Source organism: Arthrobacter sp. TJ-217, from assembly GCF_058269255.1.
On sequence record NZ_JBZCNJ010000004.1, the window covers coordinates 55,152 to 167,117 of the forward strand.

At 65.0% G+C, this 111,966-nt stretch carries 110 protein-coding genes and 1 pseudogene (2 of these 111 running past the window's edge); 57 read left to right on the forward strand and 54 right to left on the reverse strand.

The annotated features are described in order from the left end of the window. The 5 genes from glpK to AC4D2R_RS08285 form a co-directional block, all read left to right on the forward strand. Nucleotides 1-507 carry the end of a glycerol kinase GlpK gene (gene glpK, locus AC4D2R_RS08265; protein WP_490939203.1) on the forward strand. Its footprint begins 1,008 nt before the window's first position, so only the last 507 of its 1,515 coding nucleotides appear in the window; its start codon lies beyond the left edge, outside the window; the stop codon is at nucleotides 505-507. Between the two features lie 289 nt (nucleotides 508-796). After that, complete coding sequence (leuS, locus tag AC4D2R_RS08270; RefSeq protein WP_490939205.1) at nucleotides 797-3,295, forward strand: leucine--tRNA ligase; 2,499 nt, start codon at nucleotides 797-799, stop codon at nucleotides 3,293-3,295. 29 nt (nucleotides 3,296-3,324) lie between these two features. After that, nucleotides 3,325-4,179, forward strand: a complete 855-nt coding sequence (locus AC4D2R_RS08275; protein ID WP_490939207.1) for a DegV family protein — start codon at nucleotides 3,325-3,327, stop codon at nucleotides 4,177-4,179. A gap of 47 nt (nucleotides 4,180-4,226) precedes the next feature. Further along, nucleotides 4,227-5,123, forward strand: coding sequence for a ComEA family DNA-binding protein (locus tag AC4D2R_RS08280; RefSeq protein WP_490939209.1), 897 nt, complete (start codon nucleotides 4,227-4,229; stop codon nucleotides 5,121-5,123). Then, nucleotides 5,120-7,501, forward strand: coding sequence for a ComEC/Rec2 family competence protein (locus AC4D2R_RS08285; protein WP_490939211.1), 2,382 nt, complete (start codon nucleotides 5,120-5,122; stop codon nucleotides 7,499-7,501). The genes AC4D2R_RS08280 and AC4D2R_RS08285 overlap by 4 nt, the downstream gene beginning before the upstream one ends. A 41-nt stretch (nucleotides 7,502-7,542) precedes the next feature. Here the strand turns inward: AC4D2R_RS08285 and AC4D2R_RS08290 are convergent, their stop codons facing one another. The 3 genes from AC4D2R_RS08290 to AC4D2R_RS08300 all read right to left on the reverse strand — a co-directional run bounded on the left by AC4D2R_RS08290 (nucleotide 7,543) and on the right by AC4D2R_RS08300 (nucleotide 10,399). Continuing rightward, on the reverse strand, nucleotides 7,543-7,953 hold the full coding sequence (locus AC4D2R_RS08290; protein WP_490939213.1) for a YunG family protein: 411 nt from the start codon (nucleotides 7,951-7,953) through the stop codon (nucleotides 7,543-7,545). 15 nt (nucleotides 7,954-7,968) lie between these two features. Beyond that, entirely contained in the window at nucleotides 7,969-8,706 is a 738-nt protein-coding gene (locus tag AC4D2R_RS08295; protein WP_490939215.1) for a class I SAM-dependent methyltransferase, read from the reverse strand. A 463-nt stretch (nucleotides 8,707-9,169) separates the two neighbouring features. Further along, nucleotides 9,170-10,399, reverse strand: coding sequence for an MFS transporter (locus AC4D2R_RS08300; protein ID WP_490939217.1), 1,230 nt, complete (start codon nucleotides 10,397-10,399; stop codon nucleotides 9,170-9,172). A gap of 26 nt (nucleotides 10,400-10,425) precedes the next feature. Here AC4D2R_RS08300 and AC4D2R_RS08305 point away from each other — a divergent pair, with 26 nt between their 5' ends. Then, nucleotides 10,426-11,004 carry a TetR/AcrR family transcriptional regulator gene (locus tag AC4D2R_RS08305; RefSeq protein WP_490939219.1) on the forward strand — a complete coding sequence of 193 codons (579 nt, stop codon included), beginning with the start codon at nucleotides 10,426-10,428 and terminating at the stop codon, nucleotides 11,002-11,004. Between the two features lie 467 nt (nucleotides 11,005-11,471). Then, complete coding sequence (locus tag AC4D2R_RS08310; RefSeq protein WP_490939221.1) at nucleotides 11,472-12,062, forward strand: dihydrofolate reductase family protein; 591 nt, start codon at nucleotides 11,472-11,474, stop codon at nucleotides 12,060-12,062. 516 nt (nucleotides 12,063-12,578) lie between these two features. On the opposite strand, the gene AC4D2R_RS08315 is transcribed toward AC4D2R_RS08310, so the two are convergent. Further along, nucleotides 12,579-12,986, reverse strand: coding sequence for a Rossmann-fold NAD(P)-binding domain-containing protein (locus AC4D2R_RS08315; protein WP_490939223.1), 408 nt, complete (start codon nucleotides 12,984-12,986; stop codon nucleotides 12,579-12,581). A 136-nt stretch (nucleotides 12,987-13,122) separates the two neighbouring features. Between AC4D2R_RS08315 and AC4D2R_RS08320 the strand changes: the two genes are divergently transcribed. Next, the gene (locus tag AC4D2R_RS08320) at nucleotides 13,123-13,890 is read left to right on the forward strand and encodes a helix-turn-helix domain-containing protein (protein ID WP_490939813.1); all 768 of its coding nucleotides are present in this window, start codon (nucleotides 13,123-13,125) and stop codon (nucleotides 13,888-13,890) included. 118 nt (nucleotides 13,891-14,008) lie between these two features. Then, the gene (locus AC4D2R_RS08325) at nucleotides 14,009-15,223 is read left to right on the forward strand and encodes an MFS transporter (protein ID WP_490939225.1); all 1,215 of its coding nucleotides are present in this window, start codon (nucleotides 14,009-14,011) and stop codon (nucleotides 15,221-15,223) included. A 1,492-nt stretch (nucleotides 15,224-16,715) separates the two neighbouring features. Here AC4D2R_RS08325 and AC4D2R_RS08330 read toward each other — a convergent pair. The 7 genes from AC4D2R_RS08330 to AC4D2R_RS08360 all read right to left on the reverse strand — a co-directional run bounded on the left by AC4D2R_RS08330 (nucleotide 16,716) and on the right by AC4D2R_RS08360 (nucleotide 21,724). Continuing rightward, entirely contained in the window at nucleotides 16,716-17,465 is a 750-nt protein-coding gene (locus AC4D2R_RS08330) for an SDR family NAD(P)-dependent oxidoreductase (RefSeq protein WP_490939227.1), read from the reverse strand. 285 nt (nucleotides 17,466-17,750) lie between these two features. Next, a complete protein-coding gene (locus tag AC4D2R_RS08335; RefSeq protein ID WP_490939229.1) occupies nucleotides 17,751-18,584 on the reverse strand; it encodes a sulfite exporter TauE/SafE family protein in 834 nt (277 codons plus the stop codon). 230 nt (nucleotides 18,585-18,814) lie between these two features. Next, nucleotides 18,815-19,243, reverse strand: coding sequence for a nuclear transport factor 2 family protein (locus AC4D2R_RS08340; protein ID WP_490939231.1), 429 nt, complete (start codon nucleotides 19,241-19,243; stop codon nucleotides 18,815-18,817). A gap of 327 nt (nucleotides 19,244-19,570) precedes the next feature. Beyond that, nucleotides 19,571-20,530: an alpha/beta hydrolase gene (locus AC4D2R_RS08345; RefSeq protein ID WP_490939233.1), complete on the reverse strand. Its 960-nt coding sequence runs from the start codon at nucleotides 20,528-20,530 to the stop codon at nucleotides 19,571-19,573. 49 nt (nucleotides 20,531-20,579) lie between these two features. Beyond that, complete coding sequence (locus tag AC4D2R_RS08350; protein WP_490939235.1) at nucleotides 20,580-20,942, reverse strand: cupin domain-containing protein; 363 nt, start codon at nucleotides 20,940-20,942, stop codon at nucleotides 20,580-20,582. A 48-nt stretch (nucleotides 20,943-20,990) separates the two neighbouring features. Continuing rightward, the gene (locus AC4D2R_RS08355; protein WP_490939237.1) at nucleotides 20,991-21,317 is read right to left on the reverse strand and encodes an alpha/beta fold hydrolase; all 327 of its coding nucleotides are present in this window, start codon (nucleotides 21,315-21,317) and stop codon (nucleotides 20,991-20,993) included. Then, nucleotides 21,257-21,724, reverse strand: coding sequence for an esterase/lipase family protein (locus tag AC4D2R_RS08360; RefSeq protein ID WP_490939239.1), 468 nt, complete (start codon nucleotides 21,722-21,724; stop codon nucleotides 21,257-21,259). The genes AC4D2R_RS08355 and AC4D2R_RS08360 overlap by 61 nt, the downstream gene beginning before the upstream one ends. A 159-nt stretch (nucleotides 21,725-21,883) precedes the next feature. Between AC4D2R_RS08360 and AC4D2R_RS08365 the strand changes: the two genes are divergently transcribed. The 4 genes from AC4D2R_RS08365 to AC4D2R_RS08380 all read left to right on the forward strand — a co-directional run bounded on the left by AC4D2R_RS08365 (nucleotide 21,884) and on the right by AC4D2R_RS08380 (nucleotide 26,364). Further along, on the forward strand, nucleotides 21,884-22,243 hold the full coding sequence (locus AC4D2R_RS08365; RefSeq protein ID WP_490939241.1) for a response regulator: 360 nt from the start codon (nucleotides 21,884-21,886) through the stop codon (nucleotides 22,241-22,243). Between the two features lie 9 nt (nucleotides 22,244-22,252). Next, nucleotides 22,253-22,930: a LuxR C-terminal-related transcriptional regulator gene (locus AC4D2R_RS08370; protein WP_490939243.1), complete on the forward strand. Its 678-nt coding sequence runs from the start codon at nucleotides 22,253-22,255 to the stop codon at nucleotides 22,928-22,930. Between the two features lie 125 nt (nucleotides 22,931-23,055). Beyond that, nucleotides 23,056-24,936 carry a GAF domain-containing sensor histidine kinase gene (locus tag AC4D2R_RS08375; protein ID WP_490939245.1) on the forward strand — a complete coding sequence of 627 codons (1,881 nt, stop codon included), beginning with the start codon at nucleotides 23,056-23,058 and terminating at the stop codon, nucleotides 24,934-24,936. 615 nt (nucleotides 24,937-25,551) lie between these two features. Further along, entirely contained in the window at nucleotides 25,552-26,364 is an 813-nt protein-coding gene (locus tag AC4D2R_RS08380) for an alpha/beta fold hydrolase (protein ID WP_490939247.1), read from the forward strand. A gap of 191 nt (nucleotides 26,365-26,555) precedes the next feature. On the opposite strand, the gene AC4D2R_RS08385 is transcribed toward AC4D2R_RS08380, so the two are convergent. Both AC4D2R_RS08385 and hisD read right to left on the reverse strand, forming a co-directional pair. Further along, nucleotides 26,556-27,401 (reverse strand): nitrilase-related carbon-nitrogen hydrolase, encoded by an 846-nt coding sequence (locus AC4D2R_RS08385; protein ID WP_490939249.1) that lies wholly within the window; start codon nucleotides 27,399-27,401, stop codon nucleotides 26,556-26,558. Then, entirely contained in the window at nucleotides 27,401-28,750 is a 1,350-nt protein-coding gene (hisD, locus tag AC4D2R_RS08390) for a histidinol dehydrogenase (protein ID WP_490939251.1), read from the reverse strand. The genes AC4D2R_RS08385 and hisD overlap by 1 nt, the downstream gene beginning before the upstream one ends. Before the next feature lie 72 nt (nucleotides 28,751-28,822). On the opposite strand from hisD, the gene AC4D2R_RS08395 reads away from it, so the two are divergent. Together AC4D2R_RS08395 and AC4D2R_RS08400 are read left to right on the forward strand one after the other, a co-directional pair. Next, nucleotides 28,823-29,731, forward strand: a complete 909-nt coding sequence (locus tag AC4D2R_RS08395; RefSeq protein ID WP_490939253.1) for a LysR family transcriptional regulator — start codon at nucleotides 28,823-28,825, stop codon at nucleotides 29,729-29,731. Between the two features lie 110 nt (nucleotides 29,732-29,841). Next, nucleotides 29,842-31,311, forward strand: coding sequence for a purine-cytosine permease family protein (locus tag AC4D2R_RS08400; RefSeq protein ID WP_490939254.1), 1,470 nt, complete (start codon nucleotides 29,842-29,844; stop codon nucleotides 31,309-31,311). Between the two features lie 290 nt (nucleotides 31,312-31,601). Here the strand turns inward: AC4D2R_RS08400 and ppk2 are convergent, their stop codons facing one another. From ppk2 to AC4D2R_RS08415, 3 genes are all read right to left on the reverse strand, one after another. Further along, entirely contained in the window at nucleotides 31,602-32,537 is a 936-nt protein-coding gene (gene ppk2, locus AC4D2R_RS08405; protein WP_490939815.1) for a polyphosphate kinase 2, read from the reverse strand. A 272-nt stretch (nucleotides 32,538-32,809) separates the two neighbouring features. Next, nucleotides 32,810-33,823: a CNNM domain-containing protein gene (locus tag AC4D2R_RS08410; RefSeq protein WP_490939256.1), complete on the reverse strand. Its 1,014-nt coding sequence runs from the start codon at nucleotides 33,821-33,823 to the stop codon at nucleotides 32,810-32,812. After that, the gene (locus AC4D2R_RS08415) at nucleotides 33,820-35,256 is read right to left on the reverse strand and encodes a hemolysin family protein (RefSeq protein ID WP_490939258.1); all 1,437 of its coding nucleotides are present in this window, start codon (nucleotides 35,254-35,256) and stop codon (nucleotides 33,820-33,822) included. The genes AC4D2R_RS08410 and AC4D2R_RS08415 overlap by 4 nt, the downstream gene beginning before the upstream one ends. Before the next feature lie 514 nt (nucleotides 35,257-35,770). Here AC4D2R_RS08415 and holA point away from each other — a divergent pair. Next, the gene (holA, locus tag AC4D2R_RS08420) at nucleotides 35,771-36,781 is read left to right on the forward strand and encodes a DNA polymerase III subunit delta (RefSeq protein ID WP_490939260.1); all 1,011 of its coding nucleotides are present in this window, start codon (nucleotides 35,771-35,773) and stop codon (nucleotides 36,779-36,781) included. Nucleotides 36,782-36,930: 149 nt separating this feature from the next. Here the strand turns inward: holA and rpsT are convergent, their stop codons facing one another. Then, a complete protein-coding gene (gene rpsT, locus AC4D2R_RS08425; RefSeq protein ID WP_490900184.1) occupies nucleotides 36,931-37,191 on the reverse strand; it encodes a 30S ribosomal protein S20 in 261 nt (86 codons plus the stop codon). Between the two features lie 224 nt (nucleotides 37,192-37,415). After that, entirely contained in the window at nucleotides 37,416-37,901 is a 486-nt protein-coding gene (locus AC4D2R_RS08430) for a type II toxin-antitoxin system PemK/MazF family toxin (RefSeq protein WP_490939262.1), read from the reverse strand. Nucleotides 37,902-38,045: 144 nt separating this feature from the next. Here AC4D2R_RS08430 and lepA point away from each other — a divergent pair, with 144 nt between their 5' ends. Together lepA and hemW are read left to right on the forward strand one after the other, a co-directional pair. Further along, entirely contained in the window at nucleotides 38,046-39,899 is a 1,854-nt protein-coding gene (gene lepA / locus AC4D2R_RS08435) for a translation elongation factor 4 (protein ID WP_490939264.1), read from the forward strand. Between the two features lie 36 nt (nucleotides 39,900-39,935). Further along, nucleotides 39,936-41,165, forward strand: coding sequence for a radical SAM family heme chaperone HemW (gene hemW / locus AC4D2R_RS08440; protein ID WP_490939266.1), 1,230 nt, complete (start codon nucleotides 39,936-39,938; stop codon nucleotides 41,163-41,165). A gap of 99 nt (nucleotides 41,166-41,264) precedes the next feature. On the opposite strand, the gene AC4D2R_RS08445 is transcribed toward hemW, so the two are convergent. Both AC4D2R_RS08445 and AC4D2R_RS08450 read right to left on the reverse strand, forming a co-directional pair. After that, a complete protein-coding gene (locus AC4D2R_RS08445) occupies nucleotides 41,265-41,444 on the reverse strand; it encodes a hypothetical protein (protein WP_490900188.1) in 180 nt (59 codons plus the stop codon). Next, nucleotides 41,422-41,859, reverse strand: a complete 438-nt coding sequence (locus AC4D2R_RS08450; protein WP_490939268.1) for a hypothetical protein — start codon at nucleotides 41,857-41,859, stop codon at nucleotides 41,422-41,424. The genes AC4D2R_RS08445 and AC4D2R_RS08450 overlap by 23 nt, the downstream gene beginning before the upstream one ends. A 274-nt stretch (nucleotides 41,860-42,133) precedes the next feature. Here AC4D2R_RS08450 and AC4D2R_RS08455 point away from each other — a divergent pair, with 274 nt between their 5' ends. Further along, the gene (locus AC4D2R_RS08455; protein WP_490939270.1) at nucleotides 42,134-42,712 is read left to right on the forward strand and encodes a hypothetical protein; all 579 of its coding nucleotides are present in this window, start codon (nucleotides 42,134-42,136) and stop codon (nucleotides 42,710-42,712) included. 45 nt (nucleotides 42,713-42,757) lie between these two features. Here AC4D2R_RS08455 and AC4D2R_RS08460 read toward each other — a convergent pair whose 3' ends face one another. Beyond that, the gene (locus AC4D2R_RS08460; protein WP_490900191.1) at nucleotides 42,758-43,177 is read right to left on the reverse strand and encodes a DUF4870 domain-containing protein; all 420 of its coding nucleotides are present in this window, start codon (nucleotides 43,175-43,177) and stop codon (nucleotides 42,758-42,760) included. A 75-nt stretch (nucleotides 43,178-43,252) separates the two neighbouring features. After that, the gene (locus AC4D2R_RS08465; RefSeq protein ID WP_490939272.1) at nucleotides 43,253-44,104 is read right to left on the reverse strand and encodes a DUF3097 family protein; all 852 of its coding nucleotides are present in this window, start codon (nucleotides 44,102-44,104) and stop codon (nucleotides 43,253-43,255) included. Nucleotides 44,105-44,263: 159 nt separating this feature from the next. Between AC4D2R_RS08465 and hrcA the strand changes: the two genes are divergently transcribed. The 3 genes from hrcA (at nucleotide 44,264) to AC4D2R_RS08480 (ending at nucleotide 47,248) form a co-directional block, all read left to right on the forward strand. Beyond that, nucleotides 44,264-45,277: a heat-inducible transcriptional repressor HrcA gene (hrcA, locus tag AC4D2R_RS08470; protein WP_490939274.1), complete on the forward strand. Its 1,014-nt coding sequence runs from the start codon at nucleotides 44,264-44,266 to the stop codon at nucleotides 45,275-45,277. 85 nt (nucleotides 45,278-45,362) lie between these two features. After that, nucleotides 45,363-46,490, forward strand: a complete 1,128-nt coding sequence (gene dnaJ / locus AC4D2R_RS08475) for a molecular chaperone DnaJ (RefSeq protein WP_490939276.1) — start codon at nucleotides 45,363-45,365, stop codon at nucleotides 46,488-46,490. A gap of 2 nt (nucleotides 46,491-46,492) precedes the next feature. Next, nucleotides 46,493-47,248 (forward strand): 16S rRNA (uracil(1498)-N(3))-methyltransferase, encoded by a 756-nt coding sequence (locus AC4D2R_RS08480; protein ID WP_490939278.1) that lies wholly within the window; start codon nucleotides 46,493-46,495, stop codon nucleotides 47,246-47,248. Between the two features lie 51 nt (nucleotides 47,249-47,299). Here the strand turns inward: AC4D2R_RS08480 and AC4D2R_RS08485 are convergent, their stop codons facing one another. Beyond that, nucleotides 47,300-48,322, reverse strand: coding sequence for a GerMN domain-containing protein (locus AC4D2R_RS08485; RefSeq protein ID WP_490939280.1), 1,023 nt, complete (start codon nucleotides 48,320-48,322; stop codon nucleotides 47,300-47,302). 337 nt (nucleotides 48,323-48,659) lie between these two features. Here AC4D2R_RS08485 and AC4D2R_RS08490 point away from each other — a divergent pair, with 337 nt between their 5' ends. The 5 genes from AC4D2R_RS08490 (at nucleotide 48,660) to AC4D2R_RS08510 (ending at nucleotide 54,117) form a co-directional block, all read left to right on the forward strand. Beyond that, on the forward strand, nucleotides 48,660-49,724 hold the full coding sequence (locus AC4D2R_RS08490; protein ID WP_490939282.1) for a PhoH family protein: 1,065 nt from the start codon (nucleotides 48,660-48,662) through the stop codon (nucleotides 49,722-49,724). Beyond that, complete coding sequence (gene ybeY, locus AC4D2R_RS08495) at nucleotides 49,721-50,194, forward strand: rRNA maturation RNase YbeY (protein ID WP_490900198.1); 474 nt, start codon at nucleotides 49,721-49,723, stop codon at nucleotides 50,192-50,194. Before AC4D2R_RS08490 ends, ybeY begins: the two co-directional genes overlap by 4 nt. Nucleotides 50,195-50,214: 20 nt before the next feature. Beyond that, on the forward strand, nucleotides 50,215-51,507 hold the full coding sequence (locus AC4D2R_RS08500) for a hemolysin family protein (protein WP_490939817.1): 1,293 nt from the start codon (nucleotides 50,215-50,217) through the stop codon (nucleotides 51,505-51,507). Next, nucleotides 51,494-52,423: a GTPase Era gene (gene era, locus AC4D2R_RS08505; protein WP_490900199.1), complete on the forward strand. Its 930-nt coding sequence runs from the start codon at nucleotides 51,494-51,496 to the stop codon at nucleotides 52,421-52,423. Before AC4D2R_RS08500 ends, era begins: the two co-directional genes overlap by 14 nt. Before the next feature lie 98 nt (nucleotides 52,424-52,521). Beyond that, complete coding sequence (locus AC4D2R_RS08510) at nucleotides 52,522-54,117, forward strand: LCP family protein (RefSeq protein WP_490939284.1); 1,596 nt, start codon at nucleotides 52,522-52,524, stop codon at nucleotides 54,115-54,117. A 36-nt stretch (nucleotides 54,118-54,153) separates the two neighbouring features. Here AC4D2R_RS08510 and AC4D2R_RS08515 read toward each other — a convergent pair whose 3' ends face one another. Then, entirely contained in the window at nucleotides 54,154-56,103 is a 1,950-nt protein-coding gene (locus AC4D2R_RS08515; RefSeq protein WP_490939286.1) for a M13 family metallopeptidase, read from the reverse strand. A 257-nt stretch (nucleotides 56,104-56,360) separates the two neighbouring features. Between AC4D2R_RS08515 and leuA the strand changes: the two genes are divergently transcribed. The 3 genes from leuA to AC4D2R_RS08530 are packed head-to-tail and all read left to right on the forward strand — an operon-like array spanning nucleotide 56,361 to nucleotide 59,691. Continuing rightward, entirely contained in the window at nucleotides 56,361-58,103 is a 1,743-nt protein-coding gene (leuA, locus tag AC4D2R_RS08520) for a 2-isopropylmalate synthase (protein WP_490939288.1), read from the forward strand. A gap of 44 nt (nucleotides 58,104-58,147) precedes the next feature. Beyond that, a complete protein-coding gene (recO, locus tag AC4D2R_RS08525; RefSeq protein ID WP_490939290.1) occupies nucleotides 58,148-58,888 on the forward strand; it encodes a DNA repair protein RecO in 741 nt (246 codons plus the stop codon). Next, entirely contained in the window at nucleotides 58,885-59,691 is an 807-nt protein-coding gene (locus tag AC4D2R_RS08530) for an isoprenyl transferase (protein WP_490939292.1), read from the forward strand. Before recO ends, AC4D2R_RS08530 begins: the two co-directional genes overlap by 4 nt. Nucleotides 59,692-59,709: 18 nt before the next feature. Here AC4D2R_RS08530 and AC4D2R_RS08535 read toward each other — a convergent pair whose 3' ends face one another. Further along, complete coding sequence (locus AC4D2R_RS08535) at nucleotides 59,710-60,774, reverse strand: alpha/beta hydrolase (RefSeq protein ID WP_490939294.1); 1,065 nt, start codon at nucleotides 60,772-60,774, stop codon at nucleotides 59,710-59,712. Between the two features lie 70 nt (nucleotides 60,775-60,844). On the opposite strand from AC4D2R_RS08535, the gene AC4D2R_RS08540 reads away from it, so the two are divergent. Continuing rightward, nucleotides 60,845-61,927, forward strand: coding sequence for a quinone-dependent dihydroorotate dehydrogenase (locus AC4D2R_RS08540; protein ID WP_490939296.1), 1,083 nt, complete (start codon nucleotides 60,845-60,847; stop codon nucleotides 61,925-61,927). Between the two features lie 165 nt (nucleotides 61,928-62,092). On the opposite strand, the gene AC4D2R_RS08545 is transcribed toward AC4D2R_RS08540, so the two are convergent. Further along, nucleotides 62,093-62,686, reverse strand: coding sequence for a DUF3043 domain-containing protein (locus AC4D2R_RS08545; protein WP_490939298.1), 594 nt, complete (start codon nucleotides 62,684-62,686; stop codon nucleotides 62,093-62,095). A 135-nt stretch (nucleotides 62,687-62,821) separates the two neighbouring features. On the opposite strand from AC4D2R_RS08545, the gene AC4D2R_RS08550 reads away from it, so the two are divergent. The 6 genes from AC4D2R_RS08550 to AC4D2R_RS08575 all read left to right on the forward strand — a co-directional run bounded on the left by AC4D2R_RS08550 (nucleotide 62,822) and on the right by AC4D2R_RS08575 (nucleotide 68,900). Further along, nucleotides 62,822-64,276 carry a dipeptidase gene (locus AC4D2R_RS08550; RefSeq protein ID WP_490939300.1) on the forward strand — a complete coding sequence of 485 codons (1,455 nt, stop codon included), beginning with the start codon at nucleotides 62,822-62,824 and terminating at the stop codon, nucleotides 64,274-64,276. Between the two features lie 108 nt (nucleotides 64,277-64,384). Continuing rightward, nucleotides 64,385-64,771, forward strand: a complete 387-nt coding sequence (locus AC4D2R_RS08555) for a HesB/IscA family protein (protein ID WP_490939302.1) — start codon at nucleotides 64,385-64,387, stop codon at nucleotides 64,769-64,771. Between the two features lie 172 nt (nucleotides 64,772-64,943). After that, on the forward strand, nucleotides 64,944-65,813 hold the full coding sequence (ctaC, locus tag AC4D2R_RS08560; RefSeq protein ID WP_490939304.1) for an aa3-type cytochrome oxidase subunit II: 870 nt from the start codon (nucleotides 64,944-64,946) through the stop codon (nucleotides 65,811-65,813). Next, on the forward strand, nucleotides 65,813-67,540 hold the full coding sequence (gene ctaD / locus AC4D2R_RS08565) for an aa3-type cytochrome oxidase subunit I (protein ID WP_490939306.1): 1,728 nt from the start codon (nucleotides 65,813-65,815) through the stop codon (nucleotides 67,538-67,540). The genes ctaC and ctaD overlap by 1 nt, the downstream gene beginning before the upstream one ends. Beyond that, nucleotides 67,537-67,938: a cytochrome c oxidase subunit 4 gene (locus AC4D2R_RS08570; protein WP_490939308.1), complete on the forward strand. Its 402-nt coding sequence runs from the start codon at nucleotides 67,537-67,539 to the stop codon at nucleotides 67,936-67,938. The genes ctaD and AC4D2R_RS08570 overlap by 4 nt, the downstream gene beginning before the upstream one ends. A gap of 164 nt (nucleotides 67,939-68,102) precedes the next feature. After that, nucleotides 68,103-68,900, forward strand: coding sequence for a GntR family transcriptional regulator (locus tag AC4D2R_RS08575; RefSeq protein WP_490900213.1), 798 nt, complete (start codon nucleotides 68,103-68,105; stop codon nucleotides 68,898-68,900). 59 nt (nucleotides 68,901-68,959) lie between these two features. Here the strand turns inward: AC4D2R_RS08575 and AC4D2R_RS08580 are convergent, their stop codons facing one another. The 5 genes from AC4D2R_RS08580 to ctaE all read right to left on the reverse strand — a co-directional run bounded on the left by AC4D2R_RS08580 (nucleotide 68,960) and on the right by ctaE (nucleotide 74,071). Then, the gene (locus AC4D2R_RS08580; RefSeq protein ID WP_490939310.1) at nucleotides 68,960-69,574 is read right to left on the reverse strand and encodes a hypothetical protein; all 615 of its coding nucleotides are present in this window, start codon (nucleotides 69,572-69,574) and stop codon (nucleotides 68,960-68,962) included. A 196-nt stretch (nucleotides 69,575-69,770) separates the two neighbouring features. Continuing rightward, nucleotides 69,771-71,456, reverse strand: a complete 1,686-nt coding sequence (qcrB, locus tag AC4D2R_RS08585; protein WP_490939312.1) for a cytochrome bc1 complex cytochrome b subunit — start codon at nucleotides 71,454-71,456, stop codon at nucleotides 69,771-69,773. A 2-nt stretch (nucleotides 71,457-71,458) separates the two neighbouring features. Next, the gene (qcrA, locus tag AC4D2R_RS08590) at nucleotides 71,459-72,484 is read right to left on the reverse strand and encodes a cytochrome bc1 complex Rieske iron-sulfur subunit (protein ID WP_490939314.1); all 1,026 of its coding nucleotides are present in this window, start codon (nucleotides 72,482-72,484) and stop codon (nucleotides 71,459-71,461) included. 74 nt (nucleotides 72,485-72,558) lie between these two features. Beyond that, nucleotides 72,559-73,350: a cytochrome bc1 complex diheme cytochrome c subunit gene (gene qcrC / locus AC4D2R_RS08595; protein ID WP_490900217.1), complete on the reverse strand. Its 792-nt coding sequence runs from the start codon at nucleotides 73,348-73,350 to the stop codon at nucleotides 72,559-72,561. Nucleotides 73,351-73,432: 82 nt separating this feature from the next. Beyond that, nucleotides 73,433-74,071 carry an aa3-type cytochrome oxidase subunit III gene (gene ctaE / locus AC4D2R_RS08600; protein ID WP_490900218.1) on the reverse strand — a complete coding sequence of 213 codons (639 nt, stop codon included), beginning with the start codon at nucleotides 74,069-74,071 and terminating at the stop codon, nucleotides 73,433-73,435. A 149-nt stretch (nucleotides 74,072-74,220) separates the two neighbouring features. Between ctaE and trpD the strand changes: the two genes are divergently transcribed. Beyond that, on the forward strand, nucleotides 74,221-75,282 hold the full coding sequence (gene trpD / locus AC4D2R_RS08605; RefSeq protein WP_490939316.1) for an anthranilate phosphoribosyltransferase: 1,062 nt from the start codon (nucleotides 74,221-74,223) through the stop codon (nucleotides 75,280-75,282). A 12-nt stretch (nucleotides 75,283-75,294) separates the two neighbouring features. On the opposite strand, the gene AC4D2R_RS08610 is transcribed toward trpD, so the two are convergent. Next, nucleotides 75,295-75,576, reverse strand: a complete 282-nt coding sequence (locus tag AC4D2R_RS08610; protein WP_490900220.1) for an Lrp/AsnC family transcriptional regulator — start codon at nucleotides 75,574-75,576, stop codon at nucleotides 75,295-75,297. Beyond that, a complete protein-coding gene (locus tag AC4D2R_RS08615) occupies nucleotides 75,573-76,022 on the reverse strand; it encodes a DUF3054 domain-containing protein (RefSeq protein ID WP_490939318.1) in 450 nt (149 codons plus the stop codon). The genes AC4D2R_RS08610 and AC4D2R_RS08615 overlap by 4 nt, the downstream gene beginning before the upstream one ends. Nucleotides 76,023-76,123: 101 nt before the next feature. Between AC4D2R_RS08615 and AC4D2R_RS08620 the strand changes: the two genes are divergently transcribed. Continuing rightward, complete coding sequence (locus AC4D2R_RS08620; RefSeq protein WP_490939320.1) at nucleotides 76,124-76,597, forward strand: VOC family protein; 474 nt, start codon at nucleotides 76,124-76,126, stop codon at nucleotides 76,595-76,597. 93 nt (nucleotides 76,598-76,690) lie between these two features. Here the strand turns inward: AC4D2R_RS08620 and AC4D2R_RS08625 are convergent, their stop codons facing one another. From AC4D2R_RS08625 to AC4D2R_RS08635, 3 genes are all read right to left on the reverse strand, one after another. Then, nucleotides 76,691-76,996, reverse strand: a complete 306-nt coding sequence (locus tag AC4D2R_RS08625; protein ID WP_490900223.1) for a DUF4193 domain-containing protein — start codon at nucleotides 76,994-76,996, stop codon at nucleotides 76,691-76,693. Nucleotides 76,997-77,100: 104 nt separating this feature from the next. After that, nucleotides 77,101-77,715, reverse strand: a complete 615-nt coding sequence (locus AC4D2R_RS08630; protein WP_490939322.1) for a nucleoside/nucleotide kinase family protein — start codon at nucleotides 77,713-77,715, stop codon at nucleotides 77,101-77,103. A 336-nt stretch (nucleotides 77,716-78,051) separates the two neighbouring features. Continuing rightward, complete coding sequence (locus AC4D2R_RS08635; protein WP_490939324.1) at nucleotides 78,052-78,576, reverse strand: tetratricopeptide repeat protein; 525 nt, start codon at nucleotides 78,574-78,576, stop codon at nucleotides 78,052-78,054. A gap of 56 nt (nucleotides 78,577-78,632) precedes the next feature. Between AC4D2R_RS08635 and AC4D2R_RS08640 the strand changes: the two genes are divergently transcribed. After that, entirely contained in the window at nucleotides 78,633-79,427 is a 795-nt protein-coding gene (locus tag AC4D2R_RS08640) for a GNAT family N-acetyltransferase (protein ID WP_490939326.1), read from the forward strand. 4 nt (nucleotides 79,428-79,431) lie between these two features. Here the strand turns inward: AC4D2R_RS08640 and AC4D2R_RS08645 are convergent, their stop codons facing one another. The 3 genes from AC4D2R_RS08645 to AC4D2R_RS08655 all read right to left on the reverse strand — a co-directional run bounded on the left by AC4D2R_RS08645 (nucleotide 79,432) and on the right by AC4D2R_RS08655 (nucleotide 82,837). Then, nucleotides 79,432-80,922: a glyceraldehyde-3-phosphate dehydrogenase gene (locus AC4D2R_RS08645; RefSeq protein WP_490939328.1), complete on the reverse strand. Its 1,491-nt coding sequence runs from the start codon at nucleotides 80,920-80,922 to the stop codon at nucleotides 79,432-79,434. A gap of 209 nt (nucleotides 80,923-81,131) precedes the next feature. After that, a complete protein-coding gene (locus tag AC4D2R_RS08650; RefSeq protein WP_490939330.1) occupies nucleotides 81,132-81,896 on the reverse strand; it encodes a formylglycine-generating enzyme family protein in 765 nt (254 codons plus the stop codon). Between the two features lie 8 nt (nucleotides 81,897-81,904). After that, a complete protein-coding gene (locus AC4D2R_RS08655; protein WP_490939332.1) occupies nucleotides 81,905-82,837 on the reverse strand; it encodes a ketopantoate reductase family protein in 933 nt (310 codons plus the stop codon). Nucleotides 82,838-82,973: 136 nt separating this feature from the next. Here AC4D2R_RS08655 and AC4D2R_RS08660 point away from each other — a divergent pair, with 136 nt between their 5' ends. From AC4D2R_RS08660 to AC4D2R_RS08670, 3 genes are all read left to right on the forward strand, one after another. Beyond that, nucleotides 82,974-83,471 carry a DUF2975 domain-containing protein gene (locus AC4D2R_RS08660; protein ID WP_490939334.1) on the forward strand — a complete coding sequence of 166 codons (498 nt, stop codon included), beginning with the start codon at nucleotides 82,974-82,976 and terminating at the stop codon, nucleotides 83,469-83,471. Then, nucleotides 83,471-83,752, forward strand: coding sequence for a helix-turn-helix domain-containing protein (locus AC4D2R_RS08665; protein WP_490939336.1), 282 nt, complete (start codon nucleotides 83,471-83,473; stop codon nucleotides 83,750-83,752). Before AC4D2R_RS08660 ends, AC4D2R_RS08665 begins: the two co-directional genes overlap by 1 nt. 121 nt (nucleotides 83,753-83,873) lie before the next feature. Continuing rightward, on the forward strand, nucleotides 83,874-84,716 hold the full coding sequence (locus AC4D2R_RS08670) for an oxygenase MpaB family protein (protein WP_490939338.1): 843 nt from the start codon (nucleotides 83,874-83,876) through the stop codon (nucleotides 84,714-84,716). 19 nt (nucleotides 84,717-84,735) lie between these two features. Here AC4D2R_RS08670 and AC4D2R_RS08675 read toward each other — a convergent pair whose 3' ends face one another. From AC4D2R_RS08675 to AC4D2R_RS08695, 5 genes are all read right to left on the reverse strand, one after another. Continuing rightward, the gene (locus tag AC4D2R_RS08675; protein ID WP_490939340.1) at nucleotides 84,736-85,566 is read right to left on the reverse strand and encodes a hypothetical protein; all 831 of its coding nucleotides are present in this window, start codon (nucleotides 85,564-85,566) and stop codon (nucleotides 84,736-84,738) included. Next, entirely contained in the window at nucleotides 85,563-86,129 is a 567-nt protein-coding gene (locus AC4D2R_RS08680; protein ID WP_490939342.1) for an RNA polymerase sigma factor, read from the reverse strand. The genes AC4D2R_RS08675 and AC4D2R_RS08680 overlap by 4 nt, the downstream gene beginning before the upstream one ends. A 45-nt stretch (nucleotides 86,130-86,174) precedes the next feature. Next, nucleotides 86,175-86,840, reverse strand: coding sequence for an SDR family oxidoreductase (locus AC4D2R_RS08685; RefSeq protein ID WP_490939344.1), 666 nt, complete (start codon nucleotides 86,838-86,840; stop codon nucleotides 86,175-86,177). A gap of 71 nt (nucleotides 86,841-86,911) precedes the next feature. Beyond that, the gene (locus AC4D2R_RS08690; RefSeq protein ID WP_490939346.1) at nucleotides 86,912-87,343 is read right to left on the reverse strand and encodes a hypothetical protein; all 432 of its coding nucleotides are present in this window, start codon (nucleotides 87,341-87,343) and stop codon (nucleotides 86,912-86,914) included. Nucleotides 87,344-87,352: 9 nt separating this feature from the next. Then, nucleotides 87,353-88,303, reverse strand: a complete 951-nt coding sequence (locus AC4D2R_RS08695) for a hypothetical protein (protein WP_490939348.1) — start codon at nucleotides 88,301-88,303, stop codon at nucleotides 87,353-87,355. 111 nt (nucleotides 88,304-88,414) lie between these two features. Between AC4D2R_RS08695 and AC4D2R_RS08700 the strand changes: the two genes are divergently transcribed. From AC4D2R_RS08700 to AC4D2R_RS08725, 6 genes and pseudogenes are all read left to right on the forward strand, one after another. Then, nucleotides 88,415-89,065 carry a DUF6226 family protein gene (locus tag AC4D2R_RS08700; RefSeq protein ID WP_490939350.1) on the forward strand — a complete coding sequence of 217 codons (651 nt, stop codon included), beginning with the start codon at nucleotides 88,415-88,417 and terminating at the stop codon, nucleotides 89,063-89,065. A 169-nt stretch (nucleotides 89,066-89,234) separates the two neighbouring features. Then, complete coding sequence (locus tag AC4D2R_RS08705; RefSeq protein WP_490939352.1) at nucleotides 89,235-89,609, forward strand: nuclear transport factor 2-like protein; 375 nt, start codon at nucleotides 89,235-89,237, stop codon at nucleotides 89,607-89,609. A gap of 80 nt (nucleotides 89,610-89,689) precedes the next feature. After that, nucleotides 89,690-90,571, forward strand: a complete 882-nt coding sequence (locus AC4D2R_RS08710; RefSeq protein ID WP_490939354.1) for an HNH endonuclease family protein — start codon at nucleotides 89,690-89,692, stop codon at nucleotides 90,569-90,571. 66 nt (nucleotides 90,572-90,637) lie between these two features. Continuing rightward, nucleotides 90,638-90,739 (forward strand): annotated as a pseudogene (locus AC4D2R_RS08715) (excalibur calcium-binding domain-containing protein); the annotation flags it as partial. A gap of 162 nt (nucleotides 90,740-90,901) precedes the next feature. Beyond that, a complete protein-coding gene (locus AC4D2R_RS08720) occupies nucleotides 90,902-91,657 on the forward strand; it encodes a CPBP family intramembrane glutamic endopeptidase (protein ID WP_490939356.1) in 756 nt (251 codons plus the stop codon). 82 nt (nucleotides 91,658-91,739) lie between these two features. Continuing rightward, complete coding sequence (locus AC4D2R_RS08725; protein WP_490939358.1) at nucleotides 91,740-92,261, forward strand: GrpB family protein; 522 nt, start codon at nucleotides 91,740-91,742, stop codon at nucleotides 92,259-92,261. A gap of 27 nt (nucleotides 92,262-92,288) precedes the next feature. Here AC4D2R_RS08725 and AC4D2R_RS08730 read toward each other — a convergent pair whose 3' ends face one another. Next, a complete protein-coding gene (locus tag AC4D2R_RS08730) occupies nucleotides 92,289-92,801 on the reverse strand; it encodes a GNAT family N-acetyltransferase (RefSeq protein WP_490939360.1) in 513 nt (170 codons plus the stop codon). Nucleotides 92,802-92,871: 70 nt separating this feature from the next. Beyond that, on the reverse strand, nucleotides 92,872-93,600 hold the full coding sequence (locus AC4D2R_RS08735) for a hypothetical protein (protein ID WP_490939362.1): 729 nt from the start codon (nucleotides 93,598-93,600) through the stop codon (nucleotides 92,872-92,874). A gap of 583 nt (nucleotides 93,601-94,183) precedes the next feature. On the opposite strand from AC4D2R_RS08735, the gene AC4D2R_RS08740 reads away from it, so the two are divergent. Then, nucleotides 94,184-94,414 (forward strand): hypothetical protein, encoded by a 231-nt coding sequence (locus AC4D2R_RS08740; protein WP_490939364.1) that lies wholly within the window; start codon nucleotides 94,184-94,186, stop codon nucleotides 94,412-94,414. 286 nt (nucleotides 94,415-94,700) lie between these two features. On the opposite strand, the gene AC4D2R_RS08745 is transcribed toward AC4D2R_RS08740, so the two are convergent. Beyond that, nucleotides 94,701-94,946, reverse strand: coding sequence for a hypothetical protein (locus AC4D2R_RS08745; protein WP_490939366.1), 246 nt, complete (start codon nucleotides 94,944-94,946; stop codon nucleotides 94,701-94,703). Between the two features lie 334 nt (nucleotides 94,947-95,280). Here AC4D2R_RS08745 and AC4D2R_RS08750 point away from each other — a divergent pair, with 334 nt between their 5' ends. Continuing rightward, the gene (locus tag AC4D2R_RS08750; RefSeq protein ID WP_490939368.1) at nucleotides 95,281-95,592 is read left to right on the forward strand and encodes a hypothetical protein; all 312 of its coding nucleotides are present in this window, start codon (nucleotides 95,281-95,283) and stop codon (nucleotides 95,590-95,592) included. Between the two features lie 132 nt (nucleotides 95,593-95,724). Beyond that, complete coding sequence (locus AC4D2R_RS08755; protein WP_490939370.1) at nucleotides 95,725-96,336, forward strand: hypothetical protein; 612 nt, start codon at nucleotides 95,725-95,727, stop codon at nucleotides 96,334-96,336. 170 nt (nucleotides 96,337-96,506) lie between these two features. Here the strand turns inward: AC4D2R_RS08755 and AC4D2R_RS08760 are convergent, their stop codons facing one another. The 5 genes from AC4D2R_RS08760 to AC4D2R_RS08780 all read right to left on the reverse strand — a co-directional run bounded on the left by AC4D2R_RS08760 (nucleotide 96,507) and on the right by AC4D2R_RS08780 (nucleotide 103,943). Then, entirely contained in the window at nucleotides 96,507-98,135 is a 1,629-nt protein-coding gene (locus AC4D2R_RS08760; RefSeq protein WP_490939372.1) for an SLC13 family permease, read from the reverse strand. 282 nt (nucleotides 98,136-98,417) lie between these two features. Continuing rightward, on the reverse strand, nucleotides 98,418-100,805 hold the full coding sequence (locus AC4D2R_RS08765; protein WP_490939374.1) for a bifunctional salicylyl-CoA 5-hydroxylase/oxidoreductase: 2,388 nt from the start codon (nucleotides 100,803-100,805) through the stop codon (nucleotides 98,418-98,420). Nucleotides 100,806-100,827: 22 nt separating this feature from the next. After that, nucleotides 100,828-102,477 carry an AMP-binding protein gene (locus AC4D2R_RS08770; protein WP_490939376.1) on the reverse strand — a complete coding sequence of 550 codons (1,650 nt, stop codon included), beginning with the start codon at nucleotides 102,475-102,477 and terminating at the stop codon, nucleotides 100,828-100,830. 57 nt (nucleotides 102,478-102,534) lie between these two features. Continuing rightward, the gene (locus AC4D2R_RS08775) at nucleotides 102,535-103,467 is read right to left on the reverse strand and encodes an acyl-CoA thioesterase (RefSeq protein WP_490939378.1); all 933 of its coding nucleotides are present in this window, start codon (nucleotides 103,465-103,467) and stop codon (nucleotides 102,535-102,537) included. Continuing rightward, on the reverse strand, nucleotides 103,464-103,943 hold the full coding sequence (locus AC4D2R_RS08780; RefSeq protein WP_490900252.1) for a cupin domain-containing protein: 480 nt from the start codon (nucleotides 103,941-103,943) through the stop codon (nucleotides 103,464-103,466). Before AC4D2R_RS08780 ends, AC4D2R_RS08775 begins: the two co-directional genes overlap by 4 nt. 141 nt (nucleotides 103,944-104,084) lie before the next feature. On the opposite strand from AC4D2R_RS08780, the gene AC4D2R_RS08785 reads away from it, so the two are divergent. From AC4D2R_RS08785 to AC4D2R_RS08800, 4 genes are all read left to right on the forward strand, one after another. Further along, nucleotides 104,085-104,486 (forward strand): RidA family protein, encoded by a 402-nt coding sequence (locus tag AC4D2R_RS08785; RefSeq protein WP_490939380.1) that lies wholly within the window; start codon nucleotides 104,085-104,087, stop codon nucleotides 104,484-104,486. A gap of 95 nt (nucleotides 104,487-104,581) precedes the next feature. Beyond that, the gene (locus tag AC4D2R_RS08790) at nucleotides 104,582-105,433 is read left to right on the forward strand and encodes a fumarylacetoacetate hydrolase family protein (RefSeq protein ID WP_490939382.1); all 852 of its coding nucleotides are present in this window, start codon (nucleotides 104,582-104,584) and stop codon (nucleotides 105,431-105,433) included. A 244-nt stretch (nucleotides 105,434-105,677) separates the two neighbouring features. Then, nucleotides 105,678-107,048: an MFS transporter gene (locus AC4D2R_RS08795; RefSeq protein WP_490939384.1), complete on the forward strand. Its 1,371-nt coding sequence runs from the start codon at nucleotides 105,678-105,680 to the stop codon at nucleotides 107,046-107,048. A gap of 66 nt (nucleotides 107,049-107,114) precedes the next feature. Further along, the gene (locus AC4D2R_RS08800) at nucleotides 107,115-108,824 is read left to right on the forward strand and encodes a thiamine pyrophosphate-binding protein (RefSeq protein WP_490939386.1); all 1,710 of its coding nucleotides are present in this window, start codon (nucleotides 107,115-107,117) and stop codon (nucleotides 108,822-108,824) included. A gap of 207 nt (nucleotides 108,825-109,031) precedes the next feature. On the opposite strand, the gene AC4D2R_RS08805 is transcribed toward AC4D2R_RS08800, so the two are convergent. Then, nucleotides 109,032-109,469, reverse strand: a complete 438-nt coding sequence (locus AC4D2R_RS08805; RefSeq protein ID WP_490939388.1) for an acyl-CoA thioesterase — start codon at nucleotides 109,467-109,469, stop codon at nucleotides 109,032-109,034. Nucleotides 109,470-109,670: 201 nt separating this feature from the next. Here AC4D2R_RS08805 and AC4D2R_RS08810 point away from each other — a divergent pair, with 201 nt between their 5' ends. Beyond that, nucleotides 109,671-110,549, forward strand: a complete 879-nt coding sequence (locus AC4D2R_RS08810) for a PaaX family transcriptional regulator (protein ID WP_490939390.1) — start codon at nucleotides 109,671-109,673, stop codon at nucleotides 110,547-110,549. Between the two features lie 1,315 nt (nucleotides 110,550-111,864). Here AC4D2R_RS08810 and AC4D2R_RS08815 read toward each other — a convergent pair. Continuing rightward, nucleotides 111,865-111,966 carry the 3' portion of an NADPH-dependent F420 reductase gene (locus tag AC4D2R_RS08815; protein ID WP_490939392.1) on the reverse strand. It continues 591 nt past the right edge of the window, so 102 of the gene's 693 nt are visible here — the last part of the coding sequence; the start codon falls outside the window, past its right edge; it ends in the stop codon at nucleotides 111,865-111,867.

The following is a 111,966-nucleotide window of genomic DNA, read 5'->3' on the forward strand; positions in this document are numbered from 1 at the left end:
ACGGTGGATGACAACGGCGGCGTGTACATCGTCCCGGCGTTCTCCGGCCTCTTCGCCCCGTACTGGCGTGCGGACGCCCGCGGCGCGATCGTCGGGCTGACCCGGTTCGTGAACAAGGGACACATCGCCCGTGCGGCGCTTGAGGCCACGGCCTTCCAGACCCGCGAGGTGCTGGACGCGGCCAACGCCGACTCCGGGGTGAACATGGAGGACCTTCGGGTCGACGGCGGCATGGTAGCCAACGACGCGCTGATGCAGTTCCAGGCGGATATCCTTGGCATCCCGGTGATCCGGCCGAAGGTCACGGAGACCACCGCGCTCGGTGCCGCCTACGCCGCGGGCCTTGCCGTCGGGTTCTGGAAGGACACCGACGAGCTCGCCACCAACTGGTCCGAGGACAAGCGCTGGAACCCCTCAATGGACGACGCCGAGCGCGAGCGCCAGCTGCGCCTTTGGAAGAAGGCCGTCACGAAGACCTTCGACTGGGTCGACGAGGACGTCAAGTAGGCACAGCGCCTCAACGCTGTAACTCGTTGGAGCCCGGGACGGCCGCCTGGCCGGCCCGGGCTCCTCCGCGTGCGCCGCCGCCGGGCTTCCGGCGGGCCTTGATCGGGTGCGCTAAGGTTGTTCCATGTCAACTCGGATTCTTCTTCCCTAGCCGCGCGCGACAAGCGTGCGGCGGCCCCTCCCTGGACGAGGGGCTTTTGTGTGTCCGGGCCGGTTACCCGGACACCGCTGGCGGGGAACGGGAAACGACGAGGCAATCGCGCAGAATGACAGAACAGGGTCAAAGACAGTGAGCACACCTTCCGAGGCTGGACAGCCCGACGAGAACATCTACGACTTCGCCGCGATGGAGGCCCGTTGGCCCGCCGTCTGGGACGGGCTCGATTCGTTCAAGCCGCTCGACGACGGTTCGCGCGAGCGCCGCTACGTGCTCGACATGTTCCCCTACCCCTCGGGCGACCTTCACATGGGCCATGCCGAGGCGTTCGCCATGGGCGACGTCGCCGCGCGCTGGGCCCGGTTGCAGGGCTTCGACGTGCTGCATCCGATCGGCTGGGACTCCTTCGGGCTGCCCGCCGAGAATGCGGCGATCAAGCGCAATGCGCACCCGGCCGAGTGGACCTACGCGAACATCGAGACGCAGGCCCACTCCTTCAAGCGCTACGCCATCAGCGCCGACTGGTCGCGGCGGATCCACACCTCCGATCCTGAGTACTACCGCTGGACCCAGTGGCTCTTCGTCCGGTTCTTCAACAAGGGCCTTGCCTACCGCAAGAACTCGCCGGTGAACTGGTGCCCCAAGGACCAGACGGTGCTCTCGAACGAGCAGGTCATCAACGGTGCCTGCGACCGCTGCGGAACGATGGTCACCAAGAAGGACCTGAACCAGTGGTACTTCAAAATCACCGACTACGCCGACCGCCTGCTCGAGGACATGGACCAGCTGAAGGGCCACTGGCCCGAGCGCGTCCTGGCGATGCAGCGGAACTGGATCGGCCGCTCCGAGGGCGCGCACGTGCGCTTCATCATCGAGGCCACCGAGGACCGCCCGGTGCACGAGGTTCCGGTCTTCACCACCCGCCCCGACACCCTCTACGGCGCGACGTTCTTCGTCGTGGCCGCCGATGCGCCCCTGGCCCACGACCTGGTGACAGCCGAGCACCACGCGGCTCTTGAGGAGTACCAGGAACAGGTCAAGAAGCTCTCCGAGATCGAACGGCAGTCCACCGAGCGGGAGAAGACCGGCGTGTTCACCGGCCGCTACGCGGTCAACCCCCTCAACGGCGAGAAGCTGCCCGTCTGGGCCGCCGACTACGTGCTGGCCGACTATGGCACCGGAGCCATCATGGCGGTTCCCGCGCACGACCAGCGCGACCTCGATTTCGCGCGGGCCTTCAACCTTCCCGTGCGCACCGTCGTCGACACCGGCGCCGAGGATCCGGCGGTCTCCGGAACGGCCACGACAGGCGAAGGCGTGCTGGTCAACTCCGGTGAGCTGGACGGCCTCGACAAGACCGCTGCGGTGGCCCGCGCCATCGAGCTGCTCGACGCACAGGGCACCGGCGAGGGAACCGTCAACTTCCGCCTGCGCGACTGGCTGCTCTCCCGTCAGCGGTACTGGGGAACACCCATCCCGATCATCCACTGCCCGGCCTGCGGCGAGGTGCCGGTGCCCGATGACCAGCTGCCGGTCACCCTGCCGGAGGGTCTGCACGGCTCGCAGCTCAAGCCGCGGGGCGTCTCGCCGCTGGCCTCTGTCGAGGAATGGGTCAACGTCGAATGCCCGTCCTGCGGCGGAGCGGCCAAGCGCGACACCGACACGATGGACACCTTCGTCGACTCCTCCTGGTACTTCCTGCGGTTCATCACACCGGACCTCGAGACAGCGCCGTTCGACACCGAGGCCGTCAACCGCTGGCTGCCCGTGGGCCAGTACGTGGGCGGCGTCGAGCACGCCATCCTCCACCTGCTGTACAGCAGGTTCTTCACCAAGGTGCTCTTCGACCTGGGGCTGGTGAACTTCACCGAGCCGTTCGCCTCGCTGATGAACCAGGGGCAGGTGCTCAACGGCGGCAAGGCGATGAGCAAGTCGCTGGGCAATGGAGTGGACCTCGGTGAGCAGCTGGACAGGTTCGGGGTCGACGCCGTCCGCCTCACCATGATCTTCGCCTCACCGCCCGAAGACGACGTCGACTGGGCGGACGTGTCGCCGTCGGGCTCTGCCAAATTCCTTGCCCGGGCCTGGCGGCTGGGCGCGGACGTCTCGAGTGAGCCCGGCATCGACTTCTCGGCAGGGGACCGGGCGCTGCGCTCCGCGACCCACAGGACGCTGGCGGACATCCCGGAGCTGATGGGTGCCCACAAGTTCAATGTGGTGATTGCCCGCCTCATGGAACTCGTCAATGCCACCCGCAAGGCAATCGACTCGGGCCCGGGAGGCGCGGACCCCGCCGTCCGCGAGGCCACGGAGACCGTGGCCGTGCTGTTGAGCATGTTCGCCCCCTACACCGCCGAGGACCTGTGGGAGCGGCTCGGCCACAACCCCGGGGTCGCCATGGCGGCCCTGCCTGTGGTCGAGGAGTCACTGCTCACCCAGGAAACCGTCGTCGCCGTTGTCCAGGTTCAGGGCAAGGTGCGCGACCGGCTCCAGGTCCCGCCGGACATCACTGAGGACCAGCTGCGCGCCCTGGCCCTTGAGAGCGAGCAGGTGGTGCGGATCCTTGACGGCCGCGACATCCGCACGGTGATCGTGCGGGCTCCCAAGCTGGTCAACATCGTGCCCAGCTGACGATGGGTCCCCAAGGACTCCCGGCCGCGGTGGTCACCGACTCCGCGGCCGGGTTCCCGCCCGGTTGGCTTGACGGGCAGGGCCGCGCCGCCGGAGTGACCGTGGTCCCGCTGCCGGTCATGATTGCCGGCCAAATCTACAGCGAGGGTGAAGATTCCCTCGTGGAGCCACTGAGCATCGCCCTGGCCCAGGGCTCGGAGGTGCGCACCTCGCGTCCGTCGCCGGGCCAGTTCGAGCGCGCCTACAAGGAGCTGGAGGCGGAGGGGCACCAGGGGATCATCTCCATCCACCTCTCTGGTGCGTTGTCGGGGACCGTGGACGCCGCCCGGCTCGCGGCTGGGTCGGTCAGCATCCCCGTCGAGATCATCGACAGCCGCACCGCTGGCATGCCCCAGGGTTATGCGGCCGTCACCGCCCTGAAGTCCCTGCGCGAGGGGCTCAGCCTCGAGCGCAGCGCTGCGGCCGCCGCGATGGTCTGCCGCACCTCGCAGCTCTACTTCTACGTCCCCAGCCTTGACCAGCTGCGCCGCGGCGGCAGGATCAGCGCGGCGGCGGGGTGGCTGGGGAGCGTGCTCTCGGTCAAGGCCCTGCTGAAGATTCAGGAGGGCAGGGTGGTTCCGGTCGAGAAGGTCCGGTCCTCCGAGAAGGCCCTGGAGCGGCTCCTCGATCTCGTGAAAACCAATGCGTCCGCCCGTACCGACGGCGCCGAGATCACCGTCCACCACTTCGGGAACGACGAAGAGGCCGCCGGGTTCGCGGCGCGGCTGGAAGCCGGTCTTCCCGGGACGCCGGTCTCGCTCGCACGGTGCCCGGCGGTCCTCGCGGCCCACGCAGGACTCGGAGTGATGGCTGTCGCCGTAACCGGGGCTCCTTTGTCAACATAGCCGGTTCCCACCCGGATCGACGCTGGATCCGGGCCTAGCGTTTCCCCATGGCGAAGCACCGGTGGGCCACCACCGACCCACCCTCCCCGCTCGTGCGGACGCGGCCCTTCGCGGCCGGGCCGGGGGAGCCCACCTCCTCCGAGATCCGGTCCCCGCCGGTCCGCCGGCGCCGCTGGGTCGCCGCGCGCGGTGCGGCCCTGGTGTTCCTCGGACTTGCCCTCACCGTTGGCGTTGCCCTCTTCCTCGGCCGCGGCGGAGGGCCGCCTCCGGCCGCCATATCCGTTCCGCTCGAACAGCCACTGCCCGGCACGATCACCACCACCGCCGCCGCCGGCACGGGCCCCGGTGACGGTGACGCGCTGGCCGGTCCCGCCCCGTCGGAAGCGGGGCCGTCCGGCGGTCACCCGTCGGCAGGCGAGGCAGGCCCGCGCGCCAGTGGCGCCCCGGCGGGTCCGACAGTTCAGGGCGCCGGGCGCCCTGCAGAGGTCGTGTTCGTCCACCTCACCGGCGCGGTCGCGGCTCCGGGGGTCATCGAGGCCCCGGCGGGCTCCCGGCTCTTCCACGTGCTCAAGCTCGCCGGGGGAGCGACAAAGGATGCCGACCTGGCGGCAGTGAACCTCGCGGCCCCCGCCGCGGACGGCGCCCACGTGCACGTGCCCCGTGCCGGAGAGCCTGCAGCTACGCCCACCGTCCCCGAACCGGCACCCGCCCCGGTGGCAGGGGAACAGGCGCCGAAGGGGCAGGGAGATTCGATGGTGAACCTCAACAGCGCCGACGCCGCCGAGCTCGAGGCTCTGCCACGGGTGGGGCCGGTGCTCGCCGAGCGGATTGTCGCCTGGCGCGAACAGCACGGGCCCTTCCAGCATCCTGAGGACCTCGACGCAGTGCCGGGCATCGGGCCCGGGATGCTTGAGGCAATCATGCCGCTGGTCGTGACGGGGTGAGGCGTGAGCGAAACCGGCCCGCCCCGCCCCGGGGTGACCCTGCCGCAGACCTGCGCCTCGCCGGTGCTGCCGCCGCGGCCTGGGCGGCAGCCGCAGCCGCACCGCACCTGCCTGCCGGGGCCGTGCCTGTCGCGGCACTGCTGGGCGCGGGCGCGGCGGTCCTGGCCGGAGTGCTTGCACTGCTCCGATGCCGCGGGGCCGGTGGGATGCTCCTTCCCGCGGGCGCGGCGGCCCTGGTACTCCTCTCTGCCGCCGGCAGCATCGAACGTGCCACCTCGGGACCGGTTGACGAAGCGGCGGCCAGCGGTGCCCCGGTTTCGGCGGTGCTGCGGGCCACGAGCGACGCCACACCGGTAGGCCGGAACACGTTCACCGCGGGGGAGCGGTTCCTCGTCGAGGCGGAGGCCAGGGAAGGCTCCCTGGCCGGTGAACCGTTCCGATCGGCCGCGCCCATTGTGGTTATCGGAGGCGAGGAATGGAAAGGCGTGGGCCGCGGCGACACCGTGCGGGTCCTCGGAACGCTAAGGCGGCCCCGCGGTCAGGGGAGGGAGGTGGCGGTGCTGTTCCCCACAACCGCCCCGGTTGTGGACAAGGCCGAAGGAGGGCAGCGGTTCACCCAGCAACTCCGCGAGGACTTCCGAAAGGCAGCAGCCCGTGGCGGGCCGGATGACGGCGGGCTGCTGCCGGGCATGGTGCTGGGTGACCGGTCCGTCCTGGTGCGCGATCTCGAAAAGGCGATGAAGGATACGGGCCTGACGCACCTGACTGCCGTGTCCGGCGCCAACTGCTCCTATGTTCTCGCTTTCCTTCTCGGCGCCTGCCGCTTCCTTCGGCTGCCGCGGTCCGTGGGCGCCTGCACCGCGGTCACGGCGCTGGTTGGTTTCGTGCTGCTGGTACGCCCGGAGCCCAGCGTGCTGCGGGCAGCGGTGATGGGGGCGGTGGGCGTGTTTGCCCTGGTCACGGGCAGGGGCCGGCAGTCACTGGCCCTGCTGTTCCTCGCAGTCATCGTCCTGCTCGCGGCGGATCCCTGGCTTGGCTCCTCCTACGCCTTCATCCTCTCGGTGGCAGCCACCTCGGGCCTCGTGCTCGCAGGCCCGCTCGTCGCCGCACGGCTCTCCTCGGTCCTTCCCGAAACCACCGCCCAGCTTGTTTCGATTCCGATCACGGCCCAGCTCTTCTGCACGCCCATCCTTGTGTTGCTGGAGCCATCACTGCCCGTTTACGCGGTTCCGGCGAACATCGCTGTGGCACCGGTCATCCCGTTCGTGACGATCATCGGGATGCTCGCCGCCGTGGCACTGGTCCTCTGGCCGCCCGCCGCGCCCGCTCTCGTCTCCGCAGCCCGCGCCGGAACCTGGTGGGTGGCATCAGTTGCCCGCGCCGGCAGCGAGGCGCCGTTCGGTCAGCTGCCCTGGACCCCGGGACTGCCTGGGGTCCTTCTCGCGGCGTCGGCCTCCGCGGGGATCCTTCTCCTCCTGATCCGCGGTCCCCGGCTGCCGCCCCTGCCGCGGCGCGTCCGGAACGCCGCCGTGCCCCTGTACATCGCGGCTGGCTGCCTCATCGGCCTTGTCCTGATCACTGTGGTCCCCCTGCGCGGACCGGCCGTGCCGTCCGCCTGGCTGCTCGCCGCCTGCGACGTGGGCCAGGGTGATGCGTTCGTGGTGCGCAGCGGCGACGGCCGCGCCGTCGTCATTGACGCGGGCCCCGATCCCGGGGCCGTCGACGACTGCCTGCGCGGCCTCTCGGTCGAGACCGTCGACCTGCTCGTCCTGACCCACCTGCACGAGGATCACTACTCCGGTGTTTCCGGAGTCTTCCGCGGCCGGTCCGTCGCCGCCGTCGCATACTCCTCCGCAGAACCCCGCCTGCCACCGGAGATCACCGAACTCACACGCGGGGCGGGCCTCACGCCGTCGCGGCTCACCGCGGGGAACAGCTTCACCACCGGTAAAGCGCGCTGGAGCGTCCTCTGGCCCTCCTCCGTTCACCGCGCCACACCAGAAAACGATGCAAGCGCGGTGCTCCTCGCCGAAATCCCGGCCCCCGACGGCGTCATCCGCGCCCTGTTCACCGGCGACATCGAACAGGACGCCTCCGAACGGATGCTCACCGCCAACCCCGACCTGCAACGGAACGGCGTGCACATCCTCAAAGTCGCCCACCACGGTGCCCGCAACGGTGGCAACGCGATGGCCCGGGCCCTGGCCCCGGCGCTGGCCCTGATCTCCTCGGGCGAGGGCAACGACTATGGTCACCCCCACCCCCAGGTGATCGCGGCGCTCCACAAGGCGCGGATTCATGCGGCGCGCACCGACCGGCTCGGATCCTTCACCGTCCTCCTTGACGGCGCCGCGCTGCAGGTCCATCCACTACCTTGACCGCGGCTCCCTTCCGACCGCCGCCGACCCCGGGTTTCGTACTAGGCCCCAGGGAAGCTTGACGCTTCGAGCTTCAGCGCTGCCAAAACTCTTGCACGAAGCAGGCGGTACTCCTGGACGTATGCGCGGGGCCCTCCTGTCGGTCTGACCACGACACGGGGTTCCCCGATGACGCGGACCGCGGTGAACTGTTCACGAGTGAGATCGATTTCCAGCCCACCGGAGAGCCTGTTCCAGTAGTGCACCTCATTGTTCTCATGCCCGCCAGTGACATCAGCGATCAGGAGCTCTCCGCCTAGAAGGTCCTGCAAGACAAGTGCGGTGGGTCCGCATTGTCCGTACTCCGGCTTCCTGGGGTCCCAGCCGGCAAGGCTTCCTGGCTTGAGACACGTAGTGTCCGGGCCCCAGGCGTGACGAAAAGCCCGCTCGAGCTCAAACAAAGTAAAAGTCATGGGTTCCAAGCCGGATCAGGCGCGCGCAACGATCAGCCACCCGCGGCCGGGTGCGTAGGGAAGATCCCGAACCTCGGTCCCGGAGAATCCGGCTTCTGACAATGAGCGGGACAACGCCTCCTCCGTGCGGAAACGCAGGACGGACGTGGAGTCAATGCGCTGACCATCAGCCAGGAAAATCGTCGGGGAATCAAACGTCACAAGCTCTCCATCCACATCGGTTACCTGAACCCAGTCCTCCACCGGCCCCTCTCCTTCAACGTCCACGACCCGCCGGGTGAGTTCCTTTGTCCAGCTCACCCAGGCGCGATCAGAGGGTACACGGCTTTCGAACGCGATCCGCCCACCAGGGCGAAGGCACTTGCGTACTGCCCGCAGGGTAGAGAGCCACTCTTCGTCGCCAAGGAAGACCTGGGCAACATTGGCGGTCATCGTGGCGAGGTCATACTGATGATGATGGGAAGTGTCCGCGGCCACATCCAGCACGGTTCCCACAACCCACGTCGCCCGATCGGCGCCGGATTTGGCACGGGCGACAGCAACGGACGCTCCCGCAGGGTCAACACCAACGACTCTTATATTGCGGTCCGCCAGGCGGCAGCAAAAGGTCCCCGTCCCGCAGCCGACATCCAGGACCGCAGTCGAGTGAAACTCATCGAGAAGGTTCACATAGGTATCTAGATCGCTGCGGTCAGGGTCAAGAGGATCATAAATGCGGGCGACCCGCGGATGATCGAAAATAGGATCAGGCATCAAGCACACGCTACTCCACGCCGCGCGAGCAATCCCCAGCAAACGCGAACCCGCACAGCAAAAGATCCGTCACCGGGCCGCGCCTTCCGCGATCATGGTGCGGCAGAAAGTCGGGGCCGGCAAGAAACGGGCCCCACTCCAACACCGGCGGAAGGGCCATTGCCAAAGCAAATCCGGTAACGGTGCGCACCCGGCCAAGTTCCGGTGCCGCTATTGGTGCCATCTCGGAATTCTCGCAGGTCAAGGTGGATATCCGCCCAGCAGGACCTGGAAGCAGGACATTGCATGCGCGTCGCCCGCCCGCAGACCCCAACCCGATCCCAGGATGCCCCACAGGACGATCCCACACTGGGCGTTTCATCGGGCGGGTGCAGCGCGACGTTGAAGGGTTTTTTTATGGGAGGGGGCCAGCTCAGAGGCTAAGAAACCTGCCCGACCGATCCCGCAGGGTGAATGGCGAAGGTCATTCGGATCTGCGGAGTATCAGCTCCGGGTCGTGGGGTCTGCCCGTGTCGTGGCCGCTGCGATGTGGCAGATGAAGGGGTGCCAAGGCGCTGATGCCGCAGATGATAGCGGCGATGATAAATGCGGGACCGGGTTTCAGTGTTTCGATCAGGGCGCCGACCAGTGTTGCTCCCAGGGCCTGTCCGAGGACAAGGCTGATGAAGAGCACTGAGGTCCCTGTGGCACTGCTCCCTGCCGTCTGTGCCGCCCAGATGATGAGCACCGATGTCGCGGCGGTGTAGGCCAGGCCGAACAATGCCGCCGCTCCGAAGCTCGCGGCGGTGCTGTGGGGTGCGATGGCGAAGACCCCGGTCGTGACTGTGACGCCCAGCACGGTGACCGGCCACGTTGTCTGGATAGTGTGCCGCGCCAGCCAGGATGATGTGAGGGCCGCTGCGGCTCCTCCGACGCCGAGCGCTATCCATGCGATTGCAGAGGTTTCAACTGCCATCCCACCGTGCCTTTCCAAAAGGGTCCGGCCGTGGACCCAAATTGCGGCACACCCGATGCCGAAGACGAAGGCGGCCGTGACCGGACGCCGCAGCGGACGGAACCCGGCCCTTCGATGATGCGTCCCCGGTACGCTGGGCCGGCGGGAGCCTCTGCCGGACCCCAAGCGGGAGATGTCTGAACCGAGTACGCCAATCATTGCGGTGAAGGTGATGACAGCAATCAGTGCCCAGGCAAGACGCCACGAGGATCCAAAGACGACGGCGAAGGTCCCGGCAGCAATAACGCCGAAACCCGTGCCTGAGTTCACGACTGACTGAAGCTTGTCCTGCAGTGCGGCCCTGACATTGCGCTGCACGAGTTCCACCAGGGCAGGGGAGGCAAAACCAGCGCCCATTCCTGCGAGCAGTACGGCTCCGACGAAGGCCGCCGTGCCGGGGGCAGCAGCAATCACCGCGCTTCCCGTGGTGGCCGTCAGCCCAGCCAGGACAACGACCATGCGGGGGCGGGCCGGCGCATAGCGGAATCCCACGAACGCCGAGATGCAATAGGTGACGGAGGCGCCGGAAGCCAACAGGCCTCCGACCGTGGGGGTCAGAGCGAAGGCTGTCGAAAAGGCGGGAAGAAAGAGTCCGTACCCAAGCCTCGCCAGGCCGTAGGTGGCCGCGATGAGTGCCGCGGATGATGCGATGAATACCGGGCCCGCGGCGTCGCGCTTCCTCTGTAACGACCGTTTCATTGAAACGAACGTTATAGGATGGGGTCATGGATGTACAGCCCAGCGCGCGGGAACGGTTGCTTGACGCCACGGAGGATCTTGCCTTCACGCAAGGGGTGGCGACAACGCCTGTGGACGAGATCCTCCGGCGTGCGAGCGTGGCCCCGGCCACGCTGTATGCGCACTTCGGGAACAAGGAAGGCCTTATCGTTCAGGCGCTTGAACGTCGCTTGGTGCGGTGGGATGAGACGTGGCAGCTGGCCATTGATAATTCCTCCACCCCCAGGGAAAAGCTGCTGGCAGTTTTCCCTGCGCTCAAGGAATACCGGACGAGTGTGACGGCTGCCCGATGGTGTGCATTCCTCGGAGTAGCAGCTGAATCGCCTCGCGCAGGATCGGAACTCCAGAAGGCACTCTCCAGTGACACGCAGCTGCTGACAGTGCGCCTGAAGGAGCTGGCAATCCCAGTCGTCACCGCGGACCACGTAGACGCCCTGGTCGCGCAACTTGTCCTGATCCACACCGGGGTACTCGGAATGTTGCTCCGGGGAATGGATACCGAGACAGCCGTTGGCCTCGGACTTCAAACCGCTGGCGCCGCTGTGGATGCCGCTGCCCGTGGCTAAGCAGAGGTGGCGATCTCGTGGACGTCCGCGCTGTGGGCACATGCAGGCTGAAAGCTCCGGCGTCTTGATGCGCAGGGTCTCCGGAGACCGGCAGGAATGGGACCTTCCCAAGTTGCGAAGCAAATTCGCTCTGAGATAACCCGCAGCGGGCGAAGAAGTCGAAGTGGTCGATTTCGGGCGCTCAAATACGGGGGTCTTGCGTACAAGTGTGGATCAGCGGGCGTAACGATTCGACCGCTTGCGCAGGCAGCGCGGGTGTCGCAAAGCCCGTATACCCCGCACTACTTATTGCGCGGTAAAAGTCCCAACTGTGGCCATGCCAGACGAGTGGCAGTGTCCCGTTTCCCGTGTATTGGAACCCTCGATGCTCGCCACCGTCGATGTGAGACAGCGGCATTTTCGGAGGGGTTGTTGGGGAAGACGCCGCGGCGTAGAGTCCTCGACGACGCGGGAGCGAGGAGCAGGTCATGGGGCAACTGATCATTCAGGACTTTGTCAGCGCCGACGGTTTCGCGGCCGACGCCAACAACGAGTTCAGCTTTTATGAATTCCTTGACGGGGGCACCGCGGAATTTGACCGCAACCAGCTGGAGTGGTTGGAGACGGTTGACACGATGGTCCTCGGGGCAAACACCTACCGCATGTTTGTCGAGTACTGGCCAACACCGGCATCCAAACATGAAATCATCGCGCCATCACTGAACTCGCTCCGCCGCGTTGTTTTCTCCCGCCACCTGACAAGGGCCCCATGGGGAGACATGGCGGAGGCGGCCATCGAATCAGGTGACCCTATTGAAGCGATCAGGCGGATCAAGGCCGAGACCGGCGGGGCCATTGTTGTCTGGGGAAGCCTTACCCTGGCGGAGACGTTTCTGGCCGCGGGCGTCGTGGACTCGGTGAGGCTCGTGGTGATGCCGATTGCCATAGGCATGGGCCGGGGCGTCTTTCCTCCTGGGCAGGACCCGAACCTGCTGACTCTTCGGAGCGCAACATCGTACGACCAGGGACTGGTCGAGCTGGTGTATGGGATCCGGGCAAGGAACGAAGAGCGCCCGTGATGGTAGTGGTGTCTCACTTCTGCGTTGCCGCGGGCATCCCACTGTCCTGAACGCGGAACATCCTTAGTCAACCCGCGCATCTCATCCGCTGCACCACGCGCAGCTTACTGCGTCGCGCCACCTTGCATCGAGCTCACTACGAAGACGCCTGCCCGTAGCAGGTCCGCCGCGTTCGTCGATATACAGGGGAGTCGCTTTCACCGCTCATTCCCTGGGCAAGACGGATCGTGAAACAGTCCGGCTACTTAGTCACCGGTGCGACCTCGCGGTGAACGACTTCCGGGAAAGCAGTCGCTGGCCGGCCGAGTATGCGCTCTACTTCACCAGTCGGTCGAGCGCCGTTTCCTTCGGCGATGCCGGACAGCAAGGCAAGGAAACCGGCATAGTCAGCGGGTAAACCGTTGGACGTTGCTTGTTCCGTCCAGTCAGCGACCGGCACAGACTGGTACTCGACGGGGCGTCCGGACGCGCTGAAATGTTTGGCGACCTCCGTATGCGTGAGGGCGTCCGGGCCGGTCAGCTCGTACTGGCCGCCCGCATGACTGAGGGGTCAAGCAGAGTGGCTGCGGCCACGGAGGCAATGTCATGGGCGTCGATAAAAGCCTCTTCGCCGTCGCCCGCCGGCAGGGCGAAACTTCCTGTAGCGAGCGCGTAAGCGAAAGAGCCTTCTGTGAAATTCTGCATGAAGAAAGACGGCCGCAGGATGGTGAAGCTCGGTGATTTGGCTGCTAACAGATGTATCTCTACGGCGCGCAGCGAGACGTCGTCAGGCGCATACTCGATACCTCGAGCGCTGAGAAAGGTGATGTGCTGCACCCCGGCGCGCTTCGCCTCCTCGATCAAGCCGATTACAGTCTCGGCGAAGTCGGTTCGAAATGCGGGCGGCACGAGATACAAGCGGTGAACGCCGGCGAGGGCGTCCATGTACGTCGATGAATCATCCCAATCGAAGAAGACATCAGTGCCTGAGCGGGCCGCTGTCCGCACAGGCACGTCTGCCTCGCGCAGGATGCGAGCTATTCGACGGCCAGTCTTGCGAGGACGAGGGTGAGGCGATCAGATTCATGTCCTCCGAACTGGTGACATAGCCGCCGTCCGCAGCACCGAGGTGCATAGTCTCTCCGGCCGGTCGTCCGCGGACCTGGTCGATCTATCGACTTTCCTCGCAGATCCGGACATCGAGCGAACAAGCGACGGCTTCATAGTCCGCGGCGACGGTCCCGTCACCACCTTTCTCTGCGGCGCCTACCGCTTCGAGGGTGATCTTTGCAGCACGCTACTGGACGGCCTGCCAGAGGTGGTCATCGTGCGAGCCGAAGAAGGCGCGGCGATCAGCAGCGTCGTCCATCTGATCAAGCTTGAACTCTCCTACGCCCCACCGGGTAAGCAGACAGTGCTGGATCGATTGTTGGATGTGCTGTTGATCAAGGTGCTGCGTCACCATTTCGCCTCACGTCCGCTCAACGCTCCAACCTGGTACACGGCCCTGAGCGATCCTGCCGTGAAGACAGCGCTGCAGGCGATGCACGGGTCGCCGGCAGAGCCGATGACCGTCGCCTCGCTGGCAAAACTCGCCCACGTCTCCCGCGCGACCCTTGCTCAGCGATTCACGGATCTCGTCGGCGTACCGCCACTGACGTACCTCACCTCATGGCGCGTACTTCTCGCGAAGGAACGACTCCGCGAATCAGATGAACCCCTCCACTTGATCGCGCATGATGTGGGCTACGGGTCCGCTTACGCCTTCAGTGCCGCGTTCAAGCGAGAGACGGGCACAGCACCGGGTGCATGGCGCAAAACCGAACGACAACTGACGAGTGCCCCTTAATGACATACAGCCGACAGTTAGTGGATCGTTTGTGAGACCTCTCTTGGGTGCCCCTGCCCAGTCCTATTGGGTACGACATCTTTCCTTGAATGCCGGGTGTCTCCCGTAGGCTTCGTTGGTGCCCTCCCGCGCTCTTCGCAGCACCCGCCTGGCTGTCATGGGCCTGTTCTTCCTTGCAGGGCTGGCTCTGGCCATGTGGGTCGTGAACATCCCGGCAATACAGGCATCCACTGGGTTGTCACACGGTCTCCTGGGCGGGCTGCTTCTCCTGCTCGGCCTGGGATCAGTAGCAGGCATGCAGGTCATGGGCGTTCTCATCGATCGGTGGGGGAGCCGGTTGACCGCGATCCTCGGGTGCCTGGTCCTTGCTATGGGCGTGCTGCTCCCGGGGTTTGCCCAGGATGCGTGGGGTCTTGGTATCGCCCTGTTTGTCCTTGGCTTCGGCGAGGGAGCGGTTGATGTATCCATGAATGATCAGGCGGTGCGTGTGGAGCGCGGCTGGAAAAAGCCCATCATGTCCAGCCTGCACGCCTTCTTCTCCGTTGGCGCGGTGGTCGGAGCCGGTGTCGGTGCGCTGATGCAAAGCTTCCACCTCCACCTCTTCTGGTCCCTGGGATTCGGTGCCGTCGTCGTCCTCGGTGTCATGGGCACCTCGATCCGGTACTTGCTGCCGCCTGGCGCACCGAGCGGGGTCGGGGCGGTGGAACCGGCCGCCGCGGAGGTGCCGGCGCGGGATGTACGTCGGAGAATCATGGCACTGGCAGCCCTGGCGTTCTTCCTCATGTTGGCCGAAGGTGTCGCCCATGACTGGTCGGCGCTGCACGCGGTGCAGGACATCGGTGCCTCCGAAGCCGTCGGCTCGCTGGCCTTCGCGGCTTTCGCCCTAGCAATGACAATTGGTCGGTTCTTTGCGGACAGGATCTCCTATCGGTTCGGCCCTGTGAGGGTCGTTCGATACGGGAGCGCAATCGCAGCCGGTGGCATCCTCATCGTGATCACCTCCACGGTTCACCCGGTCACGCTGACCGGCTGGCTTGTCTTCGGGTTCGGGCTCTCCGGCACGGTGCCCCAGCTCTTCACCGCTGCCGGGAACCTCGGAGCGAAGAATCAGGGACAGATGATGGCCAGGGTTGTGAGCGCCGGGTACGTCGGCCTTCTGGCGGGTCCCGCCGTCATCGGATGGATCTCCCACCTCACCGGCCTATCTGCCGCCTTGTCCCTACCCTTCATCCTGTGTGTCGCCGGCGCCCTCCTCGCCCGCAGCGCCGCACCCTTAATACCGCAGCCACACTTGCGGGCTGACCGGGCACCAAAGGTGGGCATTCAGGCGTGAGAGCCCCAGCTCGCTGATCTTCGCCTCATACACCGGCCGCCGGCCAGGATGCTCGTCCCGAAGGAGCAATTTCCGTCTCGTAGTACGTCTTACCGGTCACTTGGTTCTCGTGCTCCGTGTACGGGGAGGTGTGAAGCGGGATGATTCTGTCCCCGTGGTGGAGCACGAACGCCTTTCCCCGTCCCGGGCCGGTCCCGGCCTTAAACTACAGCGTTGTGCCGGTTTCCGGGTCGAGCACGCGGCGCTCGTCCGAGTAGGGCGGGTCACCCCCCTGTACAGTGGCGGGCGGGGCGCTGGAGCCGCGGCGGCGCGGCGGTGGCGTATGAGGGGGGACAATGAGGTTCTTTAAGATGCCGACGTCGACTGAGGACCGGTTCAGCAGGGGTTTGCGCGATGCGGTGTTTGTGCTGGGGGGCGTGGTTCTCAGCGGGGCGTGCTTCGGCTGGGCCGTGGAATCTTTCGCATGGCTCGCCGGAATAGTGGAGCCACCACCTGAGGTGCGTGTGCCGGCGGCCCGTAGGGGCGGTCGCCTGGTGGAGTATTCGGCCGGTGTGGCCTGGTGGTTGTTCCTCCTTTACCTCTTCTCGGGTGTGTTCTTTGCCGCCGGGACGGCCATCGCGGCCATCCTCACGGTGGGGATCTTCCGGCGGGCCGACAGGAAAGCGCGACTGACGCGGCAGCGGAAACGGCATGCCGGACGGAACTCCCGCATGGGGCGCCGCCCCGGGGGCTGGCCGGAGCCAACGAACGACCCACCGGGTGTGCCGCCCGGGCCGGGAACCCGGGTATGAACAACCGAGACCGTATTCCAGGATCAGTCCGAAAGGGTGCAATGACCTCGCTCAGGTCGGTCCGCCTCCTGGAACACCTGCAGGATCGGTCCACCCTCCCTGTCGGGCTGATACGGCATTAACACTCCGGGCCCCTGTCGCTTTTGCCGTATTCAACGGCGCATCACGCGGGATTATGCGGAGGAGTGCATACCGCTATGTGGCTCGGATGGACCCGCGGCACCGAACTCGGAGTAGGGCGTATGAGTACGGTTCGGCGGCCGCCTTCTCGGGCAGTTCCAACGCGGCAGCGAGGTGATCCTTCTGGGACGAACTGGGAATCGGCTCAAGTGTGCGCGGCGAGTATGGTGCGGCCGCAGTTGAGGATTGCCGTGAGGAGCCGTTTCTGGTCGGTGAAGTCTGGGCTGTAATGCTCACCTGCCGGAGTAATGCTATCCAATCCCATTTCACGGCAGAGATCCTGGCACGTGTGAAGGAGCTCTTAACCGGTGCCTCCGCTTGGCCTCGTGCGGGGTTAAGCGGGTGAGCAGTGCAGGGCTTGGAAAAGTCACCTTACGCAGTTGGAGCTCTCCCCTCGTGGGGAGAGCTCCAACTATCGGGCCTGGTCGCCCGCTTTCCACGTTCTCGCGCGGGGTGCTCCGGGCAACCATGTCCGTCCGGGCTGTTCAACTGGGAAGGGCTTCCCGGCCCTACTGCAATATTCAGACCTGGGTTTCCCCGCCGTCTGCGAACAGTTCGGTGCCGGTGACGTAGCTTGCCTGATCCGAGGCGAGGAACAGCACGGCGTTGGCGATCTCAGCCGGCTGGGCGAGGCGTCCGAGCGGGACGTTTCCGGCCATCGCGTCGAGCATATCCTGTGCCTGGCTGGGGTCGGGGGCGAGTCCGGTGAGGCCGGGCGTCTCGGTGGGCCCGGGGGAGATCGTGTTGACCCGGATGTGACGGCCGGCGAGCTCCGCCGCCCATGTGCGCGTGAACGAGCGCAAGGCGGCCTTCGTCGCAGCGTAGACGCCGAACGCAGGGTTCCCCTTGCTCGCCGCATTCGATCCCGCGATGATGACGGAGGCGTGATCCGCGAGCATGGGCAGCGCCTTCTGCACCGTGAAGACTGTCCCTCGCACGTTGACGCCGAAGGTCTGATCGAAGGCCTCGGGGGTCAGCTGCTCAAGCGTTGCGAACCCTCCGCCCCCGGCGTTCACGAACAGAACATCGAGGTCCTTTCCGCTGGATGCGACGACGGAGAAGATGCGGTCGAGGTTGTCGAGATCCGCGACATCGCCCCTGATTCCTGTTGCCCGATCTCCCAATTTGGCGACCGCGGCATCCAGTTCTGCCTCGCGGCGACCGGTGATGAAGACATGCGCTCCCTCCTCGATGAAGCGTTGGGCGGTCGCGAAGCCGATGCCCGTTGTCCCTCCCGTGATCAATGCGGTTTTGTTCTCAAGCTGTCCCATGGTGGGCCTCTGTTCTTCTGATACGACGCGGATATCTCATCGTAGATGGTTTTTGTCTATAGGGTCAAAAATAAGGGGGTGCCGTCGGGTCGGTTCCGGGTTTGCGGGGTTCGCTGCGGTGTCCGATGGTGCCGGCATTGGTTGGTGACTGGTTGGTGTGATGATGCCGAAGCCGAGGGGTGCAAGGACGGGCGTCGGCGCTGCCCTCGGGGCGCACGTGGAGGTCGTGGCCCGGATGCATGCAGTACTTCCCGCGATGACGTTGCCCTCCCGGGCTTCCGGTGATTATCTCGCTGGGGAGGCGCGCGAGGTGCGGGATGTTCTGACGGCGCGGACGGTGAGCTGCGTGGCAACGACGAGGAGCAGCAGGCCAAAGAGAATGCCGGACAACTGCGCCGGCAGGGCCAGAGCGAGGCCAGCACCCGGAATGGAAGCGGCTGTTGCGGCCACCCCGACGATGAGACCGGCTCGAACGTCGACGGTTCCGGCCCGCCAGTTGGCACCTGTGCCGATGGCACTGGTGGGGATCATGACCAGTAATGAGGTGCCTTTGGCGATGAGGTCGCTGATGGCAAAAATCCCAATCAGAGCCGGCACCACGATGATTCCGCCCCCGATTCCGAACAGGCCCGAGAGTATCCCCATGGCCAGGCCGAGCAGGACATAGCCAAACCCGACCAGCACAGAAAATTCAAGGCTTTCTCCACGGACCGGCGATACCAGGAACAGGCGAGCTGCGACCAGGAGGATGAAGACGATGAACATCCAGCGCAGCCACACAATGGGAATCTTCTTCAGGAGGGCGCTTCCGAGCAGCGCCCCGACGATGCCGCCGATGGCGATGAAGAACCCCGCAAGGAGGTCGATCTCACCGGCGAGCAGGTAGGTGATGGAGCCGACGACCGAGGCCGGTACGATCGCGGCAAGCGACGTCGCAGCGGCCCTGCGCTGGTCGAAATGAGCCAGGGCCATCAGGAGCGGCACCATGATGATTCCGCCGCCGATCGCAAACAGGCCGGACAGAAGCCCCCCAACAAGTCCGACCGCGATGAGAACCATCCAGAAGCTCGTCCCCGCCCCGTGGGGTACGGGTGGGGAACTCTCCTTCAAGCCACCCATTTTTCTCCTCAAGTTGGGGGGGGGGGTGGACAGCATTCCACCGCCTCGACCTGGCAGGAGGCCCTGCCGGCCTCCTGCCGTCTCTGATTGTTCAAGGTGAAGGGCAATGATCACTTCCCGTGCCGAGGGAGCAGCCGCGGGGCCGCGGTTGTGGGCGGGTTCGGTTCTCAGCAGCAGGTGCCCGGCGCCCTACCGCCGGTTGGCGATCGGGTACTTCGAGCCGCCGTCTTTCAGTTCCAGGTGAACAGTGGGGGCTGCTGGCCGGCCAGATCCGGGTCCGCGTAGACGTGCAGACGACTGATCAGCTGGCCGCGGAACTCAAAGACATTGCAGAAAAGACCACTGCTCCGGGCGTCGCCGGGGAAAGGCACGCCGGAGGCGAGCACGCCGGATTCCGCTCCTTCGACGACGACGCGGTTGTTGCTGGTAGTGAATGTCATTCGGGCCTGGGGGTGATCAAACGAGGTCACGGCCGAACCAAGGCCGACGAGAAATGGAACGATCTCCGCTTTCCCATGCGCGAATCCAAACTTCGGGAAGAAGATCTCGGTGTCATCGGTGAACATGTCGAGCAGGTTGGGGTCTCCGGAGTCGACTCTCCTGAAATATTCCTTGGCAAGGGCAATTTGCTCTGCTGCGCTGGTCTGTTCCTGATCCATGGTGATGCACCTTTCAGTTACTGCATTTGGGGGCTGCCGCGTCGACGGCGAGGGAGTGGAGAATTCCAACCTCCTCTGCCTCGTGGGCGCGGACGGTTCAGCGTAGTCTTTTGTTGTCTTTTCGGTCAATAAAGGTGGGTGGTGTCACTTTGCTGCTTCCGCCTGCCGCCGATAGAGGGTGGGCAGTGCGCCGCCGGCAGCCCGGTAGTGCTGGTCAGGGTCTGCCGGCTGCACTTGGCTTCGGATCTCGCACCCGCGCCCGGCCCGGTTAGCCGATGCGACGAGGACCCCCGGTGGGTGGCCGGGGGTCCTGCGGGCAGATCCGTTCTAGTCCGTTCCGGTTCCCAGCGCCTTCTGAAGCGAGCGGATTGCCTGCTCGATGGCGGCGGTCGTTCCCTGGGTGACGCGTTCGGGGTTGAGCATCATGAAGTCGTGGGTGACGAAGTTGTAGCGGACGCTGGTGGTGGGCACCCCGGCTTCGACGAGTTTCGCCGCGTAGGCCTCGCCCTCGTCCCGGAGCGGGTCGTTCTGGTCCACGAGCAGCAGGGCCGGCGGAAGCCCTCGAAGGTCCTCGAGCGTGGCCCTCAGCGGTGAGACGGTGATCTCCGAGCGACGGCTGACGTCGGGGAGGTAGGCGTCCCAGAACCAGGCCATGCTTCTGGCGGTCAGGAACGGTCCGTCGGCGAAGGTGCGGTAGCTTTCGGTGTCCTGGCCGGCGTCCGTGACCGGATAGTACAAGGACTGGTGGACGAAGGTCACGTCACCGCGCTGCTTTGCGAGCAAAGTCAGGGCCGCGGTCATGTTGCCGCCGACCGAGTCACCGGCAACGGCCATGCGGGACCCGTCCAGGCCCTCCGTGGCGCCCTGCTTCGTGATCCACTGCGCGGTGGCGTAGGCCTGCTCGATGGCCTTCGGGTACTGGGCCTCGGGGGAGCGGTCATATTCCACGAAGGCCAGGGCGGCGTTGGCCCCGGCGCACAGTTCCCGGATGAGGCGGTCGTGGGTGCCGGCGTTGCCAAGGATCCAGCCGCCTCCGTGGACGTAGAGGATCACCGGCAGCGTCCCGGTGGCGCCCACGGGTTTGATGATGCGCACCTGTACGTCTCCGACTTCGGCCGGGACGGTGATCCACTTGTCCTCGCCGATCTCGACCTTGTCGACCGGGGCTGCCTGGAGGTCATCGAGCAGTTTGCGGGCACCTTCGACCCCCAGGTCGGCCAGAGCCGGTGGCTGGGCGGTAGCGTCGGCGATGATCTGGGCACCTGGTTCGAGCACTACTTTGGACATGGTCGTACCTTTCTGGGCTGCTGCATGGATGGATGATGTGCACTGATGTTCATTCGGCACGTTCCGGTGCGGGGTAGTTGGTGACCAGTGGCTGGTCCTCTGCGACTAAGTAGGTCGAGAGCATTTTCGTGGTGACCGAACCGACGTTCACCGCGTTGTGGATGGTGTTCGGCGGAATGAGAAACGGGCTTCCGGCGTGAAGCTCGAGCGGGGGCGTGTCGTCGAACTCCATGGACACGTCTCCGCGGATGATGTAGCCCACTTCGGGCCCGGGATGGCTGTGCCGGCCGGAGGAGGTGCCTTCAGGGATTTCCACCAGGGTCTGACGGATCCTCCAGCCCTGCACCGGACTGGACGCATCCTGCAGACTGACCCGGGTCAGGGCCGGCTTGGCCTCTTGTGCTTCGGTCATGTTCCTGATCCTTCTGAGATTGGCGGCTCGTGTTGCCCGGTTATCGTCTTACTGGCGGCCGGTGGTGGCGGCGGCGGCTTCGCGGATCAGGTCAACGACCTGGGCCGCCTCGGGAATCGCGACCGTGTGGGAGCCGCCTTTGAGCTCGATCGTTTTCCGTGACCCGGCGCGCTCGGCCATGAAACGGTGGGCGGCGGCCGCGATGTTCCGGTCCTCGGCACCGAAGAGGAACCATGAGGGCACCGACTTCCACGCCGGCTCTGTGGAGGCCTCCGAGAAGGCGGCCTCCAGGATGGGGCGCTGGCCGACACCCATCACCGCGGCGACCTCCGCCGAGGAATCGGCCGCGAACTGCGCGTGGTAGCGGCTCTGCATGATGTAAAGGTCCCTGCCGCCGGGGACATCCACCGCAGCGAGCGTTTCCCCGAGGGTGGAGCCTTCGAACTTATTGGCAAGCTCCCCGGGGTCTCTCCTTCCTCGGGTGCGAAGGCGCCGATGAAGACCAGGGCTTTCACGTTGGGGTTGCCAGTGCCGCCGCCGCTGATGACCGTGCCGCCGTAGGAGTGCCCGACGAGGATGATCTCGCCGGTGATGTCGGTCAGGAGAGCCCGGAGGTACTCGGAATCGACGGTGACCCCGCGCAGCGGGTTCGCGACGGCGATCGCCGGGTAGCCCTCGGCCAGAAGTACGCTGATCACCCCGTTCCAGCTCGATGAATCCGCGAAGGCCCCGTGGACTAGGACCACAGTCGGCTTATCCGTTGCGGGTTCGGTGATGCTCATGATGTTCTCCCTTGTGCAGTGGGTACGGGTGCCTTGCTCACTGCACGCCTTTGACAGATCAAGTCTCGTCCGCCGTCTCCGCCGTCGCGCCAGGGATATCCGGAGTAATGCTCTGGTAAACCCCCCTGCATAAGAGCAGACTGAGTGGGAGGCTGGGGGATGGCCCAATTCGTACTCGTCGTCGATGATGATGAAAGGTTTCGGGACTTGGCGAGAAGACTGCTCGAGAGCTGTGGGTACGCGCCAGGTGGCGACGCTGGAAACGTGGCCGAGGCATTGCGTTGTGCTGGCGCCTCTCGGCCTGACATTGCACTTGTTGATATTGGGCTTCCTGACAGCGACGGTCTGGAACTGAGCCGGCAACTCACCGCAGCACCGTATCGGGTTCGGGTGGTGCTGATTTCCGCCGATAGCGACGCAACCTCAGCAGAGGAAGCAGCCGCGGTCGGGGCGAACGGCTTCATTCCGAAAAGCGAGCTGTCGTGCTCGACGCTCCGGTCGATTCTCGGCGACGGGTAAGGAAGGTCGGTGAGTTCACCCGCACCGTCCCCGGTGCGCGTTGCCGTCGGGGAGGACGATGTACTCCTCCGTGAAGGAGTGACGCGGGTGCTCCTGGGTGCAGGGCTGGACGTCATCGCTCAGACCGGGGATGCGACCAAACTTCTCGCCATGACTTTGGCGTTCCGTCCCGATGTCGTCGTCGTCGATGTTCGAATGCCTCCACATCACGGTGATGATGGCTTGCGTACCGCCATCGAAGTCCGCAGACGCCTGCCTCGTACGGGAGTAGTGCTGCTGACGCAGTACTGCGAACCCGAATTCGCGATCGACCTGATCGGTGATCGGCCGCAAGGCGTCGGGTATCTACTCAAAGAACGTGTGGGGGACGTCGACGATTTTGTAGCGGCGGTCAAACGGGTTGCCCATGGAGGAAGTGCGCTGGATCCCGAAGTTGTCACACGGATGCTGCGGCCGCGCTCTGTGCCCTCTGAGCTCGCTGACCTCACCGACCGCGAGCGCGGCGTACTGGCCCACATGGCAGAAGGATTATCGAATCGAGGCATCGCCCGTGCGCTTCTCATCAGCGAAGCGGCTGTCGAGAAGCACGTCACGGCAATGTTCCGGAAGCTCGGGCTCGCCCAGCAGACCGATGGCCACCGCCGGGTGCAGGCCGTGCTCCGCTACCTCGCCGCTCAGTGCCCCTGATCATGAGGTCGCCCGAGCCTCCGATTCCCGATCATGACCTCGAAGGGTTACAGAGACTAGCCAGCGAAGGGCGCTCTCTCCGCGACATCGCTGACCTCGTTGCGCGGGCGAGCCGCACTGAAGATGTGTTCCAGTTGGCAGCGATTGAGGCATCCCGGCAACTTGATGGTGACGCGGTCACGATCACTCGATACACCGCCGTCGACGAAATCACGGTGGTGGCCGCCCATGCCGGCCCGACGCCGATCGGCACCCGCATAAAGTTCGGACCGGATACCCAGCCGCATCGAGTACGCCAGCAGAAATGCAGCGTGCGTGTCGATGACTTCAGGCTCGAGGTCAACGCCGCTCTCGCCGAGCGGTATGGGCTTCGGGCGTGCGTTTCAGTACCGGTGATCATCGAAGGCGTCGTCTGGGGTGCATTCTCAGCCACCTCCCTCACCGGACCCCTACCTAGGCGCACTGAGGACAGGCTCGAGAGCTTCGCTCAACTCGTTGTGACGACGATCGCCAACATCGAGGCGCGGGAGGAACTGCGCGCTATTGCCCAGCACGATCTCGCAATACGGTTTTTGGCCGAGCAATCAGTCACGGGCACCTCATCCGAAATCGCGCTGGCGATGACCGTGGATCACGCGCTCACCCTGCGAGGCGTTGCGCGGGCAGCTATCAATCCGCCCCCGATGACACTCTCATCACCTCCAGAAAGCTCAACTTCGACGGCGGAGGATCATTTGTCCCTGTCCTACCCCATCCAGACCCACGAGCGCACCTGGGCGTATCTCGAGATTGAAGCGCAGGCTCACCCACTACCCGACACAACCGCCGCGCGGTTAACGAACCTCGCACAGGTCGCCGGCCAGGTCGTATCCGCGATCCTGACCCGCCTGCACCTGCGCCACCTTGCCGAGGAGCAGGCAGCACTTCGCAGGATTGCCGAGCTCATTGCAAGCGGCGCAGCGCCGTCGACCGTCTTCCATTCCATCGCGACAGAACTGTCCCGCCTGCTCGATGACTCGCCGGTCGTGATCGTGCGATTCGACGCGGATGGCCCGATAATAGCGGCGGCCTGTCGAAGCGGGATCCCAGCAGGAACAAGGCTCCCCGTGGTCAAAGAATCACTGGTCGAGCGGAGCCTGCGCGGCTCAAGGCACGTTGACGAGGTGACGTCCGCCGCGCGTGGCGTGTTCGGCAGCGACGCAGAAGCCGCCGTCGGGGTACCCGTCACAGTCGCCGACCAGTTGTCCGGCGCTTTGCTCGTTGCGCCCCGTCCGGATACGAAGGCGGGCCCTGCCGGCATTGATCTTGAAGCCTTTGCTGACCTCGCTGCGGCGGCTATTGCCAACGCCCGGGCCAGGGAAGCGCTCATCGCCTCCAGAGAGCGCATGGTCAAAGCAGCAAATGACGCACGGCACCAGCTACAACGCGATGTGCACGACGGAGCGCAGCAGCGGTTGGTACACACCATCCTGGCGCTGAAGCTCGCCCGCGACCAAGGCGCGCACGGGATGTCTACGGCCGCCCTCATTCAGGAAGCCTTGTCGCACGCCGAAGAAGCCAACCGGCAACTGCGGGACCTGGTGCGGGGCATCCTGCCCGTCGCGCTCACTCGAGGAGGTCTCGTGGCTGGCATCGAATCCTTCGTCACCGACCTACCGGTGCCCGTCACGTTGCACCTGCTGCTGCCCAGACTCCCCGCGACTGTAGAGACGACAGGGTATTTCACCGCCGCTGAGGCGATCACGAACGCCATCAAGCATGCGCACGCAGAGCATGTAGACGTCGCAGCGTGGCTCTCGGATGCAGGAGACGAGCTTCACCTACGAGTGCGCGATGACGGCGTGGGCGGCGCCGACCCAGACATGGGAACCGGACTCACTGGACTGACCGACCGCATCGAGGCCGCCGGTGGAACGATTACCATCACGAGCCCATCAGGATCTGGCACGGACCTCGAAGTGACTCTTCCACTGTCCTCGGCTTCCCAACGTAACGGGGATAGGTGATTGGAGCCGCCCACTCAGCCGGTCGGGCCAGTGCTTCACAAACAACATACGTGCATCACAATGCTAGACAAACTTCAAAAACGGAGCAGAATATTCAGCATTGAAGCGGGCCACTAGTCGAACCGCGGAACGGTAGAACATCTGGCGGCTCTCCCCAATGGAGGGTGGGCCCGCGATTTCGAAATTCAATTCGCCATGAGCGGTGGATTTCCACGTTCGATTGACTGAGCGACATTGACACCGGTGGGATCAGGAACCCAACGGAAAAGACACTTGAAGCTGCCTCCCTCCTCCAGCAGGGTCTACACAGGAATTTTCGGCCGCACAGCCGTGGCAATCCGCGGGTGTCCTTCCAGCCGAAGGGCGCAGCGCCCGAATCAACAATCCCGGCCGGTCCGGTGGACACCATTGTGGTGTTCGCTGGGTATCCACTGTGGTGTTCCCTCGCCCTGTCAGCACGTAGGGCCCTGCCACCACGACGCCCGGTCCGGGCACGCATTAGCCGAAGGTATTGCGCCATGCCCGAAAGGGAATCTCGGCCGGGCCCAAATCTTTATGGAAGGTTCAATTATGGAATTGCAGGCACCTGTCACCAGAAGGTCTTGGCGACGGACGATGATAACGCTGCTCCTGGCATTCACGCTGGGGGTGGGACTTCCCTCGGCGGCCGGCGGCGGCCCGGAGGCCGGCAGTTCAGGGCACAAGGGCACCGCGCCGAAGCCGACCGTGGTTCTGGTCCATGGCGCCTTCGCAGACGCCTCGGGATGGGCAGGAGTGATCGAAAGACTTCAGAAGGAGGACTACCCGGTAATCGCTCCACCGAATCCGCTCCGGGGAATCATTGAGGACGCCGAATACCTGCGGTCGTTCTTGAGCACCATCACCGGTCCCGTCGTGCTCGTGGGGCATTCCTACGGCGGTGCAACCATCACCAACGCCGCCACCGGAAACCCAAACGTCAAGGCCCTGGTCTACGTCAGCGGCCATATTCCGGACGAAGGCGAAACTTTGGCCGAGGCGGGCGCTCTCGGTGGGGGCCAGACCGACCTCAACAACCACCTGATCGAGCGGCCATACCCCGGCGCGCCCGAAGGGGACGTCGATCTTTACATCGACCCCCTGTTCGTCCACGGGCTGTTCGCGCAGGACCTTTCGGCCAGGCAGGCAGCAGTGATCGCCGCAACCCAGCGGCCCGCAACTGCCCGTGCCTTCAACACCCCCTCAGGGGTTCCCGCCTGGAAGACAATTCCGAGCTGGGCGCTGATCGGGAACCAGGACCGCAGCCTCTCGCCCATCGCTGAGCAGTTCATGGCTGAACGGGCCGGCGCGACCATTGTGAGGATCGACAGTTCCCACTTGGCCTTCGTGAGCCATCCCAAGGAAATGACGGACCTCATCAAGGCGGCGGCCGAGGCCACTGCGGACTGACACGGAAAGGCAGGAACGCCGAAGAATCAGCCCGGCCGATCCCGGGCTGGTTCTTCTGTACACCAGATGGGCGACCCCCTTTCCCGCCTCGACCAGATTACGTTGGTGGCACTCCTCCACTTGAGGATGGTGCTGTTAACCGATGAGGCGTTTTCCCCCGGTAGTGGCTCGCCCGATCCCTGGCGGGTCGTTCAGTGTTCTTTATAGAGGTCGGGACGGCGGTCGTGCAGTGAATCGTTGAGTGGTCCGATGCGGGTTCGATCAGCCGTAATGGTGATGGTGGCGTCCAATTGGCCCGAAGGGTCGGTGCGTCCGTGAAGCCATCCGTCGCTGCCGATGATCGCGGTTCCCTGCGTCCAGGTATGTCCCCGCTCGGTTCCCCGGCGATCACAGCAGACAATCGCCATGGCAGAAGCCCGCGCCGCGGCCATGCCCTGGATGACCTCGGGCGGGTGCTCCCCGGCGGGCCGGGGCAGCAGTGGCCAGTTGGTCGGTACAACGGTGATCTCCGCGCCCCGCAGGGCCAGGGAGCGCGGCATTTCCGGGAATTCGAGGTCGTAGCAGATGAGAACCCCGACAGCGCCGGCGGGCGTCTGTATCACCGGGGGGACCTGCGTCCCTTTGGAGAAGAGGGATTGCTCCTCGTCCCACAGGTGGGTTTTACGGTAGACGCCTTGAATTCCGGCCTGGGTGATTACAGCGGCGCTGTTGAACAGCTCTCCGTCGCCCTGTTCGCAGAATCCGACAATCACAACCATGTCCCGTGCGATGTGTTTGGCCCACTGGTCAAACACGGGGTGATCAGCGGGAAGCGCGCACCGCTTTGCTTCGTCTTGGTGCAGGTAGTACCCACTCGTGGAGAGTTCCGGCAACACCAGCAGCTGGACCTTGTCGGTCGCAGCCGCTCTGATCGCGAGCTCGATCATCGAGAGGTTTACCTCAAGATCACCGACCAGCGGCGCAAGTTCGTGCGCCCGGACGGACACCTCGCGATCTCGGGCTCCGGCGCGCACGGCGGCGGTCGCGTCCGAATTCATCAGGCGCGGACCGGGGTACCGGACTCGGAGATCCGTGCCAGCCGATCCAGGCGCAGAGTAGCGGTGGCCCGGTGTGCGGCCATTCCCTCGGATGCGGAGATCACTGCGACGGCCTCGGCAAGCTCGGGGGTCGCATCCCGCTCCACGCGCTGATAGGTGAGCGGTTTGAGAAACCGCGACACCGATAGCCCCGCTGAGTGTTTCGCTCCACCGGCGGTCGGCAGCACGTGGTTCGTCCCTGCCATGCCCTTGTCGGAATAAGCCACCGTGCTCCACTCTCCAAGGAAAACGGATCCGTAGTTGCGCAGGGTCGAGTGGTAGTAGTCGTTTTCGCCGGTAAGGAGTTCGAGGTGCTCGGGGGCGAGGTCATCCATGAGCGCGGCCGCAACCTCCCGGTTGGCCGCGACCGTGACGGAACCATAGTCACGCCATGCGGCGCCGGCGATCTCGGCTGTCTCCAGGGTCAGAAGCTGCCGGTCCACTTCCTCAATCACCTTCTGACCCAGTTCCGCGGACGTGGTCACAAGCGCAGCGGGGGAGTTGGGTCCATGCTCGGCCTGGCCCAGAAGGTCCGCGGCCACGAGTACTGGATCGGCGTCTTGATCAGCGATGACCGCCACTTCCGAAGGGCCCGCAAGCAGGTCGATGGCTGTCGCGCCGAACAGTTGGCGCTTAGCCTCAGCAACATAGGCGTTGCCCGCGCCGACCAGCATGTCAACGGGCAGCTCGCCGAGCAGCCCGAAAGCCATCGCGGCCAGGGCCTGCACCCCGCCCAGGACGAATACCCGGTCGACGCCGGAAAGGTGCGCCGCGTACAGGACGGCATCATTGGCCCGGCCATCAGGCTGCGGTGGCGTGCAGGCCAGAACCGTCGCCACGCCGGCGGCCTTGGCCACGCCCACAGTCATGAACGCGCTGGCGGTGAGGGGGAACCGTCCGGCGGGCAGGTAGGCGCCCACGCGGGACAGGGGGATGTAGCGCACACCGGCTTTCACCCCGGGCACCACCTCGGTTTCGAAATCGACAAGATGCTCTCGCTGCGTTCGGGCGAATATCTGGGTGCGCTCGGCTCCGAGCTCGATCGCTGCACGCAGGTCGGCGGGCAGCCGGGCCCCACTGGTTTCAATGTCACCTGCGGATAGCTCGACGCCGCCCCTTTTCCATCCATCCAAGGTGCCGGCATACCTCAGTACTGCGTCCATGCCTCCGATCTCTATGTCGCGGAGCATTGTAGAAACCGTTTCGATGACGGCAGGATCGCGCTGGGCAGCGGGTGCATCTACCAAGGGTTCCTTGAGGTGGCGGTAACGGCCGGTGAGGCTCTGCAGCACGGAGGGAGTAAATAGCATGTCGTGATCGTAGACAGGATTACGGACCTGCCACAAGAACTATAGAAGCTATCGAAGCTATAGTTTTAGGCTATGACTCTTACTCAGTTGCGGGCTTTCCTGCTCGCTGCAACGCTTGAATCTTTGACTGCCGCGGCCGCCGCTCTGGGAACCACCCAGCCCACTGTCTCCGAACTGGTCCGCAAGCTCGAGGCCGAGCACGGACTGCAGCTGTTTGTCCGGGGCGGCCGGCGCCTCGTGCTTACCTCGGCGGGGCGGGAGCTGCTGCCGTGGGCCCGCCGGGTGGTAGAAGGAGCCGATGGCGCCGAGCAGTCATTGAATGCGTTCCGCGGCATGACCGGGGGAGTAGCCTCCGTGGGCGTTCTGCGCAATGCCCCCTACTACTTCCTCTCCGACCTTGCGGTGCGGTTCCATGCTGAGCGGCCGGGCGTACGCACGCGGCTGATCGGTCAAAACTCTGTCGAAGTTGCCGAAAGCGTCCGTTCCGGGCAGCTCGAGGCTGGCCTCGTCGTCCTGCCCATCACCGACGACGGGCTCGCCGTCACCCCGATTCTGCGCGACGAAGTGCTTTGGGCCACGACCGATGCGGCGCGGACGGCGCAACCGATGACCGTGGAGGCGATTGCCGAAGCTCCACTCATTCTGTATGACGCCCATTACGGATGGGAGGATCCCACCCGGCGGCAGTTGGCCGACCGCGCCCAGCTTGCCGGAGTGCGGCTTGAGCCGATGATTGAGGTGGAGAACGTGGAATCCGCCTTGGCGCTGGTCGCCCGCGGGCTCGGAGACACGATCGTCTCCCGGGCAGTCGCAGCCAGTGCAGCCTTTCCGTCCCAGGCATTCACGGTGCCCTTCGCCGACCCCTTTTTCGAAACAATCGCCGTGATCACGCGTGAGGATGCCGCACTATCCCCGGCCACGTCCGAACTGCTGCGGCTTGCCACCGAAATGATGAGAACCACCCATCCTGAGGGTGCATAGTTCTTTCCTATAGCTGACAGCGGGAAACATCGCCTTGTGCGATGCCTTCGGCGCATTTATGGTCGATCGATGGAACCACGATGCAGTGCGACTACCTCCGGAGGACAACCATGAACTCATCAGTCACGGCGGCACAGCAGCCGGCTGCGCGACCAGGGATCATCGAGTCCCGGTCCATCGACTGGGTACCGCTGACCGAGCGCAGCGGGAAGCCATGGAGCCTGTTCCCCCTGTGGTTTATGTCAAACGCCAACGTCACCACCCTGGCAACCGGCATGATCGGCGCTGCTCTGGGAGCATCCTTCGCGACTTCCCTCCTGGCCATCGTGCTGGGGGTTGCCGTGGGAACCGTCTTCACCGCCTTCCATTCGGCCCAGGGGCCGCAGCTCGGCCTGCCCCAGATGATCCAGTCCCGGGCACAGTTCGGCTTCCGCGGGGTCGCCTTGATCTGCGCGGTCGTGGTGTTCAGCTTGGTCGGCTTCAACATGTTCAACCAGATGCTTGCAGCCGAGATCCTCACGATGACCACCGGTTCAGCGGTAAATCCTCTGTGGTACTTCATGATCAGCGCTCTGGCACTGGTGCTTGCGGTGTTCGGGTATCACTGGATCCACAAGACACAGAAGTGGCTGACCCTGCTCTTCCTGCTCACCTTCGGCCTCTTCACCGTCGCCGCCATCTTCGTCGTACCCCTCGGCGGCGAGCAGTATTCCCTCACCGGGTTCGCCTGGGCGCCCTTCCTCGTTCAGTTCGGTGCCGCGGCAGCATACGCGCTGGGGTGGGCACCGTACGTATCGGACTACTCCCGATACCTGCCGCCGGAAACCCGGCCCGGAAAGGCGTTGGCCTACACCTACGGGGGTGTGTTCGTCGGCGCCGTATGGCTCATGGCCCTTGGCGCATTCATCGCCGCAGCCTTCCAAGGAACGGCCCCGCTGGAAGGGGTCAGGGATGCCGCTGATCAGATCGTGCCCGGAGCGGGATACTGGCTGCTCATCGCCGCACTCCCGGGTCTGGTGAGCGTCATCACCGTCAACATATATGCGGCAGCCATGGAACTCATCACCGCGGCTGACTCGATCAGGCCTTTGAAACCCACCCGCGCGGTCAGGGTCATCAGCTGCACCGTGATCGCGGCCGCTGCTTTCATCGGCTCCCTCCTCAGCACCGGTGAGTTCCTCGCGAACTTCGGCAGCTTCCTGGTCATCCTTCTCTATGTCCTGGTCCCATGGACCTCGGTCAACCTCGTCGACTACTACTTCGTCCGCCGCGGGCAATATGCCATCGGTGAGATCTTCAAGCCCAATAGCATCTACGGCAACTGGGGCTGGCGGGGTATGACCGCATATATGATCGGGATCGTCGCCATGGTGCCCTTCGCCGTCACCGCTTGGTACGTGGGACCAGTCGCGGAGGCGCTCGGAGGAGCCGATCTTGCCCTCTTTGTCGGTCTCGCAGCCTCCGCCATCGCCTACCTCATCCTCGGACGATCACTCGACCTCGACGCCGAACGCCGGATCGCCGACCAAGGCCGCGAAGCCTCGGGACAGGAGGCCATATCCTTCGAGGGCCGCCGATAGGCGCCAACCTCACTTTCCGGCAGGTTCCGGGCATCCTGCTCCAGAGGCGGCGTTACTACGACACGGGATCGAGTCAACGCCCGAACCCGTCAGTGGACGAAAATCCGGAGGCTATTGCCCCTTAGCCGCAAGCCGTCCACAACACGATGCCCTATCCGGACGCCCCTAATGTCCAGCACTTTCCCCTGTGTACGGTCTTCGAATGGCTGAACGCTGCACCGAAAAGCGGGGCGGGCGTGCACAGCCTCGAACCGTTCATCGATGCCGTCTTCTTCCCACCTGGTCGGATCCTAGTCGCCCACGGCGTCGCGGCCCCGACGCACGATGAGTGGGTCGGGCTCGCGGATCACTGAGGTGTCCTTGCCTTCGTAGTCGAACTGGTTGAGAAAGAAACGCATTGCGTTGATTCGTGCCCGCTTCTTGTCGTTGGACTTCACGGTGATCCAAGGCGCATGATCGGTGTCGGTTCGCAGGAACATCGCTTCTTTGGCTTCTGTGTAGTCGTCCCACCGATCCAGGGAAGCTAGATCCATGGGGGATAGTTTCCACTGTCGCACCGGATCAATCTGCCGGATGGCGAATCGGGTGCGTTGTTCCCGGCGTGTCACGGAGAACCAGAATTTGGTGAGGTGTATCCCGGAGTCGACCAGCATCTTCTCGTAGTCCGGCGCCTGCGTCATGAAGATCTGATACTCCTCTTCAGTGCAGAAACCCATCACCTTTTCAACGTTTGCCCGGTTGTACCAGGACCGGTCGAACATCACGATCTCCCCGGTCGTGGGTAAATGCTGGACGTAGCGCTGGAAGTACCACTGGCCCTGTTCTCTGTCCGATGGTTTGCCCAGTGCCACGGCTCGGGCGGAGCGCGGATTCAGATGCTCCGTGAAGCGCTTGATGGTCCCTCCCTTGCCGGCTGCGTCCCTGCCTTCGAACACAATGACGTGCTTAAGATTATTGTCTTGCCCCCAGTATTGAAACTTCAGCAACTCGATCTGCAGCAGGTACTTTTCCAGCTCGTACTCGTCCCGGGTGAGCCGCTCTTCGTACGGGTAGTCCTCCCTCCACGTTTCCACAGCCAAGCCACCGGGATCGATCAACTCTGGGTCCTGGCCCTGCCCGCCGCGAACGGTGTAACCCTGGCTCACCAAATGGTCGATGGCTTCGCGCAGGTTCTCCCGCACCCAACCTTGATCTTCGGAGTCCCATGTTGTGCCGGCCTGTGCCATCATGGTCTGCTTCCTGTCGTGCCGAGCGATTGGCGGCAGTTTAGCAGCGCTGGTCACCCGAATGGCGAGTGCGTCGGACCAGTTCGTGGGCCGAGGGGCGCCGGCGTCCCCCGGGTCCGCTTTGATGAGCACCGGGGGACCATGTGAAGTCCGTCCGGGGCGGAGCCTCACGAGAGGTGATGCACATTTGAAGTTCTGCTGTCAGTCCTTCAGCCGGGAGCCGTCATCCGCTTGAGGACAGCTCCTTTGTGGGCCGATCCAGGTGTTCCGGGTCAGCTACTGCGGGATGACGGCAGAACGCGCCGCAGGACATCGGACAGGGTCACGACCCCAATGCAACGATCGTTTTCCATGACGACGGCGAGCTGTTCCTTTGCGCCGCGCAGTTGAGCGAGGGCCTCGTACACCGGGGTGCCGGCCTCGAGCTGAAATGCAGGGCGGACGAGCGCGCTCACCGGCCGGCCGCTGGGCTCGAGGAGAGTGTCGCGGACATGTATCACGCCCGGCCCACCGCTTGATCCTTCATCAACCAGGATCCGCAGGTGCTTGGATCGAGCGGCGGCGGCCTGAACGCCTGCAACGGTCGCGTCGGCCGGCACGGATGTCAGAGCGCCAGGGGACATCAGCTCCTTGACCGTCAGCTTCTCAAGTTCCAGGACACCTGACAGCTGGGTCCTGAACGAAGCATCCAGAGCCCCGACGGATGCAGAATGCTCCACAAGGTGGCGGATCGTATCGGCGTCCTGCCCGCCGACGGCGGCCCGTTCCACGGGCGTGACACCACTGGCGGCGACCACCCTATTCGCCATGGCGTTGACCCACACCAGCAGGGGCCGGACGAGCCAGATGAAGACCCGCGACGGGACGCCGATGAGCTTCGCGGACGTTTCAGGGTGAGCGATCGCCCAGGATTTCGGGGCCATCTCACCGACCACGAGGTGAAGGAAGGTGACGAAGAGCAGTGACAGGGCAAACGCCGTGCCGCCGGCGATCGCCTCGGCAACACCCCAGGAGACGAGCACCGGTCCGAGCCACGCATCGACGGCAGGCTTGGTGATCGCTCCGAGCGCGAAGGTACAGGCGGTGATCCCCAGCTGGGCCCCGGCGAGCATGATCGTCAGCTCGTTAATGCCCCGAAGTGCTGCCCGCGCTGAGCGGTTCGTTGCTGCCTCGGCTTCAAGCCGGTGACTGCGAGCACCCAGAAGGGCGAACTCGATGATCACGAAGAACGCACTGAGGACGATCAGGAGCGCCGTGACGACAGTGACGGCCAGTGGATCCGTCATCGGTCCTCCTCCGTAAACTGGTTGGGCCCGATGGGGCGAGGCTGCTCGTGGCCCGTCTCGGCGCCTGTCCCGGCCTCATCTTCGATGACTTCCCGCAGATGGGCCCGTAGAAGGCTCGGCACGTGCCGGTCGATTTCGAGCACCTCGACGTCGAGGAGGCGTCGCACAGGCTCGTCCACGACGTAATCGCGGCCCTCCCCGGGGAGGAGGACCCTGACGGTGTCGCCGATGGCGGGAAGCTCACCGCGGGTGGCGATGAGAAGCCCCGAGAGGGTCTCGTAATCGCCGGAGGGAAGGTCGTGTCCAACGGCCCGCTCGACCTCGTCGAGGTGGGCGTCGCCACTCATACGCCAGCTCGACTCGTTCTCCGGCTCGATGAACGGAGGCATATCATCGTCGTGCTCGTCGGTAAGTTCGCCGACGAGTTCCTCGGCCAGGTCCTCGATCGTGATGACACCTGTGAAACCACCGTATTCGTCGATCACGCACGCAAGTTCAGAGCGCGAAGCCGTCAGCTGTTCCAGCGCATCGGGCAGCGACATGAGGGCCGGCAGGACCAACGGTGGACGCATGATGGTTGTGACCGCCGCTTCGCCGTCGACTCCCGGCTGCAGAAGGTCTGCGAGATGGACGACGCCGAGAGGCTCCTCGGTGCCGGAGACCACCGGGTAGCGCGTGTGGGCCTCGGCCATGCGGGTGCGCACCTCGTCCACCGATGCGCCAGGAGGCACGGTGCCGACCTGAGAGCGAGGAATCATCGCGTGCCCGATGTCCCGGTCGGGGAAGTCGAAGATGCGGTCGATGAGCATCGACAAGTCCTCCGGCAGGTCGCCGCTCTGGCGGGAATCGGCGACAATTCGATCAAGGTCAGCCGCCGTCGCTGCAGTGTCGACATCATGCACGGGTTCAACCTTCATCAGCCGCAGCAGCGCATTGGCCGCACGGTCGAACACGCTGATGAGCCACCCGAAGACCGTGAGGTAGATGGTGGTGGAGCGGGCGAGCCTGCGGGCGAGCGGCTCGGGGTTCGCGATCGCGAGGTTCTTCGGATAAAGCTCACCGAAAATCATCTGCACCACCGTCGCGAGAACCAACGCCAGCACAGTGCCGATCGAAATGCTCAGTGCCGCAGGGATGCCGGCGCCGCCGAGCAAGACCCCCACCGATTCACCAACCAGCGGCTCGGCCACGTACCCGACCATCAACCCCGTGACGGTGATGCCCAGTTGGGCACCCGACAGCATGAACGAGGTCCTGCGCGTCACCTTGAGGGCGCGCTGCGCCGAAGCGTCTCCTGCTTCCGCGCGCGCTGCCAAGCGTGCGCGGTCCACGGACATGTAGGCGAACTCCTGCGCCACGAAATAACCGTTGACCGCGATGATGGCCAGAATCACGAGGATGCCGGCCAGAAGCGTGAGGACCGCGGCGATCATCGACGCGCTCCGGTTTCACAGACCGTGGCGTCAGGGCACCAGTAGCTCCCCGGCTTTAGGCCCACAAGTAAGAAACAACAATGACCGGGGTCATCAAGTGACCCCATACGTGCTCGCAGCTGAACCAGCATCCCTCAGGTGATCGCGGAAATAAGTGCGTTCTACGATACCCGAGCAAACTGAGAGAACCCTGCGTCACCTGGTCGAGATCAACCACACAGCTGCGTTCGACTGCCAGGAAAGGAAACCCGGGTTCGCCGGCTCAAGCGTGCCCGCGGTGGCCCGCGCGGCCACCATCGATGCTGTGATCACACATTATGTCGGGGCGGACTGTCCGGCGCGGAGCGCAACGACTCCTAGACAACGCCGCACTGACAACGCCGCATTTGCAGGTCCATCCGTTACCCTGACGCTCCCGCGCCTCCGGCACCACCGCCCGCCCGCTTCCGCTTTGATGGGCACCGGGTGCATGGCAGAGTTGGACGCGAAGCACTCCCAGTAGAACGAAGGAACAGTGGCTACCAAGGTCAACAGCAAGGGAACCACCGGCACGCCCCCGACGGCGTCGTGGCGGGACGTGCAGCCGGCCCCCGTCGTGCTTCTCAGCGGCCCCGAGGACTACCTCGCGGCCAAGGCCTCCGAAACCCTCCGCGCCCAGGTGCGCCGCGCCCAGCCCGGTGCAGAACTCGTCTCCCTGGATGCCGGAACCTACGAGGGGGGAAGCCTCACGATGCAGGCCAGCCCGTCGCTGTTCGGCGACTGGAAAATCATCGAGGCAAGCAACCTCTCGGCAATGAACGATGCATTCCTGCAGGATGCACTTGACTATCTGGCCGACCCTTCGCCGGACGTCGTGCTCATCCTGCGGCACAGCGGCGGCAACCGCGGCAAGAAACTCCTCGACGCGCTCAAGGCCCACGGGGCGACGGCCGTTGACTGCCAGCCGTTCAAAAAGGACTCTGAAAAGGGTGAATTCGTCACTGCCGAGTTCCGGCTCGCCCGGCGGCGGATCGACGGCGATGCCGTCCGTGCGCTCGTCGTCGCCGTCGGGTCCCAGCTCGCCGAACTGGCAGCGGCATGCCAGCAGCTGATCGCCGACACCGCCGGCGACGTCACCGCCGAAGTCGTCGAAAAGTACTATGGCGGCCGTGTCGAAGCCACGGGCTTCAAGGTCGCCGACGCGGCCCTCGCCGGCCGTGCGGCGCAGGCACTGTCGATGCTCCGCCACGCCCTGGCGACTGGCGCCGATCCCGTTCCCCTCGTGGCGGCCCTCGCGATGAAGGTCAGGGCGGTCGCGAAAGTCCACGGCGCGCAGGGATCGTCGGCCCAGCTTGCACGAACCTTGGGCATGGCACCGTGGCAGGTGGACCAGGCCCGCCGGGAGGCGCAGCGGTTCACCTCCGAATCGCTGGCTCGCTGCATCAAGGCCCTCGCGGAGGCCGACGCGCAGGTGAAGGGCGGCTCGCGGGATCCGGTCTACGCGGTGGAGCGGGCAGTAACGATCATCGCCCTCGGCCACCACTAGGGCCCGCGGCTGCTGCGGGGTCCCGCTGTCGGGACAACCTTCCGCGGTTGGACGGAGCCCCCGCGGCCAGGTTCCTCGCTCAGAGCCCGGAAACGACTGAGGCCGGCCCCGAAAGGGACCGGCCTCAGAACGAAATCTAAAGATGCAGCCTAGAGCGCGTTGACCTTCTTGGAGATCGCCGACTTGCGGTTGGCTGCGTTGTTCTTGTGCAGCACACCCTTGCTGACAGCCTTGTCGAGCTTGCGGCTGGCGGTCTGGAGTGCGGCCGCGGCTGCGTCCTTGTCAGAGGAATCCACGGCGGTTGATACCGCGCGGATAGCCGTCTTGAGCTCGGACTTCACCGAGTTGTTGCGCTGCCTCGCCTTTTCGTTGGTAAGGATGCGCTTTTTCTGGGACTTGATATTTGCCACGTATGAGAACTTTCTTTGTATTGCGGACTGGTCGTGAGGGAATTTCGGTCCAACCAAGAACTGAGCGGCGTGGGGATACCGTGTGGCGATTGGTCCAAAGTGCCCGTCGACCTGCGCGGACACACAGCAGTAAATATTAGCAGAAAAGCGCCGATGCGCCGACTGCGGCACCGCTATGCTCCGCGCGCCGTCCGGAAGAACGGCGCGAATCCAGCCCTGAGCCGTCAGCGGCGCCGCATCGCATCGAGCACGGCGTCGAATGCGGCGCGGTGCAGCACCGCCCCGTTACGGCGGATCGTCGACGGTTCCAGACGGATCACCCGGTCCACGTTCACCTCGCTGGGGCGGCCCTTGCGGTCCCAGGCGCCGGTCCCAATGTCGACATACCGCCGATCCTTCGACGAGGCATTATTGCGGTCGCGGGTGGTCAGCGGCAGGGCCAGGAGCCGGTTCCCGTCCCGCCCGATCAGCAGCACCGGCCGGTCCTTGCCCTGCGCCGGATCGTCCTCGTAGGGCACCCACGCCCAGACGATTTCACCGGGGTCCGGCTTTCCGTCGGGCCGGGGCGCATAAAGGACGCCGCTTCCTGCCGCCGTTCGCCGGTCCGAGCGGCTGCGCGCCGCGGGCGCCCCCGGGAACACCAGGCGCTTCAGCAGGCGTCCCGCGGACCGGAGCGCTCCCTTGTACATTCCTCCGCCGTTGATTCCCATCCGGCAAGCCTAGCGGCGGGGGAGCAGGGCCCCCGGAACGCCGCCGGTTCCGTTCCGATTCGCCGCTCGTGGGACACTTATAGGACAGCGGCTGCGACAACGCTGGCGAACTTGAAAAATATCCCGTAAAAGTGAGGAACCCACGTGTCACCCATGGCCCGCACCGCTCCGGTGCCCGCCGCCACTGATCCGGCGATTATTCGGAACTTCTGCATCATTGCGCATATCGACCACGGGAAGTCGACGCTGGCCGACCGGATGCTGCAGCTGACCGGCGTCGTCGAGCAGCGTGACATGAAGGCCCAGTACCTGGACCGCATGGACATCGAACGCGAGCGGGGCATCACCATCAAGTCCCAGGCCGTCCGCCTGCCGTGGGAGTACGAGGGCGTGACCTACGCGCTCAACATGATCGACACCCCCGGGCATGTCGACTTCACCTACGAGGTCTCCCGGTCACTTGCCGCCTGCGAGGGTGCGATCCTCCTCGTCGACGCGGCGCAGGGCATCGAGGCGCAGACGCTGGCAAACCTTTACCTCGCCCTTGAGAACGATCTGACGATCATCCCGGTGCTGAACAAGATCGACCTCCCCGCGGCGCAGCCGGAGAAGTACGCCGCGGAGCTGGCGAAGCTCATCGGCGGCAAGCCGGAGGACGTCCTGCTGGTCTCCGGCAAGACGGGGGCCGGCGTCGAGGCGCTCCTGAACAAGATCACGGCTGAACTTCCTCCGCCCGTCGGCGATCCCGACGCGCCGGCCCGGGCCATGATTTTCGATTCGGTGTACGACACCTACCGCGGCGTCGTCACCTACGTCCGCGTCGTGGACGGGCACCTCAGCCCCCGCGAACGCATCCAGATGATGTCCACCCGCGCCAGCCACGAGCTGCTCGAAATCGGGGTGAGTTCCCCGGAGCCGACCCCCTCGAAGGGCCTCGGCGTGGGCGAAGTGGGATACCTGATCACCGGGGTGAAGGACGTGCGGCTCTCGAAGGTGGGAGACACGGTCACCAACCTGGCCAAGCCTGCGTCGGAGTCCCTGGGCGGTTACGAGGACCCCAAGCCCATGGTGTTCTCCGGGCTGTACCCGCTCGACGGCACCGACTACCCCGTGCTGCGCGACGCGCTCGACAAGCTGAAGCTCAACGACGCGGCACTGACCTACGAACCTGAGACCTCCGCGGCCCTGGGCTTCGGCTTCCGCGTCGGCTTCCTTGGCCTGCTCCACCTCGAGATCATCCGCGAAAGGCTTGAGCGCGAGTTCAACCTCGACCTGATCTCCACCGCGCCCAACGTCGTCTACGAGGTCACCCTCGAGGACAAGAGCGTGGTCACGGTCACCAACCCCAGCGAATACCCGACGGGCAAGGTGAAGGAGGTGCGCGAGCCGATGGTCTCGGCAACCATCCTCGCGCCCAACGAGTTCGTCGGCGGCATCATCGAGCTGTGCCAGCAGCGGCGCGGCCACATGCGCGGCATGGACTACCTCTCCGAGGACCGCGTGGAAATGCGCTACTGGCTGCCGCTTGCCGAAATCGTCTTCGACTTCTTCGACCTCCTGAAATCCAAGACCCGCGGCTACGCCTCGCTCGACTGGAAGGCCGACGGCGACCAGGTCTCCGACCTCGTCAAGGTCGACATCCTCCTTCAGGGCGAGCAGGTCGACGCGTTCAGCGCCATCACCCACCGCGACAAGGCCTACGCCTATGGCGTCATGATGACCGGGAAGCTGCGCGAACTGATCCCGCGGCAGCAGTTCGAGGTGCCGATCCAGGCGGCCATCGGATCGCGCATCATTGCCCGCGAAAGCATCAGGGCAATCCGCAAGGACGTCCTCGCCAAGTGCTACGGCGGTGACATCACCCGCAAGCGGAAACTGCTCGAGAAGCAGAAAGAAGGAAAGAAGCGCATGAAGATGGTCGGCCGCGTCGAAGTGCCGCAGGAAGCATTCATCGCGGCGCTTTCCTCCGATGATTCAAAGGACAAATCAAAGAAGTGAACCACCTGTCCTGCCCGACCGCGCAGGGTCCGCGACATGCCTAGCGCACTGCCGCTGGGCCTTCCCGCTCCCGGAGACGGCCTGCTGCCGGCGCACGCGGCCGAGGGCGCCGCTGACCGGAAATTCGGCCTCTATGTGCACATCCCGTTCTGCGCGGTCCGCTGCGGGTACTGCGACTTCAATACATACACAGCCACCGAGCTGGGCGGGGGAGGGTCCCAGGACGAGTACGCGGGCACCGTTCTGCAGGAACTCGACCTGGCCGGCACGGTGCTTGCCGGGTCGGGCCTGCCCGAGCGTCCGCTCTCCACTGTTTTCTTCGGCGGGGGAACCCCCACGCTTCTTCCGGCTGACGACCTCGTCACGATCCTCGCCGCCGCCGTGCGGCGGTGGGGGCTGGTCGAGGGCGCCGAAGTGACGACCGAGGCGAATCCCGACTCGGTGACCGAGGAGTCGCTCCAGACCCTTGCGGACGGCGGGTTCACCCGGGTTTCCTTCGGCATGCAGTCGGCGGTTCCGCACGTGCTGGCCGTCCTTGACCGCACCCACACGCCGGCCCGGGTTCCCCAGGCCGTGGAGTGGGCGCGGAAGGCCGGGTTGAAGGTCAGCATCGACCTCATCTACGGGACGCCGGGAGAAACCCTTGACGACTGGCGGTACTCGCTCGAGACCGCCCTGTCCTACAACCCCGACCATATCTCGGCCTACGCCCTGATCATCGAGGACGGTACCAAGCTGGCGGGCCGCATCCGCCGCGGCCAGGTTCCACCCATCGACGACGACGACCACGCCGAGAAGTATTCGATCGCCGACGAGATGCTCACCCGGGGCGGGCTGCAGTGGTACGAGGTCAGCAACTGGGCGCGCACGCCCGCCGACGAGTGCCGGCACAACCTTGCATACTGGTGCGGCGACGACTGGTGGGGGGCGGGCCCGGGCGCGCACTCCCATGTCGGGGGAGTGCGCTGGTGGAACGTGAAGCACCCGCGCGCCTACGCCGCTGCGCTGGAGGGCCGCGCGTCACCAGCCCAGGGCCGGGAGATCCTCGACGCCCGGGAGAAGTACGTTGAAGACGTGATGCTGCGGGTGCGCCTCAGCGAGGGGCTGCCCATCAGCCGCCTCGATGCGGCCGGACGGCGTGCGGTCGCCGGACTGATCGCCGAAGGCCTTGTCGAGGCGCGCGACGTTTTCCAGGGGCTGGTGCGGTTGACCAGCAGCGGGCGACTGCTCGCCGACGCGGTGGTCCGCCGCCTCCTGCCGGACTGAGCCGCACCCCGGGAGGGGATCCCGCGCGGGGGCCACCGACACGCGCACAAACGACTGCCGCCCCGACACTGTCGGGGCGGCAGTCTCAAAGCGGCAAGATTAAAGCGGCTTTTTCGCCAGTTGCTGCACCCAGGCCGGGGTGGGCTTTCCGAGCTTTTTATCCGTGGTCATCCGGAGGCGCGCGGCGCGGATCCGGACGCGCTCGTGGTCACCCTGGCGCACAACGGGCGCGGCGGGGCGGCGCCCGGCCTGGCCGTTACGGCTTGCTGTTGTGCTCACTGCCAGCCTCCTCGATCGATTCCTCGGTGTTCCCATTGTTCCCCATGCCGCCGTTTCCGTCCACGACCCCCGGCGCCAGCGGTTCGGCCCAGGCCACCTCGATGATCGCCACCTCTTCCTCCCCGGCGAGATCACTCTGCGCCAGAAGGTCAAGGACGCCAAGGCCGATCTCCTGGCGGTGGGGGTCTTCGGACATCGACGCGTCAAGCGCCCATTCGGCCCGCGCCCACCACTGCGAGCGCTGATCGGCCTCCCGGCGGTGCTTGATGTTCGTCCAGGCGATGGCCCCCGTCACGAGCGCGGCCAGCAGGATGGCCAACGGGCCAAAAGCGCCGACGATCTCCCACCAAGGAGTGGCGTCGGAAACGATATCGACCATCACGGGATCCGGCGGGGTAGTGGTTCGTTGGAGCACCCTGCCAGCCTAACCGCCGCAAGCGGCCGGATCCTCCGGGTGCCCCGCCCCGCATGTCGCACGGCGCGGACCGCCCGGATCCTCCGGGTGCCCCGCCCCGCATGTCGCACGGCGCGGACCGCCCCTGATTGGTAGAAAGGAGCAATGGTCCAGCCCCGGAGGGGACGCCATGCGCCCGGCGGGGCGGGCCTCCCCGGATTCGGGGGCGGCCGGCTCCATACTTGATGACGGGCGGCTTACCGCGGCCGCTGTCGGCACGACGAAAGGCATTACCTTGAGGAACTCCGCTCTGATGGCGCTCACCGCTGCAGCCCTGCTGCTGACCGGGTGCTCCGTTGCCCCGGCCGCAGACCGGGAACCGCTGCGCACCGCGTCGCCGAGGGTGGAGACGCCTCCGGCCGAGGAAACGCCTGCTGCGCCCGTCGAACCGGCGCCCGACGCCCCCATCGTGGAAACCACCGTGCCTGCGCCGGTCGAGACGCCCACCGCAACGCCTACGCAGAGCGAGGCGCCGCCGGAACTCACCTGGGATGGTGCTCAGTACCCGCAGCCAGTGGAGACCCCCGAAGAAGCACCGGCCGACCTGGTGCTCGGCGGCCAGTGGGTGGCGGGCAAGACCGGGACCGTCACCGGTTCCGGATACCGGCCGGGTGAGGAAGTCGCTGTCATGTTCGGCCGCGAGGGCGACGACGTCATCACCCAGACCATCCGGATGGTGGCCGACCCTTCAGGGAAGTTCACCGCATCGATCGCGATCCCGGAGGAAGCCCCCGGCGGCTCGTACCGAGTCCTTGCGAGCTCCGAAAGCCACAGCCAGTGGACGCTCGTCAAAATCACCGCCGCGGGTCTCTAGCTGCGGGTGAGCAGCCTCACCGGCCGGGTTGCGGCCCGGCCGGTGTCAGCGCAGAAGGCGGAGGTTGACGGCATAGCGGTAGGGCCGGCCGCGGTTGACCTGGATGCCCGCCGTGACGGAGAAGACCGCTATCGCAACCCAGATCAGGGCGTTGATGACGGCGAATACGCCGCCGACGACCGGCAGCAGCGACAACAGCCACGCCGCGAGGGCCAGCACCGTCGGCGGCAGGGTGAAGTTGAGCGCTTCCTTGGACTCCTGGGCGGTGAACGGTCCGCGGTCCTTGAAGATCAGGTAGATGATCAGCGAGGGGACGAAGCCGAGGATTCCGCCGAAGTGGGCGAGCGTCGCGAACTGCCGGTCTTCGGCCGCCGTCAGCGGCAGGGCCTGGGCCGGTGCGCCTTCGAAGGCGGACCGGTTTGCTTCCCAGCCGGAGTCCTGGTGCTTGTCGGCGGTGTTAGACAACGAGATTCCTTTTCAGCGTGGCCGGATTCCCCCAGCGTTTCCTCTAAGGGTACTTGGTGCTGCGCGGGACCCGCATCAAGCATTCGCCTCACCGGCGGTGAGGAAGTCAATGACTTCCTCGACCCTCCCAAGGAGCGAGGGCTCAAGATCTGCATAGCTGTTCACGCTGCCGAGGATCCGCTTCCAGCCATGCGCCACAGCCGCCTGGTTGTGGTGGGGCCAGCCCAGGCCGGCCAGGATGCCTGTTTTCCAATCCTGCCCGCGGGCCACAACCGGCCAGGCCGAAAGCCCGACGGCAGCAGGTTTCACCGCCTGCCAGACATCGACATACGGATGCCCCACGATCAGCACGTGTCCCCGGGCGCCGGGAAGCGCCATCGCTTGCTGCGCTATGCGGGATTCCTTGGTGCCTGGAAGCAGGTGGTCAACGAGGATGCCCAGGCGGCGCTGGGGCCCCGGTGAAAAGGCGCGCACCGCGCCTTCGAGGTCGTCGATTCCATGCAGCGGCTCGACGACGATCCCTTCATGGCGGAGGTCCTCGCCCCACACCTTCTCCACCAGTTCGGCGTCGTGCTGTCCCTCCACCCAGATCCGGCTGGCCCGTGCCACGCGCGCCCGGGCCTCCGGAGCCTTGACCGACCCCGAGGCGGTCCGAGCCGGTGCGGCCACCTTGGCCTGCGGCGCAACAACGTGCACCGGTTCGCCGTCGAGCAGGAAACCGTGGCCGAGGCGGAAGGTGCGCTTCTTCCCGCGGCGGCCCTCAAGCACCATGACGTGAAGGCCACCGGACTTCTCCACCCGCACCACGGCCCCGACGAATCCGCTCTGGATGTCCTCGAGCACAAGACCGAGATCGGCCGGAATGTCGCGAAGTTGGGTGCGCTTCGGGGCGGAGAGGTCCTGTGCGCCCCAGGCGTAGTCGGCCACCGTTGATCTCGCTTCCGTGTGGTCCGGCGCACGCTCTGTGACCGGGTTTTCAATGCTAACAATCGCCCGGAACGTACTAGACTTAGCACTTGGGTGTGTCGAGTGCTAACCGTTGAGCGTGCACCGCCCCCACGAAACGGAACAACGGAGGTGAACCAGATGAGTGAACCGCGACGCCTTGAGGTGCTGCAGGCGATCGTTGAAGACTACGTCCATTCCCGGGAGCCGGTCGGTTCAAAGGCCCTCGTTGACCGGCACAGGCTCGGAGTCTCCTCGGCAACCATCCGCAACGACATGGCCGTCCTCGAAGAGGAAGGGCTGATCACCGCACCCCACACGAGCTCGGGGCGGATCCCGACGGACAAGGGGTACCGGACCTTCGTCGACCGGATCGCCGAGGTCAAGCCGCTCTCCGCCGCGGAGAAGCGGGCCATCCAGACGCTGCTCTCCGGTGCCGAGGACCTCGACGACGTCGTGGACCGCACGGTGCGCCTGCTGGCCCAGCTCACCAACCAGGTGGCCGTTGTCCAGTTCCCGCGGCTCGGCTCGGCGGCGGTGCGGCACATCGAGCTCGTGCTGCTCGCCCCCCAGCAGGTTCTTGTGGTCCTCATCGCCACCAACGGCACGGTGCACCAGCGCGTTGTCCCGCTGCCCGCCCCGGTGCCGGAGGCTGACCTCGCCGAACTCAAGCAGCGGATCCTCGCAGGGGTTGCCGGGGCGAAGCTTTCCGCCCTCCCGCAGGAGCTCGCCGGGGTGCCTGCGTCGCTGCCGCAGCATCTGCGCACGGCCGGAGCGGCGCTGATCCGTACGCTTGAACAGCTCGCGGGCATCAGCCGGGAGGACCGCATTGTGATGGCCGGTACTGCCAACCTTGCCCGGTCCACAGTAGACTTTCCCCTCAGCATCGGACCGGTCCTCGAAGCGCTCGAGGAACAGGTGGTGATGCTGCGGCTGCTCTCCGAGATGGAATATGACGCCCGCGGCGTGTCCGTGCGCATCGGAAGTGAAAATCCGTACGGCGGTCTGTCGGAAGCCTCGGTCATCGCCACGGGCTACGGGCCGGACGCCACCGCCAAGCTCGGCATCCTCGGACCCACACGGATGGACTACCCGAGCACCATGGCCGCGGTCCGTGCGGTTGCCCGGTACCTTTCCCGGGTCCTCGCGGAGTAAGGGCGGCGGCACGGCGCACCCCGGCGCGGTTTGGCCGGGCAATACAACGTTTGACAGCTGATTCAGCAGGAAGAGATGTGCACGAGTGAGTAATCACTATGAGGTTCTTGGCGTTTCGCAGGGAGCCAGCGGCGAGGAAATCAAGAAGGCCTACCGGAAGCTCGCCCGCAAGCTCCACCCGGATGTGAACTCCGGGCCCGACGCGTCGGAACAGTTCAAGCGCGTGAGCCACGCCTATGAGGTGCTCTCGGACCCCCAGAAGCGCCGGGTGTACGACACGACCGGCAACGAAAACGGAACGGACAACGGCTTCGGCTCCGGATACTCGGGATCCGGTTTCGCCTTCCAGGACATCTTCGAGACCTTCTTCGGTGGAGGAGGCTCCAGCGGGCCGCCCTCACGCACCCGCCGCGGGCAGGACGCGCTGATCAACGTGCGCATTGACCTCAAGGACGCCGTCTTCGGCACGAACAAGAAGATTGAAGTCGACACCGCAGAGGTCTGTTCGACGTGCGACGGCACCTGCTGCGAGCCGGGAACCTCGCCCCGGACCTGCGACATCTGCGGCGGATCCGGACAGGTCCAGCGCGCCGTGCGCTCAATCCTCGGCCAGGTCATGACAAGCGCGCCCTGCGGAACCTGCCAGGGCTTCGGCACTGTCATTCCCCACCCCTGCCACGAGTGCAAGGGCGAAGGGCGGACCCGGGCACGCCGCACCCTCACCCTTAAGATCCCCGCAGGCGTCTCGACCGGAACGCGCATCCAGCTGTCCGGACAGGGCGAAGCCGGAACGGCCGGGGGACCGCAGGGTGACCTTTACGTCGAGATCCGGGTCAACACCGACTCCACCTTCCTGCGTGACGGCGACGACCTGCACGTGACCCTCAGCGTGCCGATGACGGCCGCCGCGCTCGGCACCTCCGTCAGCCTCGACACATTCGACGGCGACCAGGAACTGGCGATCAAGGCTGGCACCCAGTCCGGGGAAATCATCACCCTGCGCGGGCTTGGCGTCACCCACCTGCGCGGCCAGGGGCGCGGCGACCTCCGGGTGCACCTCAACGTGGAGACCCCGCGCAACGTCGACGCCGCGCAGGAGGAACTGCTGCGCAAGCTCGCCGAACTGCGGGGCGAGGAAGCGGCCGAAGGCCAGTTGGCGAGCAGCGGCTCGGGCGTCTTCGCGCGCCTCCGGGAGCGGCTGGGGAACCTGTAGGAGTGACACGGCCCCTGTTTTTCGCCGACCCCGAGGCGGTCCGTGCGGCAGTGCCCGGCGGCGTGTTCGTGCTGCGCGGAGAGGCAGCCCGGCACGCTGCAACGGTCCGGCGCCTCGGCCCGGGTGAGAGCATCGATATCAGCGACGGTTCCGGGTTCCGGCTCAGCGGTGAAATCACCGACAGCAGCCAGGGTGCCCTGACCATCGACGTCGCCGCCGTCGCCCAGGAGGAGCCTCCCCGCCACCGGCTGGTGCTTATCCAGGCACTGGCCAAGGGCGACCGCGACGAACAAGCCGTCGAAGCGGCCACGGAACTCGGTGTCGACGCCGTCGTCCCGTGGCAGGCTGAGCGGAGCATCGTGCGCTGGCGCGGGGAGAAGGCCGCCAAGGGCAGGCAGAAATGGGAGGCCGTGGTCACCGCGGCCGCCAAACAATCGCGGCGGGCGTGGATTCCGGAGGTTCATCCCCTCCTTGAGTCGACCCAGCTCCCGTCCCGGCTCGCCGGGTTCGAACGGGTCTTCGTCCTTCACGAAGACGCCCCCGACGGCCTGGCCCGGGTTCTTGAGGGCAGCGGCCCCGGCGAAGCGGGCACAACCGCCGTGGTGGTTGGACCCGAAGGAGGGATCAGCGAGTGGGAGATGCTCGCTTTTGAGGCCTCGGGGGCGGCAGCGGCCAAGCTTGGGCCGCACGTCCTGCGCTCATCCTCCGCCGGCCCCGCGGCGCTCGTACTGCTGAACCACCTGCTGCAGCGGTGGTAGCCCGACCCCGGCCGGCACCGGATAAGCACCCGGCCGGCCCGGCGCGTCAGATCACTTGATTTCGATCAGCTTCGTGTCGGCGTCCTGTTCGGCGCCCTCCGGAGCGCTGCCGTCCGTGCGGAAAACGCTGATCTCGTAGTGCCCCGGCGGAAGTGCGACGGTGAACTCGTAGGTTCCAGGAACGCCCGCCGCGCTGTCGAGCTCCACAGTTCCCTGCTTCACCGTTCCCGCTTTCATGGCACTCCCCGCTGATGCCGCACCCTCGGCGCCAGGCGGGACGACCGCGGCGATCCGCCATGCGAGGAGCGAGGAGTCGGAGACGCCGCTGCCGTTGACTACAACGGTGGACGGGTCGCGGACGTCGCCGTTCTGCGGATTGGCGATCCACACCGGGGCGACGAGCGAGGTGTCGCGGTGCAGCTCCCCATCGAGGCTCACCTTGTCGAACGCCCGGTAGCCCGCCTTGCCGTCAACAAGGATCACGACCGAACTTGCCTCACCGCCGGTGATCAGCCCGGCGTTCGCCGCGGCCGCCGTCGCCGTAAACACGAGCTGTTGGATCGCCCGGCGCGCTGCGACTTCGGTGAGCCTGCCACGGAAGGCGTCGGCTGAGATGTCGACGGTGATCACGTTCCGCTGGGAGATCGACGAAGTGACATGGGAGGCGGACTCCCACGCCGTATAGAAGTCGGAATCGAGCGGGGCCGCGGTCGTCATGAAGCGCACGGCGTCGGCGATCGGGTCGCCGATTCCACCTGGCATATCCGCAGGCACGAACTCCCGGTACAGCCGGGCATCCGAGCCGGATCCGCCGAGCCAGTACACCGGCAGCAGCTCCGTCGAGCTCGGGGATTGGGCCGCCACGCCCTCAACTGGGGCGGCCTCGGCGCCGAGGTTCGCCTTCGCGGCCCCGGGATCCGTGGCGGTGGGGATGGGGGAGGGCACAACGGCTTCAGGCAGCCCCGTGCAGGCGGGAAGCATCAGCAGGCTGCTGGTGAGCACGACGCCCGTCGCTGAAAGAAGGAGGCTCTTGCCGCCCAGCCGGCTGCGGCGCAGCGGGTCTTGCCTGGTCACGGGTGCCTCCTCTCGACATCCTTGGCCGCGGCCAGCCCGGGCGGCTGGACGGCATCAAAAAGGCGCACCGGTGGTCTCCTCCGGGTGAGCGCGCAGTTCAGCTTCGCACAGCGGACGGACGGCATTGCGCGTAAACCGGGCCGCCGGCCGGACTGAAACGGTATCGATATAGAGCCGTTGCGAAGTTGGAACACTCGACCGGCAGGTTACGGTGCCGGTGGCCGCACGGGGACAGGACGGCGCGGGGAAGCGATGCCGTAAGATTAAGGTGCGCAGGATCCAGTACAACGACACTCGAATCACAGCAAGGGGCGATGGAAGGCCGAGCGGCCGTACTATGAGCGAATCTTCAGGCATGAGCGCGGCCGGGCTAGACACAAGAGTCGTGCAGTTCGACTCGGGGGAACAGATGGTCAAGGCCCTCGGCACCAATGACGAGGCACTTCGGCTCATCGAGGCAACCTTCCCGGGCGTTGGCCTCCAGGCGCGCGGGAACGAGCTGTCCATCACCGGCCCCGCGGCCGATGTTGCCCGCACCGAGCGCCTGATCGCCGAGGTCCGCACCATGGCCATCAACAACACGACGGTCAATCCCCAGGTGCTTGAGCAGCTTGTCACAATGCTGCGCACCCAGAGCGTGAGCAGGCCCTCGGACGTGCTGACGCTGAGCATCCTTTCATCGCGGGGCAAGACGATCCGCCCGAAGACCCTGAACCAGAAGAGCTACGTCGACGCGATCGACCGTAACACCGTTGTCTTCGGCATTGGCCCCGCCGGCACCGGCAAGACCTACCTCGCCATGGCCAAGGCGGTTCAGGCCCTCCAGCAGAAGGAAGTCAACAGGATTATCCTCACCCGGCCCGCTGTTGAGGCCGGTGAGCGCCTGGGCTTCCTTCCGGGCACGCTGAACGACAAGATCGACCCTTACCTGCGCCCGCTGTACGACGCGCTCCACGACATGATGGATCCCGACTCGATCCCGCGCCTGATGGCCGCCGGAACCATCGAAGTCGCGCCCCTTGCCTATATGCGGGGCCGCACCCTCAACGACGCCTTCATCATTCTCGACGAGGCCCAGAACACCACGCCCGAGCAGATGAAGATGTTCCTGACCCGCCTTGGATTCGGTTCAAAGATGGTCGTGACCGGGGACGTGACGCAGGTCGACCTTCCGGGCGGCACGAGCTCCGGGCTGCGGATCGTCAGCGACATCCTCTCCGACATCGAAGACGTCCACTTCAGCGTGCTCGACGCCTCCGACGTCGTCCGGCACCGCCTCGTCGGGGACATCGTGAGCGCATACAGCCGCTGGGACGAGGAACAGAACGCCTCCCGCGGGGCGTCCGGCGGAGCGGCGGGCGACGGCGCGGCCCGCCGGGCGAAGGCTGCGGCGCGGCGATGAGCATCGAAGTCAATAACGAGTCGGGGTACGCCGCCGACGAGGAGAACCTCGTACGGCTCGGGAACTTCCTCCTTGAAAATCTTTTCGTCCACCCCGACGCGGAGCTGTCCATCATCCTCGTCGACACCGACACGATGGAACGCCTGCACGTCGAGTGGATGGATGAACCCGGACCCACCGACGTGCTCTCCTTTCCCATGGACGAGCTGCGCCCCGGAGCCGCAGGACGCGTCACCCCGGCCGGGGTCCTCGGCGATGTCGTGCTCTGCCCGGAGGTCGCGCAGAGTCAGGCGGCCGCCGCTGGGCACAGCACCGGTGAAGAGCTGCTGCTGTTGACCACCCACGGCGTGCTCCACCTGCTCGGCTTCGACCACGCCGAGCCCGATGAGGAAAAGGAAATGTTCGGCCTGCAGCGCCAGCTCCTCAGCGATTTCCTCGGCCGGCAGGCGCCTCGGGAGACCCGCGCTTGATCATCTGGCTACTTGCGGTAATGGCGCTGGTCTTCCTGATGGTTGCGGCGCTGGTGACCGCTGCCGAGGCGGCCTTCAGCTACCTCCCGAGGCACGAAGGCGAAGCCCTCGTGTCCGAATCGCGCAACTCCGCACTGCGCGGCATCCTCGAATCCCCGACCGCGGCAATGCGTGCCCTGCGCTTCTGGCGCGTCTGGTTCGAGATGGCCGGCGCCGTGGCGCTGGCGATCCTGTTCCACGACCTCCTCGGCAACGTGTGGCTTGCCGGGCTGATTGCGACGGCGGTCCTGGCCGTTGTCGGGTTCGCCCTTGTCGGGGTTTCGCCGCGGCAGCTCGGCCGCGCCCACGCTCCGGCCGTTGTCCAGTTCACCGCCGGGTTCGTGGCCTTCCTCTGCGCGGTGCTTGGTCCGATCCCGCGGTGGCTCGTTGCGGTCGGCAGCGCAGTCACCCCCGGTGCGGAGCGCGACGATGCAGCGTTCTTCACGGAAGAGGAATTTCGGGAGATGCTCTCGCGCGCCAACGACGCCGAGATGATCGAGGACAGCGAGGCGGAACTGATCCACTCGGTGTTCGAGATGGGCGACACGATGGTGCGTTCGGTGATGGTGCCCCGCACCGACATGGTCACCCTCGAATCGGGTGCGACGCTCGACGAGTCGATGTCCTTGTTCCTCCGTTCGGGGTACTCGCGCGTCCCCATCATCGGCGAAAGCGCAGACGACATCATCGGAATCCTTTACCTCAAGGACGTCGTCGCGGAGCTGCACGGCCGGTCCCCGGACGGCGGAAGCCGCCCTGTCGACCCGGTCTGCCGCGAGGCCCGTTATGTCCCCGAATCGAAGCCCGTGGGTGACTTCCTGCAGGAGCTCCAGCGCGAATCGACGCACGTCGCGATCGTCATTGACGAGTACGGCGGAACCGCCGGCCTCGTGACCCTCGAGGACCTCATCGAAGAGATCGTCGGCGAGATCGTCGACGAATACGATTCCGAGGTCCCGGAACAGGAAAGCATCGACGAAGGCGCCTACCGTGTCAGCGCACGGATGGGCATCGACGACCTCGGCGAGCTCTTCGGGCTCAACCTCGAAGACGAAGAGGTCGACACCGTCGGCGGGCTCCTTGCCAAGACGCTCGGCAGGGTGCCGATTGTTGGCAGCGAGGTCACAATTGACGGTATAACCCTGCGGGCCGAGCGCCTTGAGGGCCGGCGGAACCGGGTTTCACACATCATCGCCTTCCGGCACGACGCCGACCGCGACGAAGACACTTTGGCAGACGAGAGAGAAACGGCGGAAGAATATGAGCGGCGATAAGCACCGGGCGGGATTCGTGTCCCTGGTGGGCCGGCCAAACGCCGGCAAGTCCACACTGACGAACGCGCTGGTCGGACAGAAGGTTGCAATCACTTCGGCGAAACCGCAGACCACCCGCCACACGATCCGCGGAATCGTTAACCGGGAGGACGCGCAGATCGTGCTCGTCGACACGCCGGGCCTGCACCGCCCGCGCACCCTCCTGGGCCAGCGACTCAACGACCTTGTCGCGGACACGCTCGCCGAGGTCGACGCCGTCGGTTTCTGCATCCCCGCCAACGAGAAAATCGGCCCGGGCGACAAGTTCATCGCACAGCAGCTGGCGCGGCTCAACCGCAAGCCCCTCATCGCGGTCGTCACCAAAACAGACCTCGTTGACCGAGCCCAGCTCACCGAGCAGCTCCTTGCCGTGGCACAGCTCGGCGTGGACGTCGTCGGACCCGACGGATGGGCGGACGTGGTGCCGGTGTCGGCCGCCGACGGGTTCCAGATCGACACCGTGGTCGAGGTCTTTACCCAGCACATGCCCGAATCCCCAGTGCTCTACCCCGGCGGAGAGCTCACCGACGAGCCCGAGGCCGTCATGGTGGCCGAGCTCGTCCGCGAAGCGGCGCTCGAGGGTGTCAGGGATGAACTGCCGCACTCGCTTGCCGTCGTCGTCGAGGAGATGATCCCGCGCGAGGGTCGGCCCGAGGACAATCCCATGCTTGACGTCCACGTCAACCTCTACGTTGAGCGGTCCTCGCAGAAGGCAATTATCATCGGTAAGGGCGGTGCCCGGCTCCGCGAGGTGGGAACCAATGCGCGGCGCAGCATCGAAGCACTGCTCGGAACCCGGGTTTACCTCGACCTTCACGTTAAGATCGCAAAGGACTGGCAGCGCGATCCCAAACAGTTGGTGCGCCTCGGGTTCTAGTCCGCGGGGTTCCAGCCGGCGCCCTGACGGGCGTTCGATGCAGTGCCTTGTTTTTCCGCCGGCAACGGCGCCTAGCTCCTTGAAAGGGACCCGCACGCGTGAGTGAAGACAAAGGACCGTCCGGACCTGTTCCCGCAGGTTCCGGATCCTCCGCGGGCGGACGGGAAGCGGCAGCTCCGGCAGGGAGGCACCTCGGCCCGCCGGCCCGGCCGCGTGCGCTTCAGGCTGCCGCTGTAGGCCTCTCAACGCTCCTGCTCGGAACTGCTGCCTTCGCCGGTTTCCAGGTCCTCCGCCTGCAGTCGAACGTGGACACCCAGCCCCTCAACATCGGGGCAAGCCGGGAGCCTCAGCTGCCCGTCGACCTCAGCACCGATCCGGTGCAGATCCTGATCCTTGGCACCGACACGCGCACCGGCAACGGCGGCGACGATGTCGGCGGCGAGGATCTTTCCTCGGGTTCGGGCAACTCGGATGTGATGCTCCTTGCGAATCTCTCGGCCGACCGGTCGACCGTCACGGTGCTGAGCCTGCCGCGGGACCTCCTCGTTCCCCTTCCCAGCTGCGTCAACCCCGACACGGGAGATGTATCGCCGGCCATGGACCTCGCCCAGCTCAACGGTGCACTGAACTCCGGCGGACCCGGCTGCACGGTTGCGGCAGTGAACGAAATGACGGGGCTCAGCGTCGACCATTTCATGATGGCCGACTTCAACGCCGTCAAGGAACTCTCCGAGACCCTCGGCGGGGTGGAAGTATGTGTCGACCAGGCCGTCGAGGATGAGTTCTCCGGGCTGAGCCTTCCCGCCGGCACCAGCGAAGTCGAGGGGGAGCAGGCACTTGCCTTCCTGAGGACGCGCCACGCGTTCGGGGACGGCGGCGATGCCGGCCGCATCCGCGCCCAGCAGTCATTCATGGCTTCGCTCGCCCGCAAGGTGCAGGAGGAGGGGACGCTCAACAACCTTCCGCGCCTCTACTCGATTGCCGAAACGCTCAGCAAGAACCTGACCGTCGACGAAGGGCTTTCCCAGGTCACGGAGATCCTCAAACTCGCCGACCGCGTCAAGAACGTCGACCTTGGAAACATCGCCTTCGTCACCGTGCCGACCGCGCCGTGGGACGAGGACCCGAACCGCCTGGTGCTCGATGAGGAGCCGGCCGAAAAACTGTTCGCCGCGCTCCGCGAAGACCGCAGCCTCACCAGCGCCTCACCCACGCCCAAGCCGTCCGCCGGCACGCCGGCGCCCGCAACCGGGAGCTCCCAGGGCCCGGCGCCGACCGGCCCCGCCTCGGAGAGCCCCGCCGCCGAGACGACCACACCGGAAACGCCGGCCTTCGACGCCGCCTCGATCCCGGTCACGGTGGTCAACGGAACCGGCGACCCTGCGCGCGCCGCCGAAATCCAGCAGATCCTCCTCGACGAGGGGTACGCCCTGGCTGGAACGCTCGAGGGCGGATCCGCGCCGGTCACCCAGCTCCTCTACGGGCCGGGATACGAAGAGGCAGCGGCCGCACTGCAGGCGCTCCTGGGCATTCCGGACAGCCAGTTCATTGCCAGTGCTTCGCTGCCGGGCATCGAGGTGCAGGCAGGCGCCGACTTCGTTTCGGGGCCGAAGGTGAAGCGCGAACCGCTCGCGCCCGGACTCGACGGACAGACGGCCGAAGAAGTCACCTGCCAGGCGTCTTCAGGGTTCTAGACGGGAGGCGCCCGGGTAGGCGCCTCCCGCGCCCGACTACCAGATGCGCACGCGCTCCTGGGGCTCCAGCCACAGCCGGTCACCGGGGCGGACGGCGAACGCCTCATGGAACTCGTCGAGGTTCCGGACAACCTGGTTGCAGCGGTACTCGTTGGGTGAGTGGGGATCGACGGTGAGGCGGCGCAGGGCCTCCTCGGGGCGGATCTTCTGCCGCCAGCACCGCGCCCAGGAGTGGAAGAAGCGCTGTGCACCGGTCACCCCGTCGATCAGGGGCGGTTCCGCGCCGCCAAGGCTCAGCAGGTAGGCCTCGTAGCTGATGCCCAAGCCCCCGAGATCGCCGATGTTCTCCCCGAGGGTCAGCTCCCCGTTGACCTTCGAGTCCGGTGCCTCGGCGGGGGAGAGCGCCGCGTACTGCTCGACGAGGCGGGAGGTCAGTGCCTCGAAGGCCGTCCGGTCGTCCTCGGACCACCACTCGAGCAGGGCGCCCCTGCCATCGAAGCGAGACCCCTGGTCATCGAAGCCGTGGCCGATCTCGTGGCCGATCACCGCCCCGATCGCGCCGTAGTTCACCGCCGGATCGGCGTCGGCGGTGAAGAACGGAGGCTGAAGGATGGCCGCCGGGAACACGATCTCGTTCATTGTGGGCATGTAGTAGGCGTTCACCGTCTGGGGCGTCATCAGCCACGCGCCGCGGTCGATGGGGCCGCCGAGCTTGTTCAGCTGCCGGTTGTGTTCAAACTCCGACGCCCTGCGGACGTTGCCATAGAGATCGCCCGGCCGGATGTCCAACGGCCCATAGTCGATCCACTCCTCCGGGTAGCCGATCTTCGTGGTGAAGAGGGAGAGCTTGTCGAGGGCACGCGTGCGGGTGGCCTCGGTCATCCATTCCCTGGAGGAGATGCTCTTGGCATACGCCTTCACGAGGTTGGAGACCAGATCCATCATTGTCTGCTTGGAACTCTCCGGGAAGTGCCGGGCGACATACTCCTGGCCCACGGCCTCACCCAGTGCACCCTCCACCAGCGCCACGGCGCGCTTCCAGCGGTCCTTGATACGCGGAGTCCCTCCCAGATGAGTGCCGTAGAAGGCAAAGACCGCCTCAACGAACCGGTCATCGAGGTAGTCGGAGGCGTGGAGCAGCACCCGGGTGCCCAGCCACTCCTTCCAGACGGACAGCGGCTCTTCCGCCAGTGCCGCGTCGACCGTTTTCAGGTACTCCGGCTGGCTGACAACGAGCTCTTCGGCCTGCTCCTCGGTGTTGGTGACCACCGCAAGCCAGCCGCTGCTGAAGGGCGCGTGCTCGAGGAGCGCTGCCCGCGAATAAAGGTTGTAGGTCTTCTGGGGGTCCCGGCGTTCGACGGTGGTCATGTGCCCACCGGCCAGGCGGGTCTCGAGGGCGAGGACGGCGTCGGCGGCCCGCGCCGGTTCGCGGTGCCCGGCCAGGGACAGCAGCGTTTCAAGCAGCTTCGCGTACTCCCTTCGCGTTCCCTCGAACCTTTCCTCCCGGTAGTAGGACTCGTCGGGCATCCCCAGCGCGGACTGGTAGAGGTGCAGAAGATAACGGTCGGGGTTCCCAGCGTCGTTGCTGACGAAGGGCGCGCAGAGGCCCTGGACACCGGACCGGGTCAGGGAACCGGTGAGGGCCAGGAAAGAGTCGAGGTCCGCCACCGCCTCAACCTCCGCCAAAGGGCCAGCCACGGGGGAGATCCCGGCGGCGTTGATCGCCGCGGTGTCCATGAAGGCCGCGTACAGCGTGCCGATCTTGGTGAGCGACGGCGTCGCACCGGGTTCCTGGGCCGCGGTCTCCACGATGTCGCGCACCGCGCGTTCGGAGGCATCGGCGAGTTGCGTGAAGGATCCCTCAAGGGGCCGGTCTGACGGGATCACCGTCGACTTAAGCCAGCCGCCGTTCACGTGCCGGAACAGGTCGTCCTGCGCACGCACTTCCTCATCGGCCGCATCCGGCGCAATCCCGGCATCGCTCATCGGGTTCTCCTCAAGGTTGTCTCAACGGGTGTTTTTTCAACGGGTTCGGCCAGGCGCGCTCCGCCGTCCCTGCGCAACGGAGCGTCCCTTAAGCCATCCTATGTGCCGTGCTATCGTGAGATTGTGCGCGCAAAGACGACTCTTCTTATGTGCCGCGGCGAGGTCACCTAGGACTTTCCAGCTACAGGCCGAACCTCGCTGCGGTGACTGTGTTGCCCGGCCGCCAGCGCAAAGGTTCAAGAGATAAGGCCAATGTAATGCGAAACGCACAAAAGACTTCGGGAATGCCGTTCTCCAAGTACACGCCGTTCCAGGATCAGATCACGGTTGAACTTCCCGACCGCACCTGGCCGGACAAGCTGATCACCAAAGCCCCCCGGTGGTGCGCCGTCGACCTTCGCGACGGCAACCAGGCCCTCATCGACCCGATGAGCCCCGAGCGCAAGCACAAGATGTTCGATCTCCTCGTGCGCATGGGCTACAAGGAGATCGAAGTCGGCTTCCCCTCGGCGTCGCAGACAGACTTCGATTTCGTCCGCCAGCTGATCGAGGGCGACAGGATCCCCGACGACGTCACGATCCAGGTGCTCACCCAGGCGCGGGAGCACCTGATCGAGAGGACGTACGAGTCCCTCGCGGGAGCCGACCGCGCCATTGTTCACCTCTACAACTCGACCTCGGTCCTTCAGCGGCGGGTGGTCTTCAACCAGGACCAGGACGGCATCGTCGATATTGCGCTGACGGGCGCCCGGCTCTGCCGGAAGTTCGAGGAAACCCTCGGCAACACCCACGTCACGTACGAGTACTCGCCCGAGTCCTTCACCGGGACGGAGCTGGAGTTCGCGGCGCGCATCAGCAATGAAGTGGCGGCCGTCTTCGAAGCGTCCGCCGACCGCCAGATGATCCTCAACCTGCCGGCCACCGTCGAAATGGCCACCCCCAACGTCTACGCCGACTCGATCGAGTGGATGTGCCGCAACCTTGAGAACCGCTCGAACATCATCCTCTCGCTCCACCCCCACAACGACCGCGGAACCGGAGTCGCCGCCGCCGAGCTCGGCTACCTTGCCGGCGCCGACCGGATCGAGGGCTGCCTGTTCGGCAACGGGGAACGCACCGGCAACGTCGACCTCGTGACCCTCGGCATGAACCTCTACAGCCAGGGCATCGATCCGCAGATCGACTTCTCTGACATGGATGAGATCCGCCGCACCGCCGAGTACTGCAACCAGTTGTTGGTGCCCGAGCGTTCACCCTATGGCGGCGACCTCGTCTTCACCGCGTTCTCCGGATCCCACCAGGATGCCATCAAGAAGGGCTTCGAAAGCATGGAGCGCGACGCGAAGGCCGCCGGCGTGAGCGTTGACGAACTCCCATGGGCCGTCCCCTACCTGCCGATCGACCCCAAGGACATCGGTCGCAGCTACGAGGCCGTCATCCGGGTCAACTCCCAGTCGGGCAAGGGCGGCGTTGCCTACCTGCTCAAGCACGAGCACAGCCTCGACCTCCCGCGCCGCGCCCAGATCGAATTCTCCGGCGTCATCCAGCGGCGCACCGAGACCGTCGGCGGGGAAATCAGCGGGCCCGAACTGTGGGCCGTGTTCCAGGACGAATACCTGCCCACCCGCGCGGGCGAGGACTCCGCGCAGTGGGGGCACTACGCGCTCACCTCGGTCAACACCGACACCGCCGAGGACGGCTCCTTCAAGCTCGCAGCCACCCTGCTCGTCAACGGGGTGCAGCAGCGACGTTCCGCGGTGGGCAGCGGTCCGATCGCCGCACTGCTTGAAATCCTCGGGCAGGACGGGGTCGACGTGCGCGTCCTCGACTACACCGAGCACGCCCTGTCCTCGGGCGGGAACGCCCGCGCGGCAGCCTATGTGGAGTGCGCCGTGGGGGAGCGGGTGCTGTGGGGCGTGGGAATCGACGCCAACACGACGATGGCGGCGCTCAAGGCCGTGGTGTCGGCGGTCAACCGGGCGATCCGGGACGCCGCCTGACTCCTGCGGCGTCGAGTTAGTGGGACAATTGTAGGGTGCCCAAAATGTCAGCGTCCCGCACCTACCGCGCCGAAGGCGTTGTGCTGCGGACCTACAAACTGGGCGAGGCCGACCGGATCATCGTGCTGCTGACCCGTGAACACGGGCAGGTGCGTGCGGTCGCCAAAGGCGTGCGGCGGACGAGCAGCAAGTTCGGTTCGCGGCTCGAACCCTTCATGACAGTCGACCTGCAGCTTGCATCCGGACGCAACCTCGACGTCGTCACCCAGGCCCAGACGAAGGGCGCGTACGGGCACGGCATCGCCGCCGACTACGGCCGCTACACCGCGGCGGCTGCCATCGCAGAGACGGCGGAACGCCTGACCGACACCGACGGCGAGGCTGCCGGCGCGCAGTACGGCCTCGTGGCCGGAGCCTTCTCGGCTCTCAGCCGCGGGCTCTACCCGCCCGAACTGATCCTCGATTCGTACCTGCTGCGCGCCCTGGCCACCGCCGGGTGGGCGCCGAGTTTCTCCGAATGCGCCAAGTGCGCGGCCCCCGGACCGCACACCGCTTTTTCGGCGCCGCTGGGCGGTGCCGTGTGCGCCGAGTGCAGACCGCCCGGAGCGGCGTCGCCGTCGCCGGCAACGATGGACCTGCTTGCTGCGCTGCTCACCGGCGACTGGGCTGCGGCCGAAGCCTCGGAAAGCGCGGCCCGCCGTGAGGCGGCGGGCCTCGTGGCAAATTATCTGCAGTGGCACCTTGAGCGGGTCGTCCAATCACTACGACATGTGGAGCGTGTGTGACTTCGAATATTCCGGCAGCCGGTCCGGTGGCCCCCTGGCCCCACCCGAGCGGGGAAACGGCACCTGCCATCCCGCGCGAGTTCGTTCCGGCCCATGTGGCCATCGTCATGGACGGCAACGGTCGGTGGGCCAACGAGCGCGGGCTGCCCCGCACGGAGGGCCACCGCGCCGGTGAGGCCGCGCTGCTCGACGTGATGGCCGGAGCCATCGAGATCGGCGTGAAGCACGTCTCGGTGTACGCGTTCTCGACAGAGAACTGGAAGCGGTCGCCCGATGAGGTCCGGTTCCTGATGGGGTTCAGCAAGGACGTCCTGCGCAGGCAGCGCGACCAGTTGAACGAGTGGGGCGTGCGCATTCGCTGGTCCGGGCGCCGGCCCCGGCTGTGGCGCTCGGTGATCTCCGAACTCGAGGCGGCCGAACAGCACACCCTGGGCAATTCGACGTGCACGCTGACCATGTGCGTGAACTACGGGGGCCGGGCCGAGATCGCGGACGCCGCGCGGGCCATCGCCGAGGAGGTGGCGGCGGGCCGCATCAAAGCTTCGTCAGTCAATGAGGAAACGGTCCAGCGGTTCCTCGACGAACCGGACCTGCCCGACGTCGACCTGTTCCTCCGCACGTCCGGCGAGCAGCGCCTCTCCAACTTCCTGCTGTGGCAGTCGGCGTATGCCGAGATGGTCTTCATGGACACCCTCTGGCCCGACGTCGACCGGCGCACCCTGTGGCGGGCCATCGAGGAGTATGCCTCCCGGGACCGGCGCTACGGAGGCGCCGTCGACGCCGCCGCAGCCGCGCGCGGCTGAGGCCGGGGGGTCAACGGCTTAGAGGCTCAGCGTGTAGCCGCGGACCCACCTGTCGAGCTCGCCGTAGACTTCCCGGCGCACCTCCCGCCGGGAGAGAAGGACGTCGTGGAGGGCGCCGTCGAACCGGCAGATCATCACCCTCCGCCCGAGGTCCGTGGCCCTGCGCACCATGGGGGACACCTCGAGGATGCTGTCGGCCTCGAGCATCGCCGGGCTCCACGTGGGACTGACGGCCGAACGGGCCGAGGCAAGCACGAGCACCGGCGCCTCGATGTGCAGCCCCCGCGCCACGGCGGCATGGCCCGCGAGCACGGCCGTCAGCCACCCGGCCGTTACGGGGAACCCGAACTCGGGCCGCCAGCGCCGGTCAAGGTCCCACTCGCCTTCGGCCTCGCTGCTGATGCTGCGCCAGTAATACCCGAATTCGGGGAGCCGCAGCCGGGTCTTGGGGCGAAGCCGGCTGATCGGTTCAAGCAGACCCTGCGTTGTGCTGCGCAGCAGGGCGCTGCCCTGGGTGTCGAGCCAGGGGCTGTTCATGATGAGCGAGGTGACCCGCCCCGGGAACCGGTTGGCCCACAAGGCCGTCGTCAGGGCGCCGGTCGAGTGGGCCATGATGCTCAGCTCAACCTCCACGCCGCCGCCATGTTCCTCCTGTACCGCAGCCTCGACGGCGTCGATGGCGGCATCGAGATCGGCGTCGTACTCCTCGAGGGACCGCACGTATCCGGGTGTCTGCCACTGCCTGAGGCTTCGGCCGTACTTGCGCAGATCGAGGGCGAAGAACTCGATGGCCCGCTCACTGAAGAATTCGGCGAGTTCCGTGTGGAAGAAGTAATCGCTCCACCCATGGATGTACATCACGGCCGGCACCCGCCGCGGCTGGACCCCGGCGGCGGGCGCAGCCGGAGCGGAACCATTGCCGGCGGTGGAATCACTGCCTGGGGTGGAATTGGCTCGTTTGGCCGGTGCCCGGCGGTAGGAGACGAGGGTGGCGAAACAGGGGCCCTCGTCTTCTGGCTCCAGTTCAAGGGTGAGCTGTCGATAGCCGTCGCCCAGGGGGTCCGGCTCCCAGGTGCCAGTCATGATTCGGCCAAATCCTCCGGGTGTCGTGCCCGAGTTGTTCGAGCGGCGGTCCTCATGGGAACTTTAGAGCATGCGCATGTACCCAACCTTCTTCCGCCTCGTGTTTTCCGGAATGGACGCCGAGAAAGCGCACCGGATTGGGTTCGGGCTGATCCGCGCCGCCGACCGCACGCCGGCCGGGTGGCTGCTGAGGCGCTACTGCAGCCCTCCGGCGGACCTGCAGACCACTGCCTTCGGCGTCGTGTTCCCCTCGCCGTTCGGTCTCGCCGCGGGATTCGACAAGGGAGGAAAGGGCATCAGCGCCTTGACGACCCTCGGCTTCGGCCACGTCGAAATCGGGACCATCACCGGTGCGGCCCAGCCGGGCAACCCGAAGCCGCGGCTCTTCCGCCTCATCGAGGACCGGGCCGTCATCAATCGGATGGGATTCAACAACGACGGCGCCGCGGCCGTCGCCCCCCGCCTGCGCGCCGCCCGTGCCCGCCTTGAGCGCACCTACCGTTCGAACCGCCCGATCATCGGCGTGAATATCGGCAAGACCAAGAAGGTCGACCTCAGGCATGCCACGGCCGACTACCTGCTCAGCGCCGCCGAACTTGCCCCTGCGGCCGACTATCTCGTGGTCAATGTCAGCTCGCCGAACACCCCCGGACTGCGGCTCCTGCAGAAGGTCGACTCGCTGCGCCCGCTGCTGACCTCCGTCCGCCGCGCCGCCGATGAAGCGGCGGGCCGCCACGTGCCCCTCCTTGTCAAGATCGCTCCCGACCTCACCGACGCAGACCTCGACGACGTCGCCCGGCTGGCCCTCGACCTTGGCCTCGACGGCATCATCGCCACGAACACCACGATCACCCGCAACGGACTGAAGGCGCAGCCGGAAGCGGTGATGTCCATGGGGGTGGGAGGCCTGAGCGGAGCGCCCCTCAAGGCACGCTCCCTCGAAGTGCTCAAACGCCTGCGCGCCGCCGCAGGCGACGACCTGGCCATCATCTCGGTGGGCGGCGTCGAGTCGGCGGAGGACGTCCTGGAGCGCCTCGACGCCGGAGCCACCCTTGTCCAGGGCTACACTGCGTTCCTCTACGAGGGGCCGCTCTGGGCCGCCCGCATCAACCGGGGCCTTGCCCGGGCCTTCCGCTCGCGCCAGCAGCGCTGAGGCCCGGCGCCGGGCGGGGCGGGTGGGCCGCTCAAGCGTTCTGTCGGTACCGTCCGCGGCCCATAAGGTCCGCAGTCAGGAGACCTTTAACGCGAAGGGGTGGCCCGGCGCACCGGTCCACCCCTTGAATGTTCGTCTTCGCCTCCCGCGCGGCGAGGCTGAATCCTAGGCCGGGTACTGTCCGCGCTTGTTGAGCGGCTTGGGCAGGCGCAGGCGGCGCAGCTGCAGCGCGCGGGTGACACCGTACCAGAGATCCCCGGCATTGGGGCCGCCGAACTTCTCGGTCAGGCGAGCCTTGAGCTTGCGGCGCAGCAGGAAGCAGTCGGCGATCACTACCAGGATCAGCACCCAGAACCCGAGCATCACGGCGCTCTGCACGGCGAGGCTCTGGATGAAGCTGAGGATCACGAACACCAGTGCCGCGAGCATGAGGAATTCCCCGACGTTCCACCGTGCATCGACGAACTGGCGGATGTAGCGGCGGTTCGGGCCTTTGTCACGCAGCGGCAGGTAGCGCTCCTCGCCGGTGTTCAGGGCCTCCCGGATCCGGGCGCGCTCCTCGGCGACCGCCGTGCGGTTCTGCCCGCGCGCCGCCTTCCGGTCCTCGGGCACCAGCGGCCGCTTGCGGGCGGCCTGCTGAACGCTTCGCTTGGGAGTCGGGGCGCCTTTTCCAGCTGCCCGCTGGCTCTCTTCGCGCTGCTGGCTCATCCGGTCAATAACATCCTGGGCCGCTGGGGCGTCTTTCTTTCGTCCAAACACACCCTCAGGATACCCGCAGGTAAGCCGCCGGGCGTACGCGCACGAAGGCTGCGCCGCGCGGGAACGGCCCCCTTGACGCCGCGAGGCGGTGCTCCTCCCGCTGCCGGCCCGGCCCCGGCTGTGTAGGGTCGATATATGAACCTCCACGACGCGGCCGAGCGGCCGCCCAGCAGCACTGACCAGCACGTCGAGGCGCTCCGTTCGAGCGTCGAGGCCGCTTTCCCAAGCATCGTCGAGCAGCTTTCCTCACTGGTGGCCATCCGTGGCATCGCCTGGGAAGCGTTCGACCCCGCCGAGCTGGACCGCAGCGCCAAGGCGGTAGCGGACCTGATCCGCGCCGCCGGCGTCGACGATGTCCAGATTCTCCGCGTTGACAATGCCGGCGTCCCGGGCGGCCCGGCCGTCGTTGCCCGCCGTCCTGCCGCGGCGGGCCAACCCACCGTGCTCCTTTACGCACACCACGACGTCCAGCCCCCGGGGGACCCGGATCTGTGGGAGAGCGACCCCTTCACGCCCGAGGAACGCAACGGACGCCTCTACGGGCGGGGCGCTGCCGACGACAAGGCCGGGATCATGGCCCACGTCGGCGCCCTGCGCGCCCTGCTCGAGGTATTCGGCGACGAATTCGGTGTGGGTGTGACCCTGTTCATCGAGGGCGAGGAGGAAGCCGGCTCGCCGACCTTCAGGTCCTTCCTTGAGACGCACCGCTCGTTGCTCGAGGCCGACGTCATCGTCGTTGCCGATTCGAGCAACTGGAAGGTCGGCGTGCCGGCCCTGACCACCAGCCTCCGCGGCCTGGTCGACGGCACCATCGAGGTGCAGGTCCTCGACCACGCGGTTCATTCCGGAATGTTCGGTGGCCCCGTCCTCGACGCGCCGACACTGCTCGCACGGCTCATCTCGACGTTCCATGACGACGCAGGTGACGTGCGCATCGCTGGCCTGGCCGGTGGCGACCACGCCACAGTCGACTACGCCGAAAGCGACTACCGGGCAGACAGTTCGGTGCTCAAGGGCGTGCGGCTCGCCGGCACGGGCTCCATCGCTTCACGGCTCTGGCATAAGCCGGCCCTGTCGATCATCGGCATGGACATCCCCAGCGTGGCACTGTCCTCGAACACGCTGCTGCCTCGTGCGCGGGCGAAGTTCAGCCTCCGCCTGGCGCCAGGCCAGGACCCGGAGCAGGCCATGCGGGCCATCGAGGATCATGTGCAGCGGCATGCCCCCTTTGGTGCGCGGGTGACTTTCACACCGGGGGAGACGGGCAGCCCGTTCGCCACCGACACCTCGGCGCCGGCGGCCCAGCTCGCACTGCAGGCGCTGGAGGAAGCGTGGGGCGTGCCGGCCGTCGAAGCGGGAATGGGCGGGTCGATTCCCTTCATCGCAGACCTGACAGAACTGTTCCCACAGGCCCAGATCCTCATCACCGGTGTCGAAGACCCCGACTCCCGGGCGCACAGCGCCAACGAATCCCTCCACCTCGGAGAGTTCAAGCGCGCGGTGCTTGCCGAGGCCCTCCTCCTGGCGGGGATCAGCAAGGGCCGCCTCACTGGGCCTGGTGCCGAGGGTGCGGCAGGAAGCCCAAGTTAACTGCAGGAGAAGCGCGGCGTACCATGGAAGGGACTCCAGAACGCCGCATTGACGGGGACGGAACTGTGAGCGACGTTCCAGCAACGGATCCAAGCTAGGAGAAACACAATGAGCTCAAGCACGACAGAGACCACCACCGCCGCCGATGAGACCGCCGCGTCGCTTCCGGAGCACGAGGTGAACCTGTCCGACGTCGCAGCGGGGAAGGTCCGCAGCCTCCTCGAGCAGGAAGGCCGCACGGATCTCCGGCTCCGTGTCGCAGTCCAGCCCGGCGGCTGCTCGGGGCTGATCTACCAGCTGTACTTTGACGAGCGGGTCCTTGACGGCGACGCCGTGCGCGACTTCGACGGCGTCGAAGTGATCGTTGACAAGATGAGCGTTCCGTACCTCTCCGGTGCCTCCATCGACTTCGAGGACACGATTTCGAAGCAGGGATTCACCATCGACAACCCGAACGCAGGCGGTTCCTGCGCCTGTGGAGACTCCTTCCACTAGCACGCGCCGGGGGCCCCGCGCGGCGGAGAAATCCGCGGCGCGGGGCCCCCGCGAATGTCACACGATGGCTTCGACTGCAGGTAAGCTCTACAGTGAGTAGTAAAACTGGATGGGCACCCCGGACTGCAGCAGACTGCGGGTGGCAACGCACGTAGAGAAGGAAGGTCCGTCTGTGAGTTTGCAGGGCCGAACCGGCGGCAATCGCGCCAGGGTCGCAAAGATTTCCAGCCTCGCGCTGGCCGGCGCAGTGTTGCTGTCCGGTTGTTCAACGGAAGTCCAGAGGGGCTGGCTGCCCTCAGACGCCGACACCACCAACCACACCGGCAAGATCATCGATCTGTGGGTCAACTCGTGGATCGCGGCGCTGGTCGTCGGCATCATCACCTGGGGCCTGATCATCTGGTGCATGGTCGCATACCGCCGCCGCCGCAACGACACCGGGTTCCCCCGCCAGCTCAGCTACAACCTGCCGCTCGAAATCTTCTATTTGACCATCCCGCTGTTCATGGTCCTCGTGTTCTTCTACTTCACCGAACGCGAGCAGCGCGCCATCGACACCCGCGTCGACGATCCCGACATCGTTGTCGACGTCCGCGGCAAGCAGTGGTCCTGGGACTTCAACTACGTCAACGAGAACCGGTACTCCACCGGAGTGCAGGTTGCACTCACCGGTGAGCCCGGCGTCGAGGAAGAACTTCCGACGCTCTACCTGCCCGTCAACCGGTCGGTTGAACTGCAGCTCACTTCCCGCGATGTGCAGCACTCCTTCTGGGTTCCGGCATTCCTGCAGAAGAGGGACCTCTACCCGGGACGCACCAACTACATCAACCTGACTCCCACCAAGGAGGGCACGTTTGATGGAAAGTGCGCCGAGCTGTGCGGCCAGTACCACTCCGAGATGCTCTTCAACGTGGAGGTCGTCTCGCAGGAGGAGTTCGACGCCCAGATGGCGACGCTCAACGAAGGACAACTCGGTGACGACTACGACCGTGACTCCTACCCGGATGCCGACCCCGACTTTGACCCTGCCAGGAGCAGCTGATGTCTACCTACGAATACACACTTGAGGAAGCGGGCACCACTGCTGCTCCGCGCGTTGTCCCGCGGACCAAGGGACGCATCGTCGTCAACTGGATCACCTCGACCGACCACAAGACGATCGGGTACATGTACCTGATCTCTTCGTTCGTCTTCTTCTGCCTGGCCGGCGTGATGGCGCTCGTCATCCGCGCCGAACTGTTCGAACCGGGAATGCAGATCCTGCAGACCAAAGAGCAGTACAACCAGCTGTTCACGATGCACGGCACGATCATGCTCCTCATGTTCGCGACGCCGCTGTTCGCCGGCTTCGCCAACGTGATCATGCCGCTGCAGATCGGGGCGCCCGACGTCGCCTTCCCCCGGCTGAATGCACTCGCCTTCTGGTTCTTCCTGTTCGGCAGCACCATCGCCGTCTCCGGCTTCATCACCCCGCAGGGCGCCGCCTCCTTCGGGTGGTTCGCCTACACGCCGCTGTCGAGCACCACGTTCTCGCCCGGCGTCGGTGGTGACCTCTGGGTCTTCGGCCTCGCGCTGTCCGGCTTCGGAACCATCCTCGGCTCGGTCAACTTCATCACCACGATCATCTGCATGCGCGCTCCCGGCATGACCATGTGGCGCATGCCGATCTTCACCTGGAACACCCTGGTGACGGCCCTCCTCGTGCTCATGGCGTTCCCGCCGCTTGCCGCCGCACTGTTCGCCCTCGGAGCGGACCGCCGCTTCGGCGCCCACATCTTCGACCCGGAAAACGGCGGCGCCATCCTCTGGCAGCACCTGTTCTGGTTCTTCGGCCACCCCGAGGTGTACATCATCGCGCTGCCGTTCTTCGGCATCGTCTCGGAGATCTTCCCGGTCTTCAGCCGCAAGCCGATCTTCGGTTACAAGGGCCTCGTCTACGCAACCATCGCCATCGCCGCACTTTCGGTGACGGTATGGGCGCACCACATGTACGTCACCGGCGCCGTGCTGCTGCCGTTCTTCGCCTTCACCACAATGCTGATCGCCGTTCCAACCGGCGTGAAGTTCTTCAACTGGATCGGCACCATGTGGCGGGGCTCAATCACCTTCGAAACGCCGATGCTGTGGAGCCTCGGCTTCCTCGTGACCTTCCTGTTCGGCGGGCTCACCGGCATCATCCTGGCTTCGCCGCCGCTCGACTTCCACGTCTCGGACACGTACTTCGTCGTCGCCCACTTCCACTACGTGGTCTTCGGCACCGTGGTGTTCGCGATGTTCGCCGGGTTCTACTTCTGGTGGCCCAAGTTCACCGGAAAGATGCTCAACGAGCGCCTGGGCAAGATCCACTTCTGGCTCCTGTTCCTCGGCTTCCACGGAACCTTCCTCATCCAGCACTGGCTCGGAGTGATCGGCATGCCCCGCCGGTACGCCGACTACCTTCCCGAGGACGCGTTCACCGAAATGAACCAGTTCTCAACCATCGCCTCCTTCGTCCTCGGCGCCTCCCTGATCCCGTTCTTCTGGAACGTCTACATCACCTGGCGCAGCGGCAAGAAGGTCGAGGTCGACGACCCGTGGGGCTTCGGCGCTTCGCTCGAGTGGGCAACTTCCTGCCCGCCGCCCCGCCACAACTTCACCTCGCTGCCGCGGATCCGTTCTGAGCGGCCGGCACTTGACCTGCACCACCCCGAGCTGCAGCAGCAGCACACCGACGAGTCGGCTGCCGGCAAGGTGCTCGGATCTGCCGCACGAGAGGACGCGAACCAGTGAAAATCGAGACACGATTCTTTGTCTTCCTGACGCCGTTCTTCCTGCTCGTTGCAACCGTCTACGGCTTCCTTGTCGAATGGGAGGAACCTGTCGGTTTCCTCGGGCTGTACCTGACGGCGGGCCTCTCGATCATGATCGGGTTCTACCTCGGGTTCACCGGCCGCAGGGTCGGCATGCGCCCCGAGGACCGGCTCGACGCCGAAATCCACGAGGGTTCGGGTGAGCAGGGGCACTTCAGCCCATGGAGCTGGTGGCCGCTGTTCCTCGGCATCTCCGCAGCCACCGGGTTCCTGGGGATGGCAGCCGGCTGGTGGATCCTGTACATCGGGCTCGGCCTCACCGTCATCGCCCTGGTGGGTTGGGTCTATGAGTACAGCCGCGGGGATCACGCCCACTGACCCACGCTCATCGCCCGCCCTACCCGGAAGGGGCCCGCACTTTGTGCGGGCCCCTTCTTTGCGTTCAGAGGAGATGACGGGGGAGTGCGGGTAGGTAGAATCGAAATGTTCGGCAGCCGCCGGTGGAGGCGGTGCGTTACAACGCGTGGAGAGGGCGGTTGGAGATGACGGCGACTGTTCCGGGCTTCCTGCCGGGGGGAGCGGCTCTCGATGACAGCTCGCCCGTTGCCAAGCATGTGCAGCTGCGGGAGATCCTCCGCGAGTACATCACCGAACACGCCCAGCCCGGCTCGGCAATACCATCCGAACGGCAGCTGTCCCAGCAGTTCGGCGTGGCCCGGATGACCGTCCGGCACGCGATCGACGCACTCGTGGCCGAGGACGTCCTCGAACGGATCGTCGGCCTCGGCACCTTCGTGGCGCACGCGAAGCTCGACCTGCAGATGAAGCTCACTTCCTACAGCGAGGAGATGCTGCGGCGGGGAATGGTGCCCGACGCGCACGTGCTCAGCTTTGAGCAGGTCGGTGCGACGCCGCTCGTGGCCCGTGAGCTCCAGCTCGAGATCGGCCAGCAGGTGGTGCGGTTCCGGCGCCAGCTCCTTGCCGACGGAGAGCCGATGAGCGTGGACGAGAACTTCATCCCCGCCCACCGGGTCCGCGGCATCCTTGATGACCCTCCGCCGACCTCGCTCTACAACGTGCTCAGCGAGAAGTACGGACTGGTGATGGAGTGGGGAGAGGACACCATCGAGGCCACCGCAGCGTCCCCGTCGATCGCACGCCTGCTCAACGTGGAGATGGGAGCGCCACTGCTCAAAATCCAGCGCCATGCCTACGTAGCGCGTTCAATGGTCGACTACTCCGTTTCCTACTACCGGGCCGATCGTTACAAGCTGTGGGTGCCCCTGCAGCGCCCGGGAATGCGCACTCCGCGGGCTTACACCTCCAAGCGCCTCGGATAGCCGCGGGGGCAAGCTCGGCCGGTGCCGGGCATCCAGCGACCCCAAGCGCCATGACCGGCCTAGGGCTTCGCCTTCAACTGCCGGTTCCTTGACCCGAGCGCTATGAGGAACACGGCGGCAAAAGCCAGAAGAGGCAGTGCAAGCGACAGGAGCGTGAAAGCCGTGCTGGTGTCACCGGCAGCCGCTGCCGCTCCGGCAATGCATCCGAGAGCGGTTCCGACCACGGCCGGTACAAGCGCGATCGCTTTCCAGGTTTTGGCATCACGGTCGCTCAGGTCAGCCACGCTGAAGCGGGCACCGCTTTCCGGCTCGTAGAGCTGGGCGACGAACAAACCGACGATGGCGGGAAACAACGGCAGGGCCCGGTTGCCGCCCGCACGCTCCGGGATAACCATCGCGGCGAGAATAGAAAGGATGATGAAGACTGATGAGAATCCAATAACCATCGCGTATTTCCATCGCCGGCGGGTCCGCACCAGCCTCTCGGCCCTGATCTTCCCGACGAGGACCAGAGCGCCCCAAACGACCAGGAGGGCGCACAGGAGACCGTGGAGGACCGCGTACCAGGGCCCTGGCGCGGTTCGCCCTATCGTGAGCAGGGAGATGGCGGCGAGGGCAATCACTACGAGACCGATTACGATCCGCAGCTTCCGCTCAACGTGTTCAGATGCCATGCGCCAAGTGCAACCGTCAGTCGTTGATAAGTCAACACTCGGAACCAACCGAGCAGCCGGCACGTGCGAGACCTTGTGCCGGCGGGTCGTGGGTGGCTGCCGACACGCCACTACAGATCCGGAACCGGCTTAAACGGGGAATGCCCGGACAGCCTGCGCTGTCCGGGCATTCCCTTTCGGTGTACCGTGCCTTTGCCTAGTGGCTGGCGATCGACTCCCGGTCCTGGGACTCGGCGATCTCGCCGTGGTGGCCGGCGTGAGCGGCGGTCAGCTCCGACGGTGTCACCGGAGCGACGCGGTCCTCGAAGAAGAACTTGGACGCCCGGCCGCGGAGCTTCTCCGAGCGGCTGATGTGGCCGTTGCCGTCCGCCTGCGCCGGAGTGACCTCAGGGGAGTTGAAGTTGACGAGCTTGTACCTGCGGTACTCGTCGACAGGCTCATGCACCTCGATGAACTCGCCGTGGGGCAGCCGGACAATTCGGCCGGTCTCGCGTCCGTGCAGGGCGATCTCGCGGTCCTTGCGCTGCAGCGCCAGGGCGATGCGGCGGGCGACGATGAAGCCGATGATCGGGCCGACGATGACCAGGAAGCGCAGCCAGTACAGCACGTCGTTCAGCGACACCAGGAAGTGGGTGGCGATGAGGTCCGAGCTTGCTGCGGCCCACATGACGCAGTAGAACACGACGCCGGCCACACCGACACCGGTGCGGGTCGGGGCGTTGCGCGGGCGGTCGAGCAGGTGGTGTTCGGTCTTGTCCTTCGTGACCCATGATTCGATCCAGGGCCAGGCGAGCATGAGGGTGAAGACGATGCCGGCCGGGACGAGCGCCGGGAAGAGCACGTTCATCGACAGCGTGTTGACGCCCCAAGGGAAGGGAATGTTCCACTCGAAGTCGAAGTTCTGCCCCAACGTTCCGGGCATGAGGCGGAGTGCGCCGTCGACCCAGCCGATGTACCAGTCGGGCTGGGTACCGGCTGACACGGGAGAGGGGTCGTAGGGGCCATAGTTCCAGATCGGGTTGATCGTGAAAGCCGCCGAGATTGCAGCAATCACGCCGAACACGATGAAGAAGAACCCGCCGGCCTTTGCGGCGTAGACAGGACCAACCGGGTAACCGACGACGTTGTTGTTCGTGCGGCCCGGGCCGGGGTACTGCGTGTGCTTGTGGGTGACCACCATGAAGAGGTGGACGGCGATCAGCAGCAGGATCACGGCGGGAACCAGCAGGATGTGCAGGACGTAGAGGCGCCCGATGATCGCGGTGCCCGGGAACTCACCGCCGAACAGGAAGAAGCTGATGTACGTACCGACGACCGGGATGGCCTTCACAACGCCGTCGATGATGCGCAGGCCGTTGCCGGAGAGCAGATCGTCGGGGAGCGAGTAGCCGGTGAAGCCGGCGGCAAGGCTCATGATCAGGAGCAGCGTGCCGACAACCCAGTTCAGTTCACGCGGGCGGCGGAACGCTCCGGTGAAGAAGACCCGCAGCATGTGGAACGCGTTCGATGCAACGAACAGCAGTGCCGCCCAGTGGTGGACCTGGCGCATGAACAGGCCGCCGCGGATGTCGAAGGAGATATCCAGCGATGACGAGTAGGCCACCGACATCTCCACGCCGCGCAGGGGCAGGTAGCTGCCGTCGTAGTGCGTCTCGGCCATCGACGGGTCGAAGAAGAACGTCAGGAACGTCCCCGAGAGCAGAAGGATGACGAAGCTGTAGAGGGCGACCTCACCGAACATGAACGTCCAGTGGTCGGGGAAGATCTTCCGCCCGAACTCCTTCACCATGCCGGCTCCACCGACCCGTGAGTCAACGAAGTTGGCGACCCGGCCGACCCGGGTCTTCGGCACGTAGCCGTGCGTCGCGGTTGAGCTGCTCATTGTCAGCCTCGCTCCCAGAAACTAGGTCCTACGGGTTCTTGGAAATCGCTTGTTGCGATGAGGTAGCCCTCGTCGTCGACGGCGATGGGTAGCTGGGGGAGCGCTCGTGCGGCCGGGCCAAAGATGACCTTGCATTCCTGCGTGAGGTCAAAGGTGGACTGATGGCACGGGCACAGCAGGTGGTGTGTCTGCTGTTCGTAAAGCGCTACCGGGCAGCCAACGTGGGTGCAGATCTTGGAGTACGCAACAATTCCGTCATATCCCCAGTCCTCGCGGCCTGCCGACGGATTGAGCTCTTCCGGATCCAGGCGCATCAGCAGGACGACTGCCTTCGCCTTCTCTTCGAGCTTGTTCTCGACTTCATTGAGGCCCTCGGGGATGACGTGGAAGGCCGAGCCCACCGTGACATCCGAAGCCTTGATGGGGGTGCCGCTGGGGTCGCGGGTCAGACGCATCCCGGCGTCCCACATGGTGTGCCGGAGGGCGTCACCGGGCAGCGGGCCGAGGTCCCTGAAGATGGCGATCGCCGGCAGGGGTGCCAGAATCGCCGCTCCGAGGAGCGTGTTGCGGATGAGCGGACGGCGCTTGATGCCGCTTTCGTCGAGGATTGTCCCGACGATCTGCTCGGCTTCGGCGCGGTCCTTTTCGGTGGTGATCTCGTGCCGGTCTTCGGTGAGCTCGTGATCGGGCATCAGGGTCTTTGCCCAGTGCACAACGCCGACGCCGATGCCCAGCATCGCGAACGCGGTGCCGAGGCCCAGCGTCAGGTTCTGAAGCCGCAGGCGTTCGATCGTGTCATTGAGCGGGATCAGGAAGTACCCGACGAAGAAGAGGAGGGTTCCGAGGACCGAAATGGTGAAGAGCAGGGCGACCTGCCGTTCGGCCCGCTTCGCGGCCCGAGGGTCGCGGTCCGCAAGGCGCGGACGGTGCGGAGGCAGGCCCGGGTCGGAGAACCTCTCGACGCCGTCCTGGCCCGGCGTAGCTACGGTGACCGACGTATCCGGGGCGCCGTGACTAGTGTCGGCCATGATCCCTCTCATCCTTCTTTAGATGCTTCATTCGCAATTCGTTATTCACTTCTGATTCCACCCGCGCCACTGGATCAGGATGACCGGGAGGTCAGCCAGACGGTGAAGGCAATGATGACGCCAAGTCCGGCCACCCAGATGAACAGCCCTTCGGAAACTGGGCCAAGCGAGCCGAGATCGGCTCCGCCGGGGGAGCCCTGATCCTCGATGGTCTTGAGGAAGGCGATGATGTCGCGCTTGTCCTCGGGTGAGACGTTTGCGTCGTTGAATACGGGCATGTTCTGCGGTCCGGTGACCATTGCCTCGTAGATGTGCTTCTCTTCGACGCCCTCGATCGAAGGTGCGAACTTGCCCCTGGTCAGGGCGCCGCCGGCAGCCGCTGCGTTGTGGCACATCGCGCAGTTCACCCGGAAGAGCTCGCCGCCCTTGGCGGAGTCTCCCTTGGAAGCGTCGAGGATTTCCTCGTCGGGAATGGAGGGGCCGGCACCCAGGGAAGCGACATAGGCGGCCATCTGGCGGACCTGCTCGTCGTTGAACTGGACCGGCTTGACCTGCGCCTGCGGCCCGTCCATCTGCATCGGCATCCGGCCGGTACCTACCTGGAAGTCAACCGAGGCCGCACCGACCCCGACCAGGGAGGGTGCCGCAGGGGATCCGGTGGCGCCGAGGCCGTGGCACGAGGCGCAGTTAGCGGCGAAGAGCTTCTCGCCTTCCTCAACGTCTGAGGCGCTGAACGAGGTGGTCTGGGCCTTTGCTTCGTTCGCCGAGCTGGCCACCGCGTAAATGCCGCCGGTGAGCAGCAGCGCCATCAGCAGCAGTGCGATCGCTGCTAGGGGGTGACGCCGCCTCTGGGATAGTGCCTTCACGCGATGGTTCCTGTCTTCTTTGCCATGGTTCCTGAGTCCCTGTTCGGATTCTACCTCTAGTAGAAAAGTCTACAGGAGCAACCTACTTGAGGAAGTAAATGATGATGAAAAGTCCGATCCAAACCACGTCGACGAAGTGCCAGTAGTAGGAGGTGACGATTGCGGAGGTCGCTTCGAAGTGTCCGAAGCGCTTCGCCGCGTATGCACGGCCGATGATGAGGAGGAAGGCGATCAGCCCGCCGAGTACGTGCAGGCCGTGGAAGCCGGTGGTGATGTAGAAGGACGAGCCGTAGGAGTTCGACGACAGTGCGACCCCTTCCGAGACCAGCTGCGCGTACTCGTATGCCTGGACGGCGACGAAGATCGACCCAAGGAGGAAGGTGAGGAGGAACCACTCCACCATTCCCCAACGGCCGAAGGCGAAGAGCCCGCCGGAGCGCCGCGGCTGAAGCCTCTCTGCGGCGAACACGCCGAACTGGCAGGTCACCGAACTCGACACCAGGATGATCGTGTTGATCAGCGCGAACGGAACGTTGAGCTTTTCCGTCTCGGCCGCCCACATGTCACCCGAGGTGGAGCGGAGCGTGAAGTACATGGCAAAGAGGCCGGCGAAGAACATCAATTCGCTCGACAGCCATACGACGGTTCCAACAGAAACCATGTTCGGGCGGTTGAGCGCGGGATGTGGGGCGGCGCTGGGGGCTTGGGTCGCAGATGTCACGGACTCATTATGTCTCTAAAACTCGCCACTTCACCAATGGCTTTGCGCTATCGGCGCGTCCCCAAACATGCTGGTGGGGCACCGATCCCAGTAAAGACGCGGAAGTCGAGTTGTACCGACTTTCTACAATTCGTAGATAACCTAGGGGTGTGACGACAATTCCCAGCCCCGGTGACGTCCGCACGACCTGGCCGTCGCTGTTTTCCGCATTGATTGCGGGCAGCGACCTAACGCGATTCCAGGCCCAGTGGGCGATGGACCAGATCATGTCCGGGGAGGCGACGCATGCGCAGATTGCAGGGTTCCTCCTGGGGCTTCGCGCCAAGGGTGAGTCGGTCGACGAGCTCGTCGGGCTCGTTGAGGCCATGCTGGAGCGCGCGCATCGGATCTCGGTTGCCGGACCGGCTCTTGACATCGTGGGCACCGGCGGGGACGGACTCAATACGGTAAACATCTCGACGATGTCGTCGCTGGTGGCCGTGGGTGCCGGCGCGAAGGTCGTCAAGCATGGCAACCGGGCGGCGTCGTCGGCGTCGGGCGCCGCCGATGTCATCGAGGCGCTCGGCGTCCGGCTTGATCTCACCCCCGGTGACGTTGCGCGCACCGCCGAAGCAGCGGGGATTACGTTCTGCTTCGCGCAGGTGTTCCACCCCTCGATGCGTCACGTCGCCGTGCCGCGGCGCGAACTCGGCGTGCCCACAGCATTCAACTTCCTTGGCCCGCTGAGCAACCCTGCCGGCGTCCAGGCACAGGCAGTGGGCTGCGCCGATGCGCGGATGGCGCCGCTGATGGCCGGGGTGCTTGCAGCCAGGGGCATCCGTGCACTTGTGTTCCGGGGCAGCGACGGCCGGGACAAGCTGACCACGAGCGGAGCTTCAACGATCTGGGAGGTGCGCGGCCGGCAGATTACCGAGCACACAGTGCACCCTGCCGACTTCGGCGTTTCCGAGAGCAGCGTTGATTCGCTGCGCGGCACCGATGCCGCGGGGAACGCCGCGATTGTGCGCAAACTCCTTGCGGGAGATGACGGCCCGGTGCGGGACGCCGTCGTGCTCAACGCGGCGGCGGGCCTTGTCGCCCTCGATGAGAGCCACGAGGCCCCGCTTGTCGAGAGGATCCGCTCCGCAATGGAACGTGCCCGCGCCTCTATTGACTCAGGGGCGGCGCGGGATGCGCTGGAGCGCTGGGTGGCAGTGAGCCGCTCGTTTTAGCGGCAGGCGTTCTCAGCTGTCGAAACCGAGTGAGAACGCAGCGTCAAGATCGTGCTTTGAATACGACCGGAAAGCGATGTGCGTTGTCGTGGATTCAACCCCGGCGACTTTCGACAGCCGATCGGCGATGACGTCGGCGAGGTCCTCGTGACGCGAAACCCTCGCCATTGCGATCAGATCCCACTCGCCGGTTACCGAGTAAACCTCACTGATGCCCTCAATTTCTGAAATTTCCTGGGCGCATTCCGGGATTCGTGCAGCGTCGGTTTGTATGAGAACAAATGCGGTGATCATTTCCGGCCTTTCGTGGATGGTGCTTCCTGTTCACCGTACCGCGGCGATGCCGTTGAAGGCGTTTTCCGGCGCCGGGCAACGATGCCCGCGACGAGCCGCGGTGCCAGCATGAGGATGCCGAGTACCAGGAACGTCACAATCTGAAAACTGAGGGCCACGCCGCCTCCGGTCGCTGCGCGGAGCAGGAGGCCTCCGCCCGCGGTGCCGATCCAGACCGCGAGGCCGGTGGGCCAGACCCGGCCGGGCAGGCGCCAGGCCCGGACGGCGGTCCAGGCGGCGAGGCAGGCGGCGAGGAAAGGGCCGGCTGTTGCAAGGATGCCGCCTGCTGTCAGTCCCGACGCATGGGTGGTGCGGCCCGAAGCTGCGAAGAGGAGGACGAGCACAAGGTCCGCGGCCAACCAGACGATCCAGGATGAGCGGTTCTCCGGGGTGTGGGTCTGGGCCATGCAACCAGAATAAGGGTTGAATGGCGGGGGAGCGGGGACTACGCTCGGCGCTACGCGCATCCAGTGCGGCGGCCCGGCGTCACGTCCTGAGAGGTTCAGCGATGAAAGGCATAATCCCCTGCTTGTGGTTCGACACCGAGGCAGAGGAAGCGGCGGAGTTTTACACGTCGATAGTTTCGAACTCACGGGTGCTCGGGGTGACCCGCTACGGGGAGGCCGGGCCGGGAACGCCGGGGCAGGCGATGACGGTCTCCTTTGAGCTCAACGGTCAGGAGTTTGTTGCCTTGAACGGCGGTCCGGTGTTCACGTTCAGTGAGGCCGTGTCCTTCCAGCTTGGATGCGAGACGCAGGAGGAAGTGGACCACTACTGGACCAGCCTTTCCGCCGGGGGCGCGGAACAGCAGTGCGGCTGGCTCAAGGACAAGTATGGGTTGTCGTGGCAGGTTGTCCCGACCGTCCTGCCGGAGCTTCTCGGGGGACCCGACCCTGAGGCTTCGGGACGTGCAGTGGCCGCGATGCTCGGGATGAAGAAGCTCGACATCGCGGAGTTGCAGCGCTCCTACGCCGGAGGGTGAACCTGAAGGGCCGAGCCGTTAACGGCGAAGGCGCCGGCCTTCCGGCCAGGCGCCAACGATCTCCCTGATGCGCTCTGCAAGCGGTGAGCGGGTTCAGCCCTCACATTCGGTGCAGAACTTGCTGCCGTTGTGCTCGCGTGCGAGCTGGCTGCGGTGATGAACGAGGAAACAGGACATACAGGTGAATTCATCGTTCTGCTCAGGCACCACCTGGATCAGCAGCTCCTCGTGGGACAGGTCAGCGCCGGGAAGGTCAAAACCTTCAGCCGTATCGCTGTCCTCGACATCAATGAGGGCCGTCTGGGTCGTAGCGCTGCGCTGGGCCTGAATCGCCTCAAGCGATTCATTGGCAGGCTGGTCTTCCTGGCTGACGCGCGGAGCGTCATAGTCGGTTGCCATTGGTTTGATCTCTCCTTCGGATGAACGCTGCAACAGCGTACACGTGCAACTCTCAACTTCCGGCACCGCCGATTGATTCCCGCGAAACGTTGACGAAATATGAATTAGGGGCTGTCAGCGCATGCGGCGGGCACGGGTTCAACCACCTGTTCGATCTGCCGGAGCACGGCGGCGGTGGGTGCCCCGGCGTCAACGCGGATGAAGCTCCCGTACTCGGGAAGTTCGCGGTATCCGTCGCGGTAGGCGCGCAGCCTCTCAAGCGTCTCGACGTCGGTGCCCCGCTCGGTGATGCGTGCGTATGCCTGGTCTATGGATACGTCGAAGTAAAGGACGGCGTCCGGTTGTGGCAGGTGCCGGATCAGCCAGGGGAGCAGCCATCCTCGCCGGATTCCCCGCGAATTGCGCAGCGCAAGCTGGCAGTAGAGGTGCCGGTCCATCACCACGAGCCCGTCGAACCGGACGGCTCGCAGGTAGGACGCCAGAACGTTGATGATCCGGACAGCTGTCTCGAGGCGGTCCATGACCGTTTCCGGGAGCTGCCAGCCGAGCCGGCGGCACCACGCTGTCAGTGTCCGCCTACCCGAGTAGTTGCCCAGCATCAACACCGGCCGCTGCGGCGGCGCGGTACTGACCAGCGCGCGGGCTGCCGTTGTCTTTCCCGCGCCGTCGATGCCGGTAAACACGAGGAGCATGATGTCCTTCCGAGGATTACCTGACATTATCCACGGCGAGTCTGACCCGGCCCTGGGAGCTGCGGTGGAGGTTGCTGCAAGCGTCCGACGCGGCACCGTTCAGGCCGGGAGGAATCGGAAGGTCCCGGCGACCGCATCGAAAAGAGCACGTCCTCCTCCAGGGTGAGGTTGGGGGACGGGCCGGTGATCAGGATGAACTCGTCGGCGGTTCCCGGAACCGGAACGAAGGTGTGGGAGACAACCACGCTGACGCTCTGGGCGTCGGTTGCCTGGACCTCCTCCTGACCGGTTACCCGTGTCGCGACCGGTCCGTCCTGCAGCTGCACAGCACGGACTGGGCGCCGGGGGGCGGATTGAGGATCGTCAGGCGGGACCGGGGCCGGGGCCGCGGCTCAGGAGATGGGCGGCATTGCCTCGGAGCGCAGCTTCGTACCGCGCCACTTCGGGTGTGTCGATTCTGTCGGCGGCAAGTTCCAGGAGCTCGGCAACGGCCTCGTCGCTCCGGGCGGCGGCATGGAGTGAGAGCGCCAGGAAAAGGCGCACCGCGTCCGACGCCGGGAACTGCGACCGCGCCCCGCGCAGTACGGCCAGCGAGTCATCGTGTGCACCGAGGATCCTCAGGGTGCTCCCGTACTGCAGCAGGCATTTCCTGAGGGTCTCGCCGGTGAGCCCGGAACTCAATGCCCGCTCGTAGTATCCGCGTGCTGTTTCTTCGAGTCCTGCGGTGTCATAGGCGCCTCCGACTTCGTAGAGGACCGTTGGGCTGGCCGGATGTTTCTCCAGGAGCCTGAGGAAATAGTCGATGGTGGGCAGCATGTTCGACCGGTCGCGCAGCGCATTACCGTGCCTGACGGCGGCCTCGATCTCCATCTCTTGGGACTGTTCCATGACCTGATCCTACTTGGGAACAGAAAACGCCCGAACGGTCGGTTGTGGTCTGATTGATGATTGTGAATCATTCCGAGCGGCTGCTGAAAGCCTATGACCGGCAACTGCGCACCGACGCGGAGACGCCCAGCGCGATAGCCGTCGCCCGCCTGGGCCCTTTGCGGCTGGTGACCTTTGCGGGTGGGCGAGGGTTCGTCACCTACCAGGACCTGGCCGGCGGAAGCGTGAAGACCATCGCCCGATGGGTGGTTGACACGCTCGCCCACTACTGTGAAGACCCGGAGATCACGAGGGTGGAGTGGAAGACCCGCGGCCATGACCACGCACCTGGGCTCAATGACGCGCTGGTGGCGAACGGCTTTATGCCGGACGACACCGAATCGATCATGATCGGACGCGCGGATGCGCTCTGTGTCGAAGTGCCGCTCCCGGCCGGGGTCTCCCTGCGCCAGGTCACCGGGGAATCCGACATCCGCGCGATGAGCGCCATGCAGGACGAGGTCTTCGGCGACAGGATCTCCGATGAGTCGGCACGGGCGCTGCTGCGCCGCACCGCCCTCAAGGACGGCATGGAACTGTGGATCGCCGAGCACCAGGGCCAGATCGTGAGCGCCGGCCGCCTCGAACCCGTAGCTGGAACCGACTTTGCCGGCATCTGGGGCGGGGCGACACGCAGGCAATGGCGGGGACGGGGCATCTATCGGGCTCTCACCGCAGCGCGGGCGCGGTCCGCACTCGCGATGGGAAAAACCCTCATCCACAGCGATTCCACCGAGTACTCACGGCCGATCCTCGAACGCTACGGATTGGTCAAGGTGTCAACTACAACGCCGTACCGCTGGCAACGGTGACCGGCTAGGAACCCACCAGGGGCATGGCGGCCGGCTCCAGGGTTGCCTCCTTGGCTGGGAAGGCCGGAGGATGCACGCCAGCCATTTCCTCCATGACCCGGACAACCTGGCAGCTGTAGCCGAACTCGTTGTCGTACCAGACATACAGGACGAGGAAGGTCTCATTGGAGATCGTTGCGAGACCGTCGACGATCCCGGCGCGGCGTGATCCGACGAAGTCGGTTGAGACGACCTCGGGGGAGGCGATGTAGTCGATCTGCTTGCGCAGGTCGGAGTGAAGCGACATGCCGCGCAGGTAGGCGTTCACCTCGTCCTTCGTCGTGCCTTCGCGCAGGGTAAGGTTCAGGATCGCGATCGACACGTCGGGGGTGGGGACGCGGATCGAGCTGCCGGTCAGCTTCCCTTCGAGCTCGGGCAGCGCCTTGGCCACGGCCTTGGCCGCTCCTGTCTCGGTCAGCACCATGTTCAGGGCCGCCGAGCGTCCCCGCCGGTCACCACGGTGGAAGTTGTCGATGAGATTCTGATCGTTGGTGAACGAATGCACGGTCTCCACGTGGCCGTGCACCACTCCGAAGCGGTCGTTGATTGCCTTCAGGACGGGCGTGATTGCGTTCGTCGTGCACGACGCCGCCGTGATGATGGTATCGTCGTCGCTGATGGTGCCGTGGTTGATGCCGTGGACGATGTTCTTCAAGGCGCCCTTGCCCGGGGCGGTGAGCAGGACCTTCGCCACGCCCTTGCTGCGCAGGTGCTGGGAAAGGCCGTCGGCGTCGCGCCAGCGCCCGGTGTTGTCGACGACGAGGGCGTCGCGAATGCCGTATTGGGTGTAATCGATGGTCGAGGGATCGTTAGAGTAGATCACCTGGATGGGGATCCCGTTCGCGGTAATGATCTCCGCCTGCTCATCCACCTGGATGGTCCCCTCGAAGGACCCATGCACGGAGTCGCGACGCAGCAGGCTTGCCCGCTTGACGAGGTCGTTGTCGGACCCGCGGCGGACCACAACCGCCCGCAGGCGCAGGCCGTGCCCGCCGCCGGCCTTCTCGATGAGCAGGCGGGCGAGGAGGCGGCCGATGCGCCCGAAGCCGTAGAGGACGACGTCGGTGCTCGTCCTCTCGTCGCGCCCGCCCTTCCCCACGACGTCGGCGAGCTCGTCCCGAAGGAATGCCTCGAGCGTGCGGCCGTCGGCCTCGCGGTCGAACTTTAGGCGCAACCGGGCGATGTCGATCGCCGCCGCGCCGAGGTCGAGGCCGGAGAGGATCTCGAGCAGGGGAGCGGTGTCCTCCAACCGGAGTTCCTCGTTGCTGATGCGACGGGCAAAACGGTGCGCCTTGAGGATGTTCATCGTCGACTTATTGATGAGGCTGCGCCCGTGAATGCTCGTGACAACGTTGTTCTCGCGGTACAGGCGGCCGATCACCGGAATCATCGCCTCGGCGAGCGCCTCGCGGCTCATCCAGGTCTCGCGGCTCGTGGTCGGGTCGTGATGCGTCAACTGCGTCCCTCACTGCGCCGGGTCTACCGGCACGGAATCATCCAGCCGGATGCGACGCAGGGATAGCGCCAGGCAACATTGACTGGTCGGTTACCCCTATTAGACCGCCTTTCCTGCGTGTCGGACAACTCCGTTCCCGGTAAGGACCACCAAGGACTGTCGGCGCGGCCGGTCAGCTGCTCCGGAGGCCTTTGATGCGGTCCCTTCGGTCAGTTCGTACGCGAGGCCAGCCCCCGGTGCGGGGTCCAGCCGACGGGAAGTGGTCCGCGGATGTCCGCCCTGCGCCGATCGGCGTCTGCCGCCCAGCCCTGGGCGGCTTGCGCGCCGGGTTCACCAACCGACCCACGGGCCACCCTGAATCCGACATCCTCAAGTACCGCGCCGGGTGCACTGCCGCGGCGCACCGACGCCCGGCAGCTCCAGGGCTGATCGGCCCACCCTCCGCCGCGGATACTCCGGTAATCCCCATACCGGGCGGTATCGGCGTAGTCCCAGCACCACTCCCACACATTGCCGATCATGTCGAACAGGCCGAAAGCGTTCGGAGCCTTGAGCGCCACCGCCCGGGGACCGTCGACCTGATCCTCAGCCGTCCACGCGATCTCCGACAGCGCGCCGTAGGTAGGGGTACGCGTTCCCGCGCGGCAGGACCACTCCCACTCCGCTTCGGTTGGAAGCCGAAAGCCGTCGGCGCTGACATCCCACGTAACGTCCCGGTCGCGGATCGCGTACGCCGGAACCATGCCGGCCGAGGCGGACATGTCATTGCACCACCGGACAGCTTCAAACCACGTCACGGGGTGGGCAGGCACATTCACCGGGAAGGGCGGGGTGCTTCGGGTCTCCGCAGCCGCTGGCCAGACGGCCCATGTGACCTCCGTCCGCCCGAGCTCGAACGGAATCAGAGTGACGTCGCGGATTGAACCGGACCGCGCGTCCCGCAGTTCAAGAGATCCCCCAGGAATCACTGCCATTGAGAAGGTCACGGCCGGCGCGGAGACTCGGGCTGGCCATGCCCCACGATACGGAGCTGAATCAGGGCGAGGTCGAGGATCGGGGTCGGCACCCACAGCTGACGGGCACGGGCGGCGAAGTCCCCCACGAGATGCTCCGTTTCTCCGGCATGCCCGGCGCTGACGTCGCGGTACAGGGACGAGGTGAATACCGATCCCCGCTCCGTGAGCATGCCGATGGTCGCCTGGTGCTCGTTCTCGGGCACGGGAAATCCCGCAGCAGCAGCAACGGCCTCGCACTCGCCAACGATCTTGAGAATTGACTCCTCGCCGCCGGGAACCGAAAGAATCCCACCGATGGTGCTGCGGAAGAGGCAGGTTGCCACACCGGAGGCGACGATGAACGCCCATTTGTGCCACATTGATGCCGTGATGTCATCGGCCAGTGTGGTCTCGATACCCGGCACGGTCAGGGTGTCCAGGGCTTCGACGGCCCGCGCTGTTCGCTCGCCCGAGAGTTCGCCAAGGGCCAGGGTGTTGATGGGCTTGAACTGCACGATTCGCCCGGACTCATCGACGGTGCTGACAACCCGGACGATCCCGCCCAGGACCTGGCCGGGGAAACGGCGCTCCAGTTCATCCATGTGCGCCATGCCGTTCAGGAAGGGTAGGACGAGCGTTTCGCTCGTCACGGCTCTGCCGATGCCCTCAAGAGCCGCGGTGAGCGCGGCGGCCTTCACCGCGACAAGGATCAGGTCGAAGGGAGCGTCAAGCTGGTCGGCCGTGATGACCGGCGGGTGCAGGGTCACAGCACGGTCCGGGTCGACCACGGTCAGGCCGTGCTCCTTCAGTTGTGCTGCCCGGCCGGGCCGGGCAAGAAAAGTAGTGTCGCGGCCCGCCTCGACGAGCCGGCCCCCGAAGTAACCTCCGGTGGCTCCGGGGCCGATGACGAGAATTCGCAAAGTGGATACCTAACCGTTCGAGCAGTCGCTGGGTTCTCGTTCCAACCCTAGGCCTCAAGTCGCTTGAGAACGATCTGCTTGCTTTTTCAATTGAATATCAATAGTTTTGCACTGACATTCGGTTAAGGGAGATGAAATGGGAAAACTGACAGTCATCGCGCTGCGCATAGTCCTCGTGATGATGTTCGCCGGTGCGTTGTTCGTACAAGTTATGATGGTGCCTCTGCTGGGGGTTGACCTGGGCGAGGCGGATCCGGACGTCGCGGCAATCCGTACCCCGCTCGTTGTCCTCACCGTTCTGGGCATCCTCGCGATTCAGGCGGCGATGGTCTGTGTGTGGGGACTCCTGACGATGGTGCGCCGGGGGACCGTGTTTTCGACCGATGCCTTCCGACTCGTTGACGTCGTGATCGGCGCTTTTGCGGCGGCGTCCCTGCTGACATTCGGGTTGGGGGTCGCACTCGCTCCCGGGGAGGCCGTCGCTCCGGGCGTCGTCCTGCTGGTCGGGGGAGTAGCGGTGATGATCGCCGCGGTGGCCCTGATCGTCCTGGTGCTGCGGGCGTTGCTCGCGCAGGCGGTAGCCCGCGACGTCGAGGCGCGGAACCTCCGCACGGAGTTGGACGAGGTGATTTGATGCCGATCGTTGTGCGCATCGACGTTGAGTTGGCCAAGCGGAAGATGAGTGTTGGGGAGTTCGCCGACCGCATCGGGCTGACGCCGGCGAACGTGGCGGTGTTGAAAAACGGCCGCGCCAAAGCCGTCCGATTCACTACGCTGGAGGCCATGTGCAGGGTTCTTGGTTGTCAGCCCGGTGATCTGCTGGAGTGGGTCGATGACCTGGACGAGCATGCCGGTCCCGGTCATGCGGAGCGCCCGGCCACGGTGCGGGGGCCGGGAGGCGGGCAAGGCCAATGACGGACGTTGGAGGGCGCGCAAGGCGCTATGGTGATGTGCCGGCTGCGGATGACATGCTGCCACCCACGCGCGTTGACCCAGTGGCAATCAGGCGGAACTGATGCCGGCGCTGAAGGCATTCATGCCTCCACGTCCGCCGGCAGGACAAAGCGGCGACCCCGGCATTTTCGGCCCGGCGTCGGCGGCGTGGCGTATCGGGCGTGAGCGCATTCTCCTCGCGGCGGGTCCAGCCGCCCTGCTGCTCCAGGTAGCCCACCCACTCGTCGCCGAAGGCGTGCGGGCGCACAGCAATTTCGCGACCGACCCCCTGCGCCGGCTCCGCGGCACGCTTGACGCCGTCCTGCACGTCACGTTCGGCGACCATGCCCAGGTTCATGCCGCCGCAACTCGCGTCGGACGCCGGCATCGGCGCGTCCGGGGCACCCTACCTGCCGCAACCGGCCCGATACCGGCGGGAACGTCGTACCGTGCTGACGATCCCGAGCTCGCACTCTGGGTCTTCGCGACCCTGGTGTGGACGTCGATCGCCGTCACCGACAAGTTCGTCCGCTCGATCCCGCCGGCGGAATGCGACGAGTACTACCGGGACATGACCCGGATGGCTGACCGCTTCGGGGTCCCGGCATCGATTCTGCCCGACGGATATCCCGGATTGGAACGCTACATGGACGACCAGATCCGCGGCGGGCTCACCGTCGGTGCGACCGCCGCGCTGCTGGCAAAGCAGATCCTGTCTCCCACTCCGCCGATCCTGACCCCGCTCGCCCGTCCCTTTCCCGCGCTGCTCGCAGCCGGCCTCCTTCCACCGGCGGTGCGGGATGGTTACGGGCTCTCCTGGCGACGCCGGGATCAGGCAGCCTTTGGCGCGGCCCGACTGGCAACCCGCAACGCACTGCCTTTGCTGCCGGCCCGGCCTCGGTACTGGCCCCACTACCTCGTCGCCTTGAACCGCGTCCGGGCGTAATGCGGCGAGGACCGGCGCACTAGAAGCTGAGCCGGCTGGTTCCCGTGGTGCCGTCCCGGTAGGTCACTTCAACCTCAAGTCCCTCCGCTGCTGCGTTTTCGAGTTCATCACCGGGCAGCCAGAGGGCGAACCGTCCCTCGGATACGGTGGCGGCCACCTCCTTGTGGGTGTGGCTCTCATAACTGACTCCCGCGACGTCGGAACCTGCCGCGCCGGCCGCCAAGGAGATATCGCCCGCTTCCATCGTGCCGGTGCCCAGATCCGAGGTGGTGAGGTCGCGGGGGCCAGGAGCGGCGTAACCGGTCGGTCTTCCAACCGAGCCGATCATTCCGTTGTCGAACGGGTGGGTTGAGTCGTCGGTGATGCACATTGCCGAGAACCCATCGGTTCCTGCAAGCACGACAGTGGTCCAGGCGCCGCGGCGCTCAGCAATCGCCAGCGTGGCAGTCTCGACGTCGTGGGCGTACATTCCGGCGCCTGTGTCCATTTGGGATGCGCGGCACTCGGCCGCGGCGGTGCTTTGTTCCTGCTCCGTCATGCCGGCAGGTAGCGGCGTCCAGGTGGCGAATGCCGGGTCGCCGCCGTTCAGGGACGGCAGGGCGATCAGGCCGGCAGTTACAGCGGCCGCCGCCCCGAGGATCACGGCGGCCCTGCGCCCGGTCCGGGCCGGGCTCCCTTGGGGGCGCCGTCGTCCGGCAGTGGCCGACGACCGCGGGCCCCGCGGAAAGGATGTTGGGTCGGTGGCAAGGATCTGCCGAAGATCGGCATGGGCCCGTTGGGTGTCTGCGCCGTGCTGGCGGGCGGCGTCGAGTGATTTAAGCGTTGTGTAGATGTCTGGGGTGCGGGTCATGATGCGGTTGTCCTTCCAAGGACGGCGGCCGGCGTGCGGGAGGGCTGGGGGAGGTGTTCGAGGAGGAGTCGGAGTGCCCGGCGGGCACGGCTTAGTCGTAGGCGGAACGCGACCGGCGAGATGCCGAGCACGGCCGCTGCCTGCGGTGCTTTGAGCTCTTCGAAGACCGCGAGTCCGAGCGCCTCCTGGTGGACCTCGGAAAGGCTGCGCCACGCTCTGCCCAGGTCCACGCGGTTCGCCACAAGGTCGGCGTCCGAGTCGAGAGAGGGCACCGTTGCGGCATCTGCGAGGCGCACACCCAGTGCGTGGCGACGCTGCTCTCCCCGCTGGGCGTTCAGCAGGATGTTCCGGGTGATGCCGAAAACCCATGCCCTGGCGTCCTCTGGGAGGCGCGGCAGCTCGTCGAGCCGTCGCCACACAACAAGGAACGCGTCAGCGACCACGTCTTCGGCGTGGTCCGGGTGGGCGCGTCGTAGCACAAACCTGAGCAGGTCGGGATAGACCGTTCCGTAGAACGACCTGAAGGTGTGCTCCCGCTGCGGAAGCTCCGAAAAATGCCTCATGCACTGTACGTGTCCGCCACCTGGCCAAGTGTGTCGCTTGGTGTGTCAGAACAGCGCGGAGAAGCCGCCGTCGGCCTTAAGCAGCTGCCCGGAGACCCATCGCCCTTCCTCCGAAACGAGGAACGAGACGACGCCCGCAATATCGGTGGGAGTACCCAGGCGTCCCAGGGGATGCTTGGGGGTCAGCTCGGTGCGCAGCTCCGCGCTCATCCAGCCGGTATCGATCGGACCCGGGTTGAGCACATTCGCTGAAAGCCCCCGGGGTCCGAGCTCGCGGGCGGCGGAAATCACGATGCGGTCGAGCGCTCCTTTTGAAGCTCCGTAGGGCAGGTTGCCGGTGGTGTGGTCGCTGGTGAGGGCGACGACTGCCCCGCCTCCGGAGGGAAGCTGGCGGGCGAAGGCGGCGATCAGCAGCAGACTCGCACGGGCGTTGACCGCCACGTGCATATCAAAGCTTTCTGCCGTGGTGTCCAGAATCCCCGACTCCACGTCGTGCGCGTGGCTCAGGATCAGCGCCGTGACCGGGCCGTGGTTGCGTGTGACAGTCCCCATCAACTCCTCGGGGCCGGTCGGCACGGACAGGTCGCAGGGGTAATCGGTGCCTTTGAGGTCGCTGGTGACGACATTCCATCCATCGGCGACAAGCCGCGGGGCGATCCCTGCGGCGATGCCGATGCTGCGGGCGGCTCCGGTGATCAAGGCAAGAGGCATGCCCCAACACTAGGTGAGCCACCGGGCCGCTGCCCGCAGCTCCGTGATGTGTCTGAACAGCCTCTGGGTCATCAATATGAGTCGGACGTCGAGTAGACCTTGAATGTAACCGGCTGCCGACACGACGCAGGAAGCGATGATGCCAGCCCGGCGTCATCGCTGTAGCCGCCCCCAAGTGAGACTTCCTGATTCACGACAATTCTTGCGAAGCCCATATCGATGGCATCCGGATCAGCTGGGTCAGGGACCGTCCCTGCGGGGAACTCGAGATTGAACGTCGTGCCATCCTTGGCCTTACCCTGCACGCAGTTCGCGGCACTGAGGACGAGGGATCCTTCAAACAGTGCCTCTGGTCCGGACCTTCCGTCGCGTACTTCCGGAGAAACGAGCAGAACCCGATTGGTGGCGGCAGCTTCCGACGATGTTCCGGCGGCGGTGCAGGCCGGAACGCAGACGCCGGCAACGACGCCAACTGCGACGAGGATGAGTTTCGGCCGCGTCACCGTGATGCCCTAGCCAAGTGGTTTCCCATACACGGGACTGTCCAGGCGGTTCCGTTGAACTGACCATCGCGCAGCCGACCCGAGGGCGGCGACAATCACGGCGAGGACTAAGAGCGATAGGGATCCTCCCTGGAGGCCGAGCGCACTGACGAAAACCTGTGCGCCGTATTCCGCCATCTCGTCGGGATAGGGAGCGAGCACACGGGTTCCCGCGGCTGCACTGATGCCCGCGAATCCCGCGGGCCCAACCCACAGCAGGAGCAAGCCGGTGATCGACGCAAAGACCCTGCCGATCGTGTTGAAGCCGCACCACACCAGAATGAGGCCTACGACGACGGCGGGGACCCACCGGACCGCGCCCAGAAGCATCGACTGCGTATCCGTCGAGACGGATCCGAACGGAAGCACGATTCCGCCCAGCCACGCACCCGACATCACGGCGGTAATGCTCATGCTGATCGCCGCCCAGGCCGCAGGAGCCCGGGCAATGAGCAACAAGACAAGAATCCCCGTGAGCATTGCAGCGACAGTCCCCGCGATCAACGCATAGAGGTAAAGGTCCGCGATCGGGACTTTCCTCAGCCCGCCCGAGACAGTTAGCGCGCTTTGAACAGTCCCGACCGTCTGAAGGGCCACCACGCCAAGCGCGACCGCGCTGAGTTTCAGGCGCCGTCCGTGCGCTGGCGCTCGCCGAACTGCGCACCCTGCAATCGCCGAGCCCATGATGACCACCGCGGCAAGGAGGACCAGCGCGTACTGGCTGAAAGGCAGGAACGTCACCGGCATGTCCTCGGGCGGCGTCGCGGTCGCCCACAGATTCTGCAGCGGAAGGCGCATGCCGGTGATCACCCAGGGCAGCAGTCCGAGGGCAGCAGAGGCCAGCCCGACCATCAAGCTTGGAACGCGGTGTATTTCTTTGAGGCTCGGGCTCAGGCTCCGGGCATCTTCCACGGTTTGCACGTCGTCAGCCTAGCCTCCCACTCGCCACCCGCGGCGGGAGTGCGCCGGCGGACAGCAGTCAGGCCTCCACGAACGGCTGCGGGGGTTGACGTGGGCTCCTAGGATGACGGAATGGAGGAGTACACCCGCACGCCAATAACTCCGCCCACCTTCCGGGATGCCGAAGGATTGGTAATCGAGTACGGGAATCGGTGGCACTCGAGAGGGGGGCCACCAGATGACAGTTACAGCCGGATCAGCAATATCGAGCGCTTCGCGCCGCTGCAGCAGGTCACAGGAGACCTGATCGCTTACCTGCTCCGCAATTACGACGTCGAAAGGGCAGAGACGGACGGACAGGAATTCGGCTACTACCAGCCCACAATCCCCACGGAGCTGCTCAGGCTGGTCCCTGCGGATCCCGCTGCGTCCCCCATCACCTTCCTCACATCAGCCGCAGGGACCACGATTCACTGCGGAACGCTGTTCAATGAGGCGTTTCCTGCGTGTGCTTGTGATGCCTGTGACGAAACCCTTGAGGAGGCCGCATCAGCGATGGAGCGGACGGTTTTCGCGGTCGTGGGCGGTGGGTTGCGGGAAGCCGTGGATCTGCGCGAACCCCTGCCGGTGTGGAAGGAGCTTCGAGGGGCCGACGGTACGTGTCAGAGCAACGGCAGGCTTGAGGACCTTCCCGAGGGTTGGCAGGAGCTTGCCCGAGCAATGGACCGTGAACCCCTCGCCCGGCACTGGGCGGCGTGGCCCGAGCGCGGGCCCAAGCGCTAGGAGGAAAACGAACCGAGGGAGGGTGCACACTGTTGGCGCGCTCGCCGTCATATGCAAAGCGGGTGCTGAGATGAACCGTCGAGATTGGAATAAGGGCAGGAGACCAATGACCAAGACCAGCAGAGGTGTAACCCCAGTCCCGCCGCTGCATGGGAAACGTTGACAGCTGATGATCGCCATGACGGAACCGGAGGGCTGCGGCAACGCCCCGCGCCACCTGGTCATCCGGGAAATCGTGCTCGCATTCGCCGAGGTCAACGCCCCACAACTCGATAGACTGCTCGCCGACAAGGTGAACTGGGAAATTCCCGGCGGTGAGGCGATTGAAGGAGTGGCCGGCGTGATCGACAGGCTCTCCGGGCAGGCCGAAGTGGACCACATCGAGCTGAGCTCGATCCTCACCCGCGGCAGGGAGGGCGGCGTTGACGGCGTGATCACCTTCCGCAATGGGACCAAGCAGGCGTTCTGCCACGTGATGCGGTTCGCGTCCGCGGCAAAAACCGCAAAGGTCACCACAATCAGGAGCTACCTGATCAATCTGTAGGCCCGAGAGCTACGCAATAGCGGCGCTGTGGTCCGGCGAGTATGCGCTTCCCGGGAGCCACCCCGGGCTAGGCTGACTTAGTGCCATTTGCCATCCGCCCCGACAGGACAGACTCCACTGGTGCCGGGGTGTTCGGCCACCGGGCTCGCATCAAGGCCTTCACCTCCATAGCCGGCGCTCTCCTGGCCTTTGGCATGGCCGCCTGCACTCCGGTGCCGGATGACGTGGCTGCAATTGGGCAGAATCCGGCACCCGCCGAGAGCCCTTCCGCGGCCCGTGAGAGCGATCCCGTACCGCCGGCCACTCCTGGCATCTCCAACCCGTCAGCGCCGGCCGCCCTTGACGCACTGGAGGCGCGCGCGGTCAAGGGCCGCGCCCCGAAAACCGGGTACGACCGGGATCAGTTCGGACCTGCCTGGGCCGATGTGGACCGGAACGGATGCGACAGCCGCAATGACGTCCTGGCACGGGATCTGACTGGGGAGACCTTCAAACCCGGCACCAATGGCTGCGTTGTCACCGCTGGCGTCCTCGCCGACCCCTACACCGGCAGGAAAATTGACTTCGTGAAGGGCGGCGACGCCCTCGTGGACATTGATCACGTAGTGGCGCTTGGCAACGCCTGGGTGACCGGCGCCCAGCAGCTCTCTCCCGAGGCCCGCCGGGACTTCGCCAACGATCCGCTGAACCTGCTCGCCGTCGACGGGCCGGCGAACCGCCAGAAGGGCGACGCCGACGCCGCCACATGGCTGCCCGCCAATAAGGCGTTCCGCTGCGAATACGTGGCACGGCAGACCGCGGTGAAAGCCAAGTACCAACTGTGGGTGACCACGGCAGAGCGGGACGCCATCGCCAAGGTCCTCGCTTCGTGCCCTGACCAACCGCTCCCCGAGGATTCTCAGACCGTCTCGGCTGTCCCGCCGTCGCCGGGCACGCCTGTTGAATCCCCACCGGCACCTTAGGCTCCCGTCGGAGAGGCGACCGCCACACAGGCCCCGCCGTCAGGCCATGTCTCCTATGCCAGCTGCGCCGAAGTCCGGGCAGCGGGGGCCGCTCCGATCCGCGCGGGCGACCCGGGATTCGACGCCAAGTTCGACCGAGACGGTGACGGAGTCGGTTGCCAGTCCTAATGTAGGCGAAGGGCACTCTCTTGGTTGTGCTCGGCATCACATATTCGGCATCCGGAGGGTGCGGGACCCTCCGGTCCATGGAACCGCCCGTCCGTGCCGTTTCGGCGGATTACTTCCCTGCGGCATGATGGCCGGATGGGGGAGATGGATGGAAACACGCGCATGAGCCAGCACTTGGGTCACGGGGCACCCGGAGCACATCAGGGTGCAGCGAGGCAGGAAAACAACATCAGCCTCAAACAGGCGTGGTGGGCACTGCTGTTTGTGGTGCTCTATGTCGCGGCGTTCGTCGGTGCGGTGCTGGCAGCCGGGCTGCTCGACCTGGTGGACTTCACATCGGGCACTTCCATCGTAGTGTTCCTTGCGGCAACCACAGCGCTGATCATCCTCGCTCTGTACCTGCATCTGATTCGAAGGAATTGCCTGAGACTCACCGATCTGGGTTTCCGGCGGCCCACGCCGAGGATGTTCCATCTGCTCTGGCAGATCCCCGTCTCGATCCTGACCGCCGGAACGCTGCAGGTCCTTTTCCTTTCTGCCCTAGTCCCGCTGGGCGTCGACACTTCAGCTGCCGGGTCGTCGGGCGACCCCTTCGCTGACCTCCCCGCTCTGCCCCCAGGGGTCGTCATCCTCGCCGCCGTCGTAATTGCCGTCCTGACGCCGCTGTGGGAGGAGATGCTGTTCCGGGGTGCTTTCCTCAGCGGTTTCTCGCGGCGGTACAAGCCCTTCACAGCCGTCGTGCTGTCCGCAGTGCTCTTTGCCGCCCTCCATTTGGTGATCCTCAACTTCGTCCATCTCTTTGTGCTCGGTGTGGCGCTGGCGCTCCTGCGCCGGTTCCACCAAAACCTCTGGGCGCCCATCCTGCTTCACGCGGCGAACAACGCGCTAGTCCTTCTGATCGTGTTCACTGTCGCCTGAGCTGTCACGAGGACGGGTGGGTGCCGGCTGGTGGCGCGGACAGGCTTCCCCGCGGCGCGCCTGTGGAGAATACGATGAGGAAGTGGATGCACCAAGTGAAGTCGTTCCTTACAGGCCGTCATGGCCGGTCGACTTCCGCGAGCTTGCAGATTACCTGCGGCCGTTCCTTGCCGGGGTGCCGCACCGGATCGAACATGTCGGAAGCACCAGCGTTCCCGGACTCGATGCCAAGCCCATCATCGATATCGACGTCGTCGTGCCCGAAGCCAATTTCGTTGCTGACGGCGTCGCCGCCCTCAACGCGGCCGGTTACGCGCACCGGGGCAACCTGGGCATCAAGGGACGTGAGGCGTTCGACGTGCTTCCAGGTTTCGCCCACCACCACGTGTACGTGGTCGTGGCCGGCAGCGATCCGCATAACGACCATGTCGACCTCCGCGACTACCTCCGGTCCAATCCCGGGCAGGCCGACCGGTACGCCGCCGTCAAACGGGAGCTGGCCCCACTGCTCATCATCGACCGGCAGCAGTACGTCGACCGGAAGAGCGCCATCGTGACGGAACTTTTGATGCGAGCCCGCGCTCAGGGCGAAGCGGCAACGTGACCACAAGAATTCCGAAACTGCTCATAGTCAGGGGATGTGAAGATCCTGACGAATCATCGAGTAAAGAAGCATGTCGCAGCGCTTTCCCGTGATTTCCAGATAGCTTCGCAGGAGTCCCTCATGGAGGTAACCCGCGCGCTCAGCGGTCTTGATCGATGCCGCATTCCACGGCTCGATATAGAGCTCCACACGCTGCAAGGTGGGTATCGTCCAACCGAAATTGGTCACCGCCCGCAACGCATCCGTAGCGAAATTCTTACGACGGAAAGATGGTGCAATCCCATAGCCAATTTTCGCTCGGCCATCAGCCAGCTCACGCACCCATAAGCCAATTGAGCCAACGCACCGCCCGTGCGCGCGGTCGACTACGGCGAATGAAATTCCCGCCCCCTCGTCATATCGGGATTGCTGCCGTTCCACCCAGAGGTGGGCCTGATGCATCGTGGCGTCCAGGGGGAGTGAACCGATACTAGATACGTAGGGATCACTTGCCAGATCCACGGCCATGGCAGCGTCACTGCTACGGAACCGCCGCAGCATCACAGACCCGTGAGCGGGGTTCGTCGTTGGCCACGGATGAAACAAGGGCGGATCGCATGCCCAAAGTGTGTCAGAAATCGAAATTCGAGTGTGGGTCACCCACATGGAACTGGACGAAATCCACCACGTCACCGCCGCTGATGCCGGGGTAGTGGTGGGCGAGTCCTTGTTGGAGTGCTAGGACAGAGGAGGCACCTTCAAGTTGTGCGTGCTCCTCGGTCAGTTCTTCCAGGCGCAGCGATCTAATGCTCTCAATGACTCCGGGCAACCGCCGGTACCCGTTGTCGTCCTCGAAGAGGAAGAGTGCCGGACCGACATCGATTGGATCGCGGTACCGGGTCGTTGCGGTTTTCACACCCTGCTCAACTTTGTCGTAGTAGGCGCAGTTGAAACGTAAAAACCGCCCGGGCGCGGCGTCGGGGTGTTGGAAGGTGAAGGGCAGCAATTCAAGTACAGGCCTGGTGTCGGGTCCGTCATTCGTGGGAACGATGATGATGCAGTCGGGGTGAAGATCCACGATGGTTTGCCGGCAGCGCCCGCAGGGCGCGATGACACCGCGGCCCTCGCTGCCTACTGCCACCATCGTGGTGAGCGGACCTGCGTCCGCGGTCGCTGCTGCGCCGAGGACGACGAGCTCGGCGCAGGGCCCGCCGGTGAAGTGATACACATTTTTGCCGGTGTATATCCTGCCGAAGGTGTCCATCGCTGCCGCAGCGACGGTGTGGTTGGGATCCTCACCAATATGGGCAATCAGGTCATTGGCGGCATCCAATACGCGCTTTTCCTGGGCGGTCAACATCGCTTCATTCTTGCAGAGAATACTCATGAGGCCGCACCATCAATTGCTCGAGGAAACATTTCAGCCTTGAGGGGAGTCCGCAGGCGCCGATTCAATAAGCTCAGTAGAATATGAGGTAGGAATTGCCATGGATGAGTCCCGCAATGGAAAGCGCATGCGCGGGGCAGAGAACCGCGGCACGCGCGGTGGTGTCGTTATCAGGATTGCCAGAGTGCACATCCGGTACGCAGTCAACCGGGGGGCTGAGAACTAGGTCAAGTGTTGACACCTCGTTTACCACGGACCAATCTGAGGGCAGGGCCCGGCATCGGGAGGCGACGTGGAGCCATCTACGAAGGATGCGGCAACCAAGGCAGCTTGGATAACAGGCGGGTTGGCCTTGGCCGGCACGGTGATAACGGTGCTCTTTACCAGCGGGGTTCTTGGCCCGGGGGAGCCGCCGCCTCCGGCCCCAGCAACGTTTGCCGCCGTACCGACGACACCATCGCCTGAACCGACAACTGCTGAACCGACGACACCAACACCTGAACCGACGCCCGTCGTACCCGCAGGAGTCGAAGGACACTGGATGGGCGGGGGATCAGTGTCAGAAAACTTTCATCTGACCATCGCGAGCGACGGAACCTGGACATTGATCGACGGGAACAACGTTCAAGCGGGTCACGTGGATGAGGGGAAAGTGGTTTTCAACGGTTCGCAGGCGGTCTTCTACTACAACGACGGAAGCACTCCGCTCGTCGTCGATTGGACGATGGCTGAAACCCCGACGAACACCGTTCTGCATCTGGGAACCTACACCTACACCAGACAGTAGCCGTATGGACGGTTGAGCACGGCTACCGGTGTATATGAGAACGCACTGTCGAGTGAGATCCTTCGCATCCGACCGGGAAATGTGTAACCGGATGTTTGGCGACAGGCCAGAGCCTCCAGGTATTGTCCCGAAATCTTCGAACAGAGTGGATGCCAGTGAGATCAGGACAGTTGAGTCAGCCCCAGGATCCCGAGGTCGGTCTTGCCACCGGTCACGCTGGTCCTGCGGTCCACTTCACCCATCGGCTCTATCCGCGGCGGGATGCTGCCCGCCGTGGTTGTGACCCTTAGCCGTTGGCGTGACGCCGGTACGCGAGCCGTCGGCGCCACTCGCGGACGGCCCAGAAGGCGACGATGAGCGAGAAGGGCACCAGCAGGAGCATCAGGTAGAGCCCGGTCAGGGTCACCAAGGGGGAGTGGAATCCTCGGAGGAATCCGAGGCCGCCGAAGGATCCGACAACCCAGAAAACGAGGACGGCCAGGAGTGCTCCGGCGGAGGGGAGAAGGTCACGGTTTTTGTTTAGCCACTGCATTGGGTTCCTCAAAGACGGATTATCACTACTTCCATTGTCCGGATGGGTGGTGCTTTCTCCGCTTTGGGCGCGTATTGGTTAAGTCACATTGACAAGACAGGCCGTGCCGCCCCGTCCGATCTCCAGCTTGCGGTGGGCAAAGCAATACTTCGAGCATGGACCTCGTGCAGGAAGACCGCGGACAGCGGTTCGCTACTATCTGGGCCTGCTCCTGGCCGCGGTCTGGGCCGGTGGGGGAGGGTTGTGGGCCGGTTTCTGGTTGGTGGGTCTACCGGCGTGGATTCTGTTGTGCCAGCGTTCAAGCGGCCATCCGGGAAGGAAAAGAGCCGCGGAGTTGATGGGGTTCGCGGGTCTGTACGCCGGTGCATCGCTGATCTTCGTCCTGAGCCTCTACATCCCGAATCCGGCAGCACTGCTCTTGCCGTTGTTGCCAGCGGCGCGGCTGTATCTCGGGTCGCCGCCCGCCGGACGCAAAATCCAGTCCCTGTTTGATGTGGTCTTATCGACCGCGCTGGTCGTACTCGTTCAGGCACAGCCGGAATACGACTGGGGAACGGCATGGTCCTATGCCGGAGCAGCGGTCACCGGGGTCCTCATCCTCGCTCTACACGCTGGCCGCAAACCAGCAGGACTCGATGCGGATTGATTCGAAGACGAGGGCTCGGCGATAACCGGACACATGAGCACCCACTGAGTAAGGGCGGGGGAGCAGGCGGGTAATTGGCAGGTCCGATGCGAGACTGGACAGCAGCGACAGCACACTGAACCAGGGGGAGAAGTGGCGGGCACCAGCAACAAGAGGGCAGAGCGGCCAAGCCGCTGGGTGGCGGCGGAACGGCGGTCCGCCGAGATCAGGGACAACGGTATTGGGGAGGCGCTCCGGATCTATTACACCCGGTATTTGGCGGTCGGCGTGCCGACTCTCCTGGCGCTGGGTACCGCCGGCGCTTATCTGCTGTTCGACGGCGGACGGGGCCAGTGGGCCTTGCATGTCCAGTTCGGAGTGTTTCTGATGTTTGGGGGTTGCTGGATTGGGGGGTGGGCCTACAACTCCAAGCGGATGAGGCCCACAGTCGAGCTGGGGTGGGGAAAGGTGATGATCGCGCTGAACAAAACCGATCAGAAGTCCGTGCGCCGCCAAATTGCGGGCCAGGAGCCTATTGACCGGGAGCACCTGACGGTGGTCCGGGCGGCCGCCGTCCAACTGCGCGAGGAGACTGCCGCTGTTCTCCTTTACCTGCCGTGCTCGGTGGTCTATTTCGCACCCGTGACCCGGCTGTGGTGGTACGCGTTCCCCGCCGGCATTCTCATACTCGCATTTGCCTATGTCCAAGTCAGGGATTTCCTCCGGCTGGGACGGTTCCTTCAGGAGACCGACGGTCTCACCTGAAAGTGCAGAACCGGCGTGTTCGGTCCGCTGTCGCACGCGGAAGAGTCGTTCTCGGATTTCAGCTAAGGTGGCAGCCGCCCGAATCGCCGACCAGGACCATGGCACGTTCACTAAGACGATGACGCGGAATCGCCCAATATTCACGGCTCTCAGGCCGCGTCGGCGACCGGTTAGAGCACCAGGCCCAACGCGAAGGGGCCGATCAGCACCGTGAATATCGTTATCAGAAGAACACCCACGATATTGAGCACGATTCCCCCGCGAATCATCTCGCTGATCTTGACGTTGCCGGTGGCGAAGACAATAGCGTTCGGCGGTGTTCCCACGGGCAGCATAAAAGCACAGGTGGCCGCCAGCGCCGCTGGAATGAGCAGTGCCATGGGGTCGACTCCTATCCCGATGGCCACCCCGCCGAGAATGGGGATGAAGGTGGCCGCCGTTGCGGTATTGCTGGTGATCTCGGTGAGGAGCAAAACGATGAGGACTACTGTGGCCAGCAGCAATATGATCGGCAACGCTCCGAGGCCCGTGACCCGCTCACCGAACCATGCATCAAGACCCGTGCCTGCCACTGCTGCAGCCAACGAGAGGCCGCCTCCGAACAGCAGCAGGACACCCCAAGGCAAACCCTCCTCGGCATCCTTCCAGTTGAGGGTCATGTGACCCTTTTTGTCACCGGGGATGATGAACAGCAGGGCACCGGCCGCAATCGCGACAACGGTGTCGTCAAAGAGGTCAAGGAAGGGCAGTTGCTCACCGAGATTGCCGATATTGGAAAGCAGGCCTGGGACGATCCAGAAAAACGCGGCAGCTACGAAGACAGCGCGCACTACCTTCTCGCCTTGACTCATCGGGCCGAGGGCGGCGATTTCGTCATTGATTAACTGCTTACCGCCGGCCACCTCGTCCAGATTGAAACGGAAGATAACCCGTGTGATGAGCAACCATGCCAGCCCAATGAACACGACAACGATAGGGACACCGAGCAGCATCCATTGGGCGAAACCAACTGTCTTTCCAAGCTCATCGCTGATGTAACCGGCGACGATAGCATTCGGAGGGCTGCCTAGGAGAGTTCCCAATCCGCCGATCGTGGCGGACCACGCGACAGCCAGGACCAGGGCTACCCCGAAAACGCGAACCTCGCGATTCTCCACAACGTCACTGACAGCCCTGCCTGACCGCAGCCCTTCACCAACGTCTTCTGAAGCCTGGCCGGCGGTAGCACCGTCACCAGTTTTGGTGCTGTTCTCAACCACGAGGGTCAGCACGCTCAGGGCGATAGGCAGCATCATCAGCGTGGTGGCAGTATTGGACACCCACATTGAAAGGAAAGCGGTGGAGACCATCAGACCGAGGACGATCCGACGAGGGTGAGTACCCACCCGCCGCAGTGTCAACAGCGCGATCCTGCGGTGCAGGTTCCACTTCTGCATGGCAATTGCGATGAGAAACCCACCGAGGAACAGGAACACAATCGGGTTCGCGTATGGGGCAGTGGTTTCTTCGATCGTTCGTTGCGTCAGAACGGGCATCAGCGCTATCGGCAGCAACGAGGTCACCGATAGCGGCACCGCCTCCGTCATCCACCAGACGGCCATCAGGGTGCCGACGGCTGCTACCACCCGAGCGTCGTCCGAAAGGTCGGACGTGCCGAGGAGCAGGTAGACCACGATGGCCAGTGCCACCCCAAGGCCACGGACAAGCCAGATACGGCGCGGCCGCGGGGACGGGCCGTCCTGGGGCTCCTGGTCGAACTCGCCTTGCTCAGCTATAACTCGCTTGGACGGATCGCTCATTTCCGGCCTCCGCACGCCATTGTGTCGTTGGGTGCCAACAAAGTAGCAGGTGGGTGCCGGGTCAACAACTCCGGGATGCCGACAGCCAAAAGGGTTGACGCCAATGGGGCGGAGCGGGATTGGGGGGATGGTGAGCAGTGTCCACTCCCGGCGAAGGTGGCACTCGCCCGAGCCGATGGCTAGGAACGTGCGGCCACAATTCGTCGGGGGTTGGTGAACTGATTTGAAGCTGGCGGTAGCGGGCCAGCCGTTCCCGGCCCGCTACCGATCTTGCGCAGCCAGTCAGCCCGCGGGCTGGTGCTGCTTGGTCTGGGGCGTCCAACGGACGTGTGTTGGCAGGTCATCTGCCAACGGGTCCCTGACCAGTGAAAGACGCGGGCGGATTGCGTCGGTGCGCGCCGATGGCGGTTTGCGTCGGCCTGCCTTGAACTGGACGGGCCACTCGGTTCCGGGGCCGCGGTACTCCTGTTCAGCGGCCGCATGGAGAGTCCATTGAGGGTCGTACAGGTGCGTCCGTCCCAAGGCGCAAAGGTCTGCGCGGCCGGCGAGCAGGATCGAGTTGACGTCGTCATAGGTCGAGATCGCTCCTACAGCGATCACTGCTGCACCAGCCTCCTTCGCCACCGAGTGCCGTATGACGTCCGCAAACGGGGTCTGGTAGCTGCGTCCGAACTGAGGCTTCTCGTCCTTGGCAATCTGGCCGCTGGACACGTCGATCCCATCGGCCCCGTGGGTAACGAAGGCACGCGCGATTTCCGCGGCTGCTTCCACCGTGTTGCCGTCCGGTAGCCAATCCACCGCGGAGAGCCGCACGAGGATTGGTTTGTCCGCTGGCCATTCCTGGCGGATGGCGTCGAAGACTTCGAGCGGGTAGCGCAGACGGTTCTCGAGGGAACCACCGTACTCGTCGCTGCGGCGATTGGAGATGGGGGAGAGGAAGGAGGAGAGCAGGTAGCCGTGGGCTGCGTGGACCTCGAGCAGATCGAAGCCAGCTTCCGCGGCCCTGCGGGTGGAGGCAACGAACTGTTGCTTCACTTCGTCCATGGTTGTCCGGTCCATCTCGCGCGGGGTGGCGCTTCCCTTTCCGTAAGGAACAGGGGAGGGCCCGAAGGTTTCCCAGTTTCCCTCGCTGAGTGGTTCATCCATGCCATGCCACATGAGGCGGGTAGAACCCTTGCGGCCTGAGTGTCCGAGCTGGACTCCGATGGCGGCATTGGACTGGGTATGAACGAAGTCAGTGATCTTCTTCCAACTGTCGCGTTGCTCGTCCGAGTACAGGCCCGTGCAGCCCGGAGTGATGCGCCCGATGTCGGAGACGCAAACCATTTCGGTCATGACGAGCCCGGCGCCGCCCAGAGCCTTGCTGCCGAGATGGACCAGGTGGAATTCGCCCGGCACTCCATCGACTGCCGAGTACATGTCCATCGGCGACACCACAATGCGGTTCTTCAGCTGCAGGCTGCCGATGCTGTAGGGCTGGAACATAGCCGGCGCGTTTGATTCGAGTCCTTGTGCCCGTGCGAATGCCTCGTCCACTTTGGCTGTGAAGTCCGGGTCGCGCAGCTTGAGGTTTTCGTAGGTGATGCGCCGGGAGCGGGTGAGCAGGTTGAAGCAGAACTGCGTGCGCTCCTGATCCTTGTATTGGCCGATCGTTTCGAACCATTCAAGGGAGGCTTGTGCTGCGCGTTGTGTCGATTCAACGACCGGGCGGCGTTCGGTTTCGTAGGCCTCGAGCGCGTGTTCGATGTCCGGGTGCTCATGCAGGCATGCCGCCAGGGCCAGGGCGTCTTCCATCGCCAGCTTTGTGCCCGAGCCGATGGAGAAGTGTGCGGTGTGTGCCGCGTCGCCGAGGAGGACGATGTTGCCGTGCCGCCAGTTTTCATTGCGGACAGTGGTGAAGTTGATCCACTTCGAGTTGTTCGTGAGGACCTTATGACCCTCCAACTCTTCGGAGAAGATCTCGCGGAGTCTGTCCACCGATGCGTCGTCACTGACGCCGGGCGGGAACTGCTGGGACTCGCTCGCATCGAAGCCGGCGCGCCGCCATACGTCTTCGTGCATCTCCACGATGAAGGTGGAGCCTTGATCGGAGTAGGGGTAGCCGTGGATCTGCATGACTCCCCACTCGGTCTCCTTGACGAAGAACTTGAACGCTTCGAAAACGAGATCAGTACCGAGCCACATATATTTCGATTCGCGGGGGTCCAGGCTTGGACCGAAGGATTCGGGGAACCGGTTCCGGATGGCGGAGTTCAGGCCATCTGCCGCGAGCACGAGGTCGTACTCGGCGGAAAGCTGTTCGACGTCGGGGGCCATGGTGCGGAAGCGAAGGTCGACGTCGAGCTGCTGGCACCGCTGCTGCAGGATTTCCAGCAGCTCCTTGCGGCTCATGGCAGCGAAACCCTGACCACCGATGGTGGTCATCTCGCCCTTGAAGTGGATGTCGATGTCGGTCCAGCGGGCGAAGCGCGCGGCCATGCTGGCTGCGACGACCGTGTCGGCGTTCTCGATGCCGCCGAGCGTTTCATCACTGAACACGACACCGAATCCGAAGGTGTCCTCGGCGGCGTTGCGTTCCCAGACTGTGACGTGGTGTGCGGGATCGAGTTGCTTCATCAAGGCGGCGAAGTAGAGCCCGCCCGGGCCTCCGCCAACGATCGCGATCTTCATGTCGGTTTCCCTTTTCTTGACGTTAGGAGGTGTGGAGTTCGGCCGGCGGAGTTGATTCCTCCGCGAGCTGCTGACGCAGCCGGAAGTGCTGGAGCTTGCCGCTGGGATTGCGGGGCAGGTCGTCGACGAACCGAATGTCGCGCGGATATTTGTAAGGGGCGATGGTTTGCTTGACGAAGTCCTGGATTTCGCGCCGCTTCGCGTCATCCCCCTCGACGCCCTGGCGGAGAACGACGAAAGCGCAGACGATGTTGCCCCGCTCGGGGTCCGGACGTGCGACGACGGCGGATTCGACGACGTCAGGATGTTGATTGACGGCGATTTCGACCTCGGGTCCGCTGATGTTGTACCCGGCGGAGACGATCATTCCGTCCGTGCGGGCCTGGTAGTAGAAGTAGCCGTCCTCGTCTTTGAGGAAGGTGTCACCAGTGACGTTCCACCCGTTGACAACGTAATTGAGTTGTCGTGTGTCGTTGAGGTACCGGCATCCGGTGGGACCGATGACGCCCAGGCGTCCGATGAGTCCCGGTCCGAGTTCCTGGCCGTCGTCGTCGAGGATCGTTGCCCGGTATCCGGGGACAGGTTTTCCTGTCGCCTCCGGTCGGATGTCACCCACGGCCGCGGAGATGAAGACGTGCAGCATTTCGGTGGCTCCGATCCCGTTGATGAGATCAAGCCCGATTTTCTCCTTAACTTCCCGCCAGGTCTGGACAGGCAGGTGTTCTCCTGCGGAGACGGCGATCCGCAGGTTCTTCAGGAGGCCTTCCTGGCCTTCCTTGAGGATGGCACGGTAGGCGGTCGGTGCAGTGAACAGGACGGTGACTCCCCGGTCATGCACAAGCCGGGCGAGCTCGAGCGGTGCGCTGCGCTCGGTGAGCAGGGCGGATGCGCCAAAGCGAAGCGGAAAGACGACGAGCCCGCCGAGGCCGAAGGTGAACGCCAGCGGCGGGGAGCCCGCGAAGACGTCGTCGGGCACTGGCGCGAGTATGTGCCGGGCGAAGGTGTCAGCGTTGGCGAGGATGTCGCGGTGGAAGTGCATCGTGAATTTCGGGGTGCCCGTGGTGCCGGAGGTGGGGCCCAATAGCGCGACGTCATCCGATGCCGTTTCGACGGCAGCGAACTCGCCCGACTTCGTTTCGCACCGGTGAAGAAGGTCGTCGGTTCCATCCCCGCCTACCGGGACCAGCAGTGTCTGCCCCAGAACGTCAGCAAGGCCGGAGAGGAAGCGGTGGTCGGCGAGGAGCACTGTCGGACTCGTGCTTTCAACGAGCCTTAACACTTCCTCGGTACGCAGCATCGGCATGGTGGTGACAACTACCGCCCCTGCTTTGAGGACGCCGAGCCAGCAGGCGACAAGCCACGGATTGTTCGGGGCGCGCAGCATGACGCGGTTGCCGGGCACGACACCGAGGTCCTCCACGAGGACCTGAGCGACCTGATTGGCACGGCGGCGGAGTTGGCCGTAGGACCATGTTTCACCGTCCGGGGTGTGCAGGGCGGGCCGGTCGGGGCCGAAGGCTGCCGTCGTCTCGTCGATGAGAACCGAAGCGGCGTTGAGCCGGTCCGGGTACTCCAACTCGGGCAGGGTGAATTCCAGCACCGGCCATTGTTCGGCTGGGGGCAGGTTGTCGCGCGTGAACGTGTCCTGGTGCGCTGACGGAGACAGATGCATGGATCTACTTCCTCAAGGATGCTCGTGGGGCGTGATGTGCGGGACCGGAGGGTGGGCTTAGCCGCCGGGACGGATCAGGCCTTCTTGTGCGACGGTGGCCAATAGGCGGCCTTCCTGGTCGAAGAACTGGCCGCGGACCAGGCCGCGGCTGCTTTGGAGGGAACAAGCTTCCTGGACATACAAGATCCACTCATCAGCCCGCCCTTGGCGGTGAAACCACATGGAGTGATCAAGGCTTGCCGTCTGGAGTCCGGGCGCGGCCCAGGCCAGGCCTTGGGACCGCAGCAGGGGTTCAAGGATCGTGTAGTCACACACGTAGGCCAGTGCCGCGCGGTGCAGGTTGGGGTCGTCAGGAAGCTGGTCGAACGCCTTCACCCACACTGCCTGCCGGGGTTCCCTACTGCCGGAAACCTCCGTGTAGAGGGGACCTTCGACGTGTCGCATGTCAAAGGACCGGCCCGCAGCCCAGTACTCGGCTGCCGGCCCTTGCTCCCTGGCCAGAACGGTCGCCGCCGCAGGCAGCTCTTCCGGGCCAGGAACCAGGGGAGCGTCGGGGGCCTGATCGGCACCTGTCTCAGGGACCTGGAAGGAACCGATGGCGTCATAGACAGGCTTCTCGCCCTGAAACGCGCGAACATGACGGGTCGAGTAGCCGCGCCCATCGCGCAGGCGCTCCACCTCGTAACGCACCGTCACTCCGATGTCGACAGGACGCATGAAGTAGCTGTGCATGGAGTGCAGCACGCGGTCACCGTCGACGGAGTGCATCATCGCGGCTGCGGCCTGGGCGACCATGTCCCCGCCGAAAGCCTTGGGCCAGGGGACATACTGCGTGCGTGCCGTCCAGGCCTCGTCGTACAGCTGGGCGGTATCTGGCTGCAGGTCCAAGGCCGCGAGGAAGATCTCCGACGTCGGGCCGGCCTTACGCTGGCTGGCCCCTTCCGCGGCGGTGTTTGCGGTTGTGTCCGCTGCCGAGGTCATGGGATTCATGCGCGTCGGTAGTCCGCGAGCGTCTCATCCGGAACATCGTCGAGGTTTACGACAATGTTCTCCGGTGTCCGCGCGGTGAGCCAGACAAGCTCTTCGGTGGTGGACATGTTGGCTTCGACGTGCGGCATGAAAGGGGGAACGAACACCCAGTCGCCGGCGGTCATGTCCAGGTACTCCTTGTAACCCTCGCCGAAGTAGATCCGACCGCGGCCGCGGAGGACATACCCGCCCGTTTCTGCCTCGCCGTGGTGATGTGGCAGTGACCGGTAGCCGGGGGTGTTCGAAACCTGACCGAACCAGATCTTCGTCGCGGGTGTGTGCTGGATGCTTACGCCGGATACGCGGATGCAGTCTCCGGACTGGGCGGTGTTGGTGTCTTCCTCACCGGAGCGCGTCACGACGGGGACGACCTTGCCGTCAGGGCCGGAATAGGCGCTGTTGTCACCTTCGGTGCGGTACTGGCTGACCGTGCTCATTGGATGCCCTTCTCGTTGGATATGTCGACGTCGTGACGACCGTCACGTAGAGTGAAGGTAGCACGGAGGACATGAACCGCGCTAGGGGTAATTAGCCCCGTCACCTGTACACAGCACCCGACCACGGATGGAGCCGTCCCTATGCAGAACCTGATTGTCAATCCCGCTTCCCTGCCTGCCCCTTCGGGATACTCCCATGCCGTACGGACGGGAAACACGGTTTATCTGGGTGGACAGACGGCCCTGGATAAGGACATGAAAATTGTGGAGGGAGGCATTGTCGAGCAGTTCGCCCAGGCCTTCCGGAACGTGCTGGCTTCACTGACCGAAGCCGGGGGTAAACCTGACGATCTGGTGAGCGTGACGATCTACCTGACCGATGTGGACGACTACATGGCGCACGGAAGGGAGATCGGTAGGCTATGGCGCGACATGGCCGGCAACCGGTACCCCGCGATGGCAGGTATCGGGGTCACCCGCCTGTGGCAGAAGGAAGCACTAATCGAAATTCAGGGCGTCGCCGTCATCCAGGACGCGGCGTAGCTGCAGCTGTGGCTTCCCGTCGCGGGCGGTCTTCCCCTGCGGCCGCCGTTTCCGGACGATAATCACCGACATCACGCCCCTCCGAGGAGATCCACATGAAGCTGGCCACGATTCGTTACGCGGGTTCCACCTCCGCAGCTGTCCTTCGCGAAGATGGCACTGCCATTCCGCTTCCAGTCGGTGACCTGGGCGAGCTGATCTCCGGCCCGGGCTGGAAGGACGTGGTCGCTGCAGCCCTGGACTCCCAGGCGGATGTGATCCCCGCGGGGGAGCTTGATTTCGCTACACTCTTGCCGCACGCCGGGAAAGTAATCTGCTGTGGACTGAATTATGCCGAGCACATCCAGGAGATGGGACGCGAGCTCCCGGAATACCCTACGCTGTTTGCCAAGTATGCCGACACCCTCATCGGGGCCCGGGATGAGATCGCCGTGCACGGTAGTTCCCGGGTCGATTGGGAAGCCGAATTGGCCGTGGTGGTGGGGGCCGAACTACGACATGCCGATCTGGGCGAAGCCAGAGCGGGCATCGCCGGATACACGGTCGCCAATGACGTGTCGATGCGTGACTGGCAGAACCGCACCCTGCAGTGGTTCCAAGGAAAAGCCTTTGATGCGACCACTCCGGTCGGACCGGTCATGGTTACCGCCGATGAGTTCGCTGACGACCCCGCCTTCCGCGTTCGCGGCTATGTCAATGGGAAGCAAGTGCAGGAAGGCGACACCAGGACCCTGGTGTTCGGGCCGGCGCAGCTGCTTGCGTACATTTCGGAGTTCACGACGCTGAGGCCGGGCGACCTCGTGCTGACCGGCACCCCTGGCGGCGTGGGTATGGGCATGACTCCTCCGCAGTTCCTCGCCGACGGGGACGTGCTCCAGACTGAGATTGACGGCATCGGCCGCTTGGTCAACCGCATCACCTTTCCGTCAGCGCAGCCGCCGTCCTGACGCGGGAACTACCGGAAGAGGCAGGGATCATGACAGCCCGGTCTCCTGCGTAGTCATGTCCGTGTGTCCTTCGACCGCCCCGGAGCATGACGGCGTGAATGTCCAGCACCAGGAGATATTGATATAGCGCTCTTGTAACGAACGGCATATATAGAACATACTGTGATTCGCAACACAAACCTCCGCGCGCTTCAACTGCATCTATGGCCCGCTGTCATGTGGGCGAGACAGGACAAGGTGATTCATGGCAACCCCGGCTTCCACCCAGTGGCCCGTTCCACAAAAAACCACCAACCGAGTGCTCCTAGCCTGCTGGATGGCTATTCTGGCCGAGGGTTATGATGTCGGCGTTCTGGGCGCGATCATCCCAGCGTTGGCCGCATACGAGCCATGGGACCTTTCCCCGCTGGAACTGGGTGGGCTGGGTTCCTACGCGCTCATCGGCATGCTCATCGGGGCGATGACCATCGGTTCAATCTCGGACCGGGTCGGCCGCAAGAAGATGTTGATGCTGTCCGTACTCATCTTCACCACCACCCAACTGGGCGCGGCGCTGGCCCCTACGCCGGAGATCTTCGGCCTGTTCCGCTTGCTCGGAGGATTGGGCATGGGCGGGATCATCCCTGTGGCCGCTGCCCTGACGATCGAGTACTCCGCCCCGCGACGGCGGTCATTCAATTACGGTCTGATGTATTCCGGCTACTCCTTGGGCATTCTGGCAGCCGCTCTCGTCGCCCTGGCACTGCTGCCGACCCTGGGATGGCGCTGGGTGATTGGCATGGGCTGTGTGCCGGTGCTCCTGATTCCTCTGCTGGCGTGGATACTTCCAGAATCTCTGGAATACCTGATGGCTAAGGGGCGCCGCACGAAGGCAGCCGAGTTGGCCCGCAAACTGAACATCGCTCCCTTCGTGGAGTCCGACTGGACTCCGGCTCCCTCCGCTGCCGATGCCACAAAGGCCGTTGGATGGAAGGAGGCGCTTTCAACCTTGTTCTCCCGGGGGTACCTGCGTCCGACCGTTCTCTTCTGGATTGCCATGTTCTGCGGCCTGTTGCTGGTCTACGGCCTGAACACCTGGTTGCCTTCGATTATGCGTTCGGCCGGCTATGACCTTGGCTCGGCCCTCACGTTCCTGGCCGTTTTCAGTTTGGCCTCTGCCATTGGTGGCATCGTTCTCGGTCGTGCAGCCGATGCCTACGGCAAGAAGCTGATCCTGACGACGTTCTACCTTCTGGGCGGGGTCGGCATCCTCCTGCTGATGTTCCCCAACCACATTGTGATCAACTACGTCTTCGTGGCCCTGGCCGGTATTGGCTCGATCTCCACTTCCCTCGTCCTTACCGGCTGGGTCGCTGATTACTACCCCTCCTACGCCCGTGCCACCGCCACCGGCTGGGCGCTGTCATTTGCCCGAATTGGAGCAATCTGCGGGCCGCTGATCGGCGGTTGGATCGGCTCCGCTGCACTGCCATTCCAGTGGAATTTCATTATCTTCTCGCTGTTCGCGCTGGCAGCCGCGATCGCCATCTCGCTCATCCCGCGCCCACCGGCAGCCCAGCTCAAATCACGCTCGGGCTCGGATGATCAGATGACGACCACGCCCACGACCACCTGATCCGTTCCTCCGGCCAGCAGTCGTGACTGCTGGCCGGGGCCGTCAGCGCCACCAAAGGAAGCAAACATGAGCACTTTCAGCGAACCTTACGCCGCGAGCACGGCAGAGGCCGCAGACCATCCACCGGCCACTGTGGCCGAACTGGTGGGCCAGACCCTCGCAGCGCTGGGCGTCGGACACATCTTCGGTGTCGTCGGCAGCGGCAACTTCACCGTTACCAATGCCCTGCGTCGTGCTGGTGTGCCCTTTACTGCTGCCCGCCATGAAGGTGGAGCAGCGACCATGGCTGATGCTTACGGACGGATGTCCGGCCGTGTCGGGGTGGTTTCCACGCATCAGGGCTGCGGGCTCACGAACGCAGTAACGGGCTTTGCCGAGGCTGCCAAGTCCCGAACGCCGATGATCGTACTCACCGCTGATACGGCCGCCGCGGCTGTTCGAGCCAACTTCCGGATCGACCAGGACGGGCTGGCCCGCAGTGTCGGAGCGGTGCCCGAACGCGTCCATTCCCCATCGAGCGCCGTGGCGGACACCGTCCGCGCCTACCGCACAGCAGTCAACGAACGCAGGACCGTTGTGCTTTCGCTGCCTACAGATATTCAAGGTGCTCCGGCAGAATCCACCATCGGAGCGCTTCGGCCACTGGATCCGCCGCAGGCGGTGCGCCCCAGCTCGGTCGCCGTCGAGCGTCTCGTCGGGCTGCTGCGCGGAGCCCGACGCCCGGTGTTTGTGGCGGGTCGTGGCGGGCGGAGTGCTGGACCGCAGATTGCGGCTCTGGCGGAAGCGTGCGGAGCACTCTTGGCCACCTCGGCCGTCGCTCACGGACTTTTCCGTGACCACCCGTTCAATCTGGGGATCTCCGGCGGATTCTCCTCGCCCTTCACGGCAGCCACGATCGCCGAGGCCGATCTGATCGTAGGGTGGGGGTGTGCGCTCAACATGTGGACCACACGGCATGGTTCCCTGATCGGGCCGGACGCCGTAGTGGTGCAGGTTGATCTTGATGACCTCTCGCTGGGAGCGCACCGGCCCATCGACCTCGGGGTGGTCGGTGATTGTGCAGAGACCGCTGCCGCGGCTTTGGAGCTGATGGACGCCTCCGGGTTCCGGAGCCCTGGTCTGCGCACGCCGCAGGTGGCTGCCGCGATCGCCGACCGCTCTCGGTGGAACACAGTGGATACCGAGGATCTCTCGACACCGGAGACAATCGACCCGCGGGTGCTCAGCCGTGAACTGGATAAGCTTCTACCCACCGAGCGGATCGTCGCCATCGATTCCGGCAACTTCATGGGTTATCCCAGTGCCTATTTCCAGGTTCCGGACGAGTTTGGATTTTGCTTCACGCAGGCGTTTCAGTCGGTCGGCTTGGGTCTGGCCACGGTGATCGGCGCGGCGATCGCCCAGCCGGATCGGCTGCCGGTGCTGGGGGCCGGCGATGGTGGGTTCCTGATGGGAATTGCCGAGCTGGAAACCGCTGTGCGCCGGGGCATCCCTCTCGTTGCAGTCGTCTACAACGACTCCGCTTACGGAGCCGAGGTTCATCACTTTGACACCGCAGACGAGGAGGATCTGGAGGCCGTCCGTTTCCCGATCACCGACATTGCTTCGATCGCGCGCGGCTACGGTGCGGTAGGTGTCGTCGTACGTACGCGTGAGGACCTTGCAGGTGTCGCGGAGTGGCTCGCGGGCCCCCGCACCCGCCCGATCGTGATCGATGCCCGCATCGCCTCCGATGGCGGATCATGGTGGCTTGCCGAGGCCTTCAAAGGCCACTGACCCATGCACATGGGGAGGTTCGATGAGAGCGCCGGACCTCTCCACGTTTCTCTTGGGCCACCATGAACCAGACGCTGCCTCACTCCGGCTCAACGATCGGGGCGACCAACTGTGGGGGAGACCGATCTCCTCCGACGTCGCTCCGGCAGTCGGGGGCCCATTTGAGACCCTCGAGCGGCCGATGCCGGCGTCTGCAGGTGGGTGGTTCTACCTCTGCAGAGGCTGGGAGCCGGTCTCATTATAGCCCTCGATGGCGTCGACAATTTGTGTCGGCCATGGGGCTGTCTTCGCTGCGCCGGATGGCACATGTGCGACGGTGACAGTGCCGTAGGCAGCAAGGCCGCCTGGCACTTCACCGCGGCGATGCCCGTGGACCTCGAACAAGTAGGTCAGGGAGGTCCGGCCCAGCTTGGAGATGCCAACTGTCGCAGTCACCTTCTGCCCAAACCACAGCTTGGCCCGGAAGTGGATCTCTTGGTGCACCCGAGGCGCTATCGGGAAAAAGTCCGGTAGATCGAGCACGCGCAGGAAAAGCTCGGCCTCGGCGGACTCAACCCACCGCAGGATGACGGAGTTGTGTTGGTGTCCAGAGGCGTCCGTATCCACCCACTCCACGTAGCGCTCAACACTTGCTTGCGGGCGCACATCAGCTAACCGCTCCACTAAGCCCGCCCTTCAGCTGGATCAAGCTCCAAATATAGCAATCGCGACGAGAGTCACCAATGCGACACAACGAATTCATGCAGCGACGCCGAGGACAGTGCAGGCGAGCGCTCAGCTGATTGAAGATTGGTCGTTGTAGCCTAGGATTGCAACGTAAATCCAGACCATAAGAGGTAGTCCTGAATGGCGAAGGCTAGTGCCGTCCCCGACGCAACCCCGCTGCCACGTCATCAGCACTTGATCGTCACCGTCTACGGGCTCTATGCCCGCCACCACGACGGCTCTTTCGCGATCGCTGATCTCATCCGTCTGCTCGGCGACCTGGGCATTGAATCGGCTGGCGTGCGGTCCTCGGTGTCCAGGCTAAAGAAACGTGGAGTTCTCGTCAGTCTCAAGCGTGGTGGTGCTGCCGCTTACAGGCTGTCACCGGGCCTTGAGGAAGTCTTCACGGCGGGAGACGAGCGGATTTTTTCCCCGCGCAGGGCCACAAGAGACGATGACTGGTTTCTTGTCTCGTTCTCGGTTCCGGAGGCGCGAAGGCACCTGCGGCATAAGCTGCGCACCATCCTGACGCGAGTTGGATGCGGTCAGGTCTCTCCAGGCCTATGGATTGCTCCCGGCAACCGGGCCGAGGAGGTCGCGCTACAGCTTCGGCGGGCGGGTCTCATGGACTATGTGGATCTGTTCAAAGCGACCTCTCTCACGGAAGACCACATTAAGGACAAGATAGGGCAATGGTGGGATCTTCCGTCCCTCGAGGCGCTCTACACGGATTTTTTGGAACGTCACGAGCCCGTTCTGCAACGGTGGTTGCAGCGCCCGGATGAGACAAGTGATTCCTTTGGCCTGCTCAAGGACGCTTTCACTGACTACGTCCCAATGATCACGGAATGGCGGCGCCTTCCCTACATTGATCCCGGCTTGCCCGAGGAATACCTCCCTGAAGGGTGGCATGGCCTGGCTGCTCAAGAGCTCTTCACTAAGCTGCATGAGCTGCTGGGACTCAAAGCCCAGCAGTACGCGCTATCGGTCACGGGTGTTCAGCTGCCAGTAGCGAACTGAAGGCCTACATCTCAGGACGAAGAAAGGGCTACAAGCCCTAAATCGATGGTCATGATCAGTGGTTGAGGATTGGGCGGGGGAGTGGCCTACTCAAGTGTCCGAAGGAAAAAGCCCGGGGAAATGAACGGCCCGTTTTTCCCTAGCTATTGGACGATAGATTCAGCAGACCCAGGAGTAGTACTGGGATCAGCGCGACCGTGCCAATCTTTCAGGCCCGGTCTTCGACATGGATGATCGTTGTAACCCGGAGGGCTATGGGTGACAGTTCTGCAGATCCATCACGGCGTCGGCAGCGTCCAAAGTTGCAACCGAAAGGACGTCGGAGTCGCCTTTGTCGATCTTCAGCCGGCCGGGTTGTGTTCCCGCTCCGACTAGACGGGGCAAGGCATGCGGACCCCGCCGGCCGAAGTCATCAGTTGCCGAATCCATCTATTGATGTTCGACCAAGTGGTCCCACATATCGGTCGGGGGTGTGGACCTGAAGCTCACTTGACATAATGTAGATTATCGGCGAATCTTCATCATGGTCTTGGATCCCCACAACTTCTCCAATTCCCTCGGATTTCCATACCGCACCAAGAGGAACACCAACCGAAACGGCACAGCACGGTAACCGGATCGGCGCCCGGTCATGCATAGCGCTCAACGGGAAATCATTGGTGCAAAACGGACATATGTGTGGCTACTGAGGACGTTGCCGCTGCGGCCCTTCATGCGGATTCACCGTCCATCCGACCTACCGGCGGTCCGCGGGATAGAACTCGGAGTCCGCGGACAGGAGTCCCCTGCCGTGATGGGAACGGCGTCCCCGCACCGGAGGTACCGGCAGCCGCGCTTCCCGGTCGCCGCAGGTCGAACGCCGATCACGGCAGCCGCGCCCATCGATATGGACCTGTAAGCCCTACCGGTTCCTTTTGTTGAACGGTAGTGGCAACCTCCGTCCCCGCCGCACCACGACGGTCCGTCCCGAGACGGCGGCAGCCTTCTCGGGAGCCATTGGCCGCACCCTCCCCAGAGGGAGAGAGATCTTGCCCCTCTCCTTAGGCATCGCGGCATCGGCATCGGCGGGTTTCCGCTGGAACGCGACCGCCGAGCAACCGCTTCCGGAAGTGTGCCGGCCGACGAACGGACGCCCGCCGCGCTGGATGGCGTGGCCCCGTAACCGGCCGGTTGACGCCGGGGAGGTACGGGCGGATGGGTCATACTGGGAGCGCTGCCCTGCTGCGGGGAGGTGCTGGGCGTGATGCCTGCCGGGCTCATGATTGCTTGTTCTCCTAATCCTCGGGAAGGGAGTATGTGGGGAGGGTTACCCGGATCAGCGACCGGGGCGGCGCGCGAGCTGCAGGTTGCGGATGAGCTCCTCCCTGCTCTGGCCGTCGACGTGGTGCCGCCACATCGGGGTGCTCGGGGCGCTGCG

Bases quoted from the DNA above. Each gene is read 5' to 3' on its own strand.
- AC4D2R_RS08280 (WP_490939209.1), top strand. From the start codon at position 4,227: ATGGCGAAGCACCGGTGGGCCACCACCGACCCACCCTCCCCGCTCGTG.
- AC4D2R_RS08290 (WP_490939213.1), bottom strand. From the start codon at position 7,953: ATGACTTTTACTTTGTTTGAGCTCGAGCGGGCTTTTCGTCACGCCTGG.
- AC4D2R_RS08295 (WP_490939215.1), bottom strand. From the start codon at position 8,706: ATGCCTGATCCTATTTTCGATCATCCGCGGGTCGCCCGCATTTATGAT.
- AC4D2R_RS08300 (WP_490939217.1), bottom strand. From the start codon at position 10,399: ATGAAACGGTCGTTACAGAGGAAGCGCGACGCCGCGGGCCCGGTATTC.
- AC4D2R_RS08305 (WP_490939219.1), top strand. From the start codon at position 10,426: ATGGATGTACAGCCCAGCGCGCGGGAACGGTTGCTTGACGCCACGGAG.
- AC4D2R_RS08310 (WP_490939221.1), top strand. From the start codon at position 11,472: ATGGGGCAACTGATCATTCAGGACTTTGTCAGCGCCGACGGTTTCGCG.
- AC4D2R_RS08315 (WP_490939223.1), bottom strand. From the start codon at position 12,986: ATGGACGCCCTCGCCGGCGTTCACCGCTTGTATCTCGTGCCGCCCGCA.
- AC4D2R_RS08330 (WP_490939227.1), bottom strand. From the start codon at position 17,465: ATGGGACAGCTTGAGAACAAAACCGCATTGATCACGGGAGGGACAACG.
- AC4D2R_RS08335 (WP_490939229.1), bottom strand. From the start codon at position 18,584: ATGGGTGGCTTGAAGGAGAGTTCCCCACCCGTACCCCACGGGGCGGGG.
- AC4D2R_RS08340 (WP_490939231.1), bottom strand. From the start codon at position 19,243: ATGGATCAGGAACAGACCAGCGCAGCAGAGCAAATTGCCCTTGCCAAG.
- AC4D2R_RS08345 (WP_490939233.1), bottom strand. From the start codon at position 20,530: ATGTCCAAAGTAGTGCTCGAACCAGGTGCCCAGATCATCGCCGACGCT.
- AC4D2R_RS08350 (WP_490939235.1), bottom strand. From the start codon at position 20,942: ATGACCGAAGCACAAGAGGCCAAGCCGGCCCTGACCCGGGTCAGTCTG.
- AC4D2R_RS08355 (WP_490939237.1), bottom strand. From the start codon at position 21,317: ATGCAGAGCCGCTACCACGCGCAGTTCGCGGCCGATTCCTCGGCGGAG.
- AC4D2R_RS08360 (WP_490939239.1), bottom strand. From the start codon at position 21,724: ATGAGCATCACCGAACCCGCAACGGATAAGCCGACTGTGGTCCTAGTC.
- AC4D2R_RS08365 (WP_490939241.1), top strand. From the start codon at position 21,884: ATGGCCCAATTCGTACTCGTCGTCGATGATGATGAAAGGTTTCGGGAC.
- AC4D2R_RS08380 (WP_490939247.1), top strand. From the start codon at position 25,552: ATGATAACGCTGCTCCTGGCATTCACGCTGGGGGTGGGACTTCCCTCG.
- AC4D2R_RS08385 (WP_490939249.1), bottom strand. From the start codon at position 27,401: ATGAATTCGGACGCGACCGCCGCCGTGCGCGCCGGAGCCCGAGATCGC.
- hisD (WP_490939251.1), bottom strand. From the start codon at position 28,750: ATGCTATTTACTCCCTCCGTGCTGCAGAGCCTCACCGGCCGTTACCGC.
- AC4D2R_RS08395 (WP_490939253.1), top strand. From the start codon at position 28,823: ATGACTCTTACTCAGTTGCGGGCTTTCCTGCTCGCTGCAACGCTTGAA.
- AC4D2R_RS08400 (WP_490939254.1), top strand. From the start codon at position 29,842: ATGAACTCATCAGTCACGGCGGCACAGCAGCCGGCTGCGCGACCAGGG.
- ppk2 (WP_490939815.1), bottom strand. From the start codon at position 32,537: ATGGCACAGGCCGGCACAACATGGGACTCCGAAGATCAAGGTTGGGTG.
- AC4D2R_RS08410 (WP_490939256.1), bottom strand. From the start codon at position 33,823: ATGACGGATCCACTGGCCGTCACTGTCGTCACGGCGCTCCTGATCGTC.
- AC4D2R_RS08415 (WP_490939258.1), bottom strand. From the start codon at position 35,256: ATGATCGCCGCGGTCCTCACGCTTCTGGCCGGCATCCTCGTGATTCTG.
- AC4D2R_RS08430 (WP_490939262.1), bottom strand. From the start codon at position 37,901: ATGGGAATCAACGGCGGAGGAATGTACAAGGGAGCGCTCCGGTCCGCG.
- hemW (WP_490939266.1), top strand. From the start codon at position 39,936: ATGCCTAGCGCACTGCCGCTGGGCCTTCCCGCTCCCGGAGACGGCCTG.
- hrcA (WP_490939274.1), top strand. From the start codon at position 44,264: ATGAGTGAACCGCGACGCCTTGAGGTGCTGCAGGCGATCGTTGAAGAC.
- AC4D2R_RS08490 (WP_490939282.1), top strand. From the start codon at position 48,660: ATGAGCGAATCTTCAGGCATGAGCGCGGCCGGGCTAGACACAAGAGTC.
- ybeY (WP_490900198.1), top strand. From the start codon at position 49,721: ATGAGCATCGAAGTCAATAACGAGTCGGGGTACGCCGCCGACGAGGAG.
- AC4D2R_RS08500 (WP_490939817.1), top strand. From the start codon at position 50,215: ATGGCGCTGGTCTTCCTGATGGTTGCGGCGCTGGTGACCGCTGCCGAG.
- era (WP_490900199.1), top strand. From the start codon at position 51,494: ATGAGCGGCGATAAGCACCGGGCGGGATTCGTGTCCCTGGTGGGCCGG.
- AC4D2R_RS08515 (WP_490939286.1), bottom strand. From the start codon at position 56,103: ATGAGCGATGCCGGGATTGCGCCGGATGCGGCCGATGAGGAAGTGCGT.
- leuA (WP_490939288.1), top strand. From the start codon at position 56,361: ATGCGAAACGCACAAAAGACTTCGGGAATGCCGTTCTCCAAGTACACG.
- recO (WP_490939290.1), top strand. From the start codon at position 58,148: ATGTCAGCGTCCCGCACCTACCGCGCCGAAGGCGTTGTGCTGCGGACC.
- AC4D2R_RS08535 (WP_490939294.1), bottom strand. From the start codon at position 60,774: ATGACTGGCACCTGGGAGCCGGACCCCCTGGGCGACGGCTATCGACAG.
- AC4D2R_RS08540 (WP_490939296.1), top strand. From the start codon at position 60,845: ATGCGCATGTACCCAACCTTCTTCCGCCTCGTGTTTTCCGGAATGGAC.
- AC4D2R_RS08550 (WP_490939300.1), top strand. From the start codon at position 62,822: ATGAACCTCCACGACGCGGCCGAGCGGCCGCCCAGCAGCACTGACCAG.
- AC4D2R_RS08555 (WP_490939302.1), top strand. From the start codon at position 64,385: ATGAGCTCAAGCACGACAGAGACCACCACCGCCGCCGATGAGACCGCC.
- ctaD (WP_490939306.1), top strand. From the start codon at position 65,813: ATGTCTACCTACGAATACACACTTGAGGAAGCGGGCACCACTGCTGCT.
- AC4D2R_RS08575 (WP_490900213.1), top strand. From the start codon at position 68,103: ATGACGGCGACTGTTCCGGGCTTCCTGCCGGGGGGAGCGGCTCTCGAT.
- AC4D2R_RS08580 (WP_490939310.1), bottom strand. From the start codon at position 69,574: ATGGCATCTGAACACGTTGAGCGGAAGCTGCGGATCGTAATCGGTCTC.
- qcrB (WP_490939312.1), bottom strand. From the start codon at position 71,456: ATGAGCAGCTCAACCGCGACGCACGGCTACGTGCCGAAGACCCGGGTC.
- qcrA (WP_490939314.1), bottom strand. From the start codon at position 72,484: ATGGCCGACACTAGTCACGGCGCCCCGGATACGTCGGTCACCGTAGCT.
- AC4D2R_RS08610 (WP_490900220.1), bottom strand. From the start codon at position 75,576: ATGATCACCGCATTTGTTCTCATACAAACCGACGCTGCACGAATCCCG.
- AC4D2R_RS08615 (WP_490939318.1), bottom strand. From the start codon at position 76,022: ATGGCCCAGACCCACACCCCGGAGAACCGCTCATCCTGGATCGTCTGG.
- AC4D2R_RS08620 (WP_490939320.1), top strand. From the start codon at position 76,124: ATGAAAGGCATAATCCCCTGCTTGTGGTTCGACACCGAGGCAGAGGAA.
- AC4D2R_RS08625 (WP_490900223.1), bottom strand. From the start codon at position 76,996: ATGGCAACCGACTATGACGCTCCGCGCGTCAGCCAGGAAGACCAGCCT.
- AC4D2R_RS08630 (WP_490939322.1), bottom strand. From the start codon at position 77,715: ATGTCAGGTAATCCTCGGAAGGACATCATGCTCCTCGTGTTTACCGGC.
- AC4D2R_RS08635 (WP_490939324.1), bottom strand. From the start codon at position 78,576: ATGGAACAGTCCCAAGAGATGGAGATCGAGGCCGCCGTCAGGCACGGT.
- AC4D2R_RS08640 (WP_490939326.1), top strand. From the start codon at position 78,633: ATGATTGTGAATCATTCCGAGCGGCTGCTGAAAGCCTATGACCGGCAA.
- AC4D2R_RS08650 (WP_490939330.1), bottom strand. From the start codon at position 81,896: ATGGCAGTGATTCCTGGGGGATCTCTTGAACTGCGGGACGCGCGGTCC.
- AC4D2R_RS08660 (WP_490939334.1), top strand. From the start codon at position 82,974: ATGGGAAAACTGACAGTCATCGCGCTGCGCATAGTCCTCGTGATGATG.
- AC4D2R_RS08665 (WP_490939336.1), top strand. From the start codon at position 83,471: ATGCCGATCGTTGTGCGCATCGACGTTGAGTTGGCCAAGCGGAAGATG.
- AC4D2R_RS08670 (WP_490939338.1), top strand. From the start codon at position 83,874: ATGCCTCCACGTCCGCCGGCAGGACAAAGCGGCGACCCCGGCATTTTC.
- AC4D2R_RS08675 (WP_490939340.1), bottom strand. From the start codon at position 85,566: ATGACCCGCACCCCAGACATCTACACAACGCTTAAATCACTCGACGCC.
- AC4D2R_RS08680 (WP_490939342.1), bottom strand. From the start codon at position 86,129: ATGAGGCATTTTTCGGAGCTTCCGCAGCGGGAGCACACCTTCAGGTCG.
- AC4D2R_RS08685 (WP_490939344.1), bottom strand. From the start codon at position 86,840: ATGCCTCTTGCCTTGATCACCGGAGCCGCCCGCAGCATCGGCATCGCC.
- AC4D2R_RS08700 (WP_490939350.1), top strand. From the start codon at position 88,415: ATGGAGGAGTACACCCGCACGCCAATAACTCCGCCCACCTTCCGGGAT.
- AC4D2R_RS08705 (WP_490939352.1), top strand. From the start codon at position 89,235: ATGATCGCCATGACGGAACCGGAGGGCTGCGGCAACGCCCCGCGCCAC.
- AC4D2R_RS08720 (WP_490939356.1), top strand. From the start codon at position 90,902: ATGAGCCAGCACTTGGGTCACGGGGCACCCGGAGCACATCAGGGTGCA.
- AC4D2R_RS08730 (WP_490939360.1), bottom strand. From the start codon at position 92,801: ATGCTGCGGCGGTTCCGTAGCAGTGACGCTGCCATGGCCGTGGATCTG.
- AC4D2R_RS08735 (WP_490939362.1), bottom strand. From the start codon at position 93,600: ATGTTGACCGCCCAGGAAAAGCGCGTATTGGATGCCGCCAATGACCTG.
- AC4D2R_RS08745 (WP_490939366.1), bottom strand. From the start codon at position 94,946: ATGCAGTGGCTAAACAAAAACCGTGACCTTCTCCCCTCCGCCGGAGCA.
- AC4D2R_RS08760 (WP_490939372.1), bottom strand. From the start codon at position 98,135: ATGAGCGATCCGTCCAAGCGAGTTATAGCTGAGCAAGGCGAGTTCGAC.
- AC4D2R_RS08765 (WP_490939374.1), bottom strand. From the start codon at position 100,805: ATGAAGATCGCGATCGTTGGCGGAGGCCCGGGCGGGCTCTACTTCGCC.
- AC4D2R_RS08770 (WP_490939376.1), bottom strand. From the start codon at position 102,477: ATGCATCTGTCTCCGTCAGCGCACCAGGACACGTTCACGCGCGACAAC.
- AC4D2R_RS08775 (WP_490939378.1), bottom strand. From the start codon at position 103,467: ATGAATCCCATGACCTCGGCAGCGGACACAACCGCAAACACCGCCGCG.
- AC4D2R_RS08780 (WP_490900252.1), bottom strand. From the start codon at position 103,943: ATGAGCACGGTCAGCCAGTACCGCACCGAAGGTGACAACAGCGCCTAT.
- AC4D2R_RS08785 (WP_490939380.1), top strand. From the start codon at position 104,085: ATGCAGAACCTGATTGTCAATCCCGCTTCCCTGCCTGCCCCTTCGGGA.
- AC4D2R_RS08790 (WP_490939382.1), top strand. From the start codon at position 104,582: ATGAAGCTGGCCACGATTCGTTACGCGGGTTCCACCTCCGCAGCTGTC.
- AC4D2R_RS08795 (WP_490939384.1), top strand. From the start codon at position 105,678: ATGGCAACCCCGGCTTCCACCCAGTGGCCCGTTCCACAAAAAACCACC.
- AC4D2R_RS08800 (WP_490939386.1), top strand. From the start codon at position 107,115: ATGAGCACTTTCAGCGAACCTTACGCCGCGAGCACGGCAGAGGCCGCA.
- AC4D2R_RS08810 (WP_490939390.1), top strand. From the start codon at position 109,671: ATGGCGAAGGCTAGTGCCGTCCCCGACGCAACCCCGCTGCCACGTCAT.